The following is a 115343-nucleotide window of genomic DNA, read 5'->3' as shown; positions in this document are numbered from 1 at the left end:
TTAAAGGGTTAAACCCTGGTACATATACCGTATCACTAAGTTTTGTAGGTTACGAAACTAAAACTATAGAAGTTAAAGTCGCCGCTAACCACACCACGCAAATTAAAGAATCTTTAGGAGCTAATACTTTATCTTTAGATGCTTTAATGCTAACCTTAGCAAGCTCGGACAAAAATGAAACGGCTACAATTACTACTGCTAGTAACTAAAACCGTTTTATTCACTATATTCAAAAAACAGCCTTCGTTTAACGGAGGCTGTTTTTTTTATGGATAAATCTAAATCAACAAACGCGACGAATATTACACCTCTCTTTATAAACATGTTTTTTAATGTTAACTGAATGTAAACGATATTAAAGAATACAGCTTTTCAATTAACATTTATCTAACACTTTTATTACAGTTATTTAATCCGCAGGTAACGTTTAGTTTTTAAACCGTTGGTTTCTTTGCAACGACAAAAAAATAGATTATAATAATGAAAAAATTAATACTAGTACTTACGCTTTTAATAACTGCGTTTTCTTTTGCTCAGACAGGATCTATAGTAGGAAAACTAACAGATAAAGAGTACAACAACGAACCTTTAGCATTTGCCAATGTAATTATTAAAGGTACAACAACAGGTACAACATCGGACTTCGATGGTTCTTACGCTTTAAACAATCTAGAAGCCAAAGACTATATATTAATAGTAAGTTTTGTTGGGTACCAAACTCAAGAAATACCTGTTACTGTAGTTGCCGGACAAGAACTAAAACTTGATGTAGTAATGAGTGCAAGTGCTGCCTCTTTAGACGAGGTTGTTATCACAACTACAACCCGAAGAGCAAGTGAAACAGCGCTTTTATTAGAACAGAAAAAAGCCGTTGTAATAAAAGAAAGTATTGGAGCAGAACGTTTATCTAAAATTGGTGTTTCTGATGCCGCTGTTGCAACTACTAAAATAGCAGGAGTTTCTAAAAGTGAAGGTTCTGGAGATATTTACATTAGAGGTTTAGGAGATAGATACCTTTCTACAACCATGAACGGTTTACCAATACCTTCTGATGATGTAAACAACAAAAACATTAACCTTAACTTGTTTTCAACTAACATTATTGAAAATGTTGGAATCAGCAAAACATATTCTACGTCTAGCTACGCAGACCAAACTTCGGGTAATGTTGATATTACTTCAAAAGGCTATTCTAAAAAAGGAGCATCTGTTAGTTTAAGCTCTGGTTACAACACCAATGTATTAGGTTTAGACGGCGGTTTTAAAAGAAGTGTTGCCACAGAAGATGCGACTTTAGGGTTTCATAAAAAAGAATACGCACTTGTAGATTTAATTACAAGACAAAGTTGGGATCCACTTAAACAAAAAAGTACTGGGAATTATGGCGTTTCACTTTCTGGTGGTCAAAAATTTGAAGTATTTGGAAAAGAACTTAAAGTATTTGTTGCGGGTTCTCACTCTAAATCTTCAGAATACCAAGAAGGTCTTTTTAGAAGTTACAGATCGAACATCTTAGATAATGAATTTACAGACACCGAATCGTTTACTACTAAAACAAACACAACAGGTTATGTTAATTTAGGATTAAAACTAAATGATGACCACAGGCTTAAAATTAGTAGCTTATCTGTTAATACAAGTAACGATAATGTTTACGAGCAAGGTAGAAATGGTGAAGGTTATGTTTTTGATCAAGATCCACAAGAAGATGGTGCTTTTGTAAGAGACCAAAACTTTAAACAAACTATTTTATTAGTAAATCAAATTGAAGGTTCTCACCAAATTAAAGAAAACAACAAACTAACTTGGGCTGCTGGTTACAACTATGTGTTAGCACAAGAACCTAACAGAGTTAGAAATGAAGCTAATATTTTAGATGAAAACACCGTGCAATATGCTCACGTTGGAGATTTTCAACAAAGAAAGTCTAGTCAAAAAATTGAAGATACTGAATACAATGCCTATATTAACGACGCCATTTCTTTTGGAACGTTAGATGAAGATGATAATCACCCATTTAAACTAAACTTCGGAGCTAACTTCCGTCAAAAAGACAGAGTATTTAGCTCATTATTTATTGGCGTTAGAGCAAGAGGTTTTCAAGTACCGTCTGTAGATCAGTTTTCTGAAACATTTACTACAGAAAATTTCGAAAACGGCTTAGTTTTAAGAGAAAGAGAAGCCGATAGATACGATGCCGATTTAAACGCTATGGCTGGTTATGCTAATTTAGATTTCCACTTAGGACAAAAATTATCTGGTAATGGTGGTGTACGTTTTGAGCGTGATGAAATTAACGTACTTTGGGACGTAGCTAACTATGTTGGTCGTGTTGGTTCTATTAAAAAAGAATATTCTAAATTATACCCAAGTTTAAACTTAAAATACACTTTAAATGATAAGCACTCCGTTCGTTTTGCTTCTAGTTTAACGCAAACCTTACCAGAGTTTAAAGAACTTGCACCTTTCGAATATGTATCGCCAACAGGTCGTGTAACAAGAGGTGATCCAGATTTAGAAAAATCGGATGTTTTTAATGTTGATTTCAAATATGAATTTTTCCCTTCAAAAGGACAATTAATTTCTGCTACAGCATTTTATAAAGACATTAAAAACCCAATTAACTTAGCACAAACTAGAGGTTCTTCAGGTATATTTGAATATGCGAACACAGGAGATAACGCTAATATTTTTGGTTTTGAATTTGAAACTAGAATTGAACTTCTTAAAAATGAAGATGAAGAAAGCCTTTTAGATTTTAACACCAACATTACTAAAATGTGGTTTAATCAAGATTTATTAGAAGATTTTCAATACAAAGGCATCACAGAATCTGATTTACAAGGTGCTTCAGACTTAATCTTAAACAGTTCTTTAAGCTATAACAGTAAAACTGAAAAAGAGTTTAACGCTACATTAACCGGAAACTACTCTTCAGATAAAGTATTCGCTTTAGGATCGCCAGAAGATTTTAGTAATAGTGCTGTACTTTATAATGATGAAATTATTGAAAAAGGATTTTTCACTCTAGATTTTGTTGTAAGCAAAATGCTAACTGAAAAGTTACAAATTAAATTAGTTGGTAGAAACTTACTAAACCCAGACATTCAACAAACACAATTAGTAAGAAATATTAATACAGGTGTTGAAACTGACGAAGTGGTGCTTTCTTATAAAAAAGGCGCACAATTAAACTTAAGTTTAAAATACGATTTTTAATTATAATCAAGACTATATTTAAACCGCTTAAAAGGTTTAAAATCCCAAAACAAACCTCAATACATAGTATTGAGGTTTGTTTGTTTATACACTCATCTTAAGTTACAATTAACTATTAACACTCGCTTAACATAAGTACATATTTAGCGAGTTAAAGGTAACTTATGCTTAATATTTAATTAAACAGTAAGCAACATAAATCCACTTAATTTGCAGAATAAACATACACAATAAACCAAAATTTAAATTGAAAATAAAAATGAAAAATTTATTTGTAAAACTACTTAGTATCTCAATGGCCTTTGGTGCTATTACTTTAACGAGTTGTGATTCTGACGATCCAGAACCAATAACTGGCGGTACAACAGAAGTTATGGAGAACCTAGACGCAGGTATTTTAAACGGTACCTTAACTGAAGATTACACATTATCTTCAACTACAACGTATAGCTTAACTGGGCAATTTATTATCGACGATGGTGCAACATTAAATATCCCTGCTGGAACAAAAATTCTTGCTGATAATGGTGGTACAGATGTTTACATCGCAACATTAATGGGAGGAACAATAAACATTAACGGATCTGCTGGAAACCCTGTAATTATGTCTTCTGCAGATGGTAACCCAGGTGATTGGGGCGGATTAACATTATGTGGTAAAGCAACAACTACTGCTGGCGTAGATGCTACTGCTGAAGTTGGTGGATTTATTTATGGTGGTACTGATGATTCTGATAGTTCTGGTATAATTAGATATTTACAAATTTCTGGTACTGGTGCTCAAATTAACTCAGAATCTCAATACAATGGTGTTTCTTTTTACGCTGTTGGATCTGGAACATTAGTAGATAACATTGCCGTTATTAATGGTGATGATGACGGTGTTGAGTTCTTTGGTGGAACTGTTGAAGTAAGTAACTTATACTTAGAGAACAACAGTGATGATTCTATCGACTGGACTGAAGGTTGGAACGGTAGCATTACTAATGCTTACATCTCTAATACTGTTGAAGGATTCTCTACAGTTTTTGAAGGTGATAAAGATAACGGTAACCCTCAATTTAATAACATCACAGCTGTATCAACTGTTGGTGGTACTGCATTACAATTCAAGAAAACTTCTGGAGGTACAATTGATGGTCTTTCTTTAGTTGGTTATGATGTTGATTTAGACATGAAAGATGGTGGTGCAACTTCAAACGTAATTTTCTCAGACGGATATACACCTGTTGCTATGGTAGAAGATGATGCAAGTACTACGGATGTAGACGAAAGTGTTTACACATTTGCATTAAATACTTCTGTAGTAGCTACTGTTGATCTTTCTGATTTTGATTGGGTTGATACAGATATTTCTTTTGAAAGCAGTTTACTTCAAGGTGCTGTAACTGGTGATGTAACTTTAGATGCTTCTATAGCTTACGTACTTAACTCTTCTTACATCGTTCAAGATGGTGGAAAATTAACAATTCCTGCTGGAACAAAAATTACTGCTAGAGATGGCGGAACAGGAGTTTACATCGCTGTATTACAAGGTGGACAAATAGACATCCAAGGTACAGCTACTAATCCTGTTGTTATTTCTTCTGCATCTGCAAGTCCTGGAGATTGGGGAGGTTTAACAATTTGTGGTAATGCAACAACTACTGCTGGTGTTGATGCAACTGCCGAAGTTGGTGGATTTATTTACGGTGGAACTAATGATGCTGATAACTCTGGTTCTGTAACTTATTTAGTTCTTAAAGGAACTGGAGCACAAATTAACTCGGAGTCTCAATACAATGGTGTTTCGTTATACGCTGTGGGTACAGAAACTACTTTAGAAAACATCTCTGTAATTAACGGTGATGATGATGGTATTGAGTTCTTTGGTGGTACTGTTTCTGTAACTAACATCTACTTAGAAAACAATAGTGATGATGCTGTTGATTGGACTGAAGGATGGAACGGAACTGTAACAAACACATATATTTCTAATACTGTTGAAGGATTCTCTACAGCTTTTGAAGGTGATAAAGATAACGGAAATCCTAAATTTGTAAATGTTACTGCTATTTCTACTGTAGGAGGAACTGCTTTACAATTCAAAAAGACTTCTGGTGCAACTATTACAGACCTTTACTTAAGCGGATATGATACTAACATCGACATGAAAGATGATGGTCCATTAGCTAACGTAATTATCGAAGGTGCTGCTGCAACAACAACAGACGCATACAACACAGGAACTCAAGTAGACATCTCTACTTGGACTTGGAAAAATGCTAGCCTATAAAAGGTAAACAACATATAATAAAAAAGCATCCTAATTAGGATGCTTTTTTTGTTTTATACTTTACTATAATAAATTATAATGAAGCTACATTATTTTCGTAGTTCACTACTTTTTTATTTCCGTCTATAAAGTGAATCCATTTACCAACTTTTTTACCTTCTTTGTAATAAGCTACAGTAGTTTTCTCTCCAGCTTCATCAAAGCTAATCCATTTACCATCTAATTTACCATCAGCAGTAAAGGCACCCGTTTGGCTTACCTCACCATTATCATGATAATAAATAGCATCTATTTGGTTAGTTTCTTTATTTAAAGTTAACGATTTTTCTTTTTGAGCAAAAGTGATTGATGTAAACAATGCTATTGCAATAATTAATATATTTTTCATTTTATATGGGGTTATTGTTAATACGTCCTACACAAATATATAAAACATTTTACATTTAAACAACAATTACATAACATTAAATTAACATTAAACTTGTAATTATTTATAAATCAGTGTTTTAGTATTTTAAATTACAACCCCATTATTAATAATTCCTTAATATTGGGGTTACATTAAAATTAACTTAATAAGAGATATTTGTGCTTGTCCTCGGACAGTTTATTAGCAATTCATTTAATCTATTAGTTTTTGTCGACTACATTATAATGATTTCTAATGAGACCGCCTTAACGTAAGGCGGTCTTTTTTTATTTAAAAATTAATCATAAGGAAACGTTAAGTTAACATTGGTGTTGGTTATTTGCAGTGACAAAAACTAATACTGAATAATGAAACTTAAACTTATCCTGTTTGGACTAGTTTTCTGGTTTATGGCTTTCGCGCAAGCGCAAGAAATTAAAACGGGGAAATTCGGAAACGGCATTTTCAACGTTGTTGGTAAAGACAGCTCTTGGACAATGAAAGTTGGATTACGCGTGCAACTACTGGCTTCTTCAGTTTGGGAAGATGGTGAAAAAAACGACGCTAACTTCTTAATTAGACGCTCTAGATTAAAATTTAACGGTTTTGCATACAGTCCTAAACTAAAATACAAAATAGAATTAGGCTTATCTAACAGAGATCAATCTGGTGCTTCTCAATTCACTAGCAATGCGCCTCGATATATCTTAGACGCGGTTTTAATGTGGAATTTTCACGAAAATTTCGAGCTTTGGGTCGGACAGACTAAACTTCCCGGAAACAGAGAACGCGTTATTTCTTCAGCAAATATGCAACAAGTAAACCGATCGCTATTAAACAGTCGATTTAATATTGATCGCGATTTTGGGTTTCAATTAAGACATCATTTTAACATTAATGAAAACTTTGTAGTGAGAGAGATATTCTCTATGGCTCAAGGTGAAGGTAGAAACGTAACCACAGGTAACTTAGGCGGGCACCAATATACTGGTCGTTTAGAGTTGTTACCTTTCGGAAACTTTGCTGGTGATGGCGATTACAAAGGCTCTGATTTAAAAAGAGAGGTAACTCCAAAACTAGCGCTAGGTGTAAGTTACGATTACAACAACAATGCTGTAAAAACAAGAAGCAACCAAGGCACTTATATGGAAACCGATACTGGCTTTTTTGAAACAAACATTACAACATTGTTTATGGATGCCATGTTTAAATATAAAGGATTCTCTTTTATGGCCGAATATGCCGACAGAACTGCTGATAACCCATTTGCTACAAACTCAGATGGTACTTTAACAGGTGATATTGTACAAGTAGGAGATGCTTTAAACTTACAAACCGGATATTTATTAAAGAGTAACTGGGAAGTTTCTGGACGTTACACCAACGTAACCTTAGACAAAAACATTACCAATGTAAACGCCGAAAACCAATACACGCTTGGGCTTTCTAAATATATTGTAGGACATAAATTAAAAATTCAAACCGATTTGAGTTATTTAGATGTCGCCAACGAGAATAACAAAATAATGTATCGCTTACAATGCGATATACACTTTTAAAGAAATAACATTTACATAACACACCAAAATTATATTGTCATGATATTTGCAACCTTATTTCAACCAGACACTATGGATAATATTTATTTGTACATGATTATCGCCTTAGCCATTCTTGCAATTGCAGATTTGGTTGTAGGTGTTAGTAATGATGCAGTAAACTTTTTAAATTCAGCTATTGGCTCAAAGGCCATTTCTTTCAGAACAATCATGATCGTTGCCAGTGTTGGTGTTGCGGTTGGGGCTGTTTTTTCTAGCGGAATGATGGAAGTTGCACGTAAAGGAATTTTTAACCCGAGCGAATTTATGTTTAATGAAATCATGATCATCTTTATGGCGGTTATGATTACGGACATTCTATTGCTAGATTTCTTTAATTCCGTTGGTATGCCAACATCTACAACAGTTTCTATTGTATTCGAATTATTAGGTGCCGCTGTTGCGATTGCTTTAATAAAAATCGGGCATGATGGCGGAGATTTTGGTGATGTTATTAACTACATAAACACTTCTAAGGCCTCACAAATTATATTTGGAATACTGCTCTCGGTAGTGGTCGCATTCTCCGTTGGTGCTTTTGTACAATGGGTTTCTCGTTTATTATTATCATACAACTTTGAGAACAAGGCGCCATGGGTTGGAGCTTTATTTGGTGGATTTGCTTTAACTTCTATAACTTATTTCATTTTCATGAAAGGGCTAAAAGGCACATCATACGCTAAAGAATCTTTTGATATTTTAGGAGGTGGCACAATGTCTCACTTTTTAGAAACTAAAGTATTCGCTATTGTGATAGTAAGTTCTATTATATGGTCTTTATTATCCCTTGCACTTATTGTATTTGCGAAAATAAATATCTATAAGCTTATTATTTTAGTGGGCACGTTTGCCTTAGCATTGGCTTTTGCGGGTAACGATTTAGTAAACTTTATTGGTGTACCGGTTGCGGCTTACAATGCATTTTTAGCTTGGACAGCATCTGGAGTTCCCGCTTACGAATTCCCTATGACGGTTTTAGCAGAAAAAGTACCAACCAATAACTGGCTACTTTTTGGAGCTGGAATGATTATGGTATTAACACTTTGGTTTTCATCGAAAGCGAAAGGTGTTGTAAAAACATCATTAGATTTAGCAAGTCAAAGCGAAACAAAAGAACGTTTTCAACCTAACTTCTTATCTCGTGGTTTTGTAAGGTCGGCTGTTTTAATATCTCAATTTACAGCATACATTTTACCTAACAGCTGGCAAGCAAAAATTGATAAACAATTTGAAGTGCCAGTAATTGCAATATCAAAAAACAAATCTTTAGAATTACCGGCTTTCGATTTAGTTAGAGCTGCTGTAAACTTAATGATTGCTGCTGTTTTAATTTCTATAGCAACATCATACAAATTACCACTTTCTACAACTTACGTTACTTTTATGGTAGCCATGGGTTCCTCTCTTGCCGATAGAGCTTGGGGTGCAGAAAGTGCTGTTTACCGTGTTGCAGGTGTTATTAATGTTATTGGCGGCTGGTTCTTTACAGCTTTCAGTGCATTTACTGCTGCCGCTTTAGTAGCATACTTACTAAATCTAAACATTACGGTAATGTTCCCTATTTTATTAGTAATCGCGTTTGCTTTACTTATTAGAAGTTCGGTTGTTCATAGTAAAAAATCTAAAGAAGTAAAAGCTGAAGATAGTTTGATAAAAGCTGAAAGCAGCTCTGTACAAGGCGTAATTCACGAAAGTGCTAGCAATATAGCTAATGTGGTTAAACGTGGAAATAAGATATATACAAATGCCATAAACGGTTTAGCTAAACAAGATTTAGTATCGCTTAAAAAGAACCAAAAACAGGTTAATAAACTATCTATAGAATTAGAAGATTTACGTAACAATATTTTCTACTTTATTAAAAATTTAGATGAATCTAGTGTTGGAGCAAGTAACTTCTACATCAATATTTTAGGTTATTTACAAGATATGGCACAGTCTTTAGAGTACATTTCTAAAGTAAGTTACAAGCATATTAACAACAACCACAAAAAACTTAAATTCAACCAAATTAAAGAGTTGAAAGAAGTTGATGCTTCTGTAGAAGCTTTATTTCATGATATGAAGTTAGCTTTCGATTCTCGTTCTTTTGAAGAAATAGGAAAGATTTTAAGAAGAAAAGAAGAAGTTTTTAATATACTATCGGAAAAAATACAGAAACAAGTTGAAAGAACACGTACTGAAGAATCTAGCCCTAAAAACACAACCCTTTATTTTGGTGTGTTATTAGAAACGAAAGATTTACTTAAAGCAACCATGAGTTTATTGGAAGAATACCACAATGCACATGATGCTTCGGTTAAACCAGCAACAATTTCTAACAACGATGAGGAAGAATAAGTTCTCACTTAAATTATATACAAAAAGTAAATGATATCTACAAACGAATATTTTGATGGCAACGTTAAATCTATAGGCTACAAATCTGCAACAGGAAAATCTACCATTGGAGTTATGGAAGCTGGAACTTACGAGTTCGGTACATCGGAACACGAAACAATGACGGTTATAGAAGGCGAAATGACGGTTAAATTACCAAACTCAAAAGAATGGGTAACTTATAAAGCAGGAGAAGCTTACACAATTGATGCTAATCAAAAATTTCAAGTAAAAGTAAGTGAGCAAACATCATATTTATGTCAATACGCTTAATATTCCAAGTAAAAATTTAACGCATAAAAAAAAGCTTATATCTAATTGATATAAGCTTTTTTTATAAGTAGTGTTATTATCTTGAAATTACACAGAAGCTTTCATAAGCTCTCTATTCATTCTAGCAATATTATCTAATGAAATTCCTTTTGGACATTCTACTTCACAAGCACCTGTATTTGTACAGTTTCCAAAACCTTCCAAATCCATTTGTGCTACCATGTTTTGCACACGTTCTGTAGCTTCTACACGCCCTTGAGGTAACAGTGCATACTGAGATACTTTTGCTCCTACAAATAGCATAGCAGACGAGTTTTTACAAGTTGCTACACAAGCACCACAACCAATACAAGTTGCAGCATCCATAGCCTCATCGGCAGCAATTTTAGAAATAGGAATAGAGTTAGCGTCTTGCGTATTACCAGAGGTGTTTACCGAAATAAACCCACCTGCTTGTTGAATACGCTCAAAAGATGTTCTATCTACAACTAAATCCTTTATTACAGGAAATGCAGCAGCTCTAAATGGTTCGATAGTTATAGTATCGCCATCTTTAAACATACGCATATGTAACTGACAAGTAGTAATACCACGATCTGGCCCATGAGCCTCACCGTTAATATACATAGAACACATACCGCAAATACCCTCACGACAATCGTGATCGAAAGCCACAGGCTCTTCTCCAGTATTTACTAATTGCTCATTCAAAACATCCATCATTTCCAAAAAAGACATGTGTTCTGAAATATCAGTCACTTTATAATCAACCATTTGACCCTTTGAACTTGAGTCTTTTTGTCTCCAAATTTTAAGTGTTAAATTCATAATGTCTTTTTATTATTTGTATGAACGTTGTTTTAGTTCAATATCTTTAAATTCTAATTCTTCTTTGTGTAAAACCGCATCGCCAGGCTCTCCTTTAAATTCCCATGCAGAAACAAAAGCAAAGTCTTTATCGTTACGTTTTGCTTCTCCTTTTTGCGGACCATCTAACTCAGCAGACTCTTCTCTAAAGTGACCACCACAAGATTCTTCTCTTACTAAAGCATCTTTAGCAAATAACTCACCAAGCTCTAAGAAATCGGCAACACGTCCCGCTTTTTCAAGCTCAGGATTCATCTCATTTGATGACCCAGGAACAGAAACTTCTTTCCAAAACTCTTCACGAATGGCTTTAATTTCAACCATTGCTTCTTTTAAGCCTTGAGCGTTTCTAGACATTCCACATTTATCCCACATTACTTTTCCAAGTTTTTTGTGGAAGTAATCTACAGATTTTGTTCCTTTATTATTTACAAAGAACTCTATCTTATCTTTTACTTCTTTTTCAGCTTCTTCAAATTCTTTTGAATCTGTTGAAATTGGCCCAGTTCTAATATCATCAGCTAAATAATCACCAATAGTATAAGGCAACACAAAGTAACCATCGGCTAAACCTTGCATTAAAGCAGAAGCTCCTAACCTATTTGCACCGTGATCAGAGAAATTAGCTTCACCAATACAATACAATCCAGGAACAGTAGTCATTAAGTTATAATCTACCCAAACACCTCCCATTGTGTAATGAACAGCCGGATAAATCATCATAGGAGTTTCGTAAGGGTTTTGATCTATGATTTTCTCATACATCTGGAATAAGTTTCCGTATTTAGCCTTTACAATCTCTTGACCTAATTCTTTAATTTTCTCTTTTGAAGGATTCGTTATATTATGAATTTTAGCTTGCTCTGTCCCGTAACGATCAAAAGCAGCAGCAAAATCTAAATAAACAGCTTCTCCTGTAGCATTTACTCCGTAACCAGCATCACAACGTTCTTTTGCTGCTCTAGATGCAACATCACGTGGAACTAAGTTACCAAATGCAGGATAACGTCTTTCTAAGTAGTAATCTCTTTCATCTTCAGACAAATCGGTTGGTTTTTTACGACCTTCACGAATTGCCATAACGTCTTCCATATTCTTTGGAACCCAAATACGACCATCATTACGTAAAGACTCAGACATCAATGTTAATTTAGACTGATAATCTCCTGAACGCGGAATACATGTTGGGTGAATTTGAGTATAACAAGGGTTAGCAAAATATGCTCCTTTTTTATGTATTTTCCATGCTGCAGTAACATTACTACCCATGGCATTTGTTGATAAAAAGTATACGTTTCCGTAACCACCAGTTGCAACAACAACAGCGTGAGCAGAATGACGTTCTATTTCACCAGTTATCAAATTTCTTGCTATAATACCTCTTGCTTTTCCATCAACTTTTACAACATCAAGCATTTCGTGACGATTAAACATTTCAATCTTTCCACGAGCAATTTGACGGTTCATTGCTGAATAAGCTCCTAATAATAATTGTTGACCTGTTTGACCTTTAGCATAAAATGTTCTAGAAACTAGAACACCACCGAATGAACGGTTATCTAAAAGCCCACCATAATCACGAGCAAAAGGAACTCCTTGTGCCACACATTGGTCAATAATATTTGCAGATACTTCTGCTAAACGATATACGTTTGCTTCACGTGAACGATAATCTCCACCTTTTACAGTATCGTAAAATAATCTATATGTAGAATCACCATCCCCTTGGTAATTTTTAGCAGCATTAATTCCACCTTGTGCCGCAATTGAGTGCGCACGTCTAGGTGAATCTTGATAAGCAAATGCTTTTACATTATATCCTAACTCAGCTAAGGTAGCCGCGGCAGAACCTCCTGCTAAACCTGTACCAACTACAATAACATCGATATGACGTTTGTTTGCTGGATTTACTAAGTTTATTTTGTTTTTATAATCTGTCCATTTATCTTTAATTGGACCTTTTGGTACTCTTGAATCTAAAGCCATAGTATTATAAGATTAATGGTTAAAAAAATGATAAAGCGCAATAACAACAAATCCTAATGGGATAATAATAGAATAGGCTTTACCAATATTTTGTAATGTTTGTTTTCTTCCTGCTGTAGACCCCATAGATTGGAAAGCAGAAGTAAAGCCATGCATTAAATGCAGTGCTAAAAACACAAAAGCAATTACATAGGCTACTACACGAGCAGGGTTTGAGAATTTGTGCACAAGTTCTTCGTAATAACGAAAACCTTCAACACCATCCATGGTTCCTGACCAATCGCCTTGAATAAATTTTGTGTTAATTTCTGGAAACCAAAAATCGATAAAATGTAATACAACAAATGCTAAAATGGCTACACCACTCCAAATCATGTTTCTGCTCATCCAAGAAGAATTAGCAGCACCATTATTTTTAGCGTAATTAACGCCATTTGCTTTTTTGTTCTTAAGCTCTAAAATGAATCCCATAATAAAATGAAATACCACTCCAAAAATTAAAACAGGTTGCAAGGCAAATTGTACTAAAGGATTTGTTCCCATAAAATGTGACACCTCGTTAAAAGTGTCTGGGCTAAATACCGATAGCATATTAATTGCAAAATGTTGTAACAAGAAAAACATGAGGAAGAATGCAGAAAGTGCCATAGCAACTTTTCTTCCAATTGAAGATTTAAAAAATCCGCTCATTATTTTAAAATTAGTTTATAGTCTTACAAAGGTAGTGAGCAAGCCTATTTTTAACAAGTTTTAAACAGTATTTTATTATGCATTTAGAATGATTATAATTAAAAAACTCATCTTATATTTTCCGTAAACTAGAAAACATAAGATGAGCTAATTACATCTATAAATCTTTTTAAAAGATTTCTTTATTTCACGATAAGCTTTTTAGTAATTGTAGCTAAATCGGAATTAATATTTACAAAATAAAGTCCTTTAGAAATCCCCGATAAACTTATGGTTTGCACTCCCGAAGTGTTCGAAGCATCATGTTTAGATATTAAACGCCCGTTTACATCGTAAATCACTACAGATTGTAAATTAATTGATGATGCTTTTTTAAGAAAGAACGCTTCATTAGCAGGGTTTGGATATAAATCAATACCACTCTCTAAAACATCTTCTTCTACGCTTAATTGCCCAGAATACAATGTCATTAATTGATAATCACAAACAGAGTTTGTTGTACTCTTAGCAACAATAATATCTCCAGCTTCTTTATTAGTGCTTGACAAAGTTCTTGTAACTTGTCCTGGACCGATATCAAAATCCATAAGATCCTCACTATCTATAACATGATCTAATAAATGTGCATGCCCCAATTCGTGTAATGCAACACTTTCAAAATCAATATCGAAAAAAGGTAAATTTGGACCATAGTCCCAGTTTTCTTCACTAGTAAACAAAACATCAACCTCAGCCACAACCCAATCAGCACTATTACAACTATCGTAATACACTATGGTTTCTCCTAAATAACCTTCAGGCAAAGTAGCACTAAACCCAATAAGGTTTAAGTTATCTATCCCAGAATCCGTTTCAGAAGTATCTTCTCCTAACATCCAGTTTATTTTAGTTTCATTACGCCAAGTATCTAACGCTCTAAGAAAAGCTGCTGCTGCCGCTGTGTTTGCAGAAAAACTCGAATTCTGACTCCATGTAAAACCACCATTTCCATTATCTCCATAGTGCTGAGCTAGATATGCCTGTCCTGAATTATTATTATTTAACAATGCAAAAGACACTATTAAAACATCCTCCGAAGTAGATAAATCCCCATTAGCATCAACAACAGTTATAACTCCTGTTCCCGCCAAAGACGGCACCTCAACAGTAATTCGAGTATCCGTCCATGTTAAAACTTGCGTACTTAAAGCATAAGTAGTAGATACTCCTCCATCACTAGAATTTGCAAAACCAACGCTACCCTTTACAGAACCAAACCCTGCTCCTGTAATCGTTAAAACACTTTCAGTACCTGCACTAATCTCTCCGGGAGAATATGTAATACTGCTTGGCGCTAAAACTTTTGCACTTTTTGCAGCCTTATTTGCAAGCTCTAAAGCATCAAACTTTAAAACTTCAGAAAAATTAGATTTTGTTTTAGATAAAATTTCAGTGTAAACCGACTCTACACCTTCCATTTTATGAAAAGGATTTGTAACAACATTTCTATTTAAATCGTATTTGTAAAAACCTTGAACACCAGCATAAGCCCTAAATGCATTGGCATGATCAACAGCATCATTCGTTAAAGTAAACACACCAACATCATTTGTGTCTAAATTTAAACTTGGAGATACTTTTTGCGCCATAGTACCAACAGTACCACCTTTAGTTACAACCTGAACAGTTGTTGCCGGTTGCCCTTTAAACACCTTATAAACCTCAACAGTATTTACCGTGTAGATATTAGTGTGGTCTGCATTCCAAAAAGATTCTTTTGAAATCACTTTTCCTTCAACAACCAAACTTGAAGATTCAATTTGCTGTGCCAGAGGGATTTCCTTTAGCATCACTTGGGCATTAAGGCTAGTTAGGCCTAAAAAACCGATTAATGCCGAAAGAAGCATTTTCCTTGTGTAATTTTTAATCATAATAACAATTTTTTATAATCGTGTGAGGGTGAATTAATTAGAGCCCGCAATTTACTGCTTTTCATTTTTATTACCATGTTTTTTTATTAAAAACTTTTCTTTAAATAAAACCTTTATTTTTGCAATACAATTCACTTTTAAAAGATTAGAATTATGAAATACAATCCAATTGACAACAATCTCTTTATAAAAAACAGAAAAAACTTTGCTAACAAAATGAAGAGTAACAGCTTAGCTGTTTTCAACTCTAACGATATTTACCCAATAAGCGCAGATAGCACCATGCCTTTTGAGCAACATCGCGACATTTTTTACCTTAGCGGGGTCGACCAAGAAGAAAGTATTTTGGTATTATTTCCAGATTGTCCAAAGGAAAAACACCGCGAAATTCTTTTTTTAAAAGAAACCAACGAACATATTGCCATTTGGGAAGGAGAAAAACTTACTAAAGAAAAAGCTTTTGAAACTAGCGGAATAAAAACAGTTTACTGGTTACAAGACATGGAAAAAATCATGTTTGAAATCATGACACAATGTGATACCGTTTACATTAACACCAACGAACATTACCGTGCCAATGTAGAAACCGAAACTCGTGAAGATCGTTTTTCAAAATGGCTAAAAGATAAATACCCTGCACATAGCGTAGCAAAAAGCAACCCTATTTTACAACGTTTACGCTCTGTAAAAGACCCAATTGAATTAGATTTAATTCAACAAGCCTGTGATATTACTGAAAAAGGATTTCGTAGAATTTTAAATTTTGTTAAACCAGGTGTTTGGGAATTTGAAATTGAAGCAGAGTTTATGCACGAGTTTTTAAGAAACAGATCTAAAAAGTTTGCCTACACGCCTATTGTAGCTTCAGGAAATAATGCAAACGTACTTCACTATGTAGAAAACAACCAACAATGCAAATCTGGCGATTTAATTCTATTAGATGTTGGTGCTGAATATGCTAATTACTCTAGTGACATGACAAGAACCATACCTGTTTCTGGTCGTTTTACAGACAGGCAAAAAGCCGTTTACAATGCTGTGCTAAATGTTAAAAATGAAGCAACAAACATGCTTATACCAGGAACTGATTGGGCTGCTTATCATGCTGAAGTTGGTAAAATAATGACAGGAGAACTATTAAACCTAGGCTTACTTGATAAAGCCGATGTACAAAATGAAGATCCGGAATGGCCAGCTTACAAAAAATATTTTATGCACGGTACTAGCCACCACATGGGACTAGACACACACGATTACGGTATTTTAACAGAACCTATGCAAGAAAACATGGTTTTTACTGTGGAGCCTGCTATTTACATTCCAAAAGAGGGTTTTGGCATTAGATTAGAAGATGATGTTGTTATCCAAAAAACTGGATCTCCTTTTAATTTAATGAGAAATATTCCTTTAGAGGCTGATGAAATTGAAGACCTAATGAATTCTTAAAAAACTAAAAAAAGTCAACACAAAAAAAAGCTGCCAGAAAAGGCAGCTTTTTTTATATCTAAAAAATTAATTTAACCATCTATTTAAAGTTTCGTATAACTGCTCCTTAATAACAGGTTTAGACAGGAAATCTACACAACCTTTCTTATAACATTTTTCTTTTTCATCAGGCATAACATAAGCCGTCTGCATAATAATTTTTGTTTCAGGTTTTATTTGTAATATTCTTTCCATGGCATCAATACCATTCATTTCTGGCATTCTGATGTCGAGCAAAACAATATCGATATGCGGATTATCCTTAAATATATCTACGGCCGATTTTCCGGTGTTTGCAAAAAGAATATCAGCCTCCGTCTTTTTTAATACAATTTTAAACAACAACTGTATTAATGCATCATCTTCTGCAATTAAAATAGTTTTACCTTTTAAAAAAGCCTCACTAATTGGCTCTATCGATTTTTTACTTTCTTGCTTAAACTCTGTAGATTTTAATGGTATGGTAAACTCAAAACAAGTTCCTTTATTTAACTCTGATGATAATGTAATCTCCCCTCCCAAAAGTGCAACAATCCCTTTACTAATAGAAAGCCCTAAACCTGTACCACCATATATTGCACTGTTATCATAATTCACCTGTTTAAAACGCTCAAACACCTCGTCATGTTTACTTACATCAATACCAATACCTTCATCTTTTACAAAGAATTTCAAGTAATCATTTTCGGTAGTAAACCCGAAAGAAATCTCTCCTTTTTCTGAAAATTTCAAAGCGTTATTCAATAAATTAGAAATAACCTGCTGTAACCTTTGATTGTCAGTAATGATAACCAACTTTTTTAACTCTTCAGGAATATAAGATTTTATTACAATATCATCTTTTCCTTTTACCGCCTTTAATTGATTGTATGTTATTTCAAGGTTCTTTATAAGTTTAGCCACATGGCAATCCTTATAAACAATTTTAATTTCGTTAGACTCTATTTTCGCAATATCAATAATATCATCTATTAAATTTAATAATTGCTTTGAGCTTCCGTCAATAATCTCTAAATATTTTAATCGCTGCTTCTTGGTAATATCATCGTTTCTTAACAATTCAGCAAAACCAATAACACCATTCATGGGCGTTCTAATTTCATGACTCATATTAGCCAAGAAATAATTTTTATGAATACTTGCTATTTCAGCCTCTTTTTTAGCCTTAATAAGCTCAGCTTCATATGTTTTATGCTGCGTAATATCTTGTACTGCTCCTTTTAGCGCTATAATATTATCATTTTCATCCCTTACAGCTTCTCCCATAATACAGAGCCATCCTTTCTCCCCTCCTTTTCTTATGATTTCTAACTCTAAATCATAAGAAATACCTTTTGTTTGGCAGGCCTCAATAGCTTCCGACATAACTTCCCAGCTCGACTCCGTAAACAATTTACTACTCGATTTAACATTAGGCGGAGGCAAACTCGGGTCATATCCATATATTTTATACAACTCCTCCGTCCATCTGACTTTACCCGTAGCTACATCTAGATACCAACTTCCAACATGAGTAATTTCTTGAGCACGACAAAGCTCTGCTTCACTTTTTAGCAATTCTGCCTTCTTATTTTTCAACTCAGTAATATCTGCAAATGTAGCAGCAAATTCTCCTCTAGCCGGACTAAACAAATGTACCTGATAATGCTTGCCTTCTTTAGTTGAATACTCTTTTATGTATTGTTCTTTATCAGAAATTGCAGTTTCTCCAAAGGTTGCTATCCAATCTCCAGGATCATCTTGGATGTACGGCATAATATCCATTAACTTATTACCTACAAAATCTTTTCTTTCTAAACCTATTATTTTTTCAAATGCCGAATTAGCATCTATATAGATCCAGTCTATAGGTTTACCCGTTTTATCTGTTATAATTTCACCGTGTAAAAATCCTTCGTTTAAATTATCGAAAAGACTTTTATACCTAAGCTCAGACGTTCTAAGTTCTTTTTCGGTCTCTTTAAGCTTATTAATATTATTTAATGTAATAACAATTCCACTTATTTTTTTAGATGAAGTAACAAACGGACTTGCCCTAAATAAATAATAGTTATGGTTTTTATCAGTTAGCTGTTTTTCTATTGTAATAAGTTTTTCTAAAACTAAACTAGAATCCTCTATAATACCCGCTCGAGTATCTTCCATAAAGTTTGATGTAAAACTAGAGAGTGGTCTACCATAATCTGATTCATGCAAATTAAAAACCTCTTTAAGTGCAGGTGTAAATTTTCTAATACGCAACTCTGTATCCAAGAACAGTGTAGCAATTTCAGTGTTATCCAATAGGTTTGTTACGTCGTTACTTAAATTTGTAAGCTCCTTATTTTTTTCTTGCATTTCAGAATTTACCGTATACAACTCTTCGTTTACAGATTGTAATTCCTCATTTGTACTTTGAAGCTCTTCATTAGAAGCCATAAGCTCTTCGTTAGAAGATTGCAACTCTTCATTACTAGTCTCAAGTTCCTCAATAGCATTTTGCAATTCAGTTTTAACAATTTTAAGCTCGTTTTCTAAATCTTCTAAACGTTGATTAGAAACCTCATCGACATCTATATTCTTAATAACCAGAGGCTCTTCGTATTCTAATACCCTATCGTTACTAAACTCTATTAAATAACAACCATTTAAATCATCATCAACACTAGGTTTGTTAAATTTTAAATCGAAAGAGAAATTCTCTGTTTTGGTTTTATTAAGAACCCCCTTAATCACGATATCTTTATTTTCACTCTCTAACCTCCTAACACCACTTCTTATAAGCCCCGCAACATCTGCATTTACTATTTTCAATAAATTATTTTGAAAAACACCTTCGTTGTGAGACAAACGCTTTCCTGCATCACCGTTAATAAAAAGGATATTAAAATTTTTATCTATAAAAATAGATGCCGGACTAAATTTTCTACTTAAATATTTATGAAATACCAACTCCGGACTTTCTTTTACCCTGTAACTAGGAGATTGTATTGCAGCTATTGGAGTCTTGTATGAAATTGTAGAAACTCGCTCTAAGCTAGAGCTTTGAGATGGATATTTTTTTGTTTCTGAAATGTTCTGAAATATCTTCCACTTTACATCAATAGTTTTAAAATATTTTGACACCGAACCAAGAGACTCACTATTACCTAAAAACAAATAAGAATATTTATTTAGGGCAAACTGAAAATTATGCATCACTTTCTTTTGAATTTTATTATCAAAATAAATAAGTAAGTTTCTGCATGAAATTAAATCCATCCTAATAAATGGAGGATCTTTTATTAAGTTATGATTCGAGAATACAATCTTTTCTCTAACACGTTTTATAATTTGTATTTTATCGCCAATTTTTAAAAAATATTTATCTAGATACTTTTTTTCAATTTCATTAGCAATATTAATATTATACATACCAAGCCCTGCAACCGTTAAGGCTCTAGAGTCTATATCTGTACCAAATATTTTAAAATCAATATTAAGCTTATTGCTTTTAATATAATCATCAATTAAAATAGCTATGGAATAGACTTCTTCTCCTGTAGAACAACCTGCAATCCATACACGAACAGCATCATCCATTTCTTTTGCCTCACAAATTTTTGGTATTACTTCCGTTTTCAACAAACTAAAAGCTTCTGTATCTCTAAAAAACCGCGTTACCCCAATTAAAAAGTCTTCTTTAAGCGCTTGTTTCTCCTCTACATTACTAGATAAAAAGGTGACGTAATCGAACAAATGCTCAATATTATTAATATTCATTCGTTTTTCTACTCTACGAATGAGTGTATTTTTTTTGTACTCCCTAAAATCTATTCCAGAAAATTTGTAAACAATAGTAAAAACACTATTTAGTACTGTCTCATCAGATTCTTTATCACTTAACTCTTCGTTTAACAATGATTTTTTTGTTAAGTTTCTACTAATTACTTCAGCAATCTTTTCAGGACTCGAAATATAATCTGCCAAATTAGTTATTATTGCAGAATTTGGCATACCATCAAACTGTGCCGAAACAGGATCTTGCACAACTATAGTACCTCCTTGTTCTTTTATGGTATGTATCCCTCTAGAACCATCGGAGCCAGTACCAGATAATATAATACCAACAGACTTCTCCTTATACTCTTCACCTAAGGTGTGAAAAAAGATATCTATCGGTAAATTTAAATTATTTTTAGGCCCTTTATCAAGAAGATACAACTGATTACCTTTAATATGAAGGTTTTTATTTCTTTGATTTAAATAAATACAATTCGGTTTAATAACCTGCTTATCTTCTGTAGTGTAGATAGGCATAGCTGTATGTTTACTAAGCAACTCGGGCATTAAACTTTTAAAATCTGGAGACAGATGCTGAACAATAATAAATACCATCCCTGTATTGTTTGGCAAATGATCAAAGAGTGTCTGTATAGCATCTAAACCACCTGCAGAAGCACCAATACCAACAACATACAAGTCCGAATTTTTAGTTTTCATCAAAAAAAGAAATTAGACCCCTAAAATATAATAAAAAGTGCAATAATCTATTCGTTTTTTTAACAAAAAACCGAAAATTCCTTCAATTTACATGATTTTCGTACGGTTATACCTCGCTATAATTGTTAAATTCACCTATAAAAATTCATTTCATCTAAATACTCCCAAACGTTTTCTGGCAACATAGGTTTTACGTTTTTTCTAGTTTTAATAGCGTTTCGAATAAACGTAGAAGATAACTCCATTATTGGAGCATTAACAACATGTATTTTTTTATGACCCGTAAATTGAGTATTCACTTTATTATCCGAAATACGCGGGTATACATAAATATCATGGTTTTCTAAAATAACATCGTAGTTTTTCCATTTATGGAAACTCTTCAAATTATCTTCTCCCATAATCAATGAAAACTCGTGGTTTGGGTACTTTTCTTGAAGATGCACCAACGTATTTATCGTATAATTTGGCTGCGGTAAGCTAAACTCTATATCACTAGGTTTAAGCTTATCGTAATCTTTAGTAGCTCGATATACCAACTCAAGTCGTTGATAATTATCGAGCAAACTACTTTTCTTTTTAAATGGATTATGTGGCGTTACTACAAACCAAACCTGATCTAAATCACTATGTTCGGCTATATGGTTTGCGATAACCAAATGCCCAATATGTATAGGGTTAAACGACCCAAAATACAATCCAATTTTCATTAACAACTTATTTTAAGAATTCACAAAATCACTTACTAACGCTTTAGCTTCTGTAAGCGCATGCTCTAGAGTATCATTAACAACAATAACATCAAAAAGTGGTGCTGTTGCCAGCTCGGCCGATGCTTTAGCTACGCGCATATTAATTTTATCGGCACTTTCTGTTTTTCGTTTTTTAAGTCTAATTTTAAGCTCATCTATACTTGGTGGCTTAACAAAAATAGCTAAAGTTTCTTCTGGAAATTTTCGTTTAATTCGTAATCCGCCAGAAACATCAATATCAAAAATTACATTTTTACCTTTTGCCCAAATGCGTTCTACTTCGGTTTTTAAGGTACCATAAAAGTTATCGCGATAAACCTCTTCCCATTCTAAAAACTCATCATTTTTAATTTTAGATTTGAATTCGCTAGCCGAAAGAAAATAATAGTCGGTTCCATCTATTTCGGTTCCTCTACTTTCTCTAGATGTAGCAGAAATAGAAAACTCTAAATTCAACTCTTCTAACCCTAATAAATGCCTAACTATGGTTGTTTTTCCTGAACCAGATGGTGCGGAAAACACTATTAGCTTGCCTTGTTTTTTACTTGTTGCTGCCATAAGGAATGATGTTTTTTAAAGTACGTTTAATAACTGTTCCTTAATTTTTTCTAACTCATCTTTCATTTGCACAACCAATTGTTGCATTGGTGCATAATTACTTTTTGAACCAATAGTATTTATTTCACGGCCCATTTCTTGACTAATAAACCCTAATTTTTTACCGTTAGATTCTTCCGAATTTATGGATTCTATAAAATAATTTAAATGATTTTTTAAACGCACTTTCTCTTCAGTAATATCAAACTTCTCAATGTAATACACTAATTCTTGCTCAAAGCGATTTTCATCATATTTTTCTTTAAGCTCGGCAACACCTTTATGTAAACGTTCGCGCACACCTTCTACTCGCTCCGGATCCATTGCTATAACTTGCTCCAAAACACTCCCAATAGTATCTATACGATTAATAAAATCTTGCTCTAGCACCTTACCTTCATTTAGTCGGTAACTATTTAAATCGGCAACAGCAGTATTAATTTCTTTTGAAATAATGTTCCATTCATTTTCGTCTATTTCTTCACGAACCGTATTTAATGCATCAGGAAATTTAACAGCCATTTTTAACAGCTCAATTTCGCTACCTTCTACAACTTGCCTTAACTGCTCCATGTATTGCTTAACAACAGGTGTGTTAATTTGGGTAGAAGTATCTTCTGCAGTAGCTTCAACATAAATAGAAAAATCGACTTTACCACGTACCAACTTATCAGCCAGAAGTTTTCGAATAGAAAGCTCCTTTTCTCTATAAATAGAAGGCATTCTAGCATTTAAATCTAAACTTTTACTGTTTAAAGATTTTAGTTCGATTGTTATTTTTTTCGTAGGTAATTGTAATACAGATTTTCCGTAACCTGTCATTGAATAAATCATACACCAAATTATATAAGTTGCACAAAGGTAATTAAAACCAAATGGATAGAAAACCGTTTATTAAATGTTAAAATAGATTCTTTGTTAAAAACATACATACCTATTGAATATATTATTGATATTTTTGTTTTTCTCTTAAGTTTAAAACCAACTAAATGAAAAAATACGCACAAGCATTTTTAGTGATTTTTATGATTACTACTGTTTTTGGATGTAAAAATAAAAATGATGAAGCTATTAAGGTTTCTGAGAAAACCGAAGCTATAATCGCTAAAAAAGCAATAAACGACAGCATAACCAATAACCCACCAAAAGGTATGGTTTGGATTCCTGGAGGCGAATTTTTACAAGGTGCAGTACCTCAAGATGAAGCAGCTATGGATCATGAAAAACCTCAACACCCAGTAAAAGTTGATGGTTTTTTTATGGATATCACCGAAGTTACCAATGCCGAGTTTGCCAAATTTATTGACGCTACAGGCTATGTAACCATGGCTGAGCGTGAAATTGATTGGAACGAAATGAAAAAACAACTTCCTGAAGGTACTCCAAAACCACACGATTCTGTTTTGCAACCAGGTTCTTTAATGTTTAAAAAAACAAAATCGTCGGTTCCTAATCTATATGATTTCTCACAATGGTGGAGCTGGTCTATTGGCACAAACTGGAAACACCCAAGCGGACCAGATAGCAATATAGAAGGTAAAGACAATCACCCTGTTGTACATGTTTGCTATGAAGATGCAGAAGCTTATTGTGTTTGGGCAGGCAGACGCTTACCTACAGAAGCCGAATGGGAATTTGCTGCAAGAGCAAACCAACAAAACACAACTTATTTTTGGGGAGATGATCGCTCTGTTTTATCAAAACAAGCTAATAGCTGGGAAGGCGAATTCCCTGTAAACAACACACTAGAAGATGGTTTTGAACGCACAGCTCCGGTAAAAACTTACCCTGCAAATAATTTTGGATTATTTGATATGGCTGGTAATGTTTGGGAAATGACAACGGATTGGTATAACCTAAATTACTATAATGAAGTTGCTGCTACAAACACAACATTGGTTAACCCAAAAGGAGCAAATAAAGCATACAACCCTAATAACCCATACATAAAAGAAAAAATTATTAAAGGTGGTTCTTTTTTATGTAGCGACTCATACTGCGCTAGTTACAGAGTATCATCGCGTATGGGTACAAGTTTAGACTCATCTGCAGAGCATGTTGGTTTTAGAACCGTTGCTACTCCAGATATGTTAGCTAAAAAGTAAAAGAGAAAATTCAACTTAATAAAACCTTCATTTAATGCTCTAAAGGTATTAAAATGGAGGTTTTTCGTTTTAGGAAATTTTCAGAAGAAAAACTAACGTCTTCTATTTGGTAAAAGCGGCGGTGGCTCACCATTAAACGGGTTCCATCGACTAATACTTTTGGCCTCTAAACCTGCAGCACTCATTATTGCACGATCGCCAAAACGTTCCCGCATTTTATCTATAGCTTCGGTTAAATGAATTTGTTTTTCATTATCCTCAAACAAGTTAACCTGGTGACCTCCTTCTACTAAATGGCTAAATTTCACTCCAATTAAACGCACCAATAATCGGCGATTATACAGTTTTCTATATAAATCTAAAACAACCGGAATAATATTATGATCCATGGCGCTATACGGAATACGCTGCTGCTGGGTATAGGTTTGAAAATCTGAATACCTAATTTTAAAAGTAACACAAGCGGTTAACTTATTCCCTCTTCGTAATTGGTAAGCTAAATTTTCGGTCATGGCTACAATAATTCCCTTCAGCTTAGAGATATCTGTAGTATCTTTATTGAAAGTACGCTCTGTAGAAATAGATTTACGTTCCTGATATTGCACCACCGGACTATGATCTATACCATTAGCTTTTTTCCAAATACTTAAACCATTTTTGCCAAGCACTTTATGCATTAAATCCATTGGCATATCTTGCACCGTTTGAATTCGCTTTACTCCTAAATCGCAAAGTGACTTATAAGTAACCTCGCCAACCATTGGTATTTTACGCACAGAAAGTGGTGCTAAAAAAGGTTTTTCGGTACCCGATAAAATATTGATTTCATTATTAGGTTTAGCCTCTCCAGTTGCTATTTTAGAAACCGTTTTATTAATAGATAAACCAAAGGAAATAGGTAAACCGGTTTCCTTCATGATGCGTTGTCGTAATTCCGAAGCCAATTTATGGCAACCAAAAAACTTATCCATTCCGGTTAAATCGATATAAAATTCATCTATCGACGATTTTTCATAAAGCGGCACACTCTCCTTAATAACATCGGTAACATCTTTAGAAAAATTACTGTAAATTCCAGAATTTCCTCGTAAAACTACAGCCTCCGGACAAAGAGATTTTGCCAAACGCATTGGCATTGCAGAATGCACACCAAATTTTCGAGCTTCGTAACTGCAAGATGCCACAACACCACGGTCTGATGTACCACCAATAAGCACAGGCTTTCCTATTAAACGACTATCGAGTAGGCGCTCGCAAGACACAAAAAATGTATCTAAATCCATGTGAACAATAGATCGGTTTTTACTCATTTTTGGGGTGATTTATGGACGCAAAGCCATGGTGATAATTCTGCATTAAAATTACCATAAAATAAAATACAAACGTCAATTATTTTACTCGAAAACCGAATATAAACCTGAAAAAAGAGGTGAAACACGCTACCCAATTGATTACTAATAATTTGAATTTTTCAATAATTATCACAGCTATCAGAGAATTAATAACGTCAAAATAATCAAAGGTTTATTGTTAATAAATAATTATTTCGCACGCTATATATTTCAAACTTCATCTAAAATAATTCGCTTTTATAAATGAAGAAAAACAAGTCATTAATTAAGCGTCTCCTGAAAAAGTTTAAATATGCGTCGGTATTCATCGGACCAGCTCGAAGCTTCAACAAACCCATGACTTTCCAATGGAAAAATGGCTAATTCCCAATTCTCTTTTTTCAGCTCAATTAAACGTTGAGATAATCGCACCACATCTTGAAAATGGACATTAGTATCAACCATACCATGAAGTATTAATAAATTCCCTTTTAAACCTTCAGCAAAATACAACGGCGAACTTTGTTGATAAGCTTTAGGATCTTCAAAAGGTGTATTTAAAATAGGTGCTGTATAGCCGTGATTGTAATGTGCCCAATCTGTTACAGAGCGCAACGCCGCACCACTTTTAAAAGTATCGGACGCATTAAACATAGCCATTAAGGTAATAAACCCGCCGTAAGACCCGCCGTAAATACCGAGTCTATCTTTATCGATACCTTGATTTTCAATAAGGTATTTAGCACCATCTACTTGGTCGTCTAAATCTTGCCCGCCCATGTGGCGATAAATCGCGGTTCGCCAATCGCGACCATAACCTTTACTAGCTCTATAATCTATAGCCAAAACCGTGTAACCATTATCTACCAAAATATTATGAAACATATATTCTCTAAAATAGCCCGGCCACCAGCGGTGTACATTTTGTAAATAACCTGCACCATGAACAAATATTACAGCCGCACCATTCTTTTTAGCTTCGGTAGGTTTATAAAGTGTTGCAGGAACTTTTGCCCCATCGCGAGCGGTAAAGTTTATAATTTCGGAATCTATCCATTTATAAGATTTAAAAGCATCGGTGGTAGATTCGGTTAACTGTGTCATTTTCGCTCCGGCTTTGTTAGGCATCACATATAATTCCCAAGGTTTATTAGTGTAAGAATAACGAATAGCCAGCTTAGTTTCATCTGGCGAAACTGTTACTTCATGTCCACCTTGGCGCGATGTAATTTGTAGCATTTCGCCTCCTTTTGCTGGTAAGTGATAAAAATACTGTTCATGCGGACTCACTTTATTGCTTGTTATAAAGAAAGTTTTATGATCTTTTGACAGGCTAACTTCCTGAATTTCGAATTCACCCTGAGTTAACGCTTTTATTTTACCAGAATTTATGTTGGCTGAGTACAAGTGTGAATAGCCTGTTTTTTCGGACTGAAACCAAACGTTACTTTCATCTATCCAGCCCATTTCGGCACGAGAAAACCAACCGACTCCAGGGCCACCAATCCATGCATCGTCATGCTGTTTATCAATCTGTTTTAAACTTCCATCTTCTAGATTCACCAGTATAATCCAGCGGTCTTTATTATCTTGAGATGTGATATTTACTAATGCTTTTCCATTACCAGAAAACACAGGACGACCTATTTCCACACCTCTCGGGTCATCAAAAGTATCTTTATATTCTGATGAATTTTCAGCATATTCTTTTAAGTATTTTGGTTTGTCTTTAATACCACTTAGCTCATTGGTTTTAATTTGATAGGTCTCTCCGGTTTTAATATTTAAAATCCAAGATTCGTAGCTATTTGGAGTAACCCCAACTTTAGGTCTAGCACTTAAATTTTCAGTATAACCGCTTTCGGTAACATAACTAGGCACATTCGTGTTTTTATGCCTTTGAGGAATACTTAAGCTATAAATTACAAAATTTAAATCGGCCGAAATATCAAAATCAACCAAATTTTTATCTTCTAAAAATATAGGTTTAGGATGATTAGAAACCAATTGTTCGTTTCTATATGTTCTGGCATCAGTTTCGTTTTTACGCTTTTCGAGGATATTAAAGTATTGTAATTGATCGTCTTCTAGCCATTGCTCTTTCTCGCTAAGATTAGGCTCCTCCTTTTCACTTCCCTCTTTAAAATTAGTGAGTTGTGTAACAGTACCATTGCTAATATGCCATTGAAACAAATTATTATCTCGCTTATAAACAATCGATTTTTCATCACCTGAAAACACAGGGTTAAACTCTCGAGCAATAGTATTTGTAATTTGTTTTTTAGAATAATTACTGGTATTCATTAAAAACAAATCGCCATCTTTTTGGTAAACCATCCATTGTCCGTTTTTGGAATATTCACCTAAATTTGATTTTTGCTTAAGCGCTTCAAACGATGATTTACTTATTTTTCGGGATTTAATATCCACTTGATAAGTAGACGGAATCGTATCGTTATCGGGATTCCAGCTAAAATAAATAGACTTACTGTTGTCGGCCCAGCTAACACGCGTTGGTAAATAGCCTACAAAATCGTCTCCTTGCATAATCTCATCAATGCTAAGAGCCGAATCGTTATTAACCTGCCCGAAAGTAAATGTTGTAAAAGCAAGACTTAAAAGTGCTATAAATGGTTTCATATTGAAATTTTAAGATTTTTGAAGTAAGCGAATTGTTATGCCACGAATTTAACGGTTTTAGATTGAAGAATGAAACGCCTTTTTAAAGTAGTTTAAATATTGTTTAATCAATTTGCTTTGCAATTACATATCATAGTTTGTTTTTCTAAAAACCCCATCGTAGAATCTAAATAAAAGGCATTAGATAAGGGGTTGTTTTTCAGTCTGTTTTTAATGTTAAATATTCTTTAAAGTCAACAATAGCGTGAGGTTTTTATGATTTCGGAATCTTATATTTGGAGTTAACATTATTTTTATAAACCTTATTTATATGATTAAAAGAGTTTTCCTTACACCCTTTCAAAAATTTGTAAAAATTGAAAGTTTTAGTGGTATTCTACTCATGTTTGCTACACTTCTTGCTTTGGTTTGGGCAAATTCGCCATATGGGGATAGTTATAGAGAACTTTGGCAATACGACTTAGGGATTATAACAGAAACTTTCGAATTCAAGAAGCCTTTAATTTTATGGATTAATGATGGATTGATGGCTATATTTTTCCTTTTAATAGGCTTAGAAATAAAACGTGAGCTACTAATAGGCGAACTCAACTCTCCAAAAAAAATAGCCTTCCCATTGGTTGGGGCTTTAGGAGGAATGTTGGTACCGGTAATTTTCTTTTTAGTTTTAAATCAAAACCCAGAAACCACAAAAGGCTGGGGGATTCCCATGGCTACAGATATTGCGTTTTCATTAGCTATTCTAAACGTACTTGGTAAACGTGTACCTTTAAGTCTTAAAATATTTTTAACCGCATTCGCTATCGTAGATGATATAGGAGCTGTTTTAGTTATCGCAATTTTTTATAGTGGAAACATCAATATCACTTTATTGTTGATTGCACTAGCTATGCTTTCCATTTTATACTTCCTATCTTATAAAGGGATTTATTCTAAATTCATCATGTTCTTCTTCGGAATTATTATCTGGTTTTTATTCTTAAAATCTGGTATTCATCCAACTATAGCAGGTATTTTATTAGCTTTTTCTGTACCAATTAGACAAAAAATTGATACTTCTAAATTTTTGGTAGAATTAGAAAATGTATACAACAATATTAAAACTGCTAGTGTGCTAAAAAAACCCATTCTCTCGCATGAGCAAATTGGCCATGTAGATAATTTAAATGACTGGTCGGCTAAATTTCAGTCGCCATTACAGCATTTAGAGCATAGTTTACACGGCTGGGTAGCCTATTTTATCATTCCTATTTTTGCGCTTGCAAATGCTGGTGTATTAATTTCTGGCTCGGATAATTTAGATACCGCTTTAGTTATCAATATAATAATATGTTTAGTTTTAGGAAAAGGTATAGGGATTACCTCTATTGTATTGCTTGCCCAAAAACTAAAATGGATAGAAGTGCCTAGCGATATTAGTTTCAAGCAAATTATAGGCGTTGCTTTTTTAGCGGGTATTGGTTTTACAATGGCTATATTTATAGCTAGTTTGGCATTTGTTTCTACACCAGAATTTATCGATTCTGCTAAAATAGGAATTCTTATTGGCTCGTTTATTTCGGCCATTATTGGTTACGTTATACTTCGTATAGGCTCCAATAAAGAACAAAAAATTTAACCTATTCTTATTTACAATTTCTAAAAAGCCTACGGGCTTTTTTTATTTTAACAACAATTTAACTTCGTTTAGTTCGGTTTGTTCCGAACTAAAAATATCTTTGCAAAGATTTTACCTGGAAATAAACCCTTTATTTTCAGAGAAGCATAACAAAACAATTAACAATGAAAGAAAATATCTGTCAAAAAAAAATGGGCTTAGTTGAAAAACTAGGCGTGCATTTAGAAGCCAGAGAGCAATTAGCACCAGTTGCTGCTCGTATTTTGGCTTACGTTATTCTTACAGGAAAAAGAGGTGCCACTTTTGAAGATATGGTAAGTATTCTTTGCGCAAGTAAAAGTACCATCTCTACACATATTAATCACCTACAAGATTTAAACAAAATTGAATATTTCACAAAAACTGGCGATCGTAAAAAGTATTTTATAATTAATAAAGGAACTATCATTCAACATGTTGACAGAATGATAAGTCATTGGCAAGAAGAACGCTCTATACATTTAGAAATTAAAGAATATAAGGAAAAACAAAACGATTTGAAAATTGAAAAAGAAGAAGATAAATTCGATTTAAGTTTTCATAACGATTATGTAAAATTTATAGATGAAGCTTCCTCTTCAGTAAAAGAATTAAGAGAAAAATTAATAAACAACCAATTCCATATTTAAAGTTAAAGAATAATGAAAAAGAATAATTTATACTCGATATTAACACTAAGCCTTATTTTAGTTGTTTTTAGCTGTGGCAACAAAACAGAACAAGCTGCCGCAACGCAACAAGCGCCACCACCTGCGTTTCCAGTAACTGCAATACAACAAAAAACAGTAACAGGTTACCAAGAATATCCAACAAATATTGAAGGTATTGTAAACAGTGATGTAAGAGCCAAAGTTTCGGGTTACATCCAAAACGTACTAGTAGATGAAGGTCAAAAAGTTCGTAAAGGTCAACCTTTATTTAGACTAGAAACACAATCTTTAAGTCAAGATGCAGGTGCTGCAAAAGCACGTGTAAATGTGGCACAAGTGGAAGTAGATAAATTAATTCCTTTAGTAGAAAAAAACATTATTAGTGCCGTACAATTAGAAACTGCAAAAGCTAATTTAGCACAAGCGAAGGCTACATTAAGTGGTGTATCTGCTAATATTGGTTATGCTACTATTAAAAGCCCAGTAGACGGTTATGTTGGAGCTATTAACTTTAGAGAAGGCGCATTAGTTAGCCCAAGTGATAGCAACCCATTAACAACGGTTAGTGATATTAGCCAAGTCTATGCCTTTTTCAGTTTTAATGAAGCGCAATACATCGATCACTTACAGCGCTATGAAGGACAAAACAAAGCCGAGCGTATTAAAAACTCTCCAGATTTAAGTTTAGTTTTAGCTAATGGAAAAGTTTATTCTGAAACTGGCCGTATCCAAACTAGTACAGGACAAATTAACGAAAGCACAGGAACTATTAAAATTAGAGCAGCTTTTGATAATCCAAACGAAATTTTAACCAATGGAAACAGTGGTAAAATTAGACTTCCTATAGAATATAAAGATGCTATTATAGTACCACAATCGGCAACCTTTGAACAACAAAAAGACATTATGGTTTTCACCGTTGATCAAGATAATAAAGTAAAATCTAACATTATAAAAGTACAAGGTACAGTCGGCAACTTATATGTTGTTGAATCTGGACTTAAAGTAGGCGATAAACTTATTGTATCTGGAGTTGGAAAACTTAGAGCAGGAATGCCTATTGCTCCGCAAGACACACCTTTTGAGGAGGCTATTAAGCCAGTAGCTGTATTATTTAAAAATTAGAAAACCATAAACTTATTTAGTTATGTTAAAAACATTTATTGAAAGACCCGTTCTTTCAACGGTAATTTCTATTATCATAGTAGTACTTGGTGTTATTAGTATATCGAGTCTACCCATAGAAGAGTATCCAGATATTGCACCACCAACCATTAAAGTAACAGCATCTTATGCAGGGGCCAATGCAGAAACGGTTTTAGAGAGTGTAATTATCCCGATAGAAGAGCAAATTAATGGTGTTGAAGGGATGAGCTATATCACCTCTACAGCATCTAACACTGGTACAGCTGAAATCACAGTTTATTTTAATCAGGAAGTCGATGCAGATATTGCAGCGGTTAACGTTCAAAACCGTGTATCAAGAGCAAGTGCTTTATTACCTCAAGAGGTACTGCAAACAGGTGTAATAACACAAAAGCAAGAAACGAGTGCTTTAATGTTTATTTCAATGTATTCTGAAAATGAAAGCTACGATGCTACATTTATTCAGAATTACTTAAAAATAAACGTAGTACCTGCTATGCAACGTATTAGTGGTGTTGGAGATGTTAGTTTATTCTCTCAACAAGATTACGCTATGCGTATTTGGTTGAAACCTGAAAAATTAGCAACCTATGGTTTAATTCCTTCAGATATTACAGCAGCTTTAGCTGAACAAAACTTAGAAGCAGCTGCAGGTTCTCTGGGGCAAAATAATGGTGAAGCCTTTTCATATACATTAACTTATAGCGGACGTTTTAAAAATGAACAACAATATGCAGATATTGTTATTAAGGCTTTAGGAAACGGAGAATTTCTTCGTCTAAACGATGTAGCAACTATAGAGTTAGATGCACAATCTTATGCAGCTAACGCTATGAGTATGGGGAATCCTGCGGTTTTTATGGGTATTTTTCAAACCAAAGGGTCGAATGCAAGAGAAATTATTGAAAACATTAAAGTAACACTAGAGTCGGTTAAAAAAGATCTTCCAGAAGGTTTAGATGTTTTTGTTCCTTATGATACCAGTTTATTCTTAAATGCATCTATTGAAAAAGTAATTAGTACATTATTAGAAGCCTTTTTACTGGTATTCTTAGTAGTATTCATCTTCTTACAAGATTTTAGATCTACATTAATTCCAGCAATTGCCGTTCCGGTTTCTATTATTGGTACGTTTTTTTTCTTGAATGTTTTTGGGTACTCAATAAACCTTTTAACGCTATTCGCGTTAGTACTCGCCATTGGTATTGTGGTGGATGATGCTATTGTGGTTGTGGAAGCCGTGCATGCTAAAATGGACGAAGGTGAAAAGAATCCTAAAAAAGCAACATTAGTAGCCATGAACGAGATTTCTGGTGCTATTATATCAATTACCTTGGTAATGGCAGCCGTATTTATTCCGGTAACGTTTGTAACAGGACCTACAGGTGTATTTTACGAGCAATTTGGGGTAACGTTAATTATTGCTATTTTAATTTCAGCAGTAAACGCATTAACTTTAAGTCCGGCATTATGCGCGCTTTTATTAAAATCTCATAAAGATGATGAAGAGTTAAAAAGTAAAGGCCCGTTAAAACGTTTTTACACACTTTTCAATCGCGGATTTAACGCAACAATACAACGTTACGGTCAATCACTTCAGTTTTTATACAAAGTGAAATGGGTATCTCCTTTATTATTAATTTTAGCAATTGCTGGAATTTTCTGGGCATCTAATACAACACCCACAGGATTTGTACCTAATGAAGATAGAGGTATTATTTTCGCAAACATTGCATTACCAGAAGGATCATCTTTAGATAGAACAGATGCTGTATCTAGAGATTTATACGGTAAAATAAAAGATATTGAAGGTATTGTTGCTGTAAACTTTATTAAAGGTAGAAGTTTAATTAATGGTACGGGTAGCAACTACGGTTTTGGTATTATAAAATTAGCCGATTGGGCAGATCGTGAAGATGTAGCAACCTCTGTACAAGCCATTACTGGTAAGTTATTTGGTGTTGCCGCAGGCATAAAAGATGCCAACATCATTTTCTTTTCACCACCAAGTATACGTGGTTTTGGTAACTCAGCTGGTTTCGAAGTGAATTTATTAGATAAGTTTGGTGGCGAGTTTAAAGACTTAGATAAAGCGAATAAAGAATTTGCGATGGCCTTAATGGCGCATCCAGAAATTAAATACGCACAATCATCTTTTAGTACAAACTACCCACAATACGAAATGGAAGTTAATGTACCATTAGCAAAAGAAAAAGGAGTACCTATCAATAGTATATTCTCTACATTACAAGGATATATTGGTGGAATTTATGCTTCGGATTTTTCTCGATTTGGAAAACAATTTAGAGTATATATCCAAGCTTTACCAGATGATAGAGCAAATGTTGACGATTTAAATAGCATGTATGTGCGTACAGATTCTGGTGAAATGACGCCAATTACACAGTTTGTTAAATTAGAGCGCGTGTATGGCCCACAATCGGTAACTCGTTTTAACTTATTTAATTCAACATCTATAACTGGTGCTACAAACGCTGGTTTTAGTACAGGTGATGCGATTAGAGTTATTGAGGAAGAAGTGGCAAAATTACCAAACAATTATACAGTTGCTTATTCTGGTTTAACACGAGAAGAAGTAAGTGCAGGTAACCAAACCATGTTCATTTTCGGATTAAGTATTCTATTTGTATTTTTCTTATTAAGTGCACAATATGAAAGTTACCTATTACCATTTGCTGTAATTTTATCATTACCATTTGGAGTATTCGGAGCTTATATAAGTACCAAGTTCTTAGGGTTGGAAAACAACATTTACTTCCAGATATCTTTAATTATGCTTATTGGTCTACTCGCCAAAAACGCCATTCTTATTGTGGAAATTGCACTGCAAAAACGAAGAAAAGGCGAAAGCATTGTAGAAGCAGCTATCGATGGAGCAAAATCACGTTTACGTCCTATTTTAATGACATCATTCGCCTTTATACTTGGGTTAATGCCATTAGTATTAGCAAAAGGTGTAGGGTCTGAAGGAAATAGATCTATTGGAACAGGTGCCGTTGGAGGATTACTTATAGGAACACTTTTAGGAGTCTTTGTAATTCCAATCTTATTTATATTATTCCAGTGGTTACAAGAAAAAATTTCTAGTAAACCAGAAGTACAAACTATTGAAGAATAAAATTATGAAATCAATTATAAAACATAAAAATTTCACTAAAACCATGCTACTAGGCTTGGTTTTAGTGACCTTGCAAAGTTGCTTTGTTGCAAAAGAGTACGAACGCCCAGAATTAATTGTTAACGAGGCGCTATACAGAACAGATAATTTGCCCACCGATAGTATTTCTATGGCCGATGTATCTTGGAAAACCATTTTTACAGATCCGTTTTTAAGTCAATATATAGAAGAAGGATTAGAGAACAACATGGACGTCCGTATTGCTATTCAACAAATGATTTCAGCGGAAGCTTATGCAAAACAAGGTAAAGCCGGATACTTCCCAACATTAAGTATCGGGCCTAATTATACACGCCAAGAGTTTTCAGAAAACAGTCAATTCGGATCTATTTTCAGTGGTGGTTTAGACACTTATGATATTACTGCCGATTTATCTTGGGAAGCTGATATTTGGGGAAAAATACGTAGTAACAAACGCGCTACACAAGCCGCATATTTACAAAGTGTTGCTGGTCATCAAGTTGTAAAAACACAACTTATTTCTAGCATTGCAAACACATATTACAACCTATTGGCTTTAGATGCACAATTAGAAGTAACTAAGCAAACCATTGAAACTAGAAAAAGCGGTGTAGAAACCATTAAGGCATTAAAAGATGCTGGAAATGTAACACAAGTAGCCGTAGACCAAAACATAGCGCAATACAACAGCGCCAGAGCTTTACAAATAGACTTAGAAACAGCCATTTTTAAAGCTGAAAACACATTAAGTATTCTATTAGGGAGAAGCGCTCAACATTTTGAACGTAGTAGCTTAGACAAACAACAAACACAACAAGATATTGCTCTTGGTGTTCCTGCAACGTTGTTAAACAACAGACCAGATGTTATGGCGGCCGAGTATGGTTTAATTAATGCTTTTGAGTTAACCAATGTGGCAAACAGTAGCTTTTACCCATCGTTAACTTTAACAGCATCTGGAGGTTTACAAAGTTTAGAGTTAGATAATTTATTTAACACCAGCTCATTATTCGCAACCGTGGTTGGTGGGTTAACCCAACCTTTATTCAACCAAAGAAAACTTAAAACTCAAAAAGAAGTCGCTCTTGCAAATCAAGAAAGTGCTTTATTAAACTTTAAGAAAACGCTATTAATCGCCGGAAACGAAGTTTCTAACGCGCTGTACACTTATAAAGCTGAAACTGAAAAATTTGAATATAGAAAAAATGAAGTTGAAGCATTGCGTATGGCCGAAGCAAACTCTGAAGAGTTACTTAAAAACGGTTACGCCAATTATCTAGATTTATTAACAGCCAGACAAAGTGCTTTAAGCGCAGAACTAAACATTATAGATGTAAAATTACAACAATTGATATCTATAGTAGATTTATACGAAGCTCTTGGTGGCGGATGGAAATAGAATAAAATGATTACCAAAAAGGAACTGCTAAGCTGTGCTATAAACAAGTTTACCCAACTAGGGAGCAAACATGTTTCATTAGATGAAATAGCACGTACTTTAGGTATTTCTAAAAAAACAATTTATACGTTTTTTAAAAACAAAGAAGATCTAGTAACTGCTAGTTTAGAGAGTTTATTAAAGGAGTATAAAGAAAAAATAAATGGGATTGTTGCTTGCAACAGTAACGATCCTGTTTTTTGTGTTGTTTTAATTTACGAAAGAGGGTTTGAGTATTTAAAGTACTTCAAGCCCTCTTTTATTTTTGGCCTAGAAAAGTATTACCCAAAAGCCTTCAGGTTATTTCAGGATTTTACTGAAGAGCTCGCCTTTACTACGGTTCACAACTTACTTAAAGAAGCCAAAATAAAAGGACATATTAATCCAGACGTTAATTTAAGATTAGCTGTAAAAATTTATTTTTTAAGGATTGATAACGTAGCTTTCAAAAAAAAGAATCTCTTCGATTTATACGGAAAAGACGTTTTATTTAAACACATGGTTATTTATAATTTAAAAGGCATTATTTCCAGCACATATTCTAATCCTTATTTTGAATAGATTTGTATTTTTGCCAAATGAAAGAAGATATCACCATACCAAAAGTTGAAGGCGTTTACGTTGCTATAGTTAACGAATACAACGATATTTATAAAACCCAAGACTGGAATGCTTACATTATAAACGATAAAGACGTCGATTTAGAAATGGTTCTTATCGTTACCGGCGGCTATTCTAAAGACAAAATAACATCGACTTTTAGAAAGAAACTCGACAAACTTCCTAAAAAGAGTTACGCCAAAATAGAATTAATGCACGAAGATTTATTTAAGATTAATAACACATTTAAAGTCTCTTTCTTCGAAGGCAATAAAATGTTCGACAAAACATATTTATTCCGTGAAAACACCATTAATTTAAAAGCACTACAAGCCTTACCACTTATGCAAGTAAAAGGTGTTTTAGTAAAATAACTCACTCTTTTTTATATAAATAGAAGGGCTTTATTTATGTAATTTAAGCTGTATACGCTTTCGCGGAACATCCACTTCTAACACTTTTACAATAATTTGTTGGTGTAAGCTTACGTGCTCATTAACATCTTTTACAAAACTATCGGAAAGGTTAGAAACATGAATTAAGCCACTTTCCTTGATACCAACATCAACAAAACACCCAAAGTTGGTAATGTTGTTTACAATACCAGGTAGTAGTTGCCCCTCGTGCAAATCGTTAATCGTTTTTATGTTTTGATTAAATGCAAACACTTTAGCCTGCTCACGGATATCTAAACCTGGTTTTTCGAGTTCTTTTACAATATCCTCCAACGTTAATAAACCAACAGTTTCAGTACAGTAGTTTTTTAAATTTATAGTTTGAAGTAGGGCTTTATTACCTATTAAGTCTTTTATAGATGTTTTTAAATCTTTCGCTATTTTAGCAACAACAGCATAACTTTCCGGATGCACTGCAGAATCATCCAACGGGTTTTCAGCATCTTTAATACGTAAAAAAGCAGCACCTTGCTCAAAAGCTTTTCCGCCTAAGCGTGGCACTTTTTTAATCGCTGCTCTAGATTTAAAAACGCCATTTTCATTGCGATAATTAAAAATGTTTTCGGCTAATTTTGGCCCAATTCCAGAAACATAACTCAGCAAACTTTTACTCGCCGAATTAATATTAACTCCCACCGAATTCACACAATTCTCGACAACAACATCCAATTGTTTTTGCAGTTTACTTTGGTCTACATCGTGCTGATATTGACCAACACCAATAGATTTGGCATCAATTTTAACCAGCTCTGCTAACGGATCTTGCAAGCGGCGCCCAATAGACACAGAACCACGAACAGTAACATCATAATCTGGAAATTCCTCACGTGCTATTTTGGATGCCGAATAAATACTGGCGCCAGCTTCGCTAACCACAAAAACCGGCATATCGTTTTTAAAATGTACTTTACGCACCAAAGCTTCGGTTTCTCTAGAAGCTGTACCGTTACCAATGGCAATCGCCTCAATTTTATAAGCATCACAAAGCGAACTTATTTTTTTCATAGCACCAATACTATCACTTTTTGGAGGGTGCGGATATATGGTTTCGTTGTATTTTAATTGCCCTTGAGCATCTAAACACACCAATTTACAGCCCGATCTAAACCCCGGATCTATGGCTAAAACACGCTTTTCACCAAGTGGCGAACCTAATAACAATTGTTTTAAGTTTTTTGCAAATACAGTAATAGCAGCTTCATCGGCTTTATCTTTTGCTATTTGCATCGCCTCGTTACTTAAAGATGGTAATAATAAACGCTTGTAAGCATCTTTAATGGCAAGCTGTATTTCTTCCGCGCAAGCGTTATTACTTTTAATAATACGACGCTCTATGTTATCGAAAGCACGGTCGTGATCTATTTCAACTTTCACGCGAATAAAACCTTCTTTTTCTGCGCGTAAAATGGCTAATAATCTATGCGATGGAATTCTACTCAGACTTTCTTCCCAATCGAAATAATCACGGAATTTTTGAGCATCCTCATCTTTAGCTTTTGTTTTTACCGCTTTCGTGGAAATTATAGCGAAACGCTCTAACTGGCGACGGATGTTATTTCTAATATCGGCACGCTCGTTAATCCACTCGGCAATAATATGCCTGGCGCCTTCCAAAGCATCTTCAACAGAAGCCACTTCACCTTTTACATATTTAAAAGCAATAGATTCTACATCATTAGCATTTTGGCTCATTATTATTTTCGCCAAAGGTTCCAAACCGTTTAATCTCGCTTTTTCAGCCTTCGTTTTACGGCTCTTTTTATAGGGCAGATATAAATCTTCAAGCGTTGTTAAATCTTGAGTACTTTCTATTTTTTGTTTTAATTCCGTAGTTAAAACCTCTTGTTCTTCTAAAGCTTTTAAAATGGCTTTTTTACGTTTTTCTAAAGCTTCAAATTGTTCTTTAAACTTTACAATATCACCAATTTGAACCTCATCTAAATTTCCCGTACGTTCTTTTCTATAACGCGAAATAAAAGGAATGGTACAGTCTTCATTCAACAAATCAACCGTGTTTTTTACAGATTGTTCTGGTAAATTGGTGTTCGATATTATATAGGAAACAAGTAATTTCATAAGCTTAAAAAATATAAAAGCGAATGTAATAAAGTTCTATAAAATGTAGCGACTGGGTTAAGGTTTTCTTTTAAAACCAAAAAGACTTTAAACCTTAAAACAATAACTAATTTTTTAGAGGTATTTAAAATTAAAAAGCCAACCCTGTTCAGGTTGGCTTTTAACTTATAACATAAATTTCGTAGGTAATTTTTAGTCTAAGGCAGGTATACGTAATACTTGTCCAGGATATATTTTATCTGGGTCAGTAAGCATAGGCTTATTGGCTTCAAAAATAACCGGGTACTTCATAGCATTTCCGTAATAATTTTTTGCAATTTTTCCTAATGTGTCTCCGCTCGCTACGGTATGAAACTGTGCTTCTGGCTCTACGTTTTCAACCGTCATTTGGTCGTCTACAGTAGCAATACCATTAGAGTTTCCAACTACTAAAATCACTTTTTCTTTAGTAGCCTGATCGTAAGCCTCACCAGTAATGGTAGCGGAATCATCATCAATAAATATATTTAAGTTTTCAACTTTTAATTGTAAGCTCGAAACTGTTTCTTCTAAATTTCTAGCTGCAGCTTCTTCTAATTTAAGTTCTGCTGCTGTAGCTTCTTTTGCTGCTTCCGCCGCTTCTTCAGCATCTGTTTTTCCAATTCCAAATACTTTGGCACCTGCGTTTTTTATAAAAGAAAATAATCCCATTTTTAGTTTGTTTTTTTTAGAGTTAATTTTGGTTTGAAAGCAATTTAATCAATTATTAAATAGCTTCTATAATTAAGACACTAAATCTTCCGAAGGGTCACATATTTATTTAAAAAAAACATACAAAAAACATACAAGCACAAAAAAAAGCCGCTTAAAATATTGATTTTAAGCGACTTTAAATTAACTAACCTATTTAATTATTTTATATTCTACTGCTTTCTCTTGGGTTCTCAACACGTTCTTTTTTAAACTTACGCATTTTATCTTCCGTTGTATTGGTTGCTTTTACTTTAGAGTTTTCAGATTTTAAATATTGTATATATCCTCTACCTACAAACTCGTATTTGGTTCCAGATGCGGCGTGATACAATTCTATTTTTCCATCGTTAATAACACTTAACTCAAACTGTTCATTACTAAAATAATCGTAATCTAAAGTTAAGCTTTTTAAATACATATCGTTATTAAAATCACCTACAGCATAAAGCCCGGTGTAATCCCAAAACAAATTATTTACGTTTTTACCTGTATTATCTTTAGAGCTTTTAAACTCCGAATCGTTTCCTCCAGCTAAAAACTGTAAGTAGTTTTCGTTATCAAAATCATTTAACGCTCCGTAGTTACTAGTGTAAACTTTTTCCCAAGCATCATACTCTTGTAAAAAATAATGGATATTATCATAAAATACGAAGTCGTAATCAAAAGTATTACGTTGGTAACCATCTAAAAAGTAAGAGGTATCATTATTTGGGTTATACAATTCAATGGTATTATTATCTACTCTATACACATCAAAAGTTTCAAAACCATCAACATCATGATTTACGTCTAAAATTAAATCGTAAGCATTATAAGTAGCCACATCTATACCGTATCCGTTTCCAGTATCACCTAAACCAACAATATTGTTATTAGCATACATTACGCCATTTTTAAACGATATTGTAAATGCTTTTTGTAAAAATGGTGTTTCACCAAAACCCTTAGTGGCATTAATATCTACATACCACAACTCGTAAGAATTTAATAATTGATTTACCGATATGGTTGGTTCTTCAATATAATCGTCTACTATAACCTCGGTATAGCAAGACGTAAACAGTGTCGCAATTAGAGCAAAGCTCGAAAGTAATTTTATAGTTTTCATGTTGTAATATTTAAGTAAAAATGGCTGCTTTCTATTCTATTGAAAAACAAGCATTTTTAGTGTTTCTATAGAGTAGGTTTCAAAACGCGTGCCAAAAAATAATTTCATTCTGCAAAATCGTTCCATATAAGACTAAAATTTTCCGTATTTTTGATATATAAAATTGATTAGATCTCATGGATAAACCTTTAAAATACGCGGTTTTTGGTGCAGGAAGTTGGGCTACAGCTATTGTAAAAATGCTTAGTGAAAATCTTGACGAAATTGGCTGGTATATGCGCAGTGTTTACACAAAAGAACACCTAATACGCGAGCAACACAATCCAAATTACTTAAGCTCCGTAGAGTTTCATCTAGACCAATTAAAACTAAGTAACGATATAAATGAGATTGCAGAATATGCCGATGTGCTTATTTTTGTAATCCCTTCTGCATTTATACACAGTGAATTAGAAAAACTCAACGTAAACATAGAAAACAAAACCATAGTATCTGCAGTAAAAGGTATTATGCCAGAAACAGGGTTATTAGTAGGTCAACATTTTCACGACACCTACAATGTACCCTACGATAATATAGCCGTAATTGCTGGTCCATGCCATGCCGAAGAGGTTGCTTTAGAGCGTCTTTCTTACTTAACTATTTCGTGTTCCGATCAGGTAAAGGCCAAACAAATTGCCGATAATTTATCTTCCGATTACATAAAAACAAAAATTACCGACGATATTATTGGAGTAGAATATGCCGTAATGCTTAAAAATATTTACGCCATAGCAGCCGGAATTGCCCACGGATTGGGTTACGGAGACAATTTCCAGAGTGTACTGATGAGTAATTCCATCCGTGAAATGAAACGTTTTATTAAAAAAATGCATAAAATGAAACGTAACATCAACAACTCGGCCTATTTAGGCGATTTATTGGTAACCGGTTACTCCGTATTTTCTCGAAACCGCATGTTTGGCAACATGATTGGTAAGGGTTACACCGTAAAATCTGCACAAATGGAAATGAGTATGGTAGCCGAAGGTTATTACGCCACAAAATCTGCACATTTACTAAACTCTAAAAACGCAAAAAAGACACAATTACCTATAATAAATGCTGTTTACGAGATATTATACGAAAACAAAAACCCTAAAAAAGTATTTAAAAAATTAACCGATAAGTTAGATTAAAACAGCATTTGGGCGTTACCCGAAAAGGGTCGGGCTATCACTACTCGCTTTTTTGTGTTGCATAGGTGCAACCACACAAAAAGAGCTCAAACAGGCCGTTCTATCCCTAACGCAAAACCATCTGATGAGGTTGGTTTTTATTAGTTCCTTTTGTTTAATCTAGGGTCGCCTGTATTAATATTAAGCTGTGCATCTACAAGTTTTCTTTTTAATAAAGTATTCCTAATAAGTTTAACAATAGCTAGTAAAGCAATAAGCAAAACTATAAAACTAAAAAATACCGGAGTAAGATTTCCCTTAAGCTGCTCTTTACGCCTTTCTTGCTCCTCAAAACTAATTAACCTTTCGCTTTTAGGGTTATAAAACCCAAAAACAGTGATTGGCTCCACCAAGCCTTTTTTAATAGTGTAACCCTGATCTTCTGGAACATTTATACAATTATCACTTAGTTTTAAAAGAATTTCTCTTGGTTTTAATTCTTCTAAAATATTTTCCAAACGCTGTGCCTTAGCAAAACGATTTTGATATTCGTTTAAAGCTCTATCAAAAGCCTTGTCTACACCCTTTTTCCAAAGCTCATCATTCATGTTTTTAAACATCCCTTTATTATACAAAGGGCTCTCTTTTAAGTTTTTTTCATAAGCTTCTCTATTTGGTTTCTTTATCATTCTAGGCGAAAAATAATAGCGATAACTCGCATTAGCATCCGGATGGTAGTAAATTCGATCTCTCTCAGCTTTAGAAATTACAGCATAGTTACCAGAATAATCAAACGGACGTTTAAATTGATACACCCAAACATCTTTAAGCTCTACATAATCTGCTCTAGTTAATGCTGTTAAATCGTTTACAGAATTAATAACTATAGGGTTATCTTCCGTTTTAAACAACTCATCAACCCGCAAGGCATCACTTAAACCATTTCCAACACATAAAATTAAAACAACCGGTAAAACTAAAAGAAGACTTACAATATTTATAAACGAAATAGGTTTGGCCTTACTAAGCCCATGTTCTATTTCGTAATCTAGCGAGAGCTCATCATTAACAGAAACAACATACATTAAAGCACCTTCGCTTATACCAACTGTATCATCTCTCAATATATATTCAAAATCTATAGGTTCTTTTATAGATTTTAAATACTTACGCCAATGCCAAGGTATTTTAACAAAGTGCTCATTAAAAGCATCCTGATATCTCCCGTTTTTTCCATGTTGTATATAAATACGGTTATAAACGCCACGCATTCTATAAACTTCAGGCTTTACTTTATGCTTACTATATCCTTTAATGTACCAGCTAAGAAAATATAGCAGAATAATTAAAATGCCAAACATTAAATTGATTCCGAAGTTAAATTCATCGAAATCAGCATAAAACATCACAGCAAGCCCTGCAACCACAATAGCAAGTACTACAAAAGCACTCAGTATCAAATTTTTAGAACTAGAAACTTGTTTCGCGATAAATTTTACCTCATTATCATTGAGATACCTTCTGTTAAACATAAAGGAGATTTTGAATTTAAGCTACCAAAAATCGGTATTTTAAAGTGAAAAACCCAATAAAAACCAAAGCACCTTCAGAATTAAAACAAGTAATAACAAACTAAATAAAGCCTAATTGATTAAACGATCTGTTAAGCACCTTTTCATCATTAACATCGAGCCATTTGTTTAAAACGGTAGCATAAATGGTACGAAAATCGATTTCAAATTTAAGATCACCATTAGTATCCAAATCACTTAAACTTGCCATATCATTATATAAACCTTGCTTTTTTAATTGGCCACCAATAATAAAAACATTGTTAGATGTACCGTGGTCGGTACCCACATTTGCATTTTGTTTTACACGTCGACCAAATTCTGAAAAGGTTAAAATTAACGTATCGTTAAAAGTATTATTCGTTTTTAAATCGTTTACAAAAGCTTCAATACTTTCAGCATAAATATTTAACAATCTATTTTGTGCACCCAACTGGTTTACATGCGTATCAAAACCTCCTAGAGCACTATAAAACACTTTGGTATCGAGCCCAGAATTAATAAACTGTGCCGTTGTTTTTAATTGTTTTGCAAAATAATTTTGTGGATAATCTGTTTTAGAAGAAAAGGTTTTACTCGTTTCGTAAATATACTTCGCAGAAGATTCTGCCGAAATCATAGATTTATACAAATACCCCAAATTATGCTCGCTTAAATGGGCGTCATCTTGATGTTTAATAACGTTTTTAAAATAAGGATCTTTAGATAAATTATAAAGTGTTTTAGCATCTTGAGTCGCAATAGCATTCATCTGTTCTCCTTTCATGGCTAGCGATAAGCTATCGTTTATTTCAATAGCGCTGTATGGGTGTTTACCATATTGATCTAGATAGCGACCAAGCCAACCACTTTGTGAGTATTTATCAGAATCAGTAGCCGTTTGCCAAATATCCATAGATCTAAAATGCGAACGAATAGGGTTTGGATACCCAACATTGTTTATAACACACAAATTACCATTATTGTAAAGATGTTTTAAGGGTTTTAAACTTTTATGTAAACCTACCTCATCATTTAATTTTAAAACCTCACTCTTTTTTATTCCTAAACTTGGACGCGCTTTATAATACAAATCATTTTGATACGGAATTACAGTATTTAACCCATCGTTACCTCCCGAAAGCTGAATAATAACCAAGCGCTTATACCCTAACTGACTTTGAGCAACTTGCTCGAACGCTTTTACAAAACTTGGCACAAAAAACAGACTACTAGCCAGCGACGATTGTTTCAAAAATTTTCTTCTATCCATGATTAACACATTTGATATTCGGGTAACGACATAAGTTGAATACAGTACTCCTGCTTTGAGACTTTACTTAGCGAGTTTAGATACGTGCTTGCTTGATTGCTAATAGTACAAGCCAGCAAATACTTATCTAAATCGGTTATGGCCACATCATTAAAATGTGTATCGAAAACAGCCCAATTAGTTTCGGTTTTAAAACGTTGTCCATACTTCTTTTTAAAAGCTTGCTTACTTTTAAGTATAGACTCATCGGTTTTACCTGCTTTAACCTTAGAAATATAAGCGTTATTTAAAATAATTGATGGTAGTTTTAACCGCAGTGTAATGGTGTTAGAATCTATCCAAGATCGGCCACCTTTCCAACCCGCTACATTGGGTGGGTTTAAAAGTACTTGCCCTAATAATTTCTGAAGATTAAAAAGCTGTTTAGATGATTTAAAATCGACAGGAACTACCGTTTTTAAACCAACCAAAAGTTCTATGGGCGATTTAATTTTGGTTCCCATATTTTCATCATCATAAAACCAATCGGCAAGCATCATATAGCGCATTAGGTTTTCGATGTTGTAATCTTTATAAAACACATTGGCCATTTCGTTTACATGCTGTTCGTTAATAGTATCGTTAACAAAGTAGCTATAAATTTTAGTACAAATAAAAGTTGCACATTCCCTTTTTTCAAGGATTAAATCTACAATATCATCACCGTCAAAATTTCCTGTTTTACCAAAAAATATTTTATCAGTTTCATCATGAACACGTTTTTTAAAAACAAATTCACCTTTTAAATTATGGCTATAGCCCGTAAACGCTTTCGCGCTTTCTTTAATATCATTTTCGGTATAATTACCAACACCTAAAGTGAATAATTCCATAAGTTCACGAGCAAAATTCTCGTTAGGCTTTTGTTTTTTGTTTTGCTTTGTATTTAAGTATTTAGTCATCGCAGCTTCTTTTGAAATGGCCTTTACAAAATCTTTAAAATTACCAAGCGCATGCTCACGAAGTCGGTTATGGAAGTTTTGTGTGTAAACGTAATTATTATCTTCACACACAAAATGATTCGCCCAAAAGAGGGTCATTTTTTCACGAAGTATTTGATTAGAATTTGCTAATCGATCTATCCATGCAATGTTTAACTCCTTTGTTTTTTCTCGGCTTAGCTTCTGGAATTTTTTAATATTTTCCTTTGTCTTCTCATAAGAACCACTCAATAGCTCATCGAGTTCGGCTGTATCAACTTTTAATGGCGTTACTTTTTGTGATGTTTCAATAATGCCATCAACAATCTTTTTTTTACTTTTTTTAGAAAACTTTTCGAGTTCATTTGGCAGAATACCAAAACCAACACGCCAATACAAATGCTGAATATGATTACTTTTCATAAAACTCAATTTTATTTATTAATCTAAGACATGAAGCAACAAACTTATAACTAATTTGACTTCAACAAATTAAAAAGGTTTAACACACCTTAAGCAAAATACATAGAATAACGTTTACCTTTTAGTTTTTTGTATATTAAAATGAATTTATATATAAAACACCCAACAATTAAAGACCAAATAATACATAATTAAAAACAAAAAAACCGCTTCGTTAACAGAAGCGGTTTTTGTTTTTATGATAAATTTCGAGTTTTATTTCCCGCCATCTAGCTGGTCTTGCCATTTTGAAAGCTCTTCCCATTTGCCTTCATAAGCTAATTGCGCTTGTTTTGGCCAGGTGCCTGGTTTATGGATTTTATAACGCTCTCCTCCAGAATCTAAAACAGCTTGACATTTTTCTATAGAACATTCAGATAATGCTTTCCATGTTTTAACATCATGATCGTGAAATAAACCTTGAATTTTAGGCCCAATACCTTCAACAACCGTTAAATCATCTTCTTTTATTTTTTTACCAAAAACAGCTTTTGCAGCTGCGCCATCGAACACACTTACCGCAACAGGTACCACAGTTGCTGCTGATAAAGATGCGGCTAATGATGATTTAGTTAACTCTAAAGAAGATTTTACTGAAGCTTCTGCCGCAACAGATGTTGTTAAGGCTGCTTTAGTTGCACTCAAATCACTTTCTAAAGAAACCTTACTTAATCTACAAGCATCTAGCTCTGCTTGCAATGCTCCTATTCTATCTTCACACTCGTTGTGGTTTCCACCACCTAAAAGTTTACCTAATAAGTAACCTAATATTGCACAAATAGCACCGACTAATAATGGGATTAATATACACCAATTCATAATTTTATATTTTTAAGTTTTTAGTTAATTGTAATTACTGTTCTTCTGTTTTCTGCTCTACCTTCTTCCGTAGCATTATCTGCAACAGGAACTTTTGGTCCTTGAGACGATGTTTCAATATTGCTATCTAAAATCCCGTTTTGGGTTAAATATGTTTTTGCAAAATCTGCACGTTCCTGACCAAGAACAATATTTCTTGCAGCATCGCCTGTATTATCGGTATGCCCAATAACTTGCATTTTTACGCCTAACTTATCTACACAATGAGAGATATCGGCTATTTTTTGGCGTTGCTCTGCCGTTAAATTAATCGATGCTTGACCTGTTTTAAAATGTAATACTAACGGATTCTCTTTAATAGCATCACATGCGGTTTTTAAGGCTTCCATAGAAGATGTATCAGATGCATCTGCTGTTAACATATTGAATGACACAGGACCAAATAGCGTACTGTTTTCATCTGGATTAATCGTATCATTTAATTTTCCGTTGGTATCAATTTGTTTTGAAGAAACTCCATGCAATACGAAGTAGTTTTTAACGGAGTTTGCCCTTGCCAATCCAAGGTTTGGATATGCAGAATTATTAGTTTCATCACTTCTGTAAAACCCAGTTATGTTAATATTTTTTAACGGGTTTTCTATAAGATAGTCCTTAAGCTTTAAAACACCATTTTCAATATCTTTAGAAACAGGTTCTTCTATTGAAAAATTTGATGTTTTGAAATTAAAATTATCATTCAGCTTCAAATTAAAATCGCCATTAGCATCGTTAATTAAAAATGCATTTTTGGTAATTTCTTTAAGTTTCGGACTTACAACACTCTCAGTCTCGTCTTGGTTATTCGCACCCTTTTCTGCATTGCAACACACACTACAACATAAAAAATAATACAAAATAGTACCGAGAATAATAGTGAGTACAATTCCTAAAAGATAGAATGTTTTTTTACTCATTAGATTTTGTTTTTTGGTTAGAAAAATATAAGTGTTTACAATATAACACTTTAGCTTATACATTTAGAAACAATAAAACAAAAAAAGTCACATTTATAGAAATATGACTTTAAAACAAATTAAATATTTTAAATACTACAACTCAAATTTTATACCTTGAGATAACGGTAATTCTGTAGTATAATTTATAGTATTGGTCTGCCTTCTCATATATACTTTCCAAGCATCAGATCCAGATTCACGGCCACCACCTGTATCTTTTTCACCTCCAAAAGCACCACCAATTTCAGCACCCGATGTTCCAATATTTACATTAGCAATTCCACAATCTGATCCTTGAACGGATAAGAACCGCTCGGCTTCTCTTAAGTTATTTGTCATAATAGCTGACGATAATCCTTGAGCAACTTCATTTTGAATATCAATAGCATTTTCAACACCTCCCGAGTATTTCAATAAATATAAAACTGGAGCAAATGTTTCGTGTTGTACAATTTTAAAATTAGGTTTAGCTTCTGCAATAGCTGGTTTTACATAACAACCACTTTCAAAACCTACACCAGAAAGCACGCCACCTTCAACTATAATTCCACCGCCTTCTTCCACTACTTTCTCTAATGCACTGTTATACATATTTACGGCGTCGGTATCAATTAACGGCCCAACATGGTTATTTTCGTCTAAAGGATTTCCAATACGTAATTGCTTATAAGCATCTACAATAGCTGTTTTTACTTTATCATAAATATCCTCATGAATTATTAATCTTCTCGTTGATGTACAACGTTGTCCACAAGTACCAACCGCGCCAAAAACAGCACCAATAACCGTCATTTTTATATCGGCATCTGGTGTTACAATTATAGCATTATTACCCCCAAGCTCTAATAAAGTTTTACCTAAACGGCCTGCAACTTCCTGAGCTACAATTTTCCCCATACGGGTAGAACCCGTTGCAGAAATTAATGGAATTCTTTTGTCTTTCGTCATAAATTCACCAACCTTATAATCGCCATTTATTAAGCAAGAAATACCTTCTGGTAAATTATTTTCAGCAAAAACTTCGGCTGCTATATTTTGGCAAGCTATACCACAAAGCGGCGTTTTTTCGCTTGGTTTCCAAACACAAACATCGCCGCAAATCCATGCTAAAGCCGTATTCCATGCCCAAACAGCTACCGGAAAATTAAAAGCCGAAATAATACCAACCACACCTAAAGCATGATATTGCTCGTACATGCGGTGACCAGGACGCTCAGAATGCATGGTTAAACCATGAAGCTGTCTAGATAAACCTACTGCAAAATCGCAGATATCTATCATTTCTTGAACCTCTCCAAGACCTTCTTGATAACTCTTTCCCATTTCATAAGAAACAAGTTTACCTAAAGCCTCCTTTTTCTCTCTTAATTTATCACCAAACTGACGCACAATCTCTCCACGCTGTGGTGCTGGCATGGTACGCCACGTTTTAAAAGCAGTAGTTGCAGTTTGCATTACCACATCAAAATCGGCTTGAGAAGTTGTTTTAACTTTGCCAATTAATTGCCCATCTACAGGAGAAAAACTTTCAATAACAACACCATCATCATTGTGCGAAAATTGGTTTGAACCTGTTGATGTTCCTTCATTTATATTTTGAACGCCTAAAGTTTTTAGCGCGTCGTGTATTCCAAATTTACTCGCTATAGATTCCATGAATTACGGATTTGTAGTTTTTATTTAATTTCTTTTACGAATATACTAATAAAAAGCCATATTTGTTGATATTCACTATTGAATTCAATTAAGAATAATCTTTCTTTTTTCGTTATAAAACCAAGCAAAATCATCAAAAACCTTTAACTTTAGGAACAATTTAACAGAACCCAAAAACCTAAATATTAAAAAACGAACGTAATCTTATAAACAGGCTCTCCTGTTGCCCTCCCAAAAGCACGTTCATTTTTATTTAACACATCTATTTATGTCTTTCAAAAAGCTTTTAACCTTTGCCGTATTTGTTACTATTATTGCTTCATGTAAAAAGAAAGTGGTAGAAACTGATAACATTTTCAAATTTAGAGACTATATCAGTTACACCACATCGGGCAGAACTTCGGTAGCCAGTCCTATTCAAATTAATTTAACCAAACCTGTGGAGGGATGGGAAATAAATCAGGAAATCACAGACAATATTGTAACCATAAAACCGCATGTTGAAGGCAAGCTTACCGTTGGCAACAACCATACTTTACTATTTACTCCCGACGAACATTTAGATCCAGACACAGAATATACCGTTACCGTAAAACTTGGCGATATTTATAAAAATATGCCGGCAGGCTATAAAGATTACACCTTTCAGTTTAAAACTATAACACCAAATTTTAATATTGAAACTAATAATTTACAATCCTACAGTAAAAAATGGCAATATCTTGAAGGCGTAATCAAATCGGCCGATATTATTTCAATTAAAGATGCTAAAACTTTAGTTGAAGCGTCGCAAAGCGAAAAAAAACTAAATATTGTTTTTAATGAAGCGAGCCAAGCCGCAAAATATTTCGAATTTAAAATTGATAGTATAAACCGAAAAATTGAAGATGATAACATTCTTGTAAAATGGAATGGAAATGCAATAAAAGCTAGTAATGAAGGTGAAAACACCATCGCTATTCCTGGGGTAAATAATTTTACTATTGTAGAAGTTGATGTTATTCAATCGCCAGAACAACATCTATCTATCAATTTTTCCGATCCTTTACAAAAACAACAAAACTTTGATGGTTTAGTAACCATTCAAAAAAGCAAAAACCCTAAATATATTGTAGACGGTAATGTTTTAAAAGTTTACCCTTCTAGTAAATTAGTGGGCAACATTCAGGTTGATGTTTTTCAAGGCATTAAAAATACAGATGGTTATAAATTGAAAAAAACTTTTTCTGAAACCATCGCTTTCGAAGAACTAAAACCTCAAGTTCGCTTAATTAATAGCGGTACTATTTTACCTAATTCCGAAGAATTAAAATTCAATTTTGAAGCTGTAAACTTAAGCGCCGTAGATGTGCGTGTTATCAAGATTTTCGAAGACAATGTGCTTCAACTTCTTCAAGATAACAACTTAAACACAAACAATAAATACGATATAAAAAAGGTTGGTAGACGTATTGCTAAAAAAACTATACAACTGCAATCTGCAGCCGAAAACACCGGTAAATGGAAAGCTTACAGTATCGATTTATCACACTATTTTAAAGCCGATCTAGGAGCTATTTACCGCATTGAATTAAGTTATGAAAAAAGCTATTCGCTTTACGATTGCGAAGCTAACCCAAGTACTTCAAACTCTGAACATGATGGCTATGATGATTATTACGAAGACGAAGAATACTATGAAGGTAATTATGCTGAAATAGATTCTGAAGACGAAGAATTACGCGAGGAAGCCTACTGGGATAACCTCACATACCGCTACAAAGATTACAGCTACAACTGGCGCGAAGAAAACAATCCTTGCCATGATGCTTACTACAACGAAAATAAAATTATATCACAAAATTTATTAGCCTCAAACCTTGGAGTTATAGTAAAGCAAGGTGCAAACAACTCTTATTATTTTGCGGTAACTAATATTTTAAATACAGAACCAGAAGCTAACGCTAAGGTTACTATTTACAATTTTCAGCAACAAGAATTAGTAAGTAGAAATACCGATGAAACCGGATTAACTTTAATAGATTCTGATAAAAAAGCAGCTTTTGCTATTGTTTCAAAAGGAAAAAACACGACCTACATAAAGCTTCATGACGGAAACTCATTATCCTTAAGTAAGTTTGATGTTTCAGGAAATCGCTTACAACGCGGACTTAAAGGTTACATTTATGGAGAGCGTGGTGTATGGCGCCCTGGCGATACTTTGCATTTAACTTTTATGCTTAATGATAACGCTAACAAATTACCAAGCGGTCATCCTGTAAAGTTAGAAATTACCGACCCGAATGGTAAATTGGTTTACAAAAACGTAACTACAGATAACTTAAATAATGTTTTTAAATTTACTGTACCAACGGTACAAGAAGACAAAACGGGTCAATACAACGCTAAAGTTTCGGTTGGTGGTGCAACATTTTACAAAGGATTAAAAATTGAAACCGTTAAACCAAACCGATTAAAAATTAAAGTTGAATTTGAAGATGATATTCTAACAAGCAACACGCCTTTAAAAGGAACTTTAGATGTAAAATGGTTGCATGGTGCCGTTGGAAAAAACTTAAAAACAGAAATTAAAGCTAAGTTTAGCACGGCTTACACCGCTTTCGAAAACTACAAACAATACACGTTTAACGATCCTACGCGTAATTTTCAAACAGAAGAAACCATTATTTTTGATGGTAAAGTTGACGAAAATGGTTTAGCGACTATTAATAACAAACTTGCTATTGGTAAAAATGCACCAGGCATGCTTAATGCTCAATTTTTGGTTCGCGCCTTCGAAAATGGTGGCGATTTCTCAATGGATGCTTTTACAAAACCATATGCTCCTTACGAGTCTTTTGTTGGTTTACGCTCACCTAAAGGGAATGCTTATGGATCATTTTTTACAGACGAAAATCAAGCTTTTGATATTGTTGTAGTCGATGCGAAAGGCAAACCAATAAAACGAAACAACCTTGAGGTTAAAGTCTATAAAATAGAATGGCGTTGGTGGTGGAATTCATCTTATGATGATTTATCGAGCTACGTTTCTAGCAGCTACCATAAACCATATTCTACCTCAAAAATAAATACGGATACTAAAGGAAAAGGAACTTTCAACTTAAAAATCCCAAATAACGAGCGCGGACGCTATTTAATTAGAATTTCCGATCCGGTAAGTGGTCATGCTACAGGGCGAACCGCTTATTTCTATAAAAATTGGTGGCAAAACTCGGGATCGACAAATAAAGAAGCTGCAAAAATGCTTATTTTCTCTGCCGATAAAGAAAAATATAATGTTGGCGAAACTGCGAAATTAACTTTTGCTTCTGGTAGTGAAGGTCGTGCATTAGTAAGTATTGAAAATGGCACCGAAGTTCTTGACACCAAATGGGTAAAAACTCAAAAAGGTGAAACTACTGTCGATGTAGGCATTACTCCAGACATGGCACCAAACGTGTTTGTAAACATATCACTTTTACAACCGCATGCTATTTCGGCTAACGATTTACCAATTCGTTTATACGGAATCATTCCTATTATGGTAGAAGATCCAGAAACTAAACTGGAACCTCAACTTAATATGCCAGATACACTTCAACCGGAACAGAAATTCGACGTTCAAATTTCAGAAAAAAACAATAAAGCCATGACTTACACCATTGCTATGGTGGAAGAAGGCTTGCTAGATTTAACCCGTTTTAAAACACCAAACGCATGGAACGAATTTTACAAACGTGAGGCTTTGGGTGTAAAAACATGGGATGTGTTTGATGATGTTATCGGCGCTTATTCTGGTAGTATCGATCAGGTTTTTGCCATAGGTGGTGATGGGAGTGCTGCCGGTGGAAAAAACAAAAAAGCCAACCGTTTTAAACCTGTTGTGACTTACTTAGGCCCTTTTAAACTAGAAGCTGGAGAAAAGAAAACCCACAGTATAAAATTACCAAATTACATTGGCGCTGTGCGTACTATGGTTGTTGCAGCTGACAATAAAAATGAAGCTTACGGAAGTACCGATAAATCTGTAGAAGTTAAAAAGCCTTTAATGGTTTTAGCAACGCTTCCGCGGAAATTGAGTCCTGGTGAAAAGGTAACGCTTCCGGTTACCGTTTTTGCCATGGAACCGAAAGTAAAAAATGTTAGCATTAGTTTAAAATTAAGTAATGGTATTTCGGTTTTTGGTGAACAAAAGAAAGTATTAACTTTTGCAAAACCCGATGAACAAATGGCGTATTTTCAACTCGATGTTAGCAAAGCAAAAGGTATAAATACGGTAGAAGTTATTGCAACTGGAAACGGTGAAAAATCGACCTATAAAGTAGAGTTAGATGTAGTAAACCCAAACCCAATAACATCTAAAACCATAGACAAAACATTAGAAGCCAATGCTAGCGAAACTTTAAACTTTTCAACCTTTGGTGTTAGTGGAACAAATGGAGCGACTGTAGAGTTTTCTACCTTACCTCCAATGGATTTTTCTCGTCGATTACAATACCTTATCCAATATCCGCATGGTTGTGTAGAACAAACAACATCAAGCGTATTTCCGCAGTTATTTTTAGCAGATATTTTTGATCTTACTTTTGAAAAGAAAAAAGAAATTCAAACCAATATTGAAAACGGCATTAAGCGCTTAGGACATTTTCAAAGACCAAGTGGTGGTCTAAGTTATTGGATTGGCGAAAACGCCGCTAACGACTGGGGAACAAGTTACGCTGGGCATTTTATGCTAGAAGCAGAAAAGAAAGGTTTTGTTTTACCCTTAACTTTTAAAAATAACTGGATTAAATACCAAACACAAGCGGCTCGCGATTGGAGACCTAGTTACCGCAGTTATAATTCCGATTTAGCCCAAGCTTACCGTTTATACACCTTAGCTTTAGCTGGAAGTCCAGACTTATCAAGCATGAATCGTTTACGCGAGTTTAGCGAAATATCTAACGAAGCTAAATGGAGACTAGCAGCCGCTTATGCTTTAGCCGGACAAAAGGAAGCGAGTGATAATATTTCGCAATCGGCTAATATTAACTTCAAACCTTTAAAGAATAATTATTACACCTATGGCTCTGTAGATAGAAATCGTGCTATGGCTTTAGAAACTATGGTACTTACCAAAAATTCTAAAATGCGTGATCTAGCAGAAACCATTGCTAAAGATCTATCGAGCAACCGTTGGATGAGTACACAAACCTCAGCCTTTAGTTTGTTAGCAATGGCGAAAATGGTAAACGCTAATGGCGGAAAAGCATTAAGCTTAAGCTATTCTATTAACGGTAAAACAGAAACCATAACCACTAAAAGTGCAATTGCCTCACGGGAATTACAAGTGAATAATGGAGCCAATAGTATTACCCTTACCAACCAAAAAGACAATTTGGTTTATGTACGTGTTTTAAACTCTGGAAAATTACCTCTAGGTAACGAGATCGCAGAACAACGTGGTTTAAGTATTTCTGTAGCTTACAAAGATTTGGATGGCAATAAAATAGATATTTCTAAATTACAACAAGGTCAAGATTTTCTTGCCACAGTACAGGTTAGTAATTTAAAAGATTATAACGTTAATGATATTGCATTAACACAAATATTTCCCTCGGGATGGGAAATTGTAAACACGCGATTTACAGCTTTTGGTAGTAGTACGACGAGCCAAGCTCGATTTACAGATATTCGTGATGATCGTGTAAACTTCTATTTCGATTTATCTAAAAAAGGAAAGTATAGTACAAAAACATTTAATGTAATGCTGAATGCCGCTTACTTAGGAACTTACTATTTATATGGAGTACAAGCGGAAGCGATGTATGACAATGACTTTTTAGTAAGAACAAAAGGCCAGTGGATTGAGGTTAACAAATAGAACTTAAACTAAAAAGTCCCGATAGCGTTTAAATACTATCGGGACTTTTTTTTATATACCAGATATTAAAAATTATGTATCATTTTAATCCAAATGATAAATCTCCATAATATCGTGTAAATACTTTTCAAAATTAATTTTTAGGTCAATTAGCTTTCCGGTATGTACATCGAACACCCAACCATGTACTTTTAAACCTCTATCTCTATAGGCTTTTTGTACTGCGGCTGTTTTAATAAGGTTAACGCACTGTTCCTTTACATTTAACTCTACTAAACGATCGTATTTTCGCTCTTCGCATTCAATGCTATTTAATTCTAATTTATGAATTCTATATACATCGCGAATATTACGTAACCAACCATTTAGTAAGCCTAAATCTTTAGATTGTAAAGCCGCTTTTACGCCGCCACAACCATAATGACCACAAACAACTACATGATTTACTTTTAAATGAATTACAGCATACTCTACAACACTCATAGCATTTAAGTCGTTACCCGAAATCATGTTTGCAATATTTCTATGTACAAACACTTCCCCTGGGCCTAAACCCATTAAATCTTCGGCTGTTACACGGCTATCACTACAGCCAATGTAAAGTAACTCCGGACTTTGTCCTTTGCCTAAATTTTCAAAATAATCTTTAGAAGTTGCTAATTGCTTCTTAATCCAAGCCTCGTTATTTTCGAAAACTTTATCTAAATCCATTGTTATTATCTTTATTTCAGCGAAAGCAAAAATCTATTAAATCTCATCTTTTATATTATCTTTTACCCATTGTAAACACGATTTAAAATCTTTAAAAATATGTTCATTCGGAATAAAATCTGGAATGATATCAATACGCTCCATCATATATCGTGGTTGTTTTAATAAGCCAACGAATAACACTTCAACGTTATTTTTTTTAAGTTCTTGAAGCATATCTTCCATAGCATACAAGCCCGACTGATCCATATATTGCATACGGCCCAATCTTAAAATAACGGTTTTAGCCGTATTCGGAATTTGCAATGTTAATGCCTGAAAATCGCTTGTAGACCCAAAGAACAAAGGCCCTTTAAGATGTTTGATAAAAACTTCTTCTTTTAAATTTTCCGGGAAACCAACTTCGTCGGTCCAAGTTTCTTCTTTTAAAGATTTCACATCAGAACGCTCTGCTGTTAAGTCTCCAATTTTTTTCATGAACATTAATGATGCGATAATTAAACCAATACCTACAGCGTAAATTAAATCCCAAAAAGTGGATAATAATAGAACAACAAGCATAATAAGCACTTCTGAACTTAGTTTTATTGGTCCGATTTTAATATCACGTGGTAAGCTAGGAATGGCTTTTAAACCTTTGTAATCCATAACCCCAATACCAACAGTTACTAAAATACCTGCTAAAACAGCTGCTGGAATTTTTGATGCTACAGGCCCTAAAGCGAGCATAATTACTAATAGCATAATACCAGCAATCATTCCTGAAAGTTTAGTTTTTCCTCCTGCATTAATATTGACAACAGTACGAATGGTTGCTCCTGCACCTGGAATACCTCCAAAAACAGAAGCGATAGTATTACCTATTCCCTGACCAATTAATTCCTTATTTGGCTTGTGTTTGGTTTTTGTCATATTATCGGCAACTACACTAGTTAAAAGTGAATCGATAGCTCCTAAAAGAGCTAAAGTAAGTGCTGTGAATATGTATGGCGTAATTTTACCAAAGCTGAAACTGGTGAACATTTCTAGATGCGGAATAGGAATTCCTCCTGGTATTTCAGAAATAGGACGGTAACCTAAGTTAAATCCATAAGCAATTCCTGATACTACAACTAGTGCCACTAATGTGCTTGGTACTGCTTTAGTAATACGCTTAAATCCATAAATTATAAATATGGTAGCAAGTGCTAAGGCAAGTTCTAACCAATTAATGTTTTGTAATGCTCTTGGTAGTACTTTAAGAGCTCCAACAGTTCCAGAAGCTTCTTTGGCTGCTAATGTTTGAGACTCATTTAATATTTGTTCTGGCGTGATTTTGGCTGCTTGACTAATGGTTTCTTTAAAGTTTTCAAGAACTAAGATACCTTCGCCAGCTTCTTCTTTTAAAATATTTTCGAGTATAACCTCTTCTGCTAGTGGTTTAAATTGTTCTACAAACTCAACATCTTCCTTTGGATAATACCCAATAGATGGTAAAATTTGTGTTAATAGAATAATAACACCAATAGCCGTCATGAACCCTGAAACTACCGGATAAGGAATATATCTAATATATTTTCCTAGACCTAAAAGACCCAAACCAACTTGCATTAAACCCGCTAACATAAAAACGGTTAAAATAGCAGGTAGTGCTTTTTCCACACTCCCATCATTCGCGGCTACAATACCAGCAATAACAACCATACTTACGGCCGTCATTGGAGCTGTTGGACCAGAAATCTGAGTACTAGTACCTCCAAATAACGCTGCAAAAAAACTGATAAATATAGCACCATATAATCCGGCTTCTGGTCCTAAACCAGAAGAGACTCCAAAAGCTAAAGCTAATGGCAGTGCTACAATTCCTGCAGTGATTCCACCAAAGGCATCGCCTTTTATATTTGAAAATAAATTCTTCATATACTAATTTTAAACTTTTCCCTAAGTTAGCTTAAATTTTTAACGATTTAAAAAATTAAACTCACATTTTATTAGAAATTAACAAAAGCAATGACATTAATTTGGTCTCTACCAGAGGTTTCGAAAAACTGATTCATGTATCCTAGCTCCATACGTAATTGTTTGGAAAAAGTATAGCCTAAACCTCCATAAACACGATTTCTATCGAACACCGAAGATTCGGTATTTAAAAAGATTTCGTTATAGGCAGATAGATATAATGGATTATTACCATCTTCCTTATACTGAAGTGGTATTTTGACACCTAAAAAATAACGAAAACGCATTTTAAAATCATCTTCCACAAAACGTTGTTCAAAACGATAACGATGGCTTAAACCAACCTTACCAATACTTTGTTTTGTAGTAAACTGTTGAAAAATACGATGCTCGTTTACCGATACTTTTTCGTCTGTGTCTCCAATATAATTTTTCGAAAGGATATATCCATAACCTAACAAAACATTGTTTTTCTCATCAATATTATACCCCAAACCAGTACGTAACAACAGCTGTTCTAGATCACCAACAGCATTATAGTTCCTGTATTGTACCTCGTTGTGAATGTTCCATTTACTATTTAGTTTTTTGTTGCCTATGTAAACAAGCCAATTCCCTAAATCGCTCTCTTGGGCTTGAGAAAATAAAGGCAGCATTAATACTAAAATTAATGCTGCCATATTCAACTTCTTCTTCATGTATTTTTATACTTAAAAGTTTTAATAAAAATTAACTGCTCCTGTATTGATATCATACATAGCACCAACAATTTTTATTTCTCCATTCTTTTCCATTTCGGTAAGTATTGGGCTTTCTGCGTGAATTCTATCGATTGTTAATTCAACATTCTTTTTAGATACACTATCAACAAAATCTAAATTTTTAGAATTTCTTAAACCTTCATCTTTAGGCTCTGAAACGGCATTTACCGCTGGAGTTATTTTTTCAATTAATTTAGTTAAGTTACCCATTTCAGCACCATCACAAGCACCTTTAATAGCACCACAACTTGTATGACCTAATACTACAATTAATTTAGTACCAGCAAGTTTACAAGCAAACTCCATGCTTCCTAAAATATCTTCATTTACAAAGTTACCTGCAATACGTACACTAAACACATCACCCAAACCTTGATCGAAAACTAACTCTGCAGACACTCTCGAGTCGATACAACTTAAAATTGTAGCAAAAGGGAATTGCCCTTCACTGGTATCATTTACTTGCTCTAAAAGGTTTCTATTTGCTTTTAAATTTCCTTGAAACCTTTCGTTTCCTTCTTTTAAAAATGCAATAGCTTTATCTGGTGTTAATGTTGCTTGTGTTTCTTTTGTATGTGCTTTCATAATATCTTATTATTTAATTTTTTAAACAGCTAATTTCTGTGTACTACCCGTTATAAATAGTGACACGTTAACATTGTTAATTAAGTTTTTTATTTCAGATTTATCATTTGCTGCGGCATCTGCTTTATCAGCACGGTTTACAAACAATAAATTTACATGGTTTTTCTCTAAATAATCGGCTAATTTTTTAATGGTGTTATCGTTTTTTTCAAACACATAATCAATAGCTTCATTTACAGCATTTTTATCGTCGGCTTCATTTTTACTATTTACCAAATTAAAAGACTTTAATGGTTTGGTAGTATTAGCAAGTACATCTTCCGAAAAGGCTTGATTAAAAACTTGAGATTTCCCATTTAATAAACCAATTTGTAATTCGGTTTCTGGAGCAATCTCATTTTTATTAGAAGTAATTAATACAGGTCCTTCATGCATTTTTAACACAAAATCTGTTACATTATCTCCTATCAAGTTAATTACCTTAGCACTTCTTTTACCTAAAACAATAACATCTGGTTTTGTTGCTTTTATGTAAGCCTCAATTTCCGATTTTACATTACCAATTCCAAAATTAGAAGTAATATTAACATTATACGCTTTGTTTAAAGGCGCTATGGTTTCTTTAATTTTATTTCGAGATTGGTTTTGCTCCTGATTTAATGTGCGCATAGCCGATAATTGACTGTCGCTAGCAATAACATCGGTTGGTTTCTTTACATGAAATAAATCGACCTCAGCATTTATCATTTTTGATAAACTAACAGCACTTATAATCGTGCTGTTTGTATCCTTTTTCAAATCTGAAAGTACTAAGATTTTAAATTTCTTATTTTTCATAGTGATTTGATTTAGCTTAAACTTAGGTTAGACTTTTCTCTTTCGTTAAAAAACTTAATAAAACTTGATGGGTTTTCTACTACACCACGTTTAGAGACAAGTTTAATATCGATGTTTCTTTCCTCAGCCTTTAGCAAGAAATCTTCTAAAATTTCAATAATATCATTATCTAGGTACCTTGTTTTTATTAAGTTAATTTCTAAATAAGTATCAATAGGTAAACTATCTAATTCTTTTAAAATGGCTCCTTTATTGAAAAAAGTAACTTCTTCCGCTAAGGTCATTTTAATTTTATGTTTTCCGTTACTATTATCTTCAATATGAAGAAAATGCGAGTTTTGGTAACTCTTTAAAAGAATAACCACAATACCAACAGCTAACCCTAAACCAATACCCCAAAGTAAATCGATAAAAACAATACCTAAAACAGTTACCGTAAAAGGAATAGATTGCTTCCAGCCTAATTTATGCATTTTAACAAACAAACTCGGCTTAGCTAACTTATAACCAACCACTAATAAAATTGCTGCTAAAACAGACAACGGAATCATGTTTAGTAATTTCGGGATAACCACTACAGATATTAACAATAAAAAACCGTGGATAATAGTCGATAATTTTGACATACCACCAGATTGAATATTTGCAGAACTACGCACAATTACTTGTGTAATAGGTAAACCACCTATTAAACCAACAATAATATTACCTGTACCTTGCGCTAATAATTCACGGTTAGTAGGTGTTACGTTTTTATGCGGATCTAATTTATCGGTAGCCTCAACACTTAATAAAGTCTCTAAACTAGCAACTAAAGCAATTGTAAAAGCAACCACCCAAACATCTGGATTTGTAATTGCTGCAAAATTTGGGAAACTAAATTGCCCAAGGAAAGAAGAAAAATCTTCTGGAATTGGCACACTTACCAAATGAGATGATGCAATACCTAATGTATCGTGATTTTGCGTTAATGCGAAATAAACAATACCAGCAACAACAGCTACTAAAGGCCCTTGAATTACTTGAAATATTTTAGCCTTTTTAGCAAGTACCTTATCCCAAAAAAGGATAATTCCTAAACCAATTAAACCAATAACTAAAGATCCTAAAATAATATGATCTGTAATATTGAAAATAGCCGAAAAGGTATTTTCACCAGAACTTTCAACAAAACTATCGGCACCTTCTAACTCGGCATCGTAACCAAAAAAGTGCGGGATTTGTTTTAAGATAATAATAATACCGATACCGGTTAACATCCCTTTAATTACTGAAGACGGAAAATAATACCCAATAACCCCAGCTTTTAAAATGCTAAAAATAATTTGAATAACACCACCTAAAACAACTGCAACCAAAAAGTTTTCATAACTCCCTAAACTACTAATAGCAGCTAAAACAATAGCAGCTAATCCGGCAGCTGGACCACTAACTCCTAGTTTAGACCCACTTAAACTACCAACAACAACACCACCGACAACACCGGCAATAACTCCTGAAAACAGTGGCGCACCACTAGCTAATGCAATACCTAAACATAATGGTAATGCAACGAAAAATACAACTATACTCGCAGGTAAGTCGCTCTTAATATTTTTAAACATAGATAAATTCACTTTGGCCGAAGCGTTATTCTTCAGCAATTTTAATAATTTTTAATACTCGAATGTTATTGAGCACAATAGTTCAATAACTAATAAATTATTAAGCGAATTTTGGGGGAGGAGAAATTAAATTAAGATACGGTTTCGAGTAGTTTTTAACATAATAACTTAAATGAATTGCTTCTTCAGCTAAGCTTATAAAACCCTCGTGATCTTGATTTTCTAAAATAATGTCTTGTACATTTTTACTTTTTGGATGGCCGTTTTCTTCTTCCTCTGCCATAGAGAAAAACAACGATATATCTACCGAATTATCAACCATAGCAATTATGGTTGGTGTCGATAAAAACACCACAAACGCAAACAAAAAGAATATGGAAACTACGTTTCTCGACATTAATTTTTAAAATTTTATCAACCGCTAATATACTATTTAAATTTTATGGTGATAAAAATTTACCTATTAAAATGCTGTTAATGTTTTAATATCCTCGGATGCAAGCCATCCTGTTTTACCATCGGACAACTTAATTTTCCTCCAATTATCAACAGAATCTATAACCTGAACCTTAGTACCTTCATGAAGCCTAAAAGACTCTTCACTACGTAAATTAGGCTCACTTTTAACCTGAGTTTCTTGAGCAAAAACTATAGCAGGTTTATCTTTTTTATCTAAAGCATACTTTTGAAAAGCAAACACTAAACTTACACACAACAAGATTAATGATATAGTACTACCTACAAAAGTTAAACGCTTACGCACTGTAGTATAAGCAAAATAATAGATTAAAAACAATATTACAAACAGAAACACTAGCACTACTGCTGTTTTCGCCCAAGCATCAAAACTCATGCTGTGCGTTATGCTTTTAAACAACTTTGAGAACCCAACCTCTGGCACCACACCTATGGCATCTACCGTCATGTTTTTAGCAAAGGCTAAGTTATTTTTAATGTCTTTATCTTTTGGAGCTAATTGCAACGCTTTTTCGTAATAAAATATGCTTGGCGCAATATTATTAAGCTTATAATGTGCGTTTGCAAGATTATAATATAAATCGGCAGAATGCTTTTTAGTATTTAAAATTGCATCATATTTCTGGATAGCTTCAGCGTATTTACCTTCATTATACAAAGCATTACCTTGCTTAAAAAGCGCATCGCTTTGAGCAAATAACCCTAAACTGAACAAAAACGAAAGTATGTATAATAACTTCTTCATATTAACGAGCTTGTTTATCAATTAACGAAATAGTTTTAGCTGCTTTATCAAAATCGTCTTGCATAGTTACAATGTCGATTGGAGTATAACGCGCTAACTCACAACTCTCCAAAATACCTTTAAAATCTTTAATTACCTCAGCATCCACTTGCTTCTTCAATAGTAATTCTTCAATTTTATCTTTACTTAATTCGTTGGTTTCTATATGTAATTTTGCCTTTAAGTAATTATGCAAGGCTTTCTCTAAGGCGATATAAAAAGCTTCTTTTTGACCTAAAGATTTTTTAGCATTACTTAAATACTTTTTAGCTAGCTTATCTGCTTTTCTAATACGGTTTCCATAAACATCGGCATCGCGACTTGCTTTTTTATTACGGAAAACAATTGCAATTGGAATCAATAAAAACGGCAGCAACAACAAGCTCCAAAATAAATTGGTTTTAAAGAAATAGCTTGGTCTTATACTCGTAAAATTTGTTTTAGTTTTTATAAAAGCAAATTGGTCGTTACTTAAAACCACAGCTTGTTTATTACTTGTAGTGTTAGTTTCACTAGTACTTACATTGTTTAACGGACCGTTTTGAACATCGATAATAATTTCATCGGAGTTTAATCGTTTATACGACTTGCTCTTTAAATCGAAATAAGAAAAAGAAATACTCGGTATTGGATATTTACCTTTATACTGCGGCACGACCGTATAACTATCGGAAATATCACCTTGCATACCCGCTGAATTCGTTTTTACATTCTCGGTATGTTCTGGCTCATAAACCTCTAAAGAACTCGGTAATGACAGCTTAGGTAGCTTAAACAGTTTTAAATTCCCATTACCTTTTACTCCTACTTTTATTTGAAGTGATTCCGAAGCATCTAACACTTGTTTAGAACTTGATACATCGAAACTAAAACTACCAACAGCACCTGTAAAATCTGCTGGCTTGCCTTGTTCTGGCAATGACTTAACAGAAATAGTTTGGTTACCTGCCGATACAACTTTGCTAACGCGCGTCATTATAGCGCCACCAAAAATATCACGACGATTGGTTGGCACACGCATAGAAAGATTTAAGGTAAGCGGTTCTATATTTAATTCTCCTGTTTTTTGTGGATACAATACTGTTTTACGAAGTACTAAATAGCGATAATCTTCACCTTTGTAAGTTCCGTTTTGAACTTTTTGACCCTGCGTGTTAATATTTTGGCTCCAAAAATCGTTATATCTAGGACTATCTACTTCATTCCAATTATCCACTGCGATATTTGGCGATACATAAAGTTTGTAAACTACAGAAATAGCTTCATTTAAATATGGATTGGTTTTAGATATTTCGGCAACCAAATGAATATTTTCTGAAGCAATAAAATTTGGATCGTTAGGATCCTTAGGTTTATCTACAGCTGCAGTAACTGTAACTTTTACTGGAACCGTTTTATACACCGTACCATCTATAACAATGGTAGCCTGAGAAATGGTAAAATTACCTCGGCTTTTTGGCGTTAAAAAGTATGTATATGTTTTTTTATAAGTACGCACGCCATTAATCCAAGAGTTACTTACGGATTGGTTAGGGCCACTTACATTAAAGCTTGAAAAATCGGGTGGCGTAAAATTATCGCCATCTTTATTCATTTCAAAATCGATACGTAAACGCTCGTTTACGCCTAATGATTTCTTACTGACTTTGGCTTCAAATTTAACCTGAGCAGAAGCCATACTTGTAATTAGTATGAAAAATATTATAGATATGTGTTTTACTAATTTCATGTTTTAAATTTAAAAATCTTTCCGAATTTTAAAATACTCTAGACAACTGAAAACGGACTGCTAAACTACCAATCCTTATCGGTTTTAACCTTAACACCCTTTACTTTTTCGGCATTCATTTTTTCTTGAACGGCTTGTTCTTGATTATTCATGGCTTCCAGCAAGTTTTTTATTTGCTGTGGAGACATTTGTCCGGGCTGTGGTTTTGGCTGCTGTTGCTCTTTTTTATCTTGATCACCATCTTTACCTTTATCTTCCTTTTCATCTTTAGGCTTGCCCTCATCATCTTTTTTATCGTCGCCTTCCTTCTCGTCCTTATCGCCTTCGTCCTTTTTATCGTCTTTATTCTCGTCGTCGCCTTTATCTTTATTTTCCTTGTCTTCCTTATTGTCTTTATTATCCTTCTCGTCTTTTTGATCTTCGTTTTTATCTTCTTTATCGTCCTTATTTTGGTCTTCTTGATCTTGCTGCTGTTTAGCGCACTCTTTAGCCAAACCTAAATTATACCGCGTTTCATCATCTGCAGGATTATTTCTTAAGGCACTTTTAAAAGCTTCAACAGCTTCTTTACATTTTTTACCTTTCATTAAAATAGTTCCTATGTTATGGAAGGCTTTATGTTTTTCAGATTTGGATGTTGCTGTCGTAGCAGCCTGCTCTAACCTAAAAACAGCCTCATCAAAACTCCCTTTGGTGTAATAAGCATTACCTAAATTATAAGCGCCTGCAATACTTTTTGGGTTTTCGGAAATCGCTTTTCTATATTCCATTTCAGCTGAAACATAATCGTCCTCATTCACTAAGTTATTCCCTTCGTAAACAAAATCGTTCGCCTTTTTAAGCGCTAATAACTGTGTCTTTTCTTCTTCTTGAGAAAAAGAAAAAAGACTTACCAATAAAACTATAAGTGTTGCTAAGTATTTCATTTTTAAATCCTTCTATCTAAGATAAAAAACTCAGATTTTTTTTGTTGTTAATGAAACTATAAATTCTCATTAAATAAATTCAATTTTTTCAACCAACCTGTTTTTCTTTCTAACAAGAAAACATCTATTAGTAATAAGAAAATCCCTAAGCCTAAAAACCATTGAAATTGATCTTTAAAATCGGCGAATTGTTTGGCCTCAAACTCTGTTTTGTCCATACCGTTTAATATTTCACGAATATGTTCAACAACATCATTTGTGTTTTTCCCGTTAATGTAAGCACCATTAGCTTCTTCGGCAATTTTCTTTAAGGTATCTTCATTTAAACGCGTAATTACCGTTTCACCTTGATTGTCTTTTTTATAATTTAAAATAATACCATTTCTTTTAATAGGAATTGGACCTCCTTTTAAATCTCCAACACCAATGGTAAATATCTTGATACCTTCTTCACTAGCTTGTTCTGCATAAGCTAAAGCATCTTCACTATGATCTTCCCCGTCTGAAATAATGATTAAAACACGATTGGTTTGCTCTTCATTATCAAAATAGGTAGTTGCTAATTTTATGGCTTCGTTTATCGCTGTTCCTTGCGATGACAACATATCGGTATTCATGTTGTTTAAAAACATTTTAGCCGATCCATAATCTGTAGTTATAGGTAACTGCGGAAATGCTTTACCTGCGTATGCAATAATACCAACACGATCACTGGCTAAATTATTGATAATTTGCGTTACCAATTGTTTAGATTTCTCTAACCTGTTTGGTGCAATATCTTCGGCTAACATACTTTTAGAAACATCGACTGCAAAAACAATATCGACACCTTCACGTTTTACCGTTTCTAGTTTTGTACCCACTTTTGGGTTTACCAAAGCAATAGTTAAACACAAAAAAGCCAAACTTAAAACCACCACTTTTAAAATGGATTTAAACAACGATTTATTAGGGCTTAAACGCTTTAAAAGCTCTTTATCTGCAAACTTTTTTTGTGTACGGTATCTCCAAAATTGAAGTAACAAAAACAGCACAATTATTACAGGAATAATTGCTAGCGTCCAAAACCATATTTTTTCTTCTAATTGAAACATGTATCAGTTTTCAGTTTTTCAATATTCATTTCGCAGTTAAACTCGATGCTTAAATTTGTTTATCGAGTTTGCCGCTGTCTAACTTCTGTTTAAACAAAACTCTTAAATAATGTATTACGTAAAAGTAATTCTAACAACAACAAGACCCCTGCTAAGAGTACTAATGGCCTATATTTTTCTTCGTAATTATAAAATTTAAACTCTTCAACATCTGTTTTTTCAAGCTTATTGATTTCGCTATAAATTTCTTCTAATTTTTTATTATTTGTCGCTCTAAAATATTTCCCACCAGTTGCGGTAGCAATTTCTTTTAATAGCGTTTCGTCTATTTCTACTTTAATTCTGCCGTATTGAAACTGCCCAGTTCTAGGGTCGATAGCCACAGGTGATAATGCCATACCATTTGTACCTAAACCAATAGTGTAAGTTTTAATACCGTATTCTATAGCTAATTCGCTAGCAATTTTTGGATCTATAAATCCTGAATTATTAACACCATCGGTTAGCAAAATAATAACTTTACTTTTCGCTTTACTATCTTTTAATCTATTTACCGATGTAGCTAACCCCATACCGATAGCGGTTCCGCCTTCAATAATATTATTATACTCAATACTTTTTAAAGAGCGCAATACAATAGCTTTATCACTAGTTATTGGTGTTTTGGTATAACTTTCTCCTGCATATTCCACCAAACCAATTCTATCGTTGGGACGGCCTTTAATAAATTCTGCAGCAACTTCTTTTAAGGCATCTAATCTATTTGGACGTAAATCTTTAGCCAGCATACTAGCCGAAACATCTATAGCCATTACAATATCGATACCACGTGTTGTTTTGGTTTTAGACGAAACATCTACGGTTTGCGGTCTAGCCAACGCCATAATTAACAACGTTAAAGCCAATAAACGTAACACAAACATGATAGACTTAAGCTTAGTTAACCAAGAACTAGTTACTTTAAAACCTTTTAAACTAGACATTTTTAACTCTGCCGTTTGCTTATTGCGTTTAAACACATACCATACAATTACCAAAGGCAAAAGCAAGAACAACCAGAAAAACTCTTTATTTACAAACTCGATCCCTTCAAACATTATTCTTCTGCTTTTTTAAGTTCAACTGAATTTAAAATACGCTCTACAATTTTGTCGGCATACTCATCAGTTTTATTCCATACAATGGAAATACGTTGTAAAATATTTTTAGATGAAAATTGTAAAATAACATATTGTCCTTCGTAAAATTCATCGGAATTTAAAATAGGGAAACTCGCCGTACCATGAGTTTTTAAACCTTCAGCACCGTTTGGAGTTGTAAACTTATCGTTTAAAACAGAAATATCGGTAACACCAGCTTGCTCTAATTGTTTTATTGCACCATTTTGAGCCTGTTCTAAATCGATATCTTCTTCTGGATTGGCTTGTTTTAAAATTATTGTAGATACATCTACACTAAAGAAATTTAACAAACTACCGTAACTAAAACTCGTAACACTCATTTGAGCTTGTGCTTCTTCTGGAAGCTCTACCATATTACGCTTTAAAACCTTTGGAGTTGTAATATTAATTGGAGGCACACCGTATGCACTAGTTACCCAATCACCCTCTAAAAGCTCGATACTATCGTGACCAATAATGGTATCTTTAACATAAGTGAAACCATATTTTAAAGAGAACCCAACAAAGGTTGCAATCATTAAAAACACGGCAATAACTACGGTTAAAATAATTTTATTACGCTTCTTTTTACGTGCTTGTTCTTCTCTATATTTTTCGTCTAAAAGCTTTTCTTCCTCTGTAGGTTCTGGCAAGGCTTCTTTTACGTGATCTATTTCTATATCAATTGTAGTTCTATCAATTTTTGCCAATTCAATATCTGGCGCAGATTTAGCAAACTTCACTAAATCGGCGCGTTTTAATATGCTTTCTAAGTTTTTAATATCCTCTTTACTTAAATCGACTTGATTTCCTTCCTTTAGGATGTTTAATCGTTTAATAAGTTCATCAGTTGTGCTTTCTAAAGCGCGATCATAAACCTTTTCATCTAAATATTTTCTAATAATAAAAGTTAATTCAGAATAGTAATCTTTTAAGTTCTCTTGTTCTAAATATGGACTTTCATCTAAATTCTTTAAAGCTAATTTTGCTCGATCGTACGGTGGTAATAAGGCTATTTTTTCCTCTTCGGAAAGTGGTTTTTTACGCCAAATAAACCAATACAAAAGAAAACCTACTGCACTAATAATTAAAAGCGTAATTAATAAATACTTCCACCAATTACTAGCCGATTTTTCAACTTCAATAATGGGCTTAATATCGTAAAGCCCCTGTTTTGTTGTATCTATAACAACATTATTAACTTCAACCTTAAGCGAATCGGTAAAAAAAGTTTTTGTACCAATAATAATTTTTTGTCTAGGAATAGTATAAGAACCCGAATCGAATTGAGTTAAGCCGTATTTTTTAACAAGATTGTATTTGTCTTTATTTTTTAAAGTATCTACCGCATAAGATTCAATCATTTCTAAAGGAGAAAACGATTGCCCTTCCGGAAAAACAACTAAACTTGTAGTATCGGTTTCAACTTGGATATGATACGTAATTTGTTCACCAATTTTTATAGATGTAGAATCTATTGCCGATGTAACTTGAGAAAAAGACAATAGAGAACATAGAAAAAAGAAACTAAAGGCGATTACAGCACGCATTCTGGTAATTTTTGAGCGACCTACGGCCAACTCCTGTTTATTTAATTCTATATTATGTAGCGTAATTTGTCTCACTTTTATTTTTTTTAACTGCTAATACTAATTATGCTCTATGTTTAAAATAGCCCAATAATTTTTTTACATAACTTTCGTCAACACGGCAATCTATAGCGCCTGCTCCCGATTTGGTGAAACTTTCTTTATAATATTTTGCCTTTTCGTGGTAAAACTTGTTGTAATTCTTACGTACGGTTTTAGATGATGTATTGACTAGCATAAGCTCGCCTGTTTCTTCATCTTGCATTTGTACAATACCTAAATTAGGGATATCCTCTTCACGTTTATCGTAAACCCTAATACCAGTAACATCGTGTTTTTTAGCCACAATTTTCATAGTTTGATGGTAATCGTCTGCAATAAAATCTGAAAGCACAAAAGCAATTACTTTCTTCTTCATAACATTTTGCATGAACTTTAAAGCTTCTACTAAATTGGTTTGTTTACTTTCTGGCTTAAACTCTATTAATTCGCGAATAATACGAAGCACATGCGAACGCCCTTTTTTAGGCGGAATATACAACTCTACCTTATCGGAAAACAAAATAAGTCCAATTTTATCATTGTTCTGTGTTGCAGAAAAAGCTAAAGTTGCTGCAATTTCTGTTACAACTTCATTCTTAAATTGATTTTCGGTTCCAAAAAGTTCTGATCCAGAAACATCAACCATAAGCATCATGGTAAGTTCGCGCTCTTCCTCAAAAACCTTTACATAAGGCTCATTGTAACGAGCGGTTACGTTCCAATCTATATTTCTAACATCGTCGCCAAAATTGTATTGGCGAACTTCACTAAAAGTCATACCACGTCCTTTGAAAGTCGAATGATATTCGCCTCCAAAAATATGATCAGACAGCCTACGCGTCTTAATCTCAATTTTTCGTACTTTTTTTAGTAATTCTTTAGTATCCATGTTTTCAGTTTGCAGTGTGCAGTCTTCAGTTAGCAGTCAGAACATATCAGAATTCAAGTAAGCGACTACCTACTGAAAACTGATTTACTACCAGTAACATCTTTATGGTACTTCAATTTCGTTTACAATTTTAGTAATAATATCTACAGAGGTTACATTCTCTGCTTCTGCCTCGTAAGTAATACCAATTCTGTGACGTAACACATCGTAAACTACAGCGCGAACATCTTCTGGTATTACATAACCACGACGTTTAATAAAAGCGTAACATTTAGCTGCAGTTGCTAAGTTAATACTACCACGTGGTGATGCTCCAAAGGAGATTAGTGGTTTTAAATCGTTAAGCTTATATTTTTCTGGATAACGTGTCGCAAAAATAATATCTAATATGTATTTTTCAATTTTTTCATCCATGTAAACCTCACGAGAAGCTTCTTGCGCTCTTAATATTTGCGCTACCGAAACCACAGGATTTACTTTTTCCCAAGATCCTTTTAGATTAGAACGCATAATAAGTTGTTCTTCATCTAATTTTGGGTAATCTATAACTGTTTTTAGCATAAAACGATCGACTTGAGCTTCTGGTAAAGGATATGTTCCTTCTTGCTCAACCGGATTCATAGTCGCCATTACTAAAAATGGTTTATCTAATTTAAAGGTTTCATCACCAATAGTAACCTGCTTTTCTTGCATAGCCTCTAAGAGTGCTGATTGCACCTTCGCTGGCGCTCTGTTAATCTCATCGGCCAATACAAAGTTTGCAAAAATAGGTCCTTTCTTTATCGAGAAATCATTAATTTTCATATTGTAAATTAATGTACCCGTAACATCGGCTGGTAATAAATCTGGTGTAAACTGAATACGACTAAAACTACCATCAACCGCTTGTGCCAAGGTATTAATAGCTAATGTTTTTGCTAATCCTGGAACACCTTCTAATAAAATATGTCCTTGCCCTAACAAACCAATAAGTAAACGCTCGACCATATGTTTCTGACCCACAATTACTTTGTTCATTTCCAGCATCAGTAAATCAACAAAAGCACTTTCTTTTTCGATTTTCTCGTTTATGCTCTTAATATCAATTGTACCTGTATCTTCCATTATTTTTATTAATTAAAAAGCCTAATATACAGCCCTTATTTGAGTCGTGCAAATTGTTAATTTTTTTCGTGAGATGCTGTTAAAAATTGGTTAAAAATTAAAGTAAATTCAATGTTTTCGCACTTTAACCTATTATTATGATAAGAATTTCTTAATTATTTTTCAATTCGTTTTACAAAAAAGACATATATCCATAATTTTTCATCAAAGCTATTTTCATAAAATTGTTTTAAGTATTTTTATACAAGAATTAAATGACGATAAATTAACAAGCATGACAAGAACAGCCCTAATTACAGGCGCAACAAGCGGCATAGGTGAAGCAACAGCCTATGAATTCGCTAAAAACGGGATAAAATTAATAATCTGCGGCAGACGACTAGAACGACTAAACACGATACAAAAAGCACTAGAACGCTTAACCGATGTACACATTTTAAATTTCGACATTCGCAATAAGCAAAGCGTTATTGACGCTATTGAAAATCTACCAAAAGCCTTTAAAAACATAGACATACTAATTAACAATGCTGGTAACGCCCACGGATTAGACCCTATAAACGAAGGAAACCTTGATGATTGGGACGCCATGATGGATATCAACGTAAAAGGCCTGCTCTATGTAAGCAAAGCTATTATTCCACAAATGACGGCTCGAAAATCTGGACATATTATAAACATAGGATCTTCCGCAGGAAAAGAAGTTTACCCTAACGGAAATGTTTACTGCGCAACAAAACATGCTGTTTTGGCTATTACCGAAGGTATGCGTATAGATTTAAATCCGTTCGGAATTAAAGTTGGCGCTGTTAACCCTGGCATGGTAGAAACCGAATTTTCGCAAGTACGTTTTAAAGGCGATCCTACAGCCAACAATGTTTACAAAGGCTTTAAAGCGCTACAAGCTAAAGATGTTGCCGATGTAATTTATTTCGCAATTTCCAGACCCGCACACGTAAACCTTGCCGACATTTTAATGTTTTGTACTGCACAAGCAAGCAGCACTATTGTTAATAAAGAGTCATGATCGATTCCCTAAAACATCAATGGTTTCAGTTAGCAACAAAATATACTAAAGATAATATTTTAACTGAATCTTTATGGATAGAAATTAAAACACAATATGAGCTTAATGCGAGGTATTACCACAATTTCTCACATATAGATGCCATGCTAAAGCAAGCTGAAACACACAAAGAGACTATAGAAAATTACAACGCTTTTTTATTTGCAATTTGGTATCATGATATTATTTACAAACCAACCAAACAAGACAATGAATCTCAAAGCGCTGTTTTAGCTAAAAAAAGACTTAAAAAACTACATTTAAAGCAAAACACATTAGAAAACATTGAACAATTAATCATTTCAACTAAAAAACATGAAATTATTTTAGATAAAAATAAAGACAACGCACTCCTGCTAGATATCGATTTATCAATTTTAGGAAGCGACTGGAAAACCTACCAAAAATACACTGAGAACATCAGGAAAGAGTATCGCATTTACCCTAGTTTCATTTATAATAAAGGAAGAAAACAAGTACTAGAACACTTTTTAAAACGCGAAACCTTATTTTTTACACAACCTTATCAATCTAAACTTGAAACTCAAGCTAGAAAAAATATTTTAAAAGAAATAGAACTCCTATAAAATGATTAATAAACGCCTTCTCATAAAACACCTATTAGCTCACAATGACGAGAACAGTTTTTATGATAAAAAGCGAAAAATTGATATTGGACACAAAGAAGGAAAAGCGAAATTTTTAAAACACGTTTGCGCTTTATCAAATAGCAATCCAAAAAACAACTCGTATATAGTTATAGGTGCTGAAGATGAAGACAACAAAATTATAGGTGTAGATTTTTTTGATGACAGCAAAATTCAGAATTTAATAAACGCCTATTTAACAAACCCACCAATAGTACAATACGAAAACATTCCGTTCCCACACTTACCAGACCATAAAGTTGTTGGCTTAGTAACCATTAGACCAACAGGAAAATTAACATCTTTACGTAAAAATGTATGGAAATATTACGGAGGCTCTGTATTTTTTAGAGACGGCAGCATAAGTATGCCAAAAGTGTTCGATACAGATATTAAAGATGTAAATTCTAAAATTGTTGAAGCTATAGAGAAAAATGCGCAAAACAATATAGAACACACATTAGACGGTGTTTTCGATTTCATGAAAAAACGAGTAGACTACAACCCAAAATACAAAGTATTTAAAGAATATTTTGTAATGTGCTGGGCCGGACAAAAGAAAACAACAAAAGATCAAACTTACTATTCACGAGTTGATATTAAACTTATAAACGAACAAGTTTTGTTGTTTTTTTCAGCATTAGACGAAATATCTATTAATATAACAGAGGACGCCTTTAAAATTATTGAATACGTTAATCTTGGATTTCAGAATTCTAATAAATACTATCCTTTAGAAGAAACCATTATTAAATTTGAAAATAATGCGAGCTATAGCATTGACACCAAACTCCTCTTTGAACCACCACAATATGATAAAAAAGTCCTGCATCATATTTACAACGCCAACAATGCCATTTTAGAAAAACTAAAAAAAGGACATCAATTAACCAAAGCAGAAGAGACCGATCTAAAAAACCTACCCGTAACCTACTTAATATGTTATTTAAATCTATTTCATGAAGCTATAGATAAACTCAACGAAGCCAAGCCTTATTTAAAAACATACAACGGAGAAATATACACCTTATATAAAGAAACGATAAGAGTCTTAAGAAAAATTAAATACAGTTAAAGTAAAATTGTTAACCATATATTAACCTAGAAATTCATTTACTTCAAAAAATAACACTATTTTTGTAATGCTATTAATCTTTTTAAGATATAAACCTTGATTCTGTTTTTAATTTTTAAACACAGTTCAAGGTTTTTTTTTGCAATAGAGCGACACAACCACCTGTATTTTAATCATAAACATACTTTTCAACAAATAAAAACGTTAATCAAATATCATTTTCAAACTCCAAAAAAAACGTATTTCATCGATGTTTTAAGTGGTTTTACGGATATATTTTTTTAATTTATGAGCTTTATGCTTTGTAATTTGGCTTTTTTTAATATTTTTACCGCACAATGACAATACAAAATAAAAGAATATTTGCCTCAATCTTATTTGTATTAATAAGTTTTGTATGCACCGCTCAAGGAGGAGGTATGCCACCCCCACCAGTTACACCACCCATAGGTTTACCTATAGACGGAGGAGTAATAGCAGGAGCATGCTTCGCCATATTATATGGTGCGAAAAAACTATTAAAGCGAAGCTAGTTTAGCCACATACTTCCCTAATACATCAAATTCTAGATTAACCACACTACCTTTTTTAAAGGTATTAAAATTGGTATGCTCATAAGTATACGGAATAATAGCTACACTAAAACTATCCTTTTTAGAATTAACAACGGTTAAACTTGTACCATTTACAGTTACCGACCCTTTTTCAATAGTTAAGTTTTTATTTTCATCAAAATTATAACTAAAAGTAAACACCCAACTTCCGTTAGCTTCCTCAACATTTGTACAAATAGCGGTTTGATCTACATGCCCCTGAACAATATGCCCATCCAAGCGATCCCCCAACTTCATAGCACGCTCCAAATTCACCTTATCATTAACCTTTAAGGTATTTAAGTTTGTTTTATCAAGTGTTTCTTTAATTGCTGTAACGGTATATTCGTCATTATCTATAGCAACAACCGTTAAACAAACCCCGTTGTGAGCCACACTCTGATCTATTTTTAATTCCGAAGTTATTCCGCTTTTAACGGTAATATGCAGATTATCTAATTCTTTTTTTAGGCTTGAAACTTCACCTATATCTTCAATTATTCCGGTAAACATAGTATTATCTGTTTATTTAGTTAAATTTGCAACAGCAATTGAATTTCAAAATTACAAACAAAAGTTGTCTTTTTTAATGAAGCAAGCAGAAAATATAATAGTAGGAATATCTATAGGAGACCTAAATGGTATTGGTGGAGAAATTGTTTTAAAAACTTTTGAAGACGAAAGAATTTTAGATTTCTGTACACCAGTTATTTTTGCATCTATTAAAGTAATGAGTTTTTTAAAAACTCATTTTAACTCAAGCATAAATTTCCACAGTATAAATAGCGTAAACCAAATTACTACAGGAAAAGTAAATGTATTTAACGCATGGAAAGAACCTGTAAAAATTAATTTCGGTCAAGAAGACTTAAAAATCGGAGAATTTGCCGTTAAATCTTTAGCATCGGCAACACAAGCCTTAAAAAATGGTGATGTTGATATTTTAGTTACCGCTCCAATCAATAAACACAATATTCAGTCTGAAGATTTTAATTTCCCAGGACATACCGATTATTTAGCACAAGAATTAGAAGGCGAAAGCTTAATGTTTATGGTAACCGATACACTTAGAATCGGCTTACTTACAGATCACGTACCGGTAAAAGATGTTTCAACACATATCACAGCCGAGTTAATTCAGCAAAAAATAGCAACCGTGTACAAATCTTTAGTTACAGATTTCAACATACAAAAACCCAAAATTGCTGTTCTAGGTATAAATCCACATACAGGAGACAACGGCGTTATTGGTAGTGAAGATGACGATGTATTAAGACCAACATTGAAAAAAATTAAAGAATCAGGCAAACTTGTTTACGGCCCTTATGCTGCCGATAGTTTTTTTGGATCTAATAACTATAAAAATTTCGATGCCATAATTGCATCATACCACGACCAAGGTTTAATACCTTTTAAAACATTATCTTTTGGTCAAGGAGTGAACTTTACAGCAGGTTTAAATAAAATTCGCACCTCACCAGACCATGGTACAGCTTACGAAATTGCAGGAAAAGGCGATGCAGACGAAAACTCATTTAAAGAAGCTTTATTCAGTGCTTTGAAAATATACAAGAACCGAAGTCAATTTGAAGAGCTAACTTCAAACCCATTAAAAAAAGCACCACGAAACGAACGCAATAAAAACTATAAAGACAGGTAGTAAGTAGCTGTTTTCCATAGCAAATACGCTGTATTGCAACATAAAAGAAAGATATAAACAAAAAAATGTTTATAAGTAACGCCACGTAAATAAAAATTTATATATTTGCAGGCTCAAATTAGAAGTGATAATGAAGCCATTAAAAGAGTTTACAATTCCATTTGTAGGGTTAAAGATCGGCAAACATCAATTTAATTTTGATATTAAAGAAACGTTCTTTGAACATTTTGAGTATGAAGATTTTAACAGTGTAAAGGTTAAAGCAGATGTGATTTTAGAAAAAAAATCAACATTGCTTGAGCTGAACTTTAAAATCTCTGGTTTTGTTAACATAAATTGTGATTTAACAAACGAACCCTACGACCAAATTATTGAAAACGATTTCAATTTGGTAGTTAATTTTGGAGATGAATACAACGATGAAAATATCGATATTCTAATATTACCTCACGGTACTTACGAAATTAGCATACAGCAATACATTTACGAACTAATTGTATTAGCTGTACCAATTAAACGTGTTCATCCAGGTGTAGAAGATGGGACATTAGATTCCGACATACTTGAAAAACTAGAAGAATTAAGCCCTGGGCTTAAAGAAAAAAACGAACAAAACGAGGATGATATAGATCCTCGCTGGAATACATTAAAGAAATTATTAACGGATAAATAAACATATAAAATGGCACATCCTAAAAGAAAAATCTCGAAAACAAGAAGAGATAAAAGAAGAACACATTACAAAGCAACTGCGCCACAGATTGCTACTTGCCCTACAACAGGTGAGCCTCATTTATACCACAGAGCACATTGGCATGAAGGTAAATTATACTATAGAGGTCAAGTATTAATTGACAACTCAGAAGTAGAAAACGTAGCATAATAACTATGCACGCATATAATAAAACACTCATTTATGAGTGTTTTTTTTATGAAATGACTTTTCGAATAGCAAAAAAACGTAAATTGCGTAAAATTCCACTCAATTTGCGTGGTTTTTAAAACAATTTTGAGCGTTTTTGTTCAATTTTAATGATTTTTCAGTCAAACCAACTAAAAAGTTATGAGTAAAATCTCTGCAGCCATTACAGCTGTTGGCGCTTATGTGCCCGAATACGTATTAACCAATCAGATCCTTGAAACGATGGTTGATACAAACGATGAATGGATTACTTCTAGAACAGGAATTAAAGAACGTCGTATTCTAAAAGACGACGGTAAGGGTACCTCGTACCTCGCTATAAAAGCTGCCCAAGACCTAATTAACAAAAAAGGTATTGATCCCAAAGATATAGAACTTGTTATAGTTGCTACGGCAACTCCAGATATGAAAGCTGCCTCTACGGCATCATTTACAGCATCAGAAATTGGTGCTACAAATGCTTTTTCTTTCGATATGGATGCAGCATGTTCTAGTTTCTTATTTGGTATGTCTGTTGCTGCAAGTTATATTGAAACTGGCCGTTACAAAAACGTATTATTAATTGGAGCCGATAAAATGTCTTCAATTATTAATTATAAAGACAGAGCCACTTGCATTATTTTTGGCGATGGCGCTGGAGCCGTTCTTTTTGAACCAAACGAGGAAAACCTAGGTTTACAAGATGAGTATTTAAGAAGTGATGGAACCGGACGTGAGTTTTTACAAGCTACTTACGGAGGATCATCACATGCCTTAACTCACGATATATTAGACGAAGGCGGACATTACGCTTTTCAAGAAGGTAGAACCGTTTTTAAAAATGCCGTTTTTAATATGGCCGATGCTGCCGAAAAAATATTAAAGCGTAACAACTTAAATAAAGACACTGTAGATTGGTTAGCCGCACATCAAGCAAACAAACGTATTATTGATGCTACAGCAAACCGTATGGAATTAGCACCTGAAAAGGTAATGATTAACATAGAAAAATACGGTAACACAACATCTGCAACCCTTCCATTGTTAATAAATGATTACGAATCGCAACTTAAAAAAGGAGATAATGTTATCTTTGCCGCTTTTGGAGGCGGATTTAACTGGGGTTCAATTTATTTAAAATGGGCTTATAATTCAAAGTAATAACCAACCTTAAAACACCAAAATTATGGATATAAAAGAGATTCAAAACTTAATCAAATTTGTTGCAAAATCTGGAGCAAGCGAGGTTAAACTAGAAATGGATGATATTAAAATCACCATTAGAACAGGTTCAGAGTCCGATACAACTATCGTGCACCAAGTTCCTGCAACTCATCAAATGCCACAAATAGCACAACCAGTAGCAGCTCCTGTACAAACAGAAGCAGTAGCTCCTGTTGCAGCACCGGCAGACGAAGATTCAAAATATATAACTATTAAGTCACCAATTATTGGTACATTCTATAGAAAACCATCTCCAGATAAACCTTTATTTGTTGAAGTAGGTCAAACTATTGCAGAAGGTGACGTACTTTGTATTATTGAAGCTATGAAACTTTTCAATGAAATTGAATCTGAAGTTTCTGGTAAAATAGTAAAAATATTAGTAGACGATTCTTCACCAGTAGAATTCGACCAACCATTATTCTTAGTAGATCCATCTTAATTTGAAGTTTAAAGTTTAAAGTCTAAAGTCTAGCACCGCGTGTTAAACTTATATTCTCATAAACCATAAACTCTTAAACTCATAAAAAGATATGTTTAAAAAAATATTAATTGCCAATAGAGGGGAAATAGCACTACGTGTTATCAGAACCTGTAAAGAAATGGGCATAAAAACGGTTGCCGTATACTCTACTGCAGATGCCGAAAGTTTACACGTAAAATTTGCAGACGAAGCCGTATGTATTGGCCCAGCAGCAAGTAGCGAGTCTTACTTAAAAATGTCAAATATTATATCTGCGGCAGAAATAACAAACGCAGATGCCATTCACCCAGGATACGGTTTTTTATCAGAAAACGCTAAGTTTTCTAAAATATGTGAAGAACACGGTATTAAATTCATTGGTGCATCTCCAGAGATGATTGATAGAATGGGAGATAAAGCAAATGCTAAAGAAACCATGAAAGCTGCCGGTGTACCTTGCGTACCAGGAAGTGATGGTATTATTGAAACCTTTGAAGATTGCATACGTATAGCCGAAGAAACTGGCTACCCTGTAATGTTAAAAGCCTCTGCCGGTGGTGGTGGTAAAGGTATGCGTGGCGTTTTTAAACCAGAAGATCTTAAAGATGCCTGGGATTCTGCTAGACAAGAATCTAAAGCAGCCTTTGGAAATGACGATATGTACATGGAGAAGCTTATTGAAGAGCCTCGCCATATCGAAATCCAAATTGTAGGCGATTCTAACGGTAAAGCCTGTCACTTATCAGAAAGAGACTGCTCAATCCAACGTCGTCATCAAAAATTAACAGAAGAAGTTCCATCGCCATTCATGACGACAGCTTTACGTAAAAAAATGGGAGAAGCTGCTGTAAAAGCATCAGAATACATTAAATACGAAGGCGCAGGAACAATAGAATTCTTAGTGGATAAGCACCGTAACTTCTACTTCATGGAAATGAACACTCGTATCCAAGTAGAACACCCAATTACAGAGCAAGTAATCGATTTTGATTTAATTCGTGAGCAAATTTTAGTAGCTGCGGGCGTGCCAATTTCAGGTAAAAACTACACACCAAAATTACACTCTATAGAATGTCGTATCAATGCTGAAGATCCATTTAACAACTTTAGACCTTCACCAGGATTAATAACTACACTACACGCGCCAGGAGGCCATGGTGTACGCTTAGACACTCATGTTTACGCAGGTTATGCTATCCCACCAAACTACGATTCTATGATTGCAAAGTTAATTACAACAGCGCAAACTAGAGAAGAAGCCATTAACAAAATGAAACGTGCGTTAGATGAATTCGTTATCGAAGGCATCAAAACAACTATCCCGTTCCATAGACAATTAATGGATCATCCAGATTATTTGGCAGGTAACTATACCACGGCCTTCATGGACGATTTTGTAATGCAAAAACAAATTGAAGAATAAATATTTAAAACTCCGGAAATCATTTTCGGAGTTTTTTTTGCTTAAAAATCAGCATATTATTCGGGCGTTACCACAAGGGTCGGGCTTTCCGCTATATCTTTATTTGTGCAATTCCGTATCATAAACTATCACTATTTTTTCACATCAAATAAAAGGCTTCACAACAAACTTGTAGGTCTTTTTAGCACAAAAAAAAGATGCCGCATCAATCCCTAACGCAAATTTAGGCTACATCAAAAAACAGTAAATTAACAAGATACAGCCGTTTTATTGAAAAAAAACAATCCATTTATCATAACAACTACGGTATTTACAAAACCCTATAAGCATCTTCATTATTACAATAAAAATACATTATTTTAGTCGTCCGGAATACGCAAAACCTCATGAAAGAAGCATTAGACATTAAGCAAAACTTATTTAACCTCTGTTTAGAGTCTATAGATTCTAGATTTCAAACCATACAAAATACGATTAACGAAATTCAAGAATCTTTAACTTCCGAAACCAAAAGTAGTGCAGGCGACAAGCACGAAACAGGCCGAGCTATGTTGCAATTAGAACGTGAAAAAGCAGGAAATCAATTAGCCGAAATTAACAAAACCAAAGTAGCCCTTTCTAAAATTGATGTATCAACAACATCACAAACAGTAGGTTTAGGCAGTGTAATTTATACTAATCAAGCTAATTATTATATCGCAATTAGTGCTGGCGAGTTAACGTACAACAATCAAAAATTCTACGCCATATCTCCTAACACACCCATTGGTATATTATTAATGGGCAAAACAATTAACGACGCTATTACATTTAGAGTGCAAAATTTTAAAATAAAATCGGTATTATAATACTTGGCTCGCAAAATCAGACAGTAAATTATAATCTTTTACATGGAAAGTCTGTATACCTAAGTTCTCCGCAGCCTTGATATTATCAATCGAGTCATCAATAAAAATAGATTCTTCCGGTTTTAAATTGCTATCCTTCAAAAGAAAATTAAAAATACCTGCATCTGGTTTTCTAATCTTTACTTCGTGTGAATAATATGCTTTTGTAAACAAATTATTGAATTTATAACCATTTGCAGTTTCAAATTCATCTAAAAAATGCTTCTGATGAATAGCATTTGTATTACTCAAAAGATAAAGATTATACTTTCCTTTTAAACTTTCTATAAATGCAATACGCGCTTTTGGCATATCTAAAATCATAGCATTCCAAGCGACTTTAATAGCTTCATGATTTGGTGCTTTACTCGATAATTTAAATAAAGCCTCTAGAAACTCTTCTTTAGAAATCTTACCTATTTCAAAATCATAAAAAAACGAATACTCGTAATGGTGTCCTGTTTTATTCACAATATTATCAATTCCAATAGTCTGCAATTCACTAATGGTTTTCGGAACATCTAAATTCAAAATAACTCCGCCTAAATCGAAAATAATATTTTTTATAGTTTTCATTTGTAAGTTTCTTCTTTGTGAATAATAGCGCTAAGCTCAATACGTAACCAAAAATAAAGAAATAGAATGAAACAAATAAAGCGCACGCCCATTACTTTATTATTAAAATTTTTACAAAAAAACAGGAAAATCACCCTTTTAATATAGGGCAATGCCCTAACCGAATAAACGTGCCCTTTATTTACTTTTACAGTATCATTAATCTATTACACAAATAGTAATACAGAATAAAAAAAACATTAAGAAGAAGAAAACATAAATCTACCTTACTAAACCTATATTAATTTTAACCTATTATCAACAAAAAAAGAGTGACGATTGCCCCCATAATCTTCATTCTTTTTTTGTTTTAATCTAGTTAATCACAAGGCAAACCTCAGTATCTACATCAAGAGGTTTTTTATGCTCAAAGAACACCAACTCTCCATTTAAATCAGCTCCTATTAAATAATAATGGCCTTTAAAATAAGTTTGTTTCACTCTAACTTTCAAACTAGAATCTTCAACCACTTCAAGCTGATGAGCATAAATAATTTTATTATCTATAACATTAAACTCACCAAAAAAGGATGCTATTAAAGGTGTTTTTGGGTTTTTAAAAAGATCTTCGGGAGAGCCTTCCTCCTCTACTTCATGGTTATTTAAAATTAACATTCTATCAGCAAAACCTAATACATCTTCTTTGTCGTGGGTGGCAACAACACAAGCAATATTTTTCAGTTTTAAATATTTAAAAACGTTACGGCGTAAAGATTGTTTTTTAAAATTATCAATATGACTAAACGGCTCGTCTAGCAACATAATTTCAGGTTCTTTAGCCAAAGCTCTAGCCAAAGCAACACGTTGCTTTTGCCCACCACTCAAGGTTTTCACTTTCACTTTCGCAAAGGCAGTAAGTTCTACAACTTCAAGCAATTCTTTAATACGTTCTTGCTTTTCTTCAGGATAAAAGTTAGACAAAAAAGCACCTATATTTTCGGCAACCGAGGTAAAAGGCATTAAATCGAACTCTTGCGCTACATACTTCATAAAATCGTAACCAACTACCAAGTTATATTTAGGACCAAGAATTTCCGTATCTCGCCAAAAAAGTCGCCCCGAATTTAAATCGAATTCGCCATAAAGCAATTTTAAAAGCGTGCTTTTACCAGAACCACTTTCTCCAATAATAGAAAGCTGTTCTCCTGCTTTTACAGAAAAAGAAATATTTTTTAAAATCTCTGTTTTTTGATAAGAAAAAGAAATAGTATTGACTTGAAGCATTTTAGTTTTTTAATGATTAAATCGCTTAACAGTAACTGCATTTATATGTTAAAGAATTTCGAACAATTTACCAGGTAGTGGTCGTACTACACCTTTCAACTCCATGTTTAATAAAATGCCAGCTACTTTAAAAATAGGCAAATTACAATTAATAGCTATAATATCTAACTGCTGCTTTTCGTTTTCTTTTAAATAATTGTAAATCACTTTTTCGGTAGTGTCCAACTCTACAAACAATTGTTTTTGTATGGCTGGTTTTTGAGCATCTTGCAATTGCCAATTTAAAATATAGGGCACGTCTAAAGGGGTAGTGAGCATGTGTGCACGTTGCTGTTTAATTAAATTATTACAGCCCACACTTTGGCTATCAGTGGTACGGCCTGGTACTGCAAACACATCCCGATTATAAGAGTTCGCAATATCTGCGGTTACTAAACTCCCACCCTTTTCTGCCGATTCTATTACAATAGTTGCTTCACTTAAACCCGCGATAACACGATTTCTCTTTAAAAAATTATTTCTATCAAAATTATCAGTACTCCAAAAATCGGTAAAAAAGCCACCATTTTTCTCCATATCTACCATATACTTTTTATGTACTTTTGGATAAATTTGATCCAGACCATGTGCCAAACATGCCACGGTTTGCAAACCATGTTTTATAGCTGCTTTATGTGCAGTAATATCGGTTCCATATGCAAAACCCGAAATAATAACCGGATTATATGGTTTAAGGGTTTCAACCAATTTTTCGCAAAAAGCAATACCATTAGTGGTAATTTTTCGAGCACCAACAATACTAATTAAGTGCTGCTTCTTTAAATCAATATTTCCAGATTGAAATAATAAAATTGGTCCATCAATACAGTGCTTTAGCTTTTCGGGATAATCTATATTCTCAAAATATGAGACTTTAATATTATTCTCTTCAATAAAGCGCATTTCCTTTTCGGCCTCTTTTAAATGATGTGGTTTAGCCAAACCTTCTAAAATAACCTGACCAACACCATCAATTTTAAGTAAATTTGTTCTCTTTTCTTTTAGAACAGCTTCCGCAGAACCACAATGAGAAATGAGTCTTTTTGCCGTAATATCTCCAATATTGGGCACATGTTGTAAGGCTAGAGCGTAAAGCAAGTCATTTTCTGTCATCGTAAAAGGCTTAATTTCAATCTACAATAAAAGAATTTTTAATCTGTTAATAAAAACATCACGATAAATTTTATCGAAAACTATAATTTTCTAACTTTGTATCTATGCAATTAGATACCTACATAAGCGACTTACTATATAGATATGAATGTGTTACTATCCCTGAGTTGGGTTCATTTTTAACACAAACTGTATCTGCAACGATAAACGAAACTACAAACGCGTTTTTTCCGCCAAAAAAAGTTTTATCTTTTAATGAGCAAATTCAGAAAAACGACGGTTTATTAGCGCATTATATTGCCGATGTAGATAAAATACCTTTCGAGGTTGCAAATAAAAAGATTGCAAAACTTGTTGCTGCTTTAAAAGATAATTTAAGCGATGGTAAAACCGTAAACTTCAAAAATATTGGGGACCTTGTTTTTAATACTGAAGGTAAAATTACATTCGAGCCATCGTACCAATTAAATTATTTAACAGATGCTTTTGGATTATCTCAATTTGAATCGCCAGCAGTAACACGCGAGCTTTACAAAGAAGAAGCTGAACGCATTGAAAAAGTAATACCAATTACTGTTACTTCAGAAAAACGCAAAAGCAGACCATATTTAAAATATGCTGCAATAGCTGTAGTTGCTTTAACACTTGGAGGTTTAGTGGCTTCTAATTTTTATGTGAATCAAATTGAAACACATAACCAATTAGCACAACAAGAAGCAGAAAAGCAGTTAGACACTAAAATACAACAAGCTACTTTTAATTTAAATCCATTGCCAGCAATAACGCTAAACGTTTCTAAACAAACGGGTAACTTCCATATTGTAGCAGGTGCTTTTAGAGTAGAAGAAAATTGTGATACTACAGTAGCACAACTTAAAGCAGATGGTTTTAGTGCACGTAAAATTGGCACAAATAAATACGGTTTACACCAAGTTGTTTACGCTAGTTTTGAAACGCGTGCAGAAGCTAGAAAAGCTTTGCAAAACATTAAAACTTCGCACAATAAAGACGCTTGGTTACTTGTAAAAAAACTAGACTAGTAGTTTTTACAAAACCGCGGTTCTTTTACTCGCATAATTGTTAACTTTGCCACATCATAAACCTAATTATTTTTGATGCAAGTAAAAACACCTGAACAATCTAGAACTATAATGACAGATTTGGTTTTACCTAGTGAAACCAACCCGTTAAACAACTTATTTGGTGGCGAATTATTGGCCCGAATGGACCGCGCAGCCAGCATTGCAGCACGTAGACACTCGCGTCGTATTGTGGTTACCGCATCGGTAAACCACGTTGCTTTTAACCGTGCCGTACCACTTGGTAGCGTAGTAACAGTAGAAGCTAAAGTATCTCGCGCCTTTAAAACCTCAATGGAAGTTTTTTTAGATGTTTGGATCGAAGATCGCGAATCTGGCGACCGCGCCAAAGCTAACGAAGCCATTTACACTTTTGTTGCCGTAGATGAAACTGGACGTCCAATCCCTGTGCCAGAAGTACAACCAGAAACCAAACTTGAAAAAGAACGTTTTGATGCAGCTTTGCGTCGTAAACAATTAAGTTTATTATTAGCTGGAAAAATAAAACCAAGCCAAGCCTCGGAACTTAAAGCTCTTTTTGACTAAAATCAAAAAACATCTGTATGTTCATCTTTTTATAATTAAGATGCGCATACAGAACACTTAAAGCTCAGAGAATCCGTTTACAGAGGATGATTGCAACAACACACATTCTTCCTAAAAAAGTTATATTTACAGCATGCAAATTCCAAAAGGAAAAAAAATATATTTCGCCTCAGACAATCATTTAGGAGCTCCAACAAAGGAAGCCTCTTATCCACGTGAAAAAAAATTCGTGGCTTGGCTAGATGAAATTAAGCATGATGCTGCTGTAATATTTTTGATGGGAGATTTATTCGATTTTTGGTTTGAATACAAAACAGTAGTCCCAAAAGGTTTTACAAGAACCTTAGGGAAACTTGCCGAAATATCAGACTCTGGAATACCGATCCATTATTTTGTGGGCAACCACGACCTTTGGATGGATGGCTATTTTCAAGAAGAACTTAACATACCAGTTTACCATAAACCCAAGGAGTTTGTTTTTAATAACAAAACCTTTTTTATTGGTCATGGCGACGGTTTAGGCCCATATGATAAGGGTTATAAGCGCATGAAAAAAGTATTTACTAATCCGCTTTTTAAATGGTTATTCCGTTGGCTACACCCAGATATTGGCGTAGGAATTGCACAATATTTATCAGTTAAAAACAAACTTATTTCTGGCGACGACGATGCTACATTTTTAGGAGAAGAAAACGAATGGCTTGTGCAATATGCCAAACGAAAACTAGAAGATAAACATCGTGATTACTTTATTTTTGGTCACCGACACTTACCAATGAATATTGATTTAGGTAACAACTCTAATTATTTAAATATTGGAGATTGGATTCAATATTTTACCTATGGTGTTTTTGATGGTGAACAACTTGAGCTGAAAACATACGAACTTAACACAGACAACTAAACAACTCTTGTTTTTTCTTATCGCTTTAAAGTAAAATGCCCTCTAAATTGTTGCGAATTAATTTCAACAACGTACCAATAGTCGTCTGTTTCAAGAAGCTTCCCTGCAAACAATCCATCCCATGAAAATGCAGCATTTTTAGAAAATTTTAAAAGCTTTCCATATCTATCGAAAATAGAAACTTGCGAGGTTTGGTAAAACTCAATGCCTTTTAAATCAAAATTATCATTTACGCCATCACCGTTTGGCGTGAAAAACTTAGGAATAAAAAAGTGAATAAAGTCCGCATAGACCAACGTATCACAATTTTGATGCTTCACATAAATAGTATAATTACCACCTTCAACATTAGTGAAAATTGGATTTGGCTGAAATATATTTCCGTTAATAGAATATAAAAAATCACCCGTATTTTCAGTGGTTATCACAATACTTTTCCCAACAGACTCTACAGATTTAATACGAGGTAAATCTATCCGCGCAAGCGTTATTGTTTTTGTTACTGTACAGGTTTCATTAGTAATATCTACGGTATAAATCCCGGCCTGATCTACCGTTATAAATTCACTTGTAACGCCCGTATTCCATAAAAACGTAGCTGTAGAAATATTCGTATCGGCATGTAATTCTATAGTTTCGGTTTCGCAAAACATCAAGGTTTCATCTTCAAAATCAGGAATTTCAGAAAAGGTAATTTGTACTGCTGTTCGTGTATTAGAGGTACAATTTCCTATTTCGGTTTCCGCCTCAGCGTAATATATTCCGCTGGTTGTAGCATTAAAAGTTCTACTATCTGCCTGTAATAAAGTTCCGCCAGTAGCCGCAGAATACCAATTTACGGTTACACCAGAAGGTACAGTAACACTTAGCGGTGTTGTATCATTTTCGCAAACCATAACGTCACCATTACTAGTTGGCGCATTAGGTTGCGGAATAATTTGAACTTCAAAAATATCGGAGGTAGAATTACATGAATCGTTAGCTAAATTAACAGCATCTTCGGCTACTTTAACCCTGTAAAATGTTGTATTAAAAAGCGGAGGTGTGGTATAATTATCGGTGTTTTCACCAACAATATCCACCCAAGTTGTACCGTCGCTACTTTCTTGCCATTGATAAAAATGCGAAGAAAAAATAGAAAAATCGGGTGTTACCTTTAACTCGGTCGAGAATGGCACATTATTTTCACAAACGGCAACATATGTTTCATTTAAAGCATCTTCTATAATAACGGTGTCTCCGCACGTTTTAAAAACAATATCGTCTATAGCTAAATCGTTACCACAACCACCAACACCATTATTCAACATTTTTAAAATAACAGCAGTTTGTCCAGGTTTAGATTGAAACACTAAAGCATATTGTCTCCAATCGGGACTAGATGTTCCAAAAATATCGCCAGTATCTCCACTTGCCAATAATTGGGTGTCGGTGCTATCCCAAATTTCAAACTTTACATTTATAGGTATTCCTTTACCACAACTATGGTTAGCGGGTAGTAAATTTATCATCCAAGACGAAAACTCATACGTTGTGTTTTCACATAAACCACTAATGGCCGTTCTATAAAATTCACCAGAAGTGAAATCGGCATTAATTACTAGATTTCGGCCATTAGTATCGCCAGGTGTATGGTCGCCAATATTGTGCCAACCAAACCAGTTTGTACTGCTAGACAAGGTATAAGAGCCATCATTTGGTTGTCCGCTAGCAAAAGTATAACTTGTTGTTCCGGCAGGTAAAGGCGCATTGGTTGTGCCCACTCCAAAGGTTTCAGTAAAAATAGGGTCGCCAGAATTACCACCACAAAACCCCAATTGAGCTTGGGCTTTTACAGCGAGTAAAAAAATAAATAATATTAAAATTTCTTTTTTAATGACTTTACTATTTTTCTTTATGCTTCGTATTTTAAATAATACGAATAGCTATATTAGTAAAAAAAATCGCTACAATTAACTAAATCTTCCTATAATGAACCATTTACCTTATTATTCGGTTATTTTTACATCAACTTTAAACGAAGATACCGAAGGCTACAACGCTATGGCCGAAAAAATGGAAGCCTTAGCTAAAGAACAAGATGGTTTTTTAGGCATAAATAGCGCTAGAAACCAAATTGGAATTACCGTAAGTTACTGGAAAAGTTTAGAAGCTATAAAAAACTGGAAAGCCCAAACGGACCATTTAGAAGCTCAACAAAAAGGAAAAAACAATTGGTATAGCTGGTACAATGTAAAAATTTGTAAGGTAGAACGCGAATACAGCTTTCGCTAATTTAGACTAAAATTCATCATAAAATTATGCAAATTTACATCTAAACAAACATGCTTAGAGTATATAATTTAAGTGATGATCATGTTAAACTACATAAAACAACATAAAGTAAAATCGGCAATAGTGGCGCTAATTCTAGTAGCCTACTATTTTTGTTTACCCAACCCACTATTTAAAGACCCTACAGCTACGGTAATTACGAGTTCGAACAACCAATTGCTTGGCGCGCAAATTGCAAAAGACGGACAATGGCGATTTCCGCATAACGATTCTATTCCTAATAAATTTAAAACCTGCATTGTTCAGTTTGAAGACGAATATTTCTATAAACACCCTGGTTTTAATCCTATATCAATTTTTAAAGCTTTAAAAGAAAATTTAAAATCTGGTGGTATAAAACGTGGCGGAAGTACTATTACGCAGCAAGTAATTCGCTTAGCGCGGAAAGGGAAAAGCAGAACCTATTTCGAAAAAGTTATTGAAATTATATTGGCGACACGCCTAGAGTTATCTGTATCTAAAAACACCATTTTAACGCATTACGCAAGTAATGCCCCTTTCGGTGGAAATGTAGTTGGTCTAGATGCGGCATCATGGCGGTATTTTAATCGAAATGCCAACAACCTCTCTTGGGCAGAAAGTGCAACATTAGCCGTTTTACCCAATGCGCCAAGTTTAATTTACCCAGGAAAAAACCAAGAACGTTTATTAAAAAAGCGAAATAGATTATTAAAAAAACTTCTAGAAAACTCGAAAATAGACACACTTACTTACGAGCTTTCTGTTGCCGAAGGTTTACCACAAAAACCCTACCCGTTGCCACAAACCGCACCACACTTATTACAAAAAGTAGCACAAACACAAAGTGGAGCCCGCGTACAAACCACTATTGATATTAAATTACAAAACCGTATAAACTACATTGTAAAGAACCACTATAATAAATTAAGTCAAAACGAAATTTACAATGCTGCCGTTTTAGTTTTAGATGTAAAAACAAGGCAAGTTCTAGCCTATATTGGCAATACACCTACCGATAGAGCGCACCAAAAAGATGTCGACATTATTGATAAACCAAGAAGTACTGGTAGTATTTTAAAACCCTTTCTATACGCTGCCATGTTGGATTCTGGCGATTTACTGCCCAATACCTTAGTGGCCGATGTGCCTACACAATATGGTAGTTATAATCCCGAAAACTACAATAAAACTTATGATGGTGCCGTGCCAGCAAGTCGTGCTTTATCAAGATCATTAAATGTGCCAGCCGTAAGAATGTTGCAAGATTTTGGTTTAGATAGATTTTATCAATATTTAAAATTTTTAAAATTAAAAGATTTAAAATACGATGCTAACCACTACGGTTTATCCCTTATACTTGGTGGTGCAGAAAGTAACCTATGGGATTTATGTAAAAGTTACGCCGCACTATCTTCTACGTTAAATCATTTTTCTGAAAACTCGAGCACTTATTTTTCAAACGAATTTTGCGAACCCACTTTTTTAGCTTCAACTAAAATTAACTTCGGAAAGCAAACCACAGACAAAACGCTATTTGATGCCGCTTCTACCTACCTAACTTACCAAAGCTTGAAAGAAGTTAACCGACCAGAAAGTGACGAAAGTTGGGAGTTTTTTGATGGATCGAAACAAATTGCATGGAAAACAGGTACTAGTTTTGGTTTTCGAGATGCTTGGGCTATTGGCTCTACAAAAGATTACGTTGTAGGCGTTTGGGTTGGTAATGCCGATGGTGAAGGTCGCCCTGGTTTGGTTGGTGTGCAAGCAGCTGCCCCAATAATGTTTGATGTTTTTGAAAGCTTACCTAACAGCGATTGGTTTCCAGAACCTTTTGATGAAATGAAAAAAGTAGCAATCTGTAAACAAAGTGGGCACCGTGCATCGCAATATTGTGATACTGCGGAAGAGAAATACATTCAGTTAGCAGGTTTAAAAACCAAACCTTGTCCATATCATGTTTTAATTCATTTAAATAAAGATGAAACTTATCAGGTAAATTCCTCGTGCGAAGACATTGGTAATATTACTCATAAATCTTGGTTTGTTTTACCGGCGTTAATGAGCTATTACTACAAAACCAAAAACCCATTTTACAAACCATTACCTAAATTTAAGCCTGATTGTTTTGGCGAAAATGCCGTTTCTATAGAATTTATTTACCCTAAAGAAAATAATACTATTTTTCTACCTAAAGATTTTGATGGTAAAACCAACGAATTAATCTTAAAAATAGCACATTCTCGCCCAGAACTAAATGTCCATTGGTCTATAGACGAGCGTTTTATAGGCACAACCAAAGACATCCATGAAATGGCCATAATTCCTGAAATTGGCACCCATATTATCACCGTAGTCGACGCCTATGGAAACGAGCTAAAGCGCAGCATAACCGTTGGTCTATAACAGTTTACCCCGTTTTTTAATCACTACACCCAATTAATTACCTAGTTAAGTGCGTATCGCCTATTCTTGCTTTGATTTTCAATTTATAAAAATTACAGCTCATCGATAATTTGTTAATAGCGTAATAAATTGCTGTAAATTAAATAGATAAATCATAAAATATTTTAAAAAAAGTGTTTTGTTATCACTTAAAAAACGACAAACCCTAAAAGAATTAATTGGCGTCCCTCCCCACAAGAACTTATTTATGGAAAAAATATACTCTTACCTACCAGGTGTATTTAAAAATACATTAGCCTCCTTATTGTGTTTATTTGTTTTTAATGCCTCAGCACAAACGACTATTGTTAAAAACGAGTTTATAAATAGTAACAATTTTAATGTTGTGCAAAGCAATCAATATAATGGGTTACGATCAGCAACACCTGCACTTACGTCTGATGACGACTGGTCTTATACAGCATATGCTAATAATGGTGTTATTTACTATTCTAACGAAAAATACAATTCCAGTTCCACGGCTTTAGCTATTAAAGATTGGTGGAATAATACAGAATATTTAGAATTTAATCAAATTGATATTAGCAGTTACACAGATGTCGATTTTTCTATTGCATATGCGTCAAACAACTCTTTAAGTACTAATGATAAATTGGACTTAATATATTATATTGACGGAGTCTCTACAAGAATAACTTTAATACAAGGAGGTAATGGCGATGTCAATTTTGGTTCTTCCACAAATAACGGAACAACTCAAAATAACGCATACACATTAAATATACCTGATTCAGCTTCAAGCTTTAAATTTGAACTAGAATTAATTACTGATAATGGTGGAGACGAAATTGTGTATATCGACGATGTGTATTTGACAGCTGATTCTGGAACAAATAATAGTACTGTCTATTGTATACCTGCAAATATTAATGCTTATAATATTAATTATATATCTAATGTCAATTTTGATATAATTAATAATACAACTACAGGAACAACAGGAACATATAATGATTACACGGGTAGTACCATAGCCAATGTTAGTCCGGGAGAGACTATATCAGGATCGGTTACAGTTACTTTAGACACATGGAATAATACAACAAGAAATCAAATAACTGTTTGGATAGATTTTAATAATAATGGTGATTTTGAAGACTCAGGAGAAGACTTTGTTTACTCATTTGCGGGATCGGGTAATACCAAAACTTTAGTGCCGATAAATATAGCTATTCCATCTGGAGCAACTCAAGGAACGACGAGAATGAGAGTTGGTTTTAGAGATATAAGTAGCGATGCTAATTACACTTCTTGTGATTGGATAAATAAAGCTGGTGAAATAGAAGATTACACTATTAACATTTTAAATTCCAACGCTCCATTTGCAGCAGACGATCAATTAAACATTTTAGCAGACAGCACTTCAGGCATAAACAACCAAATAGATGTTAGTCTTAATGATACTCTAGGTACCGATGGCGGAGATATGGATAATTATGCTTTAGTGTCTGGTGCAACAACAGCAAATGGCGGTACTGTTTCAGAAATTTCAGATGGCGTTTTTCAATATATTCCCCTTAGTGGATACATAGGTTCTGATAGTTTTACTTACGAAATTTGTGATGCAGGAACTCCTGTAGATTGTGTATCGGCAACAGTAAACATATCTGTTAATTACGGCTATTGCTCACCAACAAGTAACTCAAACGGAACCAATTATATCGATGCATTAACGGTAACAGGAGAGATTGGTTCAGATATTAATAATACCTCTGGCGATAATGGTGGTTATGCAAATTTCACATCTACTGTTCCTATTTTAGAACTTTATAAAAACAACACCTACACTGGTTCTATTACTGTAAACGGAAACAGTATGGGCTGGGCCATTCATATCGATTATAATCACGATGGTGATTTTGAGGATAATGGAGAACTTGTTGCAACTACCCAAGGCGAAGGAACAGGTAATCTTAATTTCACAGTACTTAGCTCCTCTCTTATGGGTAAGACAGTGATGCGTGTGGGTTCTCGGCAATATTATTCTTCTAATGAACCGTGTGGAAATGCTGCTTTAGATTCTGAAGAATTTGAAGATTATTTAATAAACATAGGTGTCGACCCGTCAATTCCAGCAGAAATAGACATTACAGGAAATGGTGTTGATGTTTTAGACGGCTCTTCAACAACTACCTCTAATAACCTTACAGACTTTGGCGATTATGATAATTACAACCCAATACCACTAGAACGTACATTTACAATTACTAACAATGGTAATACTGCTTTAATTTTAGATGGCTCACCAATTGTTTCTATTTCTGGAAGTACTGACTTTTCTATAAGTTCTCAACCAACGATTACAACTTTAGCTGTTGGAGAATCTACAACCTTTACAATTGCATTTAATCCTACTGCTCCAACAATTGGCAGCAGAACAGCATCAATTTCAATTGAAAATAACGACTCGAACGAAGACCCATATAACTTTATTGTGGAAGGTTTTGGTGAACAAACTTTTCCTGACACCGATGGCGATGGCATCCCTGATAATGCAGATATTGATGATGATAACGATGGATTACCGGACGAGTATGAGCAAAACTCATGCATTTCAAATCCTAGTGGAACTACTACAAGAACTGTTTATCTAAATGAAGATTTCGGCTTTGGAACGGATAGAGATACCATTGATGGTGTAACCTATTGTTTTGAAGACGGTACAGGTTCATGTATTAGTAGCTCTCCGAACTTAAACGATGGAGAATATGTTGTGTATTATCAAGCGGCCAATGGAGATGGTATAGACAATACACCAAACGGAGACGTTTCCGATTGGGCCGACGAGTATTGGTATCCAGGACTAGATCATACTACAGGAGATGTTAATGGTAAAATGGCCATGTTTAATTCCGAAGAAGATCCTGGTGTCTTTTACGAAACAACCATATCTGGTGTTAGCGCAAGTGTAGATATTACTTATGGTTTTTCTGCCATAAACCTTGATAGAAGCGATGCTCCAGGAATAAGCAGCAGAAAAAGACCTAAAGTTTTAATAGAAATTTTAGATCCATCGGGCAGTGTTATAGCCTTTAAATCTTCAGGAGATATACAACCTACTACAGATTATGTTAATGGTGATTGGGTAGATATTAACGCAACTTTTAATACAACCTACACTAGCTTTACAGTAAGATTATCTAATGAAGCTCCTGGTGGTTTAGGAAACGATTTAGCAATTGATGATATTTATGTGTATCAAACGCTTTGCGATTTAGATGGTGATGGCGTAGAAGATTCTATAGATTTAGATAATGATGATGATGGGATACCAAACGTAGTAGAATTACAATTAACTGACGATGATAAAGATGGTACCGCAAACAACGACTCTGGGGCTTTCGCTTGGGTTGATGCTAATAATAACGGACTTATAGATATTTACGACCACCAAGATATTAATGGATTAAACCCTGGTGATTCTGGCTTTTCCGGTTCTTTAGGAACACCAATTGATTTAACAGATCCAAAATATGATACTGATGGAGATGGTGTGGCGGATTATTTAGATTTAGACTCTGATAACGATGGCATTTTTGATGCTGTAGAATATGATAACAGAGGCGATGTAGATATTGATGGTGATGGAAATGGTGATGGTTCAGACAAACAAGTATTAGATAGTAGCGGAAACCCAATAAATAACGATGACTTTGATGGCGATGGTATTTTATCTCCTGCAGATAATAATGATGATGATGCCGACGATTCTGATCATGGTACAGCTAATGCTTACCCGACACCTTTAGATGATGATGGTGATGGTATACCCAATTTTAGAGATGTAGATAGTACTGATAATCCTAACGATTTCAGCAACGGAAGTGATATAGACACAACACAAATTTATGCGCATTTAGATGCCGATAACGACGGAGTTATTGATGGTACTACCGATACAGATGGTGATGGAATTCTTGATGCTTTTGATACTGATAATACTGTTTTCGGTTCACCAAGAGACTTAAGCGATAGCCACACTCTTTTCTTCGATGGACGTAATGATTATGTAGAAGATACTAACGTAATAAATGGTTGGGCAAATGCTACCCTTATGGCGTGGATTAAAATTGAACCAGGAGCAACCGGTGACCGCGTTGTTGTTGGCCAAAATAGTTTTAATATTATGGTAACCAATGGTGGTCGTATTAAAGTTGAGGCTAACAGTGATACTCGAGAAGGTAGTACTGCTTTACCCGAAGGTATTTGGGTTCATGTTGGAGCAACTTATAGTAGTACGGATGGAGAGTTCATAGTTTATGTTAATGGCGATCCTCTTCCTGTAGTCTCTGTTGCCAATAGTTTATTTACAGATACCTCTAACTTTACCATAGGAAGAACACCAAATACAGACACCCGCTATTTTGAAGGAGAAATAGATGAAGTGCGTTTATTCAACGAAGCTTTAAGTGAAACTTCATTCCAAAGAATGGTTTATCAAGAATTGAGCGATACTAATTTTAATCAAGGCGCCATAGTTCCTTTAGATATTGATGCCGCAAACACATTTAACACATCTCTAGTTAGGTATTTTAAAATGGATACTTTTAAAGGAGATATTGTGGATGATGCCACAACATTAACTATCGATGTTGGCACAGGAGCAAGGCTATATAACATCAAAAACATTTACTTTCAAACCGCACCATTACCTTATGAAACTAAAGCTGTGGGATCTTGGAACTCAACAAATACATGGTTACACGGCGATGTTTGGGATATTGACGCTGAAGCAACCAATCAAGATTGGTCTATAGTACATGTTAAACACAGTCTAACAACCGCAACTAGACATGCAACAGCTGGTTTAATAGTTGATGCTGCTGTTGAATTATCAATACAAAGTGATGTTGAACTTAACAACTCTTGGTACTTAAACCTAGCTGGACTTATCGATTTAGAAGGTGAATCTCAATTAATTCAAACAGAAAATAGTGTTTTAGAAGCTACAGGTTCTATAGAAAGAGATCAACAAGGTACCGAAAACTTATATACCTATAATTATTGGTCTTCCCCAGTACATACCTCAAACCCAAATGCTGATATTGATGGAGATGAAACTTACACTGTTGCAAGTATTTTAAGAGATGGTGAAGATGCGGATAATCCTAGCTCTATTAGTTTTGTAGGTGGTTATGATGGTAATAACACAACCTCTCCAATACAAATAGCAGATTACTGGATTTGGAAGTTTGACGATAAATCTTTTGATAATTACTACGCTTGGGAGCAAACAAAAAGCAACGGGACTCTTAAAGCCGGAGAAGGTTATACCATGAAAGGACCTGGAACTGGATCTGTATCAACAGATAAAAACTACGTATTCCAAGGTAAACCAAACAGCGGTACAATAGCACTTCCTATTACTGCTGGCAATGCGTCTTTAGTAGGAAACCCATACCCTTCTGCTATTGATGCCCATGCTTTTATAAATGACAATCCACACTTAGACGGCACACTTTATTTCTGGGAACATTACGGAGGCAATTCTCATATATTAAAAAATTATGAAGGTGGTTACGCAACATACAATTATTCAGGAGGTGTTCCAACTATAGCAAAGGCAACACCAGATGCCGATGTAGCCCAAACTGGTTCATCAACGAAAACCCCTGCACGATATGTTCCAGTAGGTCAAGGATTTTTTGTTAAAGCAACATCAGGAGGAAATGTAACGTTTAATAATAACCAACGTATTTTCGAGACAGAAGCAAGCAGTACAACATCTTTATTCGTGAGAGGAACAGCCAAAAAAACTACAACAGCTGCAACAGACTCTAGCTTAGAAGACTTGCGTACCAAACTACGTTTAAACTATAACTCGCCTGACGGATACACGAGACAATTATTGACGACTATAGACGAAAACGCAACTTTACAAATTGACAGAGGTTACGATGCACCTTTAATTGAAGACAATGAAGAAGATATGTTCTGGACTATTGGCGACAACAGTTTTGTAATTCAAGGTATAGATGAAGCTTCTGAAACAACCGCATTACCACTTTCTGTAAAAACAAAAACAGCTGGTGAAGTTGTAATTAGTTTAGCAGAGTTAAAATACCCTACGGACGGTTTTGAATTATACTTAAAAGATAATTTAACGCAAACGTATCACGATTTATTAGAAAACTCAAGCTACACCACTTCAGTTGAAGAAGGTATTACTGCTAATAGATTTGAAATTGTATTCGCTAAACCTACAAATACTTTAGGTATTTCAGATAATGAGATTACTCAAGACATTATTAGCATCTATTACGATCCTTCAGATGCTGCAATACATATAACCAACCCTGATAATTTTTCAATTGAAAACATCACAGGTACTAATATTTTAGGGCAAAACGTATTGAGCGAACTACTTAATTCTTCTGATAAAAATATAACCTTACCTGCTAATTTAACTTTAGGTGTTTATATTTTTACTATTGAAACAGACCATTCTACAATTACAAAAAAAATGATAATTAAGTAAAATACGCCTAACGAACATTAACTGACCAAGTCTAACGTGAAAAAAAAAGCTACTACCCCTATTTTTGGCATATTCCGGCATGGCCTTTTTTCAAGAACCTATAACGCCCTCATCTACAGCCATAACAGCTAGTACAGATTACGACAACTATGCAGGGAAAATAAGATTAAATCTAGATGATTCTGTACCTAGTATAACCCATACTAAACGGTGTGCAAAAGTCATGTTTATACTTACTGAAAACGGTATTGAGTTTTTTTTTAAAAATTCAATACTTTTAGAATTTATAACACTGAATATCTGTTAATACGAATTTGAGTATACCGCATAAAAATGCCCGAATAAAATTCGGGCATAACCAACCAAAAATAAAGTTCTATATTAACGTTTTGTCAAGTCAAAAACTAGATCATATTTAATTGGGGACAAGTTCAACATGATCTACATGCTGTTTGGGTTGATTAATTTTACGATTTTAAATAGTATAAAATCTACTCGTTTACTATTGCCGCAATTTTATTTTCAGTTTTTACTATTTCAAAATCAGAAAATAACACCTGGCTCGCTACAAAAGCAAGTGCGGCAAGTAATAAAATACGCATAAAATTTTTCATGATTGAGTAGGTTTTGGTAGATTGGTTATGCTAAAGTCAAAAATAATTTCGAAAAAGCAAAGAAAACCACAGAATATCCACACAAAAACTAACTTTTCATGTATTTCATCGATAAAATACAGTTAAAAAGTAGGAATTAACCTATTTTTCAACTATAACTTACTACTAATCAATTATTTTGAAACCTGTATAAGATTGAAGTACTTCAGGAATTACAATACCTTCTTCTGTTTGGTAATTTTCTAAAATACCTGCAAGAACTCTAGGCAAAGCTAATGAGCTTCCGTTTAAAGTATGTGCAAGTTCATTTTTACCTTCAGCATTTTTAAATCGAAGTTTTAATCGATTTGCTTGAAACGTTTCAAAATTCGATACAGACGAAATTTCTAACCAACGGTCTTGTGCTGTAGAAAACAATTCAAAATCGAAAGTTAACGCCGATGTAAAACCTAAATCGCCACCACAAAGTCTTAAAATTCTATAAGGTAATTTCAACTCTTGAAGAATACCCTTAACATGCTCTACCATGCCATCTAAAGCCTTATAAGAGTTTGATGGATGTTCTACACGTAAAATTTCAACTTTATCAAACTGGTGTAATCTATTTAAACCACGAACATGAGCGCCATAACTACCAGCTTCACGTCTAAAACAAGGTGTATAACCCGTAATACCAATAGGTAATTCACTTTCATCAAGAATAGTATCTCTAAAAATATTAGTTCCTGGCACCTCAGCTGTTGGAATTAGGTATAAGTTATCTTCTCCAACGTGGTACATTTGCCCTTCTTTATCTGGCAATTGGCCAGTTCCGAAACCAGAGGCTTCGTTCACTAAAAGTGGTAATTGATATTCTGTATATCCAGCTGCTGTATTTTTGTCTAAAAAGTAAGCAATTAAAGCACGTTGTAAACGCGCACCTTTACCTTTATATACTGGAAATCCTGCACCTGTAATTTTATTTCCAAGTTCAAAATCTATAATATCATATTTCTTAGCAAGCTCCCAGTGTGGCAATGCACCATCGTGCAATACAGGAATTTCGCCTTCTTTAAAAATCTCTTCGTTATCATCTTCAGTACTTCCTTTAGGCACCGTTTCATTAGGTACATTAGGGATTTTATACAGTAATTGCGCTAAAGCTTCTACCGTAGTATTCAACGTATCACTAAATTCTTTTGAAGCCTCTTTTAGTTGGCTCGTTTTTTCTTTTAAAACATTTGCCTTTTGAGCCTGTCCGGATTTATACAAGTTTCCAATTTCTTTAGAAAGGGAATTCGATTCGGCTAGCGTGTTGTCTAATTCCGTCTGGATGCGTTTACGATCTTCATCTAGCGCAATAACGTCGTTAATCATGCTGGTGGCGTCGATGTTTCTTTTTTCCAAACGACTAATAACCAAATCTTTGTTTTCTTTAATAAAAGGTACTTGTAACATGTGCTGAAAATTTAAGCAACAAATTTAGGGAATTGGGAATTATTTTGAGGGGTTAGTAGCAACGAATTTCACGAATAAGTTCTAATCTCTTATTCGTGACAATTAAAAGTAAACAGCGCCACTTACTTAGCTTGTAAATTGGAAGTTAAAATCCAATCATTATGCTTAAAAGCACTCCACCCTAAGCTTGCCAAATCAACTTTAGGATCTATAAAAAGTTGATATTTCCTGCCGTTTATGCTCACTTTAGAATTTACATAGACTGCAATGTCTTCACCTTTTTCGCGATATTCTTCTTTTAGTCGTTGTGCAAACTGCCACATAACATCGGGCTTAGTACTTGCCGATCGTTTTTGTTTTACGGTTAAATAATCGTTCAACTTAACAACAAATCGTTTTCCTGTTTTTTTATTTTCAACAACGTAAGAGGTACTGCCGTGCTTAACTCTTAGCATCATACGCCAAGATAATCGATGACCTTCTTCCGTCCAGAGCACATTGTCTTCAATAAAATGATGACGTAACGGTAATGCCACTTGAATTAAAAAATATACTGAAAACAAACCTATTAAAAACGTTTTTCTCTTCGGAAGAAATACAGCGCCTTGAACATATAAAGGCTTCTTTTTTAAAAATATGTTCCTAACCGTTTCAGCTTCAAAAAAGAAAAGGGAAAACGCTAAAGATAAAAAAGGAAAGATTCCGATTTGAAAAACAACCGCATTAAACAAATGAAAAAATATAGATGCAAAAAACATATACTTTCTTGTAGGCTTGAAAAGTAATAACGGAATTATTAATCCATCAAACAAAATACCTCCGTAGGCCAGAAAATAATGCACCGTTTTTTGTTGAAGCAATTCACCAACTAAAACAAAATTCTTTTTACCACGCATTAAAAGCTCAACAGCCGTAGTATCTAACCAATCGGGATAAAATTTAGCAACCGATGCGTAAGTGTAAACAATAAGTAGTTGCAGTATAAAAACCAACTTACACCACTGTGGCATTGAAAAACTCTTAATACTACTATTTTGGTTAGCATCTATGGAAGCATAGGCATTTGCGGGCATAAAAACCATAATACTACTAAGCAACATTAATAAATAATAATGGTTATTGTATGATGATTTTTGCATTAAATATGTAGCCGACCACATAAACGTAAAGGCTATAATACTAAAACGGTATTTATAACCTAGCATAACGCCCAAGGCAAAAACCCCCATGATGCCGTAATAAAAATACATGCCGTTTCCGGGAAGCGGTTGCAACCACTCGAAACCAATAAATGAAAATGTGAATTTTGGTTCTACTAAAGTTTTAGTAATCCAACCTGTAAATATGGCGCCAACCGATTCTAAAAAACATAGTAATCCAAACACAATACGAAATACAACAAGTGCCGAATTATCTATATGTTTAAACAACCAATTATTAACCATGTAGCTTTTGGATATAGTCGCGTGTAAAAATTTTATCTTTTAAAAGTTGTGTTTTTAAAACCTCAACCGATTCGAATTTTTCTTCATCTCGAATACGCTCTAATAAATTAATTTGAAGAGTTTTATCATAAAGATCGGCATCAAAATCTAAAAAATGAACTTCAATAGTTTGCTTGCTCCCATTAACTGTTGGGTTCACACCTATATTCATCATACCATAAACCAACTGGTTATTAATTGTAGCATTTACTATATATGCACCTTGTTTTGGTATCAACTTATAATCTTCTTCAATTTTAATATTTGCTGTAGGATAATCGAGTTGCTTCCCCAAACCTTTGCCTTTTACTACACTTCCATTTAGCATAAATGGATAACCTAAATAACTATTGGCCTTGGCAATATCTCCATCTATTAAAGCAGTTCTAATTTTTGTAGAACTCACGGAAACATCGTCTATATCTTGAGCCGAAATTTCTTCAACCTCAAAACCAAAGCGCTCTCCAAAAGCTTTTAAATCGTTAATATCCGCATTTCTATTTCTGCCAAATCGATGATCGTAACCAATAATTACTTTTTTAGCATGCAACTTATCGACCAGTATTTGTTTTACAAAATCTTCTGCCGAAAGGCGAGAAAAATCCATTGTAAATTTTTTAACCAATAAATAATCTAAACCTAAAGCCTCCAAAATATCATGGCGCTCATCGATTGTATTTATAAGTTTAATGTTAGAATCTTTTTGCAACACCATACGCGGATGTGGAAAAAAGGTAAGAACCACAGATTTTAATCCTTGTAAATTTCCAGCATTAATTAACCGCTTTACTATTTTTTGATGCCCAATATGCACACCATCAAAGGTACCAATGGTTACAATGGTATCGTGGTTTTCTATGGCATTTGCAGAATTACTTAACTTCAACGTATCAATTTTGCACAAATTTACTTATTAAGTCTGTATTAAACCATTAAAGAAAGCGACTATTTTAAATTAGAAACCAAAGTTGTTCATTTAAAAAACAGGTTAAAAGGCAAGGTTTATCGTAATAAACAGAAATATTTAAGTTTCATTCAAAGATTTTTTTGTTATTCCTAACTTAACGACCTATTTTTATTGTCTATGCTTTTTTAAATTTATAAGAATGAAACATTTATACCCTAAATCGATATTATTTTTATTAGTATTTTTTTTCTTTTCTAATTTTGGAAATAGCCAAAATGGGCGAGATTTATGGGGAAAAACAGCTCAAAGTAAATCGGCTAACTCAAAAAAACTAGCACGAAAATCTACTCCCAAAAAAGCGTTAGAATACAGTTTAAATATTGAGGGACTAAAATCTTATTTAAAAAATGCGCCACAACGTGAAACTCAAACCACATCTGATGTTATTTTAAGTTTCCCTGTTTCCAACGGGAATTTTGAGGAGTTTAAAATACAAGAAGCTTCTGTTTTACACCCAGATCTTCAGGCAAAAATGCCAGACTCTAGAAGTTATATTGGAAAAAGTATTGAAAATCCAGAAAATACGATTCGTTTTAGTATAACTCCACAAGGTTTACACACGATGCTTATGTCTGCCGGTCAAAGCACCCAATATATAGACCCCATAAGTTATGGTGAAAACAACTATTTAGTATATAGCAAAAGTGATTTACCACAATTAGAAGATCACTTTTCTTGTGAAGTTATTAGCAAAGAGATTGCCGGAAAATCTGCAGGAACCAAAGCAACCGCAGTGGCTTTAAATGATGGATTTATTAGAACTTACCGTATAGCAATTGCGAGCACTATTGAATATTCTGAATTTCATTGGACGGCAGCAGGTTTAACTTCTAGCGACACTGAGGCTGATAAAAAAAATGCCGTAATGGATGCCATGATTGTAACCATGACAAGAGTTAACGGTATTTACGAAAGAGAACTATCTGTTACCATGGAGTTTGTAGCAGATAATATGGACCTTATTTTCATAGATTCAGATTCATTTTCTAATGATGATGCAGAAAATTTAATAGATGAAAGCCAAACGGAAATAGACGCTATTATAGGTAACGGAAATTATGATGTTGGTCATACATTTAGCACTGGTGGTGGTGGTTTAGCTCAGTTAGGTTCTGTTTGTGTATCTAGCAGAAAAGCAAAAGGTATTACGGGGTCATCATCGCCTCTAGGCGATGCGTACGATATTGATTATGTAGCACATGAGCTAGGACATCAATTTGGAGCACCCCACACATTTAACAGTATCCAAAATCTATGTGCCGATGGCAACCGTAGTGCTACTAGCGCGTACGAAACCGGGAGCGGAACAACCATAATGGCTTATGCTGGACTTTGTGCTCCAGACAACATTCAAGCAAACAGTGACGATTATTTTCATATTAATAGCTTACAACTTATCTGGGATCATATAAACAGTACTAATGGTTCCTGCGCAACGGAAACTGCAAGCGGAAATACCCAGCCAGAAGCTATTGTAGATGGAACAAGTTACACGATACCACAATCTACACCATATAAACTTTCTGGATCATCAACAGATGCCGATGGCATAGCTTCACACACCTACACTTGGGAACAATATGACTTAGGAAACTCAGGCTTACCATACTCAACTAATACGACAGGCCCTTTAGTTCGCTCATATCAAGGTACAACAAACTCTACGCGATACATTCCTAACTTAAAAGATTTATCTTATTTTAACGGTTCTACAACTTGGGAAAAATTAGCTTCCGTAGACCGCGATATAAATTTTAAATTAATAGTAAGAGACAACGAAGAATATGGCCGAATAGCAACCGCAGACATGACTGTAACAACCGTTGCTGCTGCTGGACCTTTTGTTGTTACATCACAAAACACCTCTGGTATAAGCTGGACACAAAATACTACGCAAACCATTACTTGGGATGTAGCAGGAACAGATAGTAATGGCGTAAACACCGCAAAAGTAAACATTCTTCTATCTACCGATGGAGGATTAACATACCCAACTACATTAGCATCTAGCGTGGATAACGATGGATCGGAAGATATAACAGTACCAAACGTAACAGCACAAAACTGTAGAATAATGATTGAGGCAGACGGCAACATCTTTTTTGCGATAAACACCGAAGATTTTGCTATTGGCTACACAATAACCAAAACTTGTACGCAGTATAGCGCATCGCCAAACGCGAGCATTCCTGATAATGCAACAGCTTTTGAATATAGTACTATTAATATAAGTCCATCTACAACTATAACAGATATTAATGTGGGTGTCGACATTACACACACTTATAAAGGAGATCTACAACTTGGTTTAATAAGCCCTACCAATCAATTTATTGATTTAATAAAACCACTGTTTTGTACTACAGGAAGTTTAATTATTCAGTTTGATGATAACACAACTGCTATGGACTGTAATAATACAGTAAGTAATGAAAGCTATCAACCTTTAGGAAGCCTTTCTGATTTTAATGGTGAAGACTCTTCTGGAATTTGGACACTTGCTTATGCCGATTTAGCCGATGGTGATACCGGAGTTTTAAACTCTTGGTTTATTGAAATTTGCGAAACCACTTTAGTACCGCTAAGCGTTACTTCTTTCACGCTAGATGAACTTAAAGTATTCCCTAATCCAAATAATGGTGAATTCACGCTTAAGTTAGCTGCAGTATCACAAGAGGTTAATGTTGAAGTCTATGATATTCGCGGACGTAGAATTTACGAACAAGCCTTTGATGGCAATGGAGGCGTTAATGAGAACATTAATTTAAACCATGTACAATCGGGTATGTATATTTTAAATGTTACCGATGGCTTTAAACAAGCCACCAGAAAAATTATTGTAAAATAAATAACTAATTTACTTACCGTTAAAATTATTCATGGTATTGCTCATTCCTGCTAAACCGAAAGATTTAATAAGCTCTACCGATTTTGTTAAACGCTCTTTCATAGTTTTGTTTTCCTCTTCGCTCCACTCGCCAAGAACATAATCGATTTGCTTGCCTTTACTAAAGGCATCGCTAATACCAAAACGGAACCTATTATATTTTGTCGTGTTTAGCGTGCTTTGGATATCTTTTAACCCGTTGTGGCCACCATCGCTACCTTTTGCTTTTACACGAATGCTACCAAAGGGTAAATTAAGGTCGTCGGTAATTACTAATAGATTTTCTAAAGGAATTTTTTCTTTGGTAAGCCAATATTGTACCGCTTTACCACTTAAATTCATGTAGGTACTTGGCTTTAGTAAAATAAAGGTGCGTCCTTTTAACTTATAAGTTGTAAGGTCTCCAAATTTCTGCGTGGTAAAGGTTAAATCTTCTTGAGCTGCTAAGTAATCTAATACTTTAAAACCAATATTATGGCGGGTATTTGCATACTCTGCCCCAATGTTTCCTAAACCAACTATTAAATATTTTTTCATAGGTTTTTGCGCTTCTTTGTTATTTTCTTTTCTAAATATTTTTAATAAAAATTGCCGCATTTTATTGTTTTCTTTTAAACAAACACAACCAATACACACCTAACTTATCGTGCCTAACTATTGTTGATAAGTTTGCCTTTGCGTTAGGGATTGCAGTGAAAAGCCCACAGCTTTACCAATGGTAATTGGTGGAGCGAGGACTTGCAGCGTAAAGCCCGACCCTTTTCGGGTAACGCCCAAATTATTATTTTGTGTAAAAATAAAAAAGCATCCTGAATTAACAGAATGCTTTTTGTATTTTGAAGTGAATATGTTCTATTCTTGAGCCGCTTCTGCTGCTGGAGCTTCTGCACCTTCTTCTTCTTCGTCATCTTCAACAACTGCTGTTCTAGAAGTTTTAATTTGACATACAACTGTGTTATCAGTATGTAAGAAAGTATATTTTTCGTTTGCTAATTCGCTAACAGCAACTTTATCACCAATTTTTAATGGAGTAATATCTACTTCAATAAAATCAGGAAGGTTTGCTGGAAGTGCTTTAACACGTAATTTACGGTTGTTTCTACGTAAGATACCACCATTTTTAACACCTTTCGAGTTTCCTACTAAGTTTACAGGAATATCTAAAGCGATTTCTTTGTCTTCGAATAACTGGTAGAAATCTACGTGTAAAATTCTGTCTGTTACTGGGTGAAATTGAATGTCTTGTAGTACTGCACTAAAAGTTTCACCACCTTCTAAATTAATCACAACTGTATGCGCATTAGGCGTGTATACTAGTTTTGAGAAGGCTAATTCTGCTGCTGCAAAATGTACTGGTTTGTCTCCTCCGTATAATACGCAAGGAACCTGACCAGCATTACGTAAGGCTTTAGCTGCTTTTTTGCCCACGCTTTCTCTTTGAGATCCGTTGATTGTAATTGATTTCATTTTTAATATATATATTTAATTAATACTCTAATTTGTGTTTTCCTTTTCAGGAAAAATTACATTACAAAACTTGAACTAATAGACGTATTGTTGTGTACCTTATCCATAACCTGAGCAAATAAATCTGCGCAACTTAATACACGAATTTTATCGCTTAATGGTTTTACCGGAATAGAATCGGTTACAATAAGTTCTTCTAATTTTGAGTTTTCTAATTTCTTGTATGCATCACCAGATAAAATTGGGTGTGTACAAATAGCTCTAACGCTTAATGCGCCACGCTCCATCATTAAATCGGCTGCTTTTGCTAGTGTTCCGGCTGTATCAACCATATCATCTACCAACACAACGTTTTTACCTGTTACGTCACCAATAAGTTCCATGTGCGAAATTACATTGGCTTTTGCGCGTTGTTTATAACAAATTACTACATCACTTTTTAACGCTTTAGAATAGGCATAAGCTCTTTTAGATCCTCCCATATCAGGCGATGCAATGGTTAAATTTGGTAAATTTAAACTGCGTAAGTATGGTAAAAAGATAGTAGATGCAAAAAGGTGATCTACTGGCTTTTCGAAAAACCCTTGTATTTGATCAGCATGCAAATCCATAGTGATTATACGTGTTGCACCTGCTGCTTCTAACATTTTCGCTACCAATTTTGCCGCAATTGGCACTCTTGGCTTGTCTTTTCTGTCTTGTCTTGCCCAACCAAAGTATGGTAAAACTGCTGTAATGTGTCTTGCTGATGCTCGTTTTGCAGCATCAATCATTAACAACATTTCCATTAAATTTTCTGGACCAGGGTTTGTTGAACCTATGATGAAAATACGTGCTCCACGTATAGACTCCTCGTAAGAGGGCTGGAATTCTCCATCGCTATAAGTTGAGGTAATTACTTTACCTAGTTTAGCTCCGTATGCTTTAGCGATTTTCTCGCCAAGGACTTTACTTTGAGTACACGCAAAAATTTTAGCTTCTGTTACTACTATGGGCATGGTTAATGTGTTGTTTTATAGGGATAAAAACATCTCTTGTTTTAAACAAGCTGCAAATTTATGGATTTATTTTTACCTAAAATGTATATTGATGCGTATTTTTTGAGTTATATATCGAAAAAATCTATATTTTTGCTGCTCCAAATGCTCAAGTGGTGGAATTGGTAGACACGTCGGATTCAAAATCCGATTCTTCGGAGTGCGGGTTCGATTCCCGCCTTGAGTACTTTTTAAGGCCGTAAACAACTTAATTTTAGTTTTTTACGGTTTTTTTTATGCCGATATTTTGCCGAAAAAACAAGAAAACTTCAATTACCTAAAATTAAAAAAGTTTAGACGCCTTTATAATAGAATTCCCTAAGCGTTTATAAGTTACCTCAGCTCCATTTGCACAAAAATGATAAACCGCTTTCTTTTTTTGCTCAGAAAAAGACAATAAAAAAACATCGTCTACCGAGCAGTTTTGATCTTTAGCGACTTTCTTTTTTACATATCTCATAGAGGAACGACCGCGTTTTAATTGTGATTGAATTTTACCATCTAACCTAGGCTCTAAGTAACCTACTTCTAGACTACATCCGTTTTCACCTGCCGCTTTAAGCGATTCGATTAAAGCGGTTTGCGATTCCGAATCTACAGCATCAAGATACTCCCAAGTATAATCGTTTTTAAGAAACACACGGCGTCCGTCCTCGGTTTTTACAATTTGACCAGTTTGCGAGAAGCTAAAAGATGATACAAGTAAAAATAAGAAGAGAGTAAAGGTTTTCATAAAATAGATATTGTAATTATAGTATTCAAAAATACAGCTTTCAAACCATAAGACAGAAACAATAATGTCATTTTAAAAACTGAAAATTATTTATCTTAATATTACAGCGTTACCCGAAAAGGGTCGGGCTTTCCGCTAAAAGTTTTGGCTCGATGCTCGCCTCGCCAAAAGCTACCGCTGCAATCCCTAACGCGAAAAAAGCCCGCTAACAACACCTTCAACAGGCTATCAACAGACTTTATTTATAAAATTTATCCTCTAAAAAAGAGCGCTACTTAATCAATTTTCCTTTTTCTTTAGCCAATTCGTTACGTTCAATTTTATGCTCTGGGCGTGTCCATTTTGGTTTTTCACCTAGAGATTCAAATTCAGAATCGGTTGCTTCGACAGTTTGTGGTTGTACCTTTTTTGTAAAAGGTTTTTGCGGATTCAATCCTAATAGTTCAAACATTTTCATGTCTTCATTAACATCAGGATTTGGCGTGGTTAATAATTTATCGCCAGCAAAAATAGAGTTTGCACCAGCAAAAAAGCACATGGCTTGTCCTTCTCTACTCATTTGCGTTCTACCCGCACTTAAGCGCACTTGGGTTTCTGGCATAACAATTCTTGTGGTTGCCACCATCCTAATCATCTCCCAAATAGAAACCGGTTTCTCATCTTCAAGCGGTGTGCCCTCTACAGCAACAAGTGCATTAATTGGTGTAGATTCTGGTTGCGGATTTAATGTAGAAAGCGCAACAAGCATACCTGCTCGATCTTCAATATTTTCGCCCATACCAATAATACCACCACTGCAAACGGTAACATTAGTTTTGCGCACATTATCAATAGTATCCAATCGATCTTGATAACCACGCGTAGAAATGACTTCTTTATAATACTCTTCCGAAGAATCTAAATTATGGTTATACGCATACAAACCTGCTTCTGCCAAACGTTGTGCTTGGTTTTCGGTAATCATACCTAAAGTACAACAAACCTCCATGTCGAGTTTATTAATGGTACGCACCATTTCTAAAACGGCATCAAACTCTTCACCATCTTTTACATTGCGCCATGCCGCTCCCATACAAACCCGAGAACTTCCGCTTGCCTTTGCTCGTAAAGCTTGCGCTTTAACTTGTGGCACCGTCATTAAATCGTTGCCTTCAATATTAGTATGGTAGCGTGCAGCTTGAGGACAATACCCACAATCTTCACTACAACCACCAGTTTTAATAGAAAGTAAAGTTGATACTTGCACTACATTAGGATCATGATTTACGCGATGCACCGTGGCCGCCTCGTAAAGCAATTCCATTAATGGCTTATTGTAAATCTCTAGAATTTCTTCCTTTGTCCAATTGTGTTTTGTATCGCTCATAGATTCCATTTTTTTCACTCTATCACAGAAAACGTTTAATTAATTTAAACTATATCGCATACCAAATAATATATTACTAGGCGGCATAGGTACAAAACCAGCTTCAATATAATCGGCATTAAATATATTACTCGCTGTAACGGTAAACTCTAATTGCTTTACATTAACAACTAAAGATGCATCCCAAACATTATAGCTATCACCCGTGGTACGTTGTGCATGCTTGTAAATAATATTATGACTTACATTTTTAAATAACTGCGTACTTAAACGAGTAGTAAAATGATGTTTTAGTGTATTTAAAGAATAACGCGATAATTCTTTATTCTGATTTAAAATATCATCTTCTAAAAAATTATAACCAACAGCCAATGTTTGATTAAACGTATTTAGTTTAAAATTATAAGCGGCATCAACCTCAAAACCTTTAGTATTAACCTCAGTAATATTTGTTGCTGTATAAACAGTTTCTGTTGTGTTTGGACGAATAAAATCGATTAAGTTTTGTGCATCTCTATTGTAAACCGCTACAGAACCAGAAAATCTTGGTGAAAAATATTTAATTCCAATTTCTTGCGCAAAAGCTTCTTCAACCTCCAAATCTGGATTTCCAGCTGTACTTGGATCATTGTAAAACAAATCGGTATACGTTGGTATTCTATAAGTATAACCAATGTTACCATAAGCTTTTACAGCATCACTTATTTTGTAGCCAACATCTAAACCAGGGAAGGCATAAAAATCGAAATCTGAAAAATAAGTAACAGCAACACCAGGCGTAATATCTAATTTATTATCCAACGCTTTAAACTTGTGTTCTAAAAACAAGGTCGTCATAAATCGATCACGATCTCCTAAATTATTACTTGTAATAAAATCTTCAGACATATCGATTCCAAAACCTGTAATACCAGCTTTTGATCTATAAGACCCGTTAACCTCAGCTCCTATTTTATTAGAAATATGTAAATTTCTATAAACCGTTGGATCATTACGTAAATACACATATTCATCCTGGTTTCGTTTCCAGTAAATACGTGGTTTAATTGTTAAATTTTCAGTTTTAAACTGTGTAGAAAACGCAATTAAGCTGTTTTGAGTTTCTTCATATTGATCAGTTCCGCTTTCTCTTGCATAAAAACCATTGGCACCAAACTTTCTCTCTTGAAAAGTAGCGATCATTTCAATAGCTTTTTTGTCTTTGTTGAATACACTTTTTACAAAAAAGTTACTATTATCGTAATCAGTATTATATCGATAACCAGCCGAAGACATTTTGTCGACATGCACAATATTCGATGAATTCTCTAAATCTGTAGCAATGGTAACACCAACGTTTAACTGGCCAAACGAACCTGTTTCCGCTTTAACAGAAACAGTATTATTTAATACTTTTTTAGTAACAATATTAATAGCACCGTTAAAAGCATTTTGCCCAAATATACGAGCAGCAGGACCTTTAATAATTTCAATACGCTCAATAACCTCTATTGGTAAAGCCGCATTCATGGTGTGATGACCTGTTTGTACATCATTCATTTTAACACCATCTATAAGTAAAAGCGTTTGATCAAAACTTCCGCCTCTAATGTATAAATCGGCCTGACTTCCAGCAGTACCACGACGTCTTACATCTATACCAGCTACTTGTTGCAATAAATCTGCTATATTATTGGCAGCACTATTTTTAATAGCTTCTGCAGAAATAATATTTATAGTTCTTGAGTTTTCCTTAAAAGGAAGATTTATTCTTGTCGACGCTACAACTATAGTATCTAAGTCTTGTTTTTGTTGCTCTTGTTGTGCATGCGACATAAATGTGCACATAATAAAAGCAGTTAAAGCGAATGTAGTTTTCATAAAAGTTTTGTTTATAACGCTGCAAAAGTCGTAACTTTCCGGACGAGTTAAGTAGTCCAGTTTTAAAACAATGAATAGTCCGGTTAGTAATCTCTTACAGCAATTAATACAATTTGAAAAAAATACGTCTCAACCCGTATACATTCAAATAGCTCAGCAAATTATAAATGCTATTCAGCGTGGTTATTTATCCATAGGAACAGCATTACCAGGAACTCGTATTTTAAGTCAGAAATTAAAAATCCACAGAAACACCGCTGTTGCTGTTTATGATGAGTTAGCCTCGCAAGGTTGGGTAGAAATAATACCCAACAAAGGCACATTTATTTTGGTTCCGGAGCAAACAACAGCACCTATAAAAGCTACAGCTCACCAAATAGACCAAGTATATCAATACCCAAAAACTACAGGTTTTCCTTTTCAAACATCATTTAATTTAGCATCTACATTACAAACTACAAAGGCAGAATACAGCATAAACGATGGCAACCCAGATTTAACGCTGCATCCGGTTCACGAATTTTCTAGATGGTATAGTGCCGCCATGAAACGGAAATCTTTAATTTCAAAATGGAACCAAACCACAGCAGTATCCTATTCAAAATTTGAAACTCAACTCTGTAATTATTTAAACGCAACTCGAGGGTTTCATATAAAACCAAACAACCTTATAAGTACGCGAAGTACAGAAATGAGCTTATATATTGTTTCTCAGCTTTTAATAAAACCTAAGGATGTTGTTTTGGTAGGCCACTTAAGTAACTATGCCTCAAACATGATTTTTCAGCAAGCCGGAGCAGACATAAAAACAATTCCGGTAGATGAACATGGTTTAGATGTTGATTACATAAGAACTCATTTTATAAAAGGGAGCATTCGCTTTATATACATCTGTGCACATAGGCATTATCCAACTACAGTAACGCTTAGTGCCGAGCGCCGATTGAAATTATTGGAACTAGCCAAAACCTACAAATTCGCTATTATTGAAGACGATTACGATTACGATTTTCAATACAACGGTTCTGCCATGTTACCCATGGCAAGTGCCGATGGTAATGGCGTAGTGGTTTATTTAGGAAAGCTTGGCCAATCGCTATTCCCTAGTTTTCAAACGGGATTTGTAGTAGCTCCCGAAAGTTTAATTTCTGAAGCAAAAAACTATTTGCAATTACTAGACAAGCAAGGCGACATGATACAAGAGCAAATACTTGCCGAGTTAATTCATGAAGGTGAAATATACCGACTGCTAAAAAAAAACATTATAACTTATAAAGAAAGGCGCGATTGTTTATGCGAACACTTAGCCTCCTATTTTAAAAATATTATTACATGGGAAAAACCATCGGGTGGCTTAGCAATATGGCTGCGATTTAACAATAAAATCTCTTTGGTAAAATTGGCTGAAGAATCAGAAAAACTCAACTTATTTCTTCCAAAAACAATACTTTATCAAGACAAAGATACTTGTGCTATCCGTTTTGGTTTTGGACAGCTCAATGAAGAAGAATTAGAGACTGCAATTAAAACTTTAAAAACTGCTTATGACATTGTAGGCTCTGCATCTGGCACAACATAAATAGGGGACACTTTCTCTATATCAAATTCCGTTTTACAAGCTTCACATCTGTATTTATGTTTTGTATAAATTGGTAAAGCAGATATGATAATATTAGTTATGAAAGCAAAAATAAAAGCAAAAAACGCTTTAATATCCTTTATTGTCGAATAAAGTTCGATTTGATCACTTTTACAATTCGGACATTTTATAGCATTACCTTGGTTATCTAAAGAGAATTTATTTATCGATTTTAAAATATGTTCGGCTTCTTCAGCTTGATACGATAATAC

88 protein-coding genes and 1 tRNA gene (2 of these 89 only partly in view) are annotated in these 115343 nt (G+C 34.1%); 38 read left to right on the top strand and 51 right to left on the bottom strand.

All coding sequences use genetic code 11. The annotated features are described in order from the left end of the window. From BM246_RS07270 to BM246_RS07260, 3 genes are all read left to right on the top strand, one after another. Window positions 1-209, top strand: the 3' portion of a protein-coding gene (locus BM246_RS07270; RefSeq protein ID WP_074936822.1) for a carboxypeptidase-like regulatory domain-containing protein. The gene continues 184 nt to the left of window position 1, outside the view; only the last 209 of its 393 coding nucleotides appear in the window; the start codon falls outside the window, past its left edge; it ends in the stop codon at window positions 207-209. 271 nt (window positions 210-480) lie between these two features. After that, window positions 481-3219, top strand: coding sequence for a TonB-dependent receptor (locus tag BM246_RS07265; RefSeq protein ID WP_042502457.1), 2739 nt, complete (start codon window positions 481-483; stop codon window positions 3217-3219). Between the two features lie 259 nt (window positions 3220-3478). Beyond that, window positions 3479-5494: a hypothetical protein gene (locus tag BM246_RS07260; protein WP_074937159.1), complete on the top strand. Its 2016-nt coding sequence runs from the start codon at window positions 3479-3481 to the stop codon at window positions 5492-5494. Between the two features lie 73 nt (window positions 5495-5567). Here BM246_RS07260 and BM246_RS07255 read toward each other — a convergent pair whose 3' ends face one another. Further along, on the bottom strand, window positions 5568-5882 hold the full coding sequence (locus tag BM246_RS07255) for a toxin-antitoxin system YwqK family antitoxin (RefSeq protein ID WP_074936820.1): 315 nt from the start codon (window positions 5880-5882) through the stop codon (window positions 5568-5570). A gap of 389 nt (window positions 5883-6271) precedes the next feature. On the opposite strand from BM246_RS07255, the gene BM246_RS07250 reads away from it, so the two are divergent. The 3 genes from BM246_RS07250 to ppnP all read left to right on the top strand — a co-directional run bounded on the left by BM246_RS07250 (window position 6272) and on the right by ppnP (window position 10153). Then, the gene (locus BM246_RS07250; protein ID WP_074936818.1) at window positions 6272-7462 is read left to right on the top strand and encodes a porin; all 1191 of its coding nucleotides are present in this window, start codon (window positions 6272-6274) and stop codon (window positions 7460-7462) included. Between the two features lie 72 nt (window positions 7463-7534). Then, on the top strand, window positions 7535-9841 hold the full coding sequence (locus BM246_RS07245) for an inorganic phosphate transporter (RefSeq protein WP_074937156.1): 2307 nt from the start codon (window positions 7535-7537) through the stop codon (window positions 9839-9841). Between the two features lie 30 nt (window positions 9842-9871). Beyond that, window positions 9872-10153 carry a pyrimidine/purine nucleoside phosphorylase gene (gene ppnP, locus BM246_RS07240; RefSeq protein ID WP_042495990.1) on the top strand — a complete coding sequence of 94 codons (282 nt, stop codon included), beginning with the start codon at window positions 9872-9874 and terminating at the stop codon, window positions 10151-10153. A gap of 87 nt (window positions 10154-10240) precedes the next feature. Here the strand turns inward: ppnP and BM246_RS07235 are convergent, their stop codons facing one another. The 4 genes from BM246_RS07235 to BM246_RS07220 all read right to left on the bottom strand — a co-directional run bounded on the left by BM246_RS07235 (window position 10241) and on the right by BM246_RS07220 (window position 15606). Beyond that, a complete protein-coding gene (locus BM246_RS07235) occupies window positions 10241-10981 on the bottom strand; it encodes a succinate dehydrogenase/fumarate reductase iron-sulfur subunit (protein WP_042495992.1) in 741 nt (246 codons plus the stop codon). Window positions 10982-10993: 12 nt separating this feature from the next. Beyond that, window positions 10994-13006 (bottom strand): fumarate reductase/succinate dehydrogenase flavoprotein subunit, encoded by a 2013-nt coding sequence (locus tag BM246_RS07230; RefSeq protein ID WP_074936817.1) that lies wholly within the window; start codon window positions 13004-13006, stop codon window positions 10994-10996. A gap of 12 nt (window positions 13007-13018) precedes the next feature. Continuing rightward, window positions 13019-13696, bottom strand: a complete 678-nt coding sequence (locus BM246_RS07225) for a succinate dehydrogenase cytochrome b subunit (RefSeq protein WP_042502453.1) — start codon at window positions 13694-13696, stop codon at window positions 13019-13021. Window positions 13697-13878: 182 nt separating this feature from the next. After that, the gene (locus BM246_RS07220) at window positions 13879-15606 is read right to left on the bottom strand and encodes a T9SS type A sorting domain-containing protein (protein WP_074936816.1); all 1728 of its coding nucleotides are present in this window, start codon (window positions 15604-15606) and stop codon (window positions 13879-13881) included. A 153-nt stretch (window positions 15607-15759) separates the two neighbouring features. On the opposite strand from BM246_RS07220, the gene BM246_RS07215 reads away from it, so the two are divergent. Beyond that, window positions 15760-17052 (top strand): aminopeptidase P family protein, encoded by a 1293-nt coding sequence (locus BM246_RS07215; RefSeq protein ID WP_074936814.1) that lies wholly within the window; start codon window positions 15760-15762, stop codon window positions 17050-17052. 66 nt (window positions 17053-17118) lie between these two features. Here BM246_RS07215 and BM246_RS07210 read toward each other — a convergent pair whose 3' ends face one another. The 4 genes from BM246_RS07210 to BM246_RS07195 form a co-directional block, all read right to left on the bottom strand. Next, window positions 17119-21552 carry a chemotaxis protein CheB gene (locus BM246_RS07210; protein WP_074936812.1) on the bottom strand — a complete coding sequence of 1478 codons (4434 nt, stop codon included), beginning with the start codon at window positions 21550-21552 and terminating at the stop codon, window positions 17119-17121. Window positions 21553-21683: 131 nt separating this feature from the next. Further along, window positions 21684-22262 carry a nicotinate (nicotinamide) nucleotide adenylyltransferase gene (nadD, locus tag BM246_RS07205; RefSeq protein ID WP_042496005.1) on the bottom strand — a complete coding sequence of 193 codons (579 nt, stop codon included), beginning with the start codon at window positions 22260-22262 and terminating at the stop codon, window positions 21684-21686. Window positions 22263-22274: 12 nt separating this feature from the next. Further along, complete coding sequence (gmk, locus tag BM246_RS07200; protein ID WP_042502448.1) at window positions 22275-22862, bottom strand: guanylate kinase; 588 nt, start codon at window positions 22860-22862, stop codon at window positions 22275-22277. 15 nt (window positions 22863-22877) lie between these two features. Further along, a complete protein-coding gene (locus BM246_RS07195) occupies window positions 22878-23735 on the bottom strand; it encodes a YicC/YloC family endoribonuclease (protein WP_042496007.1) in 858 nt (285 codons plus the stop codon). 155 nt (window positions 23736-23890) lie between these two features. On the opposite strand from BM246_RS07195, the gene BM246_RS07190 reads away from it, so the two are divergent. After that, window positions 23891-25006 carry a formylglycine-generating enzyme family protein gene (locus tag BM246_RS07190; protein WP_074936810.1) on the top strand — a complete coding sequence of 372 codons (1116 nt, stop codon included), beginning with the start codon at window positions 23891-23893 and terminating at the stop codon, window positions 25004-25006. A gap of 92 nt (window positions 25007-25098) precedes the next feature. On the opposite strand, the gene dinB is transcribed toward BM246_RS07190, so the two are convergent. Together dinB and BM246_RS07180 are read right to left on the bottom strand one after the other, a co-directional pair. After that, a complete protein-coding gene (gene dinB / locus BM246_RS07185; RefSeq protein ID WP_074936808.1) occupies window positions 25099-26316 on the bottom strand; it encodes a DNA polymerase IV in 1218 nt (405 codons plus the stop codon). 303 nt (window positions 26317-26619) lie between these two features. Further along, window positions 26620-28977, bottom strand: coding sequence for a prolyl oligopeptidase family serine peptidase (locus BM246_RS07180; RefSeq protein WP_074936805.1), 2358 nt, complete (start codon window positions 28975-28977; stop codon window positions 26620-26622). Between the two features lie 310 nt (window positions 28978-29287). On the opposite strand from BM246_RS07180, the gene nhaA reads away from it, so the two are divergent. The 7 genes from nhaA to BM246_RS07145 all read left to right on the top strand — a co-directional run bounded on the left by nhaA (window position 29288) and on the right by BM246_RS07145 (window position 38002). Then, complete coding sequence (nhaA, locus tag BM246_RS07175; RefSeq protein ID WP_074936803.1) at window positions 29288-30595, top strand: Na+/H+ antiporter NhaA; 1308 nt, start codon at window positions 29288-29290, stop codon at window positions 30593-30595. Between the two features lie 164 nt (window positions 30596-30759). Beyond that, window positions 30760-31263 (top strand): GbsR/MarR family transcriptional regulator, encoded by a 504-nt coding sequence (locus tag BM246_RS07170; protein WP_042496009.1) that lies wholly within the window; start codon window positions 30760-30762, stop codon window positions 31261-31263. Window positions 31264-31275: 12 nt separating this feature from the next. Then, window positions 31276-32409, top strand: a complete 1134-nt coding sequence (locus tag BM246_RS07165) for an efflux RND transporter periplasmic adaptor subunit (protein ID WP_042496010.1) — start codon at window positions 31276-31278, stop codon at window positions 32407-32409. Between the two features lie 22 nt (window positions 32410-32431). Further along, a complete protein-coding gene (locus BM246_RS07160; protein ID WP_074936801.1) occupies window positions 32432-35569 on the top strand; it encodes an efflux RND transporter permease subunit in 3138 nt (1045 codons plus the stop codon). A 4-nt stretch (window positions 35570-35573) separates the two neighbouring features. After that, window positions 35574-36989 (top strand): efflux transporter outer membrane subunit, encoded by a 1416-nt coding sequence (locus BM246_RS07155; protein WP_074936798.1) that lies wholly within the window; start codon window positions 35574-35576, stop codon window positions 36987-36989. A gap of 6 nt (window positions 36990-36995) precedes the next feature. Next, window positions 36996-37589 (top strand): TetR/AcrR family transcriptional regulator, encoded by a 594-nt coding sequence (locus tag BM246_RS07150; protein ID WP_042496015.1) that lies wholly within the window; start codon window positions 36996-36998, stop codon window positions 37587-37589. Window positions 37590-37606: 17 nt separating this feature from the next. Beyond that, the gene (locus tag BM246_RS07145; RefSeq protein WP_042502440.1) at window positions 37607-38002 is read left to right on the top strand and encodes a hypothetical protein; all 396 of its coding nucleotides are present in this window, start codon (window positions 37607-37609) and stop codon (window positions 38000-38002) included. A 30-nt stretch (window positions 38003-38032) separates the two neighbouring features. Here BM246_RS07145 and BM246_RS07140 read toward each other — a convergent pair whose 3' ends face one another. The 3 genes from BM246_RS07140 to BM246_RS07130 all read right to left on the bottom strand — a co-directional run bounded on the left by BM246_RS07140 (window position 38033) and on the right by BM246_RS07130 (window position 41999). Next, window positions 38033-40159 carry a Tex family protein gene (locus BM246_RS07140; protein ID WP_074936796.1) on the bottom strand — a complete coding sequence of 709 codons (2127 nt, stop codon included), beginning with the start codon at window positions 40157-40159 and terminating at the stop codon, window positions 38033-38035. A 192-nt stretch (window positions 40160-40351) separates the two neighbouring features. Then, a complete protein-coding gene (gene lysM / locus BM246_RS07135; RefSeq protein WP_042496019.1) occupies window positions 40352-40849 on the bottom strand; it encodes a peptidoglycan-binding protein LysM in 498 nt (165 codons plus the stop codon). Between the two features lie 205 nt (window positions 40850-41054). Then, complete coding sequence (locus BM246_RS07130) at window positions 41055-41999, bottom strand: hypothetical protein (RefSeq protein ID WP_042502437.1); 945 nt, start codon at window positions 41997-41999, stop codon at window positions 41055-41057. Window positions 42000-42175: 176 nt separating this feature from the next. On the opposite strand from BM246_RS07130, the gene BM246_RS07125 reads away from it, so the two are divergent. After that, on the top strand, window positions 42176-43177 hold the full coding sequence (locus BM246_RS07125) for an NAD(P)H-dependent glycerol-3-phosphate dehydrogenase (protein WP_074936793.1): 1002 nt from the start codon (window positions 42176-42178) through the stop codon (window positions 43175-43177). Window positions 43178-43317: 140 nt separating this feature from the next. Here the strand turns inward: BM246_RS07125 and BM246_RS07120 are convergent, their stop codons facing one another. The 6 genes from BM246_RS07120 to amaB form a co-directional block, all read right to left on the bottom strand. Continuing rightward, window positions 43318-44688 (bottom strand): hypothetical protein, encoded by a 1371-nt coding sequence (locus BM246_RS07120; RefSeq protein WP_042496024.1) that lies wholly within the window; start codon window positions 44686-44688, stop codon window positions 43318-43320. Between the two features lie 100 nt (window positions 44689-44788). Beyond that, entirely contained in the window at window positions 44789-45979 is a 1191-nt protein-coding gene (locus BM246_RS07115; protein ID WP_074936791.1) for a DUF1501 domain-containing protein, read from the bottom strand. A gap of 2 nt (window positions 45980-45981) precedes the next feature. Further along, window positions 45982-47361, bottom strand: coding sequence for a DUF1800 domain-containing protein (locus tag BM246_RS07110; RefSeq protein WP_074936788.1), 1380 nt, complete (start codon window positions 47359-47361; stop codon window positions 45982-45984). Between the two features lie 255 nt (window positions 47362-47616). Continuing rightward, complete coding sequence (locus BM246_RS07105) at window positions 47617-48219, bottom strand: hypothetical protein (protein ID WP_074936786.1); 603 nt, start codon at window positions 48217-48219, stop codon at window positions 47617-47619. Window positions 48220-48239: 20 nt separating this feature from the next. Then, a complete protein-coding gene (locus BM246_RS07100) occupies window positions 48240-49175 on the bottom strand; it encodes an OmpA family protein (RefSeq protein ID WP_074937153.1) in 936 nt (311 codons plus the stop codon). A 135-nt stretch (window positions 49176-49310) separates the two neighbouring features. After that, window positions 49311-50873: an L-piperidine-6-carboxylate dehydrogenase gene (gene amaB, locus BM246_RS07095; protein ID WP_074936783.1), complete on the bottom strand. Its 1563-nt coding sequence runs from the start codon at window positions 50871-50873 to the stop codon at window positions 49311-49313. Window positions 50874-51141: 268 nt separating this feature from the next. Here amaB and BM246_RS07090 point away from each other — a divergent pair, with 268 nt between their 5' ends. Then, complete coding sequence (locus BM246_RS07090) at window positions 51142-56715, top strand: Ig-like domain-containing alpha-2-macroglobulin family protein (RefSeq protein WP_074936781.1); 5574 nt, start codon at window positions 51142-51144, stop codon at window positions 56713-56715. 84 nt (window positions 56716-56799) lie between these two features. Here the strand turns inward: BM246_RS07090 and BM246_RS07085 are convergent, their stop codons facing one another. The 3 genes from BM246_RS07085 to BM246_RS07075 form a co-directional block, all read right to left on the bottom strand. Further along, window positions 56800-57426, bottom strand: a complete 627-nt coding sequence (locus BM246_RS07085; protein ID WP_042496025.1) for a carbonic anhydrase — start codon at window positions 57424-57426, stop codon at window positions 56800-56802. A 36-nt stretch (window positions 57427-57462) separates the two neighbouring features. After that, entirely contained in the window at window positions 57463-59325 is a 1863-nt protein-coding gene (locus BM246_RS07080; protein WP_074936778.1) for a SulP family inorganic anion transporter, read from the bottom strand. 71 nt (window positions 59326-59396) lie between these two features. After that, the gene (locus BM246_RS07075; protein WP_231961834.1) at window positions 59397-60044 is read right to left on the bottom strand and encodes a DUF2490 domain-containing protein; all 648 of its coding nucleotides are present in this window, start codon (window positions 60042-60044) and stop codon (window positions 59397-59399) included. Here BM246_RS07075 and BM246_RS20100 point away from each other — a divergent pair. Beyond that, window positions 60031-60078, top strand: a complete 48-nt coding sequence (locus tag BM246_RS20100; RefSeq protein WP_227805568.1) for a hypothetical protein — start codon at window positions 60031-60033, stop codon at window positions 60076-60078. The two genes, BM246_RS07075 and BM246_RS20100, sit on opposite strands and share 14 nt — an antisense overlap. Before the next feature lie 5 nt (window positions 60079-60083). Here the strand turns inward: BM246_RS20100 and BM246_RS07070 are convergent, their stop codons facing one another. From BM246_RS07070 to BM246_RS07015, 12 genes are all read right to left on the bottom strand, one after another. Further along, window positions 60084-60710 (bottom strand): carbonic anhydrase family protein, encoded by a 627-nt coding sequence (locus tag BM246_RS07070; protein ID WP_042496030.1) that lies wholly within the window; start codon window positions 60708-60710, stop codon window positions 60084-60086. A 21-nt stretch (window positions 60711-60731) separates the two neighbouring features. Further along, entirely contained in the window at window positions 60732-61547 is an 816-nt protein-coding gene (locus BM246_RS07065) for a universal stress protein (RefSeq protein WP_042496033.1), read from the bottom strand. An 11-nt stretch (window positions 61548-61558) separates the two neighbouring features. After that, entirely contained in the window at window positions 61559-63151 is a 1593-nt protein-coding gene (locus BM246_RS07060) for a SulP family inorganic anion transporter (RefSeq protein ID WP_074936775.1), read from the bottom strand. A 100-nt stretch (window positions 63152-63251) separates the two neighbouring features. Next, complete coding sequence (locus BM246_RS07055) at window positions 63252-63548, bottom strand: hypothetical protein (protein WP_074936773.1); 297 nt, start codon at window positions 63546-63548, stop codon at window positions 63252-63254. Window positions 63549-63614: 66 nt separating this feature from the next. Then, entirely contained in the window at window positions 63615-64373 is a 759-nt protein-coding gene (locus BM246_RS07050) for a tetratricopeptide repeat protein (protein WP_042496039.1), read from the bottom strand. A 1-nt stretch (window position 64374) separates the two neighbouring features. Then, on the bottom strand, window positions 64375-66141 hold the full coding sequence (locus tag BM246_RS07045) for a BatD family protein (RefSeq protein ID WP_042496042.1): 1767 nt from the start codon (window positions 66139-66141) through the stop codon (window positions 64375-64377). 65 nt (window positions 66142-66206) lie between these two features. Beyond that, the gene (locus BM246_RS07040; protein WP_042502425.1) at window positions 66207-67067 is read right to left on the bottom strand and encodes a tetratricopeptide repeat protein; all 861 of its coding nucleotides are present in this window, start codon (window positions 67065-67067) and stop codon (window positions 66207-66209) included. A 56-nt stretch (window positions 67068-67123) separates the two neighbouring features. After that, complete coding sequence (locus tag BM246_RS07035) at window positions 67124-68161, bottom strand: vWA domain-containing protein (RefSeq protein ID WP_074936771.1); 1038 nt, start codon at window positions 68159-68161, stop codon at window positions 67124-67126. 89 nt (window positions 68162-68250) lie between these two features. Continuing rightward, window positions 68251-69258 (bottom strand): vWA domain-containing protein, encoded by a 1008-nt coding sequence (locus BM246_RS07030; protein ID WP_074936768.1) that lies wholly within the window; start codon window positions 69256-69258, stop codon window positions 68251-68253. Further along, complete coding sequence (locus BM246_RS07025) at window positions 69258-70871, bottom strand: BatD family protein (protein WP_042496358.1); 1614 nt, start codon at window positions 70869-70871, stop codon at window positions 69258-69260. Before BM246_RS07025 ends, BM246_RS07030 begins: the two co-directional genes overlap by 1 nt. 103 nt (window positions 70872-70974) lie before the next feature. After that, on the bottom strand, window positions 70975-71841 hold the full coding sequence (locus BM246_RS07020; protein ID WP_074936765.1) for a DUF58 domain-containing protein: 867 nt from the start codon (window positions 71839-71841) through the stop codon (window positions 70975-70977). A gap of 102 nt (window positions 71842-71943) precedes the next feature. Next, entirely contained in the window at window positions 71944-72945 is a 1002-nt protein-coding gene (locus tag BM246_RS07015) for an AAA family ATPase (RefSeq protein WP_042496053.1), read from the bottom strand. 274 nt (window positions 72946-73219) lie between these two features. Between BM246_RS07015 and BM246_RS07010 the strand changes: the two genes are divergently transcribed. The 4 genes from BM246_RS07010 (at window position 73220) to BM246_RS20245 (ending at window position 76266) form a co-directional block, all read left to right on the top strand. Then, on the top strand, window positions 73220-73972 hold the full coding sequence (locus BM246_RS07010) for an SDR family NAD(P)-dependent oxidoreductase (protein WP_074936762.1): 753 nt from the start codon (window positions 73220-73222) through the stop codon (window positions 73970-73972). Continuing rightward, window positions 73969-74598, top strand: coding sequence for an HD domain-containing protein (locus BM246_RS07005; RefSeq protein WP_074936759.1), 630 nt, complete (start codon window positions 73969-73971; stop codon window positions 74596-74598). Before BM246_RS07010 ends, BM246_RS07005 begins: the two co-directional genes overlap by 4 nt. Window position 74599: 1 nt before the next feature. Beyond that, window positions 74600-75733, top strand: coding sequence for an ATP-binding protein (locus tag BM246_RS07000; protein ID WP_074936756.1), 1134 nt, complete (start codon window positions 74600-74602; stop codon window positions 75731-75733). A gap of 473 nt (window positions 75734-76206) precedes the next feature. After that, complete coding sequence (locus BM246_RS20245) at window positions 76207-76266, top strand: hypothetical protein (RefSeq protein ID WP_369441092.1); 60 nt, start codon at window positions 76207-76209, stop codon at window positions 76264-76266. Here the strand turns inward: BM246_RS20245 and BM246_RS06990 are convergent. Further along, entirely contained in the window at window positions 76252-76839 is a 588-nt protein-coding gene (locus BM246_RS06990) for a riboflavin synthase (RefSeq protein WP_042502417.1), read from the bottom strand. The two genes, BM246_RS20245 and BM246_RS06990, sit on opposite strands and share 15 nt — an antisense overlap. Window positions 76840-76915: 76 nt before the next feature. On the opposite strand from BM246_RS06990, the gene pdxA reads away from it, so the two are divergent. From pdxA to BM246_RS06955, 7 genes are all read left to right on the top strand, one after another. Beyond that, window positions 76916-77986 carry a 4-hydroxythreonine-4-phosphate dehydrogenase PdxA gene (gene pdxA / locus BM246_RS06985; RefSeq protein WP_074937149.1) on the top strand — a complete coding sequence of 357 codons (1071 nt, stop codon included), beginning with the start codon at window positions 76916-76918 and terminating at the stop codon, window positions 77984-77986. 130 nt (window positions 77987-78116) lie between these two features. Beyond that, window positions 78117-78659, top strand: a complete 543-nt coding sequence (locus BM246_RS06980) for a YceD family protein (protein WP_042496061.1) — start codon at window positions 78117-78119, stop codon at window positions 78657-78659. Window positions 78660-78668: 9 nt separating this feature from the next. Further along, on the top strand, window positions 78669-78869 hold the full coding sequence (gene rpmF / locus BM246_RS06975) for a 50S ribosomal protein L32 (RefSeq protein ID WP_042496062.1): 201 nt from the start codon (window positions 78669-78671) through the stop codon (window positions 78867-78869). Between the two features lie 180 nt (window positions 78870-79049). Continuing rightward, window positions 79050-80048, top strand: coding sequence for a beta-ketoacyl-ACP synthase III (locus BM246_RS06970; protein WP_042502415.1), 999 nt, complete (start codon window positions 79050-79052; stop codon window positions 80046-80048). Between the two features lie 25 nt (window positions 80049-80073). Further along, entirely contained in the window at window positions 80074-80553 is a 480-nt protein-coding gene (accB, locus tag BM246_RS06965; RefSeq protein ID WP_042502412.1) for an acetyl-CoA carboxylase biotin carboxyl carrier protein, read from the top strand. Between the two features lie 91 nt (window positions 80554-80644). Next, entirely contained in the window at window positions 80645-81997 is a 1353-nt protein-coding gene (accC, locus tag BM246_RS06960; protein WP_074936753.1) for an acetyl-CoA carboxylase biotin carboxylase subunit, read from the top strand. A gap of 386 nt (window positions 81998-82383) precedes the next feature. Then, a complete protein-coding gene (locus tag BM246_RS06955) occupies window positions 82384-82845 on the top strand; it encodes a 3-oxoacyl-ACP synthase (protein ID WP_042496072.1) in 462 nt (153 codons plus the stop codon). On the opposite strand, the gene BM246_RS06950 is transcribed toward BM246_RS06955, so the two are convergent. The 3 genes from BM246_RS06950 to dprA form a co-directional block, all read right to left on the bottom strand. Next, window positions 82840-83460 carry an HAD family hydrolase gene (locus BM246_RS06950; RefSeq protein ID WP_042496075.1) on the bottom strand — a complete coding sequence of 207 codons (621 nt, stop codon included), beginning with the start codon at window positions 83458-83460 and terminating at the stop codon, window positions 82840-82842. The two genes, BM246_RS06955 and BM246_RS06950, sit on opposite strands and share 6 nt — an antisense overlap. A 354-nt stretch (window positions 83461-83814) precedes the next feature. Further along, window positions 83815-84723 carry an ABC transporter ATP-binding protein gene (locus BM246_RS06945; protein ID WP_074936750.1) on the bottom strand — a complete coding sequence of 303 codons (909 nt, stop codon included), beginning with the start codon at window positions 84721-84723 and terminating at the stop codon, window positions 83815-83817. Window positions 84724-84771: 48 nt separating this feature from the next. Beyond that, entirely contained in the window at window positions 84772-85875 is a 1104-nt protein-coding gene (dprA, locus tag BM246_RS06940; RefSeq protein WP_074936748.1) for a DNA-processing protein DprA, read from the bottom strand. Between the two features lie 104 nt (window positions 85876-85979). Here dprA and BM246_RS06935 point away from each other — a divergent pair, with 104 nt between their 5' ends. The 3 genes from BM246_RS06935 to BM246_RS06925 all read left to right on the top strand — a co-directional run bounded on the left by BM246_RS06935 (window position 85980) and on the right by BM246_RS06925 (window position 88404). After that, on the top strand, window positions 85980-86915 hold the full coding sequence (locus BM246_RS06935) for an HU domain-containing protein (protein WP_074936745.1): 936 nt from the start codon (window positions 85980-85982) through the stop codon (window positions 86913-86915). Window positions 86916-86990: 75 nt separating this feature from the next. After that, window positions 86991-87500 (top strand): acyl-CoA thioesterase, encoded by a 510-nt coding sequence (locus tag BM246_RS06930; RefSeq protein WP_074936743.1) that lies wholly within the window; start codon window positions 86991-86993, stop codon window positions 87498-87500. Window positions 87501-87633: 133 nt separating this feature from the next. Further along, window positions 87634-88404, top strand: a complete 771-nt coding sequence (locus BM246_RS06925) for a UDP-2,3-diacylglucosamine diphosphatase (RefSeq protein ID WP_042502406.1) — start codon at window positions 87634-87636, stop codon at window positions 88402-88404. A gap of 17 nt (window positions 88405-88421) precedes the next feature. On the opposite strand, the gene BM246_RS06920 is transcribed toward BM246_RS06925, so the two are convergent. Continuing rightward, window positions 88422-90221: a T9SS type B sorting domain-containing protein gene (locus BM246_RS06920; protein WP_083415728.1), complete on the bottom strand. Its 1800-nt coding sequence runs from the start codon at window positions 90219-90221 to the stop codon at window positions 88422-88424. 154 nt (window positions 90222-90375) lie between these two features. Between BM246_RS06920 and BM246_RS06915 the strand changes: the two genes are divergently transcribed. The 3 genes from BM246_RS06915 to BM246_RS06905 all read left to right on the top strand — a co-directional run bounded on the left by BM246_RS06915 (window position 90376) and on the right by BM246_RS06905 (window position 99640). Then, on the top strand, window positions 90376-90678 hold the full coding sequence (locus BM246_RS06915; RefSeq protein ID WP_042496082.1) for an antibiotic biosynthesis monooxygenase family protein: 303 nt from the start codon (window positions 90376-90378) through the stop codon (window positions 90676-90678). A gap of 81 nt (window positions 90679-90759) precedes the next feature. Further along, complete coding sequence (gene pbpC, locus BM246_RS06910; protein ID WP_394363844.1) at window positions 90760-93102, top strand: penicillin-binding protein 1C; 2343 nt, start codon at window positions 90760-90762, stop codon at window positions 93100-93102. A 247-nt stretch (window positions 93103-93349) separates the two neighbouring features. After that, window positions 93350-99640, top strand: coding sequence for a GEVED domain-containing protein (locus BM246_RS06905; RefSeq protein WP_074936736.1), 6291 nt, complete (start codon window positions 93350-93352; stop codon window positions 99638-99640). 491 nt (window positions 99641-100131) lie between these two features. On the opposite strand, the gene BM246_RS20170 is transcribed toward BM246_RS06905, so the two are convergent. From BM246_RS20170 to BM246_RS06885, 4 genes are all read right to left on the bottom strand, one after another. Further along, on the bottom strand, window positions 100132-100254 hold the full coding sequence (locus BM246_RS20170; protein WP_262480557.1) for a hypothetical protein: 123 nt from the start codon (window positions 100252-100254) through the stop codon (window positions 100132-100134). A 165-nt stretch (window positions 100255-100419) separates the two neighbouring features. After that, the gene (gene serS / locus BM246_RS06895; protein WP_042496090.1) at window positions 100420-101691 is read right to left on the bottom strand and encodes a serine--tRNA ligase; all 1272 of its coding nucleotides are present in this window, start codon (window positions 101689-101691) and stop codon (window positions 100420-100422) included. Window positions 101692-101813: 122 nt separating this feature from the next. Further along, entirely contained in the window at window positions 101814-103136 is a 1323-nt protein-coding gene (locus BM246_RS06890; protein ID WP_074936732.1) for an HTTM domain-containing protein, read from the bottom strand. Continuing rightward, complete coding sequence (locus BM246_RS06885) at window positions 103129-104061, bottom strand: bifunctional riboflavin kinase/FAD synthetase (protein ID WP_074936730.1); 933 nt, start codon at window positions 104059-104061, stop codon at window positions 103129-103131. Before BM246_RS06885 ends, BM246_RS06890 begins: the two co-directional genes overlap by 8 nt. Before the next feature lie 220 nt (window positions 104062-104281). Here BM246_RS06885 and BM246_RS06880 point away from each other — a divergent pair, with 220 nt between their 5' ends. Next, window positions 104282-106990: a zinc-dependent metalloprotease gene (locus BM246_RS06880; RefSeq protein WP_052415186.1), complete on the top strand. Its 2709-nt coding sequence runs from the start codon at window positions 104282-104284 to the stop codon at window positions 106988-106990. 9 nt (window positions 106991-106999) lie between these two features. Here the strand turns inward: BM246_RS06880 and pth are convergent, their stop codons facing one another. From pth to BM246_RS06865, 3 genes are all read right to left on the bottom strand, one after another. Then, a complete protein-coding gene (pth, locus tag BM246_RS06875; RefSeq protein ID WP_139221865.1) occupies window positions 107000-107566 on the bottom strand; it encodes an aminoacyl-tRNA hydrolase in 567 nt (188 codons plus the stop codon). A gap of 315 nt (window positions 107567-107881) precedes the next feature. Then, a complete protein-coding gene (locus BM246_RS06870; RefSeq protein WP_042496099.1) occupies window positions 107882-108496 on the bottom strand; it encodes a 50S ribosomal protein L25/general stress protein Ctc in 615 nt (204 codons plus the stop codon). A gap of 56 nt (window positions 108497-108552) precedes the next feature. Beyond that, window positions 108553-109494: a ribose-phosphate pyrophosphokinase gene (locus tag BM246_RS06865; RefSeq protein ID WP_042496101.1), complete on the bottom strand. Its 942-nt coding sequence runs from the start codon at window positions 109492-109494 to the stop codon at window positions 108553-108555. A gap of 146 nt (window positions 109495-109640) precedes the next feature. On the opposite strand from BM246_RS06865, the gene BM246_RS06860 reads away from it, so the two are divergent. Next, window positions 109641-109720, top strand: a tRNA-Leu gene (locus BM246_RS06860). A 96-nt stretch (window positions 109721-109816) separates the two neighbouring features. Here the strand turns inward: BM246_RS06860 and BM246_RS06855 are convergent. From BM246_RS06855 to BM246_RS06845, 3 genes are all read right to left on the bottom strand, one after another. Continuing rightward, window positions 109817-110266 (bottom strand): DUF3157 family protein, encoded by a 450-nt coding sequence (locus BM246_RS06855; protein WP_074936727.1) that lies wholly within the window; start codon window positions 110264-110266, stop codon window positions 109817-109819. Between the two features lie 271 nt (window positions 110267-110537). Beyond that, window positions 110538-111632: a biotin synthase BioB gene (bioB, locus tag BM246_RS06850; protein ID WP_074937146.1), complete on the bottom strand. Its 1095-nt coding sequence runs from the start codon at window positions 111630-111632 to the stop codon at window positions 110538-110540. 39 nt (window positions 111633-111671) lie between these two features. Beyond that, window positions 111672-113492, bottom strand: a complete 1821-nt coding sequence (locus BM246_RS06845; protein WP_074936725.1) for a TonB-dependent receptor plug domain-containing protein — start codon at window positions 113490-113492, stop codon at window positions 111672-111674. A gap of 70 nt (window positions 113493-113562) precedes the next feature. On the opposite strand from BM246_RS06845, the gene BM246_RS06840 reads away from it, so the two are divergent. Beyond that, a complete protein-coding gene (locus BM246_RS06840) occupies window positions 113563-115071 on the top strand; it encodes an aminotransferase-like domain-containing protein (RefSeq protein WP_074936723.1) in 1509 nt (502 codons plus the stop codon). Here BM246_RS06840 and BM246_RS06835 read toward each other — a convergent pair. Further along, window positions 115035-115343, bottom strand: partial view of a putative signal transducing protein gene (locus BM246_RS06835; RefSeq protein WP_074936721.1) — the 3' portion only. The gene runs 165 nt beyond the window's last position; the window shows 309 of its 474 coding nt (coding positions 166-474); the start codon falls outside the window, past its right edge — the gene reads right to left on this strand; the stop codon is at window positions 115035-115037. The genes BM246_RS06840 and BM246_RS06835 overlap by 37 nt on opposite strands.

It is taken from the genome of Algibacter lectus, from assembly GCF_900112395.1.
Lineage (GTDB): Bacteria > Bacteroidota > Bacteroidia > Flavobacteriales > Flavobacteriaceae > Algibacter > Algibacter lectus.
This window is presented reverse-complemented; position numbering and strand designations above follow the sequence as displayed.

What these genes read in the sequence shown, in the direction of transcription:
- BM246_RS07035 (WP_074936771.1), bottom strand. Translation starts at nt 68,161, where the DNA reads ATGTTTCAATTAGAAGAAAAAATATGGTTTTGGACGCTAGCAATTATT.
- BM246_RS06990 (WP_042502417.1), bottom strand. Translation starts at nt 76,839, where the DNA reads ATGTTTACCGGAATAATTGAAGATATAGGTGAAGTTTCAAGCCTAAAA.
- BM246_RS07210 (WP_074936812.1), bottom strand. Translation starts at nt 21,552, where the DNA reads ATGAAAACTAAAAATTCGGACTTGTATGTTGTTGGTATTGGTGCTTCT.
- BM246_RS06865 (WP_042496101.1), bottom strand. Translation starts at nt 109,494, where the DNA reads ATGCCCATAGTAGTAACAGAAGCTAAAATTTTTGCGTGTACTCAAAGT.
- accB (WP_042502412.1), top strand. Translation starts at nt 80,074, where the DNA reads ATGGATATAAAAGAGATTCAAAACTTAATCAAATTTGTTGCAAAATCT.
- BM246_RS07050 (WP_042496039.1), bottom strand. Translation starts at nt 64,373, where the DNA reads ATGAAGAAGTTATTATACATACTTTCGTTTTTGTTCAGTTTAGGGTTA.
- BM246_RS07230 (WP_074936817.1), bottom strand. Translation starts at nt 13,006, where the DNA reads ATGGCTTTAGATTCAAGAGTACCAAAAGGTCCAATTAAAGATAAATGG.
- BM246_RS06905 (WP_074936736.1), top strand. Translation starts at nt 93,350, where the DNA reads ATGGAAAAAATATACTCTTACCTACCAGGTGTATTTAAAAATACATTA.
- amaB (WP_074936783.1), bottom strand. Translation starts at nt 50,873, where the DNA reads ATGGAATCTATAGCGAGTAAATTTGGAATACACGACGCGCTAAAAACT.
- BM246_RS20170 (WP_262480557.1), bottom strand. Translation starts at nt 100,254, where the DNA reads ATGAAAAATTTTATGCGTATTTTATTACTTGCCGCACTTGCTTTTGTA.
- BM246_RS07030 (WP_074936768.1), bottom strand. Translation starts at nt 69,258, where the DNA reads ATGTTTGAAGGGATCGAGTTTGTAAATAAAGAGTTTTTCTGGTTGTTC.
- BM246_RS07150 (WP_042496015.1), top strand. Translation starts at nt 36,996, where the DNA reads ATGATTACCAAAAAGGAACTGCTAAGCTGTGCTATAAACAAGTTTACC.
- BM246_RS06935 (WP_074936745.1), top strand. Translation starts at nt 85,980, where the DNA reads ATGCAATTAGATACCTACATAAGCGACTTACTATATAGATATGAATGT.
- bioB (WP_074937146.1), bottom strand. Translation starts at nt 111,632, where the DNA reads ATGAGCGATACAAAACACAATTGGACAAAGGAAGAAATTCTAGAGATT.
- pbpC (WP_394363844.1), top strand. Translation starts at nt 90,760, where the DNA reads ATGTTAAACTACATAAAACAACATAAAGTAAAATCGGCAATAGTGGCG.
- BM246_RS06950 (WP_042496075.1), bottom strand. Translation starts at nt 83,460, where the DNA reads ATGAAAACTATAAAAAATATTATTTTCGATTTAGGCGGAGTTATTTTG.
- BM246_RS06925 (WP_042502406.1), top strand. Translation starts at nt 87,634, where the DNA reads ATGCAAATTCCAAAAGGAAAAAAAATATATTTCGCCTCAGACAATCAT.
- BM246_RS07235 (WP_042495992.1), bottom strand. Translation starts at nt 10,981, where the DNA reads ATGAATTTAACACTTAAAATTTGGAGACAAAAAGACTCAAGTTCAAAG.
- BM246_RS07170 (WP_042496009.1), top strand. Translation starts at nt 30,760, where the DNA reads ATGAAAGAAAATATCTGTCAAAAAAAAATGGGCTTAGTTGAAAAACTA.
- dprA (WP_074936748.1), bottom strand. Translation starts at nt 85,875, where the DNA reads ATGACAGAAAATGACTTGCTTTACGCTCTAGCCTTACAACATGTGCCC.
- BM246_RS07085 (WP_042496025.1), bottom strand. Translation starts at nt 57,426, where the DNA reads ATGGATTTAGATAAAGTTTTCGAAAATAACGAGGCTTGGATTAAGAAG.
- BM246_RS07245 (WP_074937156.1), top strand. Translation starts at nt 7,535, where the DNA reads ATGGATAATATTTATTTGTACATGATTATCGCCTTAGCCATTCTTGCA.
- accC (WP_074936753.1), top strand. Translation starts at nt 80,645, where the DNA reads ATGTTTAAAAAAATATTAATTGCCAATAGAGGGGAAATAGCACTACGT.
- BM246_RS07260 (WP_074937159.1), top strand. Translation starts at nt 3,479, where the DNA reads ATGAAAAATTTATTTGTAAAACTACTTAGTATCTCAATGGCCTTTGGT.
- BM246_RS06840 (WP_074936723.1), top strand. Translation starts at nt 113,563, where the DNA reads ATGAATAGTCCGGTTAGTAATCTCTTACAGCAATTAATACAATTTGAA.
- BM246_RS06930 (WP_074936743.1), top strand. Translation starts at nt 86,991, where the DNA reads ATGCAAGTAAAAACACCTGAACAATCTAGAACTATAATGACAGATTTG.
- BM246_RS06955 (WP_042496072.1), top strand. Translation starts at nt 82,384, where the DNA reads ATGAAAGAAGCATTAGACATTAAGCAAAACTTATTTAACCTCTGTTTA.
- pdxA (WP_074937149.1), top strand. Translation starts at nt 76,916, where the DNA reads ATGAAGCAAGCAGAAAATATAATAGTAGGAATATCTATAGGAGACCTA.
- BM246_RS07070 (WP_042496030.1), bottom strand. Translation starts at nt 60,710, where the DNA reads ATGAAAGCACATACAAAAGAAACACAAGCAACATTAACACCAGATAAA.
- BM246_RS07250 (WP_074936818.1), top strand. Translation starts at nt 6,272, where the DNA reads ATGAAACTTAAACTTATCCTGTTTGGACTAGTTTTCTGGTTTATGGCT.
- BM246_RS07120 (WP_042496024.1), bottom strand. Translation starts at nt 44,688, where the DNA reads ATGTTTAACAGAAGGTATCTCAATGATAATGAGGTAAAATTTATCGCG.
- BM246_RS07060 (WP_074936775.1), bottom strand. Translation starts at nt 63,151, where the DNA reads ATGTTTAAAAATATTAAGAGCGACTTACCTGCGAGTATAGTTGTATTT.
- BM246_RS06845 (WP_074936725.1), bottom strand. Translation starts at nt 113,492, where the DNA reads ATGAAAACTACATTCGCTTTAACTGCTTTTATTATGTGCACATTTATG.
- ppnP (WP_042495990.1), top strand. Translation starts at nt 9,872, where the DNA reads ATGATATCTACAAACGAATATTTTGATGGCAACGTTAAATCTATAGGC.
- BM246_RS07180 (WP_074936805.1), bottom strand. Translation starts at nt 28,977, where the DNA reads ATGAAACCATTTATAGCACTTTTAAGTCTTGCTTTTACAACATTTACT.
- BM246_RS07130 (WP_042502437.1), bottom strand. Translation starts at nt 41,999, where the DNA reads ATGAAAACTATAAAATTACTTTCGAGCTTTGCTCTAATTGCGACACTG.
- BM246_RS07075 (WP_231961834.1), bottom strand. Translation starts at nt 60,044, where the DNA reads ATGGCAGCATTAATTTTAGTATTAATGCTGCCTTTATTTTCTCAAGCC.
- pth (WP_139221865.1), bottom strand. Translation starts at nt 107,566, where the DNA reads ATGAAAAAATATTTAATAGTTGGTTTAGGAAACATTGGGGCAGAGTAT.
- BM246_RS06870 (WP_042496099.1), bottom strand. Translation starts at nt 108,496, where the DNA reads ATGAAATCAATTACAATCAACGGATCTCAAAGAGAAAGCGTGGGCAAA.
- BM246_RS07125 (WP_074936793.1), top strand. Translation starts at nt 42,176, where the DNA reads ATGGATAAACCTTTAAAATACGCGGTTTTTGGTGCAGGAAGTTGGGCT.
- nhaA (WP_074936803.1), top strand. Translation starts at nt 29,288, where the DNA reads ATGATTAAAAGAGTTTTCCTTACACCCTTTCAAAAATTTGTAAAAATT.
- BM246_RS07220 (WP_074936816.1), bottom strand. Translation starts at nt 15,606, where the DNA reads ATGATTAAAAATTACACAAGGAAAATGCTTCTTTCGGCATTAATCGGT.
- BM246_RS07145 (WP_042502440.1), top strand. Translation starts at nt 37,607, where the DNA reads ATGAAAGAAGATATCACCATACCAAAAGTTGAAGGCGTTTACGTTGCT.
- BM246_RS06855 (WP_074936727.1), bottom strand. Translation starts at nt 110,266, where the DNA reads ATGAAAACCTTTACTCTCTTCTTATTTTTACTTGTATCATCTTTTAGC.
- BM246_RS07000 (WP_074936756.1), top strand. Translation starts at nt 74,600, where the DNA reads ATGATTAATAAACGCCTTCTCATAAAACACCTATTAGCTCACAATGAC.
- dinB (WP_074936808.1), bottom strand. Translation starts at nt 26,316, where the DNA reads ATGAGTAAAAACCGATCTATTGTTCACATGGATTTAGATACATTTTTT.
- BM246_RS07140 (WP_074936796.1), bottom strand. Translation starts at nt 40,159, where the DNA reads ATGAAATTACTTGTTTCCTATATAATATCGAACACCAATTTACCAGAA.
- BM246_RS07255 (WP_074936820.1), bottom strand. Translation starts at nt 5,882, where the DNA reads ATGAAAAATATATTAATTATTGCAATAGCATTGTTTACATCAATCACT.
- BM246_RS06970 (WP_042502415.1), top strand. Translation starts at nt 79,050, where the DNA reads ATGAGTAAAATCTCTGCAGCCATTACAGCTGTTGGCGCTTATGTGCCC.
- BM246_RS07010 (WP_074936762.1), top strand. Translation starts at nt 73,220, where the DNA reads ATGACAAGAACAGCCCTAATTACAGGCGCAACAAGCGGCATAGGTGAA.
- BM246_RS07090 (WP_074936781.1), top strand. Translation starts at nt 51,142, where the DNA reads ATGTCTTTCAAAAAGCTTTTAACCTTTGCCGTATTTGTTACTATTATT.
- BM246_RS07265 (WP_042502457.1), top strand. Translation starts at nt 481, where the DNA reads ATGAAAAAATTAATACTAGTACTTACGCTTTTAATAACTGCGTTTTCT.
- BM246_RS06880 (WP_052415186.1), top strand. Translation starts at nt 104,282, where the DNA reads ATGAAACATTTATACCCTAAATCGATATTATTTTTATTAGTATTTTTT.
- BM246_RS06915 (WP_042496082.1), top strand. Translation starts at nt 90,376, where the DNA reads ATGAACCATTTACCTTATTATTCGGTTATTTTTACATCAACTTTAAAC.
- BM246_RS07105 (WP_074936786.1), bottom strand. Translation starts at nt 48,219, where the DNA reads ATGAATTGGTGTATATTAATCCCATTATTAGTCGGTGCTATTTGTGCA.
- BM246_RS07005 (WP_074936759.1), top strand. Translation starts at nt 73,969, where the DNA reads ATGATCGATTCCCTAAAACATCAATGGTTTCAGTTAGCAACAAAATAT.
- BM246_RS07160 (WP_074936801.1), top strand. Translation starts at nt 32,432, where the DNA reads ATGTTAAAAACATTTATTGAAAGACCCGTTCTTTCAACGGTAATTTCT.
- BM246_RS07025 (WP_042496358.1), bottom strand. Translation starts at nt 70,871, where the DNA reads ATGCGTGCTGTAATCGCCTTTAGTTTCTTTTTTCTATGTTCTCTATTG.
- BM246_RS07165 (WP_042496010.1), top strand. Translation starts at nt 31,276, where the DNA reads ATGAAAAAGAATAATTTATACTCGATATTAACACTAAGCCTTATTTTA.
- rpmF (WP_042496062.1), top strand. Translation starts at nt 78,669, where the DNA reads ATGGCACATCCTAAAAGAAAAATCTCGAAAACAAGAAGAGATAAAAGA.
- BM246_RS07080 (WP_074936778.1), bottom strand. Translation starts at nt 59,325, where the DNA reads ATGAAGAATTTATTTTCAAATATAAAAGGCGATGCCTTTGGTGGAATC.
- BM246_RS07110 (WP_074936788.1), bottom strand. Translation starts at nt 47,361, where the DNA reads ATGAAAAGTAATCATATTCAGCATTTGTATTGGCGTGTTGGTTTTGGT.
- BM246_RS07215 (WP_074936814.1), top strand. Translation starts at nt 15,760, where the DNA reads ATGAAATACAATCCAATTGACAACAATCTCTTTATAAAAAACAGAAAA.
- BM246_RS07020 (WP_074936765.1), bottom strand. Translation starts at nt 71,841, where the DNA reads ATGGATACTAAAGAATTACTAAAAAAAGTACGAAAAATTGAGATTAAG.
- BM246_RS06945 (WP_074936750.1), bottom strand. Translation starts at nt 84,723, where the DNA reads ATGCTTCAAGTCAATACTATTTCTTTTTCTTATCAAAAAACAGAGATT.
- BM246_RS07195 (WP_042496007.1), bottom strand. Translation starts at nt 23,735, where the DNA reads ATGATTTATTCAATGACAGGTTACGGAAAATCTGTATTACAATTACCT.
- BM246_RS07155 (WP_074936798.1), top strand. Translation starts at nt 35,574, where the DNA reads ATGAAATCAATTATAAAACATAAAAATTTCACTAAAACCATGCTACTA.
- BM246_RS07115 (WP_074936791.1), bottom strand. Translation starts at nt 45,979, where the DNA reads ATGGATAGAAGAAAATTTTTGAAACAATCGTCGCTGGCTAGTAGTCTG.
- BM246_RS07065 (WP_042496033.1), bottom strand. Translation starts at nt 61,547, where the DNA reads ATGAAAAATAAGAAATTTAAAATCTTAGTACTTTCAGATTTGAAAAAG.
- nadD (WP_042496005.1), bottom strand. Translation starts at nt 22,262, where the DNA reads ATGAAAATTGGATTGTATTTTGGGTCGTTTAACCCTATACATATTGGG.
- BM246_RS07055 (WP_074936773.1), bottom strand. Translation starts at nt 63,548, where the DNA reads ATGTCGAGAAACGTAGTTTCCATATTCTTTTTGTTTGCGTTTGTGGTG.
- lysM (WP_042496019.1), bottom strand. Translation starts at nt 40,849, where the DNA reads ATGGGATTATTTTCTTTTATAAAAAACGCAGGTGCCAAAGTATTTGGA.
- BM246_RS07225 (WP_042502453.1), bottom strand. Translation starts at nt 13,696, where the DNA reads ATGAGCGGATTTTTTAAATCTTCAATTGGAAGAAAAGTTGCTATGGCA.
- gmk (WP_042502448.1), bottom strand. Translation starts at nt 22,862, where the DNA reads ATGGCAGCAACAAGTAAAAAACAAGGCAAGCTAATAGTGTTTTCCGCA.
- BM246_RS07015 (WP_042496053.1), bottom strand. Translation starts at nt 72,945, where the DNA reads ATGGAAGATACAGGTACAATTGATATTAAGAGCATAAACGAGAAAATC.
- BM246_RS07045 (WP_042496042.1), bottom strand. Translation starts at nt 66,141, where the DNA reads ATGAAATTAGTAAAACACATATCTATAATATTTTTCATACTAATTACA.
- BM246_RS06980 (WP_042496061.1), top strand. Translation starts at nt 78,117, where the DNA reads ATGAAGCCATTAAAAGAGTTTACAATTCCATTTGTAGGGTTAAAGATC.
- BM246_RS06890 (WP_074936732.1), bottom strand. Translation starts at nt 103,136, where the DNA reads ATGGTTAATAATTGGTTGTTTAAACATATAGATAATTCGGCACTTGTT.
- BM246_RS07190 (WP_074936810.1), top strand. Translation starts at nt 23,891, where the DNA reads ATGAAAAAATACGCACAAGCATTTTTAGTGATTTTTATGATTACTACT.
- BM246_RS07040 (WP_042502425.1), bottom strand. Translation starts at nt 67,067, where the DNA reads ATGAAATACTTAGCAACACTTATAGTTTTATTGGTAAGTCTTTTTTCT.
- serS (WP_042496090.1), bottom strand. Translation starts at nt 101,691, where the DNA reads ATGTTACAAGTACCTTTTATTAAAGAAAACAAAGATTTGGTTATTAGT.
- BM246_RS07100 (WP_074937153.1), bottom strand. Translation starts at nt 49,175, where the DNA reads ATGAGTAAAAAAACATTCTATCTTTTAGGAATTGTACTCACTATTATT.